We start from the raw sequence: 114,796 nt of genomic DNA on the forward strand, positions 1-114,796 counted from the left end.
CTCATGGGAGACCTGGCAGAAGACCCCTCGGTATTCCGTGGCCGGTTGAAGGTCAAGCTGGAACGTGACTGCGGTCCGGCTTTTATGGCTGCGATGCACGACCCGCTGACCGTTGAGGTCATGCTCAATGCAGACGGCAACCTGTGGCAGGAGCGCCTGGGCCGCGGCATGGTCCACATCGGCGAAATCAAGAGCATCCAGGCCCAGGCCATCCTGAAGTCGGTGGCCAGCTTCCACGGCCTTGTCGTCACGCGCGAATCGCCTCGGCTTGAATGCGAGTGGCCACTGGATCTGTCGCGCTTTGCTGGCCAGCTGCCGCCCGTGGTCAGGGAAGTGACCTTCGCCATCCGCAAGAAAGCCAGTGCCGTTTTCACGCTCGATCAATATGTCGAGCAAGACATCCTGACACCCGCGCATGCCGATGTGCTGCGTGAATCCGTTCGTGCGCACAAGAACATTTTGATCATCGGCGGCACGGGCAGCGGCAAGACCACACTGGTGAACGCACTCATCTTCGAGATGGTTGCCCAGAACGCCACCGAGCGTTTCGTGACCATCGAAGACACGGCCGAACTACAGTGCAGCGCGCCGAACAAAGTCCAGTACTACACCTCGGCGACGACGACCCTCACCGACTTGGTCAAGGGCACGCTGCGCATGCGTCCGGACCGAATTCTGGTGGGCGAAGTGCGCGATGGCGCCGCGCTCGACCTGCTGGATGTCTGGAACACCGGACACGAAGGCGGCGTCGCCACGCTGCATGCCAACAACGCGCGAGCCGGCCTGACCCGGCTGCGTTCCCTGATCACCCGCAACAAAGCGGCGCCGGCCGAGATCGAGCCGCTGATCAGCGAAGCAGTGCATGTGGTCGCTTACATCGCACGAACCCCCGACAAAGGCCGCCGCGTCCTTGAAATCCTTGCGATCGACGGCTACGCCAACGGTCAGTACCTCACCCGCAACCTGTAGAGACCTTTCCTCATGCCTTCCATGACTCCCCTGCCTTCGCCGTTCCTCAAATCTCCCCTCTCCCGCCCCGACCCGTTGAGCGGGACAAGCCGGCTTTCCACCATGGTGCTGTTCTTGGGCGCACTGGCGCTTCTGATGCTGCTGTCGACGCAAGCACATGCCGCTTCCGGGGCCGGCGGAGGTCTGCCTTATGAGGACTGGCTCACGCGCATACGGCAGTCGATCACCGGCCCGGTGGCCTTTGGCATCTCGGTCATTGCCATCGTGGCTGCTGGCGCGATGCTGATCTTTGGTGGCGACATGAACGGTTTCATGAAGACACTGGTTTTCATCGTTCTGGTGCTGGCCTTTGTCATCGCCGCGCAGAACACATTGAGCGCCATCACCGGTACTGGAGCGGTCATCGCTGGCTGCTTTGACGCCATGCCGACGATCCTCTCCAGCGTACGGGCCTGACCGTGGCACTGCGCACCTTGCCGATCCGGCGAGCAGGCAACCGGAGCAGCCTGTTCATGAGCGGCGATCGCGAACTCGTCATGCTCTCCGGCGTGATGGCGTTCGCGCTCATCTTCTCTGCCGCTGAACTGCGTGCGACGGTGGTCGGTGTGCTGCTGTGGTTCGCCGCCCTCTTCGTCTTTCGTTGGATGGCCAAGGTCGACCCACGCATGCGACAGGTCTATCTGCGCCATCGCCGCTACGCCGCCTATTACCCGCCGCGCGCCACGCCGTTCCGAGAGAACAGCAACGCGCAAGCCAAGCAGTACCGATGATCTACCTGCTGCCCGTCCTGATCGGCCTCGCCGGCATGTTGCTGCTGGCGATCCTGTTTGTCCGCATCCTGGACGTCAACAAAGCGCTCAGGCTGCAGCGCCACCGTGCCAAGGATGCCGGACTGGCTGACCTCCTGAACTATGCGGCCGTCGTCGACGACGGCGTGATTGTTGGCAAGAACGGATCGTTCATGGCCGCATGGAGCTATGCAGGCGACGACAACGCGTCAGCGACGGAAGAGCAACGCAACCTGGTTTCCCTACGGATCAACCAGGCTTTGGTTGGCCTGGGTAGCGGCTGGATGCTGCATGTGGACGCCGTTCGGCGTGCTGCACCCCGTTACTCGGAGCGTGGCAAGTCCCACTTTGGCGACCCGGTCACCGAAGCGATGGACGAGGAGCGCCGCCGCTTGTTCGAAGGTCTTGGCGCCATGTACGAAGGTCACTTTGTCCTGACCCTGACCTACTTCCCGCCGGTTCTGGCGCAGCGCAAATTCGTCGAACTGATGTTCCATGACGACACACCGGCTCAGAATCCGAAGGAGCTCACCCGTGGTCTGATTGAAGCTTTCAAGCGCGACGTCGCGGGCATCGAATCTCGCCTCTCATCCGCCGTAAAACTTCAGCGCCTGCGCGGCCACGCTTTGGTCGCCGAGGACGGACGCGAGACGACGCAGGACGATTTCCTGCGCTGGCTGCAGTTCTGCGTGACCGGACGCAACCACCCGGTCCAGTTGCCAGCCAATCCGATGTACATCGATGCGCTCATCGGCGGACAAGAGATGTGGACGGGCGTGGTGCCCAAGATCGGACGGCATTTTGTGCAGGTCGTCGCCATCGACGGCTTTGCAATGGATAGCCATCCCGGCATCCTGGCTGCACTGGCCGAGTTGCCAAGCGAGTACCGCTGGTCGACCCGCTTCATCTTCATGGATCTGCATGAGGCCGTGCAGCATCTCGAGAAATACCGCCGCCGCTGGAAGCAGAAGGTGCGCGGTTTCTTCGACCAGGTCTTCAACACGCACAGCACCTCGGTCGACCAAGACGCACTGTCGATGGTCCACGACGCCGAGGCTGCCATTGCCGAAGTCAACAGCGGCCAAGTTGCTCAGGGTTACTACACGAGTCTCGTGGTGCTGATGGACGAGGACCGCTCCGCGCTGGAGAAGTCGGCGTTGAAGGTGGAGAAAGCTATCAATGCCTTGGGCTTCACCGCCCGCATTGAGACGCTCAACACCGTGGACGCCTTCATGGGCAGTTTGCCGGGCCACGGCGTAGAGAACGTCCGGCGGCCACTGCTCAACACGTTGAACCTGGCCGACCTGCTGCCGACCAGCACCATCTGGGTGGGCGAGAACAAGGCGCCGTCGCCGATGTACCCGCCCGGCGCACCGCCCCTGTTGCACTGCGTGACGCATGGCGCGACACCGTTCCGTTTCAATCTGCATGTGCGAGATCTCGGCCACACCTTCATCTTCGGACCCACCGGGGCCGGCAAGTCGACCAAGCTGGGCTTGCTGGCCGCGCAACTGCGGCGCTATGCAGGCATGTCGATCTATGCCTTCGACAAAGGGCTGTCGATGTATCCGCTGGCAGCAGCCGTGCGCGCCAGCACAGCGGGCCGCAGCGGCTTGCATTTCAGCGTCGGCGCGGACGACAGCCGGCTGAACTTCGCGCCATTGCAATTCCTTGAGACCCGCGGCGATCGGGCTTGGGCGATGGACTGGATCGACACCATGCTGGCCCTGAACGGTCTGACCACCACGCCTGAGCAACGTACCGTCATTGGTCAGACGTTGCTGCAGATGTCAGAAGACAGAACCCACACGCTCTCAGGTTTCGTTGGGCTGATCCAGGACACGGCTATCCGCTCGGCCATGGAGACCTACACGGCCGACGGTGCGATGGGTCATTTGCTTGATGCAGAAGAAGACGGCCTCGCGTTCTCGGACTTCACGGTGTTCGAGATTGAGGACCTGATGAACCTTGGCGACAAGTACGCCCTGCCGGTGCTGCTGTACCTGTTCCGGCGCATCGAGAAGTCGCTCAAGGGTCAGCCCGCAGCCATCATCCTGGACGAGGCCTGGCTGATGCTGGGTCATCCGGTTTTCAGGGAAAAGATTCGCGAATGGCTCAAGGTGCTTCGCAAGGCCAATTGCATCGTCATCATGGCCACGCAAAGCCTGAGCGACGCTGCGAACTCTGGAATTCTGGATGTGATCGTCGAGTCGACAGCGACCAAGGTGTTCCTGCCCAACCCGTATGCGCGCGAAGAGATTGCCACCAAGCTGTACGCCGGCATGGGCCTCAATAAGCGCCAGATTGACATCCTGGCCGAGGCGGTGCCCAAGCGCCACTACTACTACACCTCCGAGAAGGGCCGGCGTCTGTACGACTTGGCTCTTGGACCCCTGGCGCTCGCTTTCATCGGCAGCACGGACAAGGATTCGATCGCCGCCATCAAGGCCCTAGAGATTAAGCATGGCCATGGCTGGATCGCCGAATGGCTGCGCGGCCGCGACCTGAAGCTCGACGACTACATGAACAACTATCTGGAAGCCGCGGCATGAGCCTCACCACGATTCTCAAGGGCGCCATACGCCGCAATCACACCGACTCATCTGATCCAGCGGATCCCTCCGGTCTCCTGGTCTCGAACACGCTGTCCGGTGCTGCGAGCAATCCTTATCTCAACGCTCGCCGGACATGGAACGCGCACACCGGCAGCGTTGTGTCCTCGCGCCAGATGTGGCAGATCGGCGGCCTCCTTTGCCTGCTCATCACGCTGGCGTCGGTGGGCGGCATGACCTACATCGGCGCGCAGTCCAAATTTGTGCCGTTCATGGTGCCGGTGGACAACTTGGCGCAAGCTGGCGCGCCTGTGATCCTAAATCCTGCGGCACCTACCGATGCCCGCGTCATCCACGCCACGGTGGCGAGCTTCATTGGCGACGCACGCATGGTGACGCCGGACATTGCACTGCAGCGCAAGGCGGTGTTCCGTCTGTATGCCCACATGGCGCCGAGCGATCCGTCGAACACCAAGATGACAGAGTGGCTCAACGGCTCGCCCGAAGCGAGTCCTTTCAAGCGCGCCGAGACCGAAAGCGTGAGCACTGAGGTGTTGTCGGTGATCGCCCAATCGCCCGACACCTGGCAAGTCGATTGGGCTGAGACGACGCGCGATCGCACTTCGGGCGGCGTAAAGCTGGGTCCGGTTCGCATGCGTGCGCTCGTGACGGTCTACGTCATGCCACCCAGTTCGCAAACCACCGAGGAACAGATCCGCGACAACCCGCTGCGCATTTTCGTGCGTGACTTCAACTGGTCCCGGCAGCTGTAAGGGAGCTCTATGAAACAACTTATTCCAAACCTCCTGTTCGCCCTGATGCCCGCCGCCGTCTTTGCTGCACCGGGCGATCTTCCGCCTCCGACGCCACCTGGGCGTTCGGTCGTAATTCCTGTACTCGCAAGCAACAACACGTCGGGTGCCGTGCTGACGGCCGTGCCGGGCGTCGCGTCGGTTCCGACCGCGATGCGCATCAACGTGGCAATGCCACCCAGTGAGGGCACTCCAAACGCCGGCGCTGGTAGCAGCCGCGCGCCCACATCGCGCAGCGATCTGCCGGCCGATCAATACTTCTCCAGCCCTAACCCGGTGCTGACCAAACGCGAGAAAGCCGCGTTGGCCATCGCCAAGCGCTGGCAGGACGGCGGGTCCACCGGCCTTATGCCCACGGCGGGCGGGGACGGCACGATCCGCTTTGCATTTGGCACCACGCAGCCGAGCATCGTGTGCGCGGTCCTGCAGGTCTGCGACGTCGAACTTCAGCCTGGCGAACAGGTCAATTCGATCAATCTGGGCGACTCGGCGCGCTGGCTGGTTGAGCCTGCATTGACGGGCAGCGGCGCGACCGAGGTGCAGCACCTGATCATCAAACCGCAGGATGTGGGACTGGAGACTTCCCTGGTTGTGACGACCAACCGTCGCACTTACCACTTTCTGCTGCGCTCGCACCGGACCCAGTTCATGCCGCGCGTGGCGTTCTCATACCCCGAGGACGCATCGGCCAAGTGGGAGGCGCTGCGCAGCCGCGAGGTCAAGGAGCGTAAGGAAGCCACAATTCCACAGACCGGGGAATACTTGGGTGACTTGAGCTTCGACTACACGGTGAGTGGCGAGACGCGCTGGAAGCCGGTGCGCGTCTACAACGACGGGCGCAAGACCATCATCCAGATGCCGGCGGCCATGGCTCAGACCGAAGCGCCGTCGCTTCTGGTGGTGCGCAAGGACGGCGGTGTGTTCACCGAGGAAGAGACAACGCTGGTGAATTACCGGGTCCAGGGCGATCGGTTTATCGTCGATGCGGTGTTCGACAAAGCAATCTTGATCGCAGGTGTGGGCTCGAGCCAGGATCGCATAACGATCCAGCGAGGCAAGTGACATGGGCAGGTATTTGCTCATCCCTCATATGTCCAAGGCTGCAGCCGCAGTTGTTTGCAGCATGGGGTTCGCACTGACAGGCTGCGTGACAGTGCCTGATGTAAAGCTTTACGGCAACCACGCTGCCGCTTCGGAAGCATTCGACCAGAAGGTCGCCGGTGATGCCATCAAACAACTGGTTGCGCTCTACCCGCCAGCCAGTACGCGGTTCAACTTGACGCAGCCAACCCTGGATGCTTTCGGCACTGCCTTAGTGGCGGGACTTCGGGAGAAAGGTTTTGCGTTGATGGAGGTCAGCGCAGGCAGCCTGATCAACACCGCAGCCAATTCGGCCGGTACGGACGGGCTGGAAATGCACTACCTGCTGGATCGGTCAGGCGCTGGCGATCTGTACCGACTGACCCTGGCAATCGGTAACCAGCGCTTGAGCCGCCCTTACCTGGTCCAGAACGGAACCCCCTACGCCGCCGGCGCCTGGGTTCGGAAAGAGTGACGTCGATGGCCCAAACCGACCCTATGTCGCCCGACACCTCACCCACTCGAATCAAGTCGTCATCAGGCGTGCGCCGCGTGAACAACGTGCCGCTGTTTCTCGTCATCGGCGCCATGGCGGTCTTTCTCATCGTCATGGTCATGGTGGCATCCGACCGCGCAGCAAAGCAACGCGAGACACCTGTGAAGGCCGCCGAAAAAGGTGGGGGTGATTCTTCCCGCTCAGCGCGCGACATCATTGGTGATCGCCGTGATGGTGTGGTCACCGCACGGCCGCCGGCGCCACTGTTGATACCGGAAGATTCGGTAGCTGGCGTTCCAACTTCGTCCTTGGGCTCCCTGCCCGCTCCCGCCGAAATGCCCCGGCCGCCTGAGCGCGACGAAGTCGCCGAGCGCATTGCCCAGGCCAAGCTTGCGCGCCTAGAAGAAGCCGTGCGGGCGCGAACGACAGTACAGGTCGAAGCGGCGCGCAGTGCCCCTTCGTCACAGGGTTCGTTCGCGTCGTTGCCAGCCCCAGCAACCCGCGGCGATGCGATGGCCCGGATGGCGGCGGCCCAGCAACAGGCCAGTGCGGCATTGGCGGGCGACCCCACTGCGGCATATCGCGCCCGCGTCGCGCAGCTGCAGGCGGCGGGTTTGGTGCCGTCTGACGGCAGTGGAGGCGCCAGCAGTAGCACGGCCTCTCCACTTCTCGCAGCGGCCGGGCGCCCGAACGACATGAGCCAGTTCAGCGGCTCGAGCGGCGATCGCTGGCGCTTAGAGACCGACGTCCAGGCGCCGCGCAGTTCCTACGAATTGCGCGCAGGATTCGTCATTCCAGCCACGTTGATCTCTGGCATCAACTCGGACCTGCCCGGGCAGATCGTGGCCCAGGTCTCCCAGGATGTGTATGACACAGCGAGTGGCAAATTCAAATTGGTGCCCCAGGGTTCGCGGCTCGTCGGTGCGTACTCGAGCAACGTGGCCTACGGGCAGTCGCGCGTGCTGGTCGCGTGGCAGCGGATTGTTTTTCCGGACGGCAAGGCCTTGGATCTCGGCTCCATGCCTGGCGGGGACGGGGCGGGATACGCAGGCTTCAACGATCAGGTGGACAACCACTACGCACGGGTCTTCGGCTCCGCGCTGCTGATGTCGGGTGTGGTCGCAGGCGCAACGTTCAGCCAAAGCCGTAATGCTGTGACCGGCACGTCGAGCGCGCCGACGGCAGGCAGTGCACTAAGCGAAGCGCTTGGACAGCAGCTTGGTCAGGCCACAGCCCAAATGATCTCGAAGAACCTGAATATCGCACCGACGCTTCAGATCCGCCCCGGCTTCCGGTTCAACGTGATTGTCGTCAAGGACCTCACCTTCCCCAAACCCTATGCGTCGTTCGACTATTAACCCGATGAGACCCATGATCTCATTTAAATCTCCCCCGTATCTGGTGTCCGTGCGGTCGATAGTGGCAGCAGCCATGCTGATCGGCACGACGGTGTCCAGCCACGCCGGCATTCCAACCATCGACGTTGCCAACATCGTCCAGACGACGACCACTGCGATGGAGAACGTCATGCAGACGTCCAAGCAGGTCGAGCAATACACCGCCCAGCTTCAGCAGTACCAGCTGCAGATGCAGCAGTACCAGAATATGGTGCAGAACACGGCCTCGCCGCCGCTCCAGATTTGGGATCAGGCGCAGTCAACGATGAATTCGCTTCGCAGCAGTATCGACACACTGAATTTCTACAAGCGCCAGCTCGGCAGCCTCGATGCTTACCTGGGCAAGTTCCAGGACATCAACTACTACAAGAACTCACCGTGCTTCAACGGCGGCGGCAACTGCAGCGACGTGGTCCGCCGGGCATTGCTCGCAAACCAGCAAACCTATCAGTCGGAGTCGCAAAAGAAGGCGAACGATGCGCTGTTCAGAGGGCTGGATAAGCAGCAGGACGCATTGCAAAGCGATGCCCGGACTTTGCAACAACTCCAAGTGGGTGCACGAGATGCCACGGGACAGATGCAGGCCTTGGGTTATGCCAACCAGCTGGCCAGCTCGCAGTCCAATCAATTGCTGCAGATTCGAGCGCTGTTGATCGCTCAGCAAAACGCGGCGGCTACGCGGGCTCAGGCTCTTGCCGACGCAGATGCTTTGCGTGCAGCAGGTAGCTCGCGAGCACGCAGCGGTACTTACAACGACAGCAAGATGAAAACTTGGTGACCTAAATGAATCGTCAGCACTCCTCACTCACCTTGGTTTTGGCAACCTTATTTGCAGCTGGTCTCGCCGGCTGTGGCAAATCAGATACACCTGTGGCGCCAACGACCTATTCCACGCCCGAAGTCAACGACACAAATTGCTCTGACGCCGCAATTCAAGCAATGCCGGTGACGGACGCTATCCGTCGCGAGTTCGGTTCTAAATGTGCCCGTCGCGGCTCTTACACCCCCAGCCCCACCAAGTCATGGTGACAAGAATGTCGAAACTCCGACAAACGGTTGTGCCGGTGCTGATGTTTGCAGTGCTTATCTCCGCCAGCGCTCATGCCGGCCTCGATAGCGCAGGTGTACTGGACAACGTAACCGCCAGATATCAGGCACAGGCAGTTAGTTGGAGCGGTGCAATTACAGCTGCAGCCACCCGCCTGTTTTGGTCTCTTGCCCTGACCAGTATGGTTTGGACTTTTGGGCTCATGGCGCTGCGCAAAGCGGACATCGGCGAGTTGTTTGCCGAGCTGCTGCGCTACGTAATCTTCACCGGATTCTTCTTTTTCTTGTTGAGCAACGCGCCAGCCATTGCGACATCGATCATGGGTTCACTCAAGCAACTCGCCGGCGATGCGGCGGGCGTGCCTGGACTATCGCCCTCCGGGATCGTGGACGTGGGATTCAAAGTTTTTTCCAGCGTGATCGACAACTCGTCACTTTGGGAACCTGTAGATACGGCCATCGGCGCAATCATCGCCATCCTCATTCTTGGAATGCTTGCATTGGTCGCCATCAACATGGTTGTTCTGCTCGTGTCCGGTTGGATCCTCGCGTATGCAGGCATTTTCTTTCTTGGCTTTGGTGGCGCTCGGTGGACCTCCGAGATTGCGATTAATTACTACAAGACAGTGCTCGGTATCGCCGCTTCTTTGATGGGGATGACACTTCTCGTCGGCATTGGTCAAGCGGTGCTGAATGAGTACTACCTGAAGATGGGGGACACGACACTTAAGGATCTTGCTGTCATCCTAGTGGTAGCCGGCATGCTTCTTTATCTCGTTAACAAGATTCCATCATTGATTGCCGGGATCATCACAGGGGCAAGCGTGGGCGGCGCGGCGGGCATGGGCGGCGCTGGAGCGGGCACACTCGTCGCCGCAGCCGCAATGGCTGGTGCAGCCGCAGCGGGCGCCGTTGCGGCAGTGGCATCAAGCGCCACAAGTGCCGCAGGCTGGGGATCGGCCGTCAACGCCGCGATACAGCAAGGTGGCGAAGGATCGGATAAGGACACAGGCGTTGCTGGAATGCCAAATATGTCAGGTTCTGGTGGCGGAGGTGGCGTAGCTGACAGTGCCAACGCCAGTCCAGGAACCACCACGCCGTTTGGCACTGCCATGGGCGACACGGGCAGCACCGGTGCCGCGTCCTTCACCACGCCTTCAAGCTTTGCAAGCGATGACATACCAACGAGTGCACAGACCACGCAAGGCAGCGGTAACTTTCACGGCGGGAGCGGCAACGCCAGCGCTAGGTCCAATGGCGCAATAACCGGTGGCGTTTTCGTACCCGCAGCAGAAAATCGCTCAACTGCGCCGAGTACGTCCGGCCGATCTGCACTAGGCGCTTTGGGTGCGGGCATTGCAGCTGTGGCCGCAGGCAAAGCAGGCAGCATGATGGACTCGGTCAGATACCAGGTCGCACAGACGGCCGGTGGAAAGGTCGCCGCAGAAATTCGCTCGCCGGGAAGCGCTGCGGCCGAACGCCGGAACAAGGCAGACATCCACAACTCCCAGACTGTCGCCGGCAAGGCCCAGGCAGCTCGCGCTTTCATGGCCACTGGTCTGGCCTCAAGTCCGATGCCGCCAGCATTCACAGGCGACAGCCTCTCCGCGTTCAACGATCCTGAAACAAGCATCGATGCGGACGCCGAGATCTCTGCTTTCGCCAACCGCACCTCCGCTTGAAAGAATCCGCTCGATGAAGCTCGTCGCCACCTTGACCCTTGGCGTGGCCCTGACCGCCGTAGCCGCGCCCAGTCAGGCCCAAGAATTCCTCACCGGCGACCACCGTCTCGCCTGCGAAGCCGTGCTCTGTTTGGCAACCGGTCAGCGTCCTAACGAATGCGCGCCCTCGCTGCAGCGGTACTTCAGCATCCGTTTTCGGAAGCCTGGCGATACGCTGCGCGAGCGCGTCAACTTTCTCAAACTGTGCCCGGCTTCGAACCAGTCGCCCCAGATGGCTTCGCTTGTATCAGCCATGGGCGCTGGCGCGGGAGCATGTGACGCGACCGCACTGAATGCGGCACTGCAGGGCTTGCAGAGCGCGAACGATGGATCTTCACGCATTGCCATCAGCAATGAATTGCCAGCCGCGTGCCGGAGTTACACGCAGAATGCGTACGTTGACCACGCCTCACTCGCCATACGCTACATCGGCATTCCTGATCGTGGAGGCTACTGGATCGAAGCGGCTCGATGGGAGCAGGCGCAGAGCCAGTGGCTCGCTCAGATCGCATCTGAGGACAAGGCTGCGAAAGACCAGGCGGCTGCAACCTTGGGATTGCAGTCTGTTCTCCCTTCTCAGTCTGGCTACTGAGCTTCGATGCCGCTCGATCTCCCTCCCCATCTGCACGAGCGTGTTGTGTGCTCGATCGTCGCTGCCGCCCGCTATGACGTGCCAGCCAACCTGATCTTGGCTGTCGCTGAACAAGAAGGCGGCAAGCCCGGCCAGTGGGTGCGCAACAGCAACGGCACGCACGACGTCGGTGCGATGCAGTTTAATACTGCCTACCTGGCCACCGACCTAGCACGCTTTGGCATCACACCAGCCGACGTAGCGGCACCAGGGTGCTACTCGTATGAGCTGGCGTCCTGGCGTCTTCGAAGCCACCTGCGCAACGATCGTGGCGACTTGTGGACACGGGCAGCAAACTACCACTCCCGCACGCCCACCCACAACGCGGTGTATAGATCGCAGCTGATGCGAAGGGCGGCGAGATGGGGAGCCTGGCTGAGCGCACGCTTTCCGACTTCTGATGCGACGTCGGCAGCGTTGTGAACTCGGGCGCTTCCACTGTTGGAAGCCGGCCGGGGTCACGCGTCGAACCCATGCCCCAAGACATCTCTCCAGGGACTTTTTTAACCACTGTCATCGCGCCGAGAGTCGTCGGCGCGACATCCAAGCCCATCGCAACATACATACGGTGACGGACTTAAACACGTCTCATGGAGAACCGCGTTTGGCACTGCCGAGCCTGGTGCTCACGGACGGAACACTTGAGGCGTTGAAGTACCTTGCATTGGTTTTGATGACGGTCGACCATGTCAACAAATACCTGTTCAACGGAACCCACCCAGCAGCTTTCGCCGCTGGTCGGTCGGCCCCACCTATTTTCGCGCTAGTGCTGGCGTACAACCTCGCTCGACCCTACGCTTTGGAAAGAGGCGTGTACAGACGCACCGCCAGCCGCCTTCTTGCCTTCGGACTGCTCGCGACACCCGCCTATATGGCGCTCGGCGGACTCGCTGCAGATGTATACCCACTCAACATCATGTTCACGTTGTTATTGGCAACAGTCGTGATCCAGCTTCTTGATGGCGGCAGTACGGTTGCTGCGGCCATGACCATTGGTGTTGGTGGTTGCCTAGTCGAGTTCGGGTTGCCGGCAGTCGGCTTGTGCATCGCTTTATGGTTTTACGTGCGAAGACCAACGTTGTGCCGGCTCGCGCTCGGAGTAATCTGCCTTGCCAGCCTACAGATCTTCAACGGGAATGCCTGGGCGTTAGCGGCATTCCCGTTGCTTTTTAGCATCCAGCGATGGACATTCGCGCTAAAGCGTTGCCGTTGGCTTTTTTACCTCTACTACCCTGCGCATCTGCTGGCGCTTTGGCTGATTCGCCTTCCGATGGCAAAGGCCGGATATCTGTTCTTTTAGAAGCAATCTTCGTTTATCTCGGATAGATGAAAACAGCAGATCGGCGCTCTGCGAGCGCTCTGAAGATCAGCACCTACCAAAGTGAGGACGCTCAAGATACCGAGCTAAAGTTCTGCTTCAGATCCATCAACGCCCTTCGACTGGCTCGCCCTGCGCCGAGGTCGCCTGCGGTATCCGCACTACCCCCCAAACCTGTCATTCCATCCTCTGCCGGCAAACGAGCCGATCTGTCAGAGCGGCGCCAGGAATCCCTGCACGGCCTTGACCGTCGTGTCGGTCGCCTCTTCCATCTGCCAGTGGCCCGACCCTGGAACGACCAGTTCGGTGACCTGCGTCGCGGCATTGCGCATCACCGCGGCCTCGTTGGCGCCAAACGACTCCTCGCCGCTGTGATCGCCAGCACCGGCATGGTCAGCCTTGTCTTGACCGACTTCACATTGTCTTTGGCGTCCTTTTGGATCGACAGGAACTGCGCGAACGCTGCCCTCATTGCACCCGACTGAGCGTAGAGCTTGGCGTAGTGGGCGCGAGTGCCTTCGTCAATCTTCGTTGGGTTGGCGGCGAATACGTTCCAGAAGCGGTCGAGGTAGATGCGATCGCGGCCCTTTACCAAGCGCAGCGCGTCCTTGCCGCCGAAACCGAAAGCCACAGCGGGGGCGTGCGCACGATCTGCTCCGAAGGCGGGACGCCAGGAACCGGCGCGTCCATCACGACCAACTTGGTGGTCTGGTCGGGATAACGCGCGGCGTATGCATAGGCCACCTATGGTGCCAATGTTGTGGCCCACGATGTCGGCCTTGTCGATGCCAATTTTTCGAGCACGGCACGGATGTCGGCGGCCTTGGGTCTTCTTGTCGTAGCCGCCTTCGGGCTTGGACGACAGGCCCATGCCGCGCAGGTCGGGGAACGACGAAACGGTGATCCTTAGCCAGCGCCTCAGCGAGCGGTGACCACATGTCGCCGGGCTACCTCCGCAGGTGGAGGTCGAGCGAGTTAAGCACGCCTTCGCGCCGCCCCCGCTGCCGCAAGGCCGATACGTCAGTTCGCATTAGCTCGCTGTGGTGGCAGCAGCCGTTTCAAGCAGCCCTGCATTCACGCATGAGCGGCACTCGAGACTGGTTGCGAGGCCCTCGGCTTTCGGTGCCGCCCCGATGGTTACCTCCATCGTGCCGGGCTCTCCGAACGCCTCGGCCGCTTCATCGATCCGGCCGAGAAAATGCCATGCCCCGTCGAGTGGCCGGCCGTCTTGCCGGTACAGAATCGACAGATCCGGACCGGGTGCCCAGCACACGATGTCGCCGATCTCATAGGCTCTGCTTTGTATTCCGCTGCTCGTTACACCAACCGGCAGCGCACCGAATTTCTCCCTGCCGAGAAAGTCGTACATCGTGATCGTCAAAGGCAGCATCGCGATGAATTCATCGGCGATCTGGGTGTCTGCAAGCGTGGCGGCGATTGATTTGCCGTTCGTCGTCAGAAGGATCTTCATTGGCGATCTCGCGTGGTGCTCAAGCACCCACGCGTCCGAGTTGCGTCTCACGCAGGCGCTTGATGTCGCGCGCAGGCGGGAATCCGAAGAAGCGGCTGTACTCGCGGTTGAATTGCGACTGGCTCTCGTAGCCCACGCGGTGACCGGCCGTTGCGGCATCGACGTGCTCGCTGATCATGATTCGACGCGACTCCTGCAACCGCAACTGCTTTTGAAACTGGAGCGGGCTCATCGCCGTGACCGCCTTGAAGTGCTGGTGCAGCGATGACACGCTCATGTGCACTTCGGCCGCGAGGTCGTCGACGCGCAGCGGACGGTGGCAGCGCAGCGTCAGCAAGCCGATGGCTTGCGCGATGCGTTGGCTGTGGCTGTCGACGAGGGCCATCTGGGCGAGGCGCCAGCCATCCGGCGACTTCAACAGGCGGTACAGGATCTCCCGCGCGATCAACGGCGCGAGTGCTGGAATGTCTTCCGGCGTGTCGAGCAGGCGCACCAGCCGCAGTACCGGATCGAGCAATCGGGCGGACAACTCGCCTGTGTAGATGGCGCGTTGCGACGCCCGCGAAGGAAGAGAGCCGCCGAGACTCATTTCGAGCGCGAGCGCCGAGATCTCGTTGACGTCGAAGCCCAGACGCAACCCCAGGTACGGTGCCTCGGACGATGCGTCGATCACCTGCCCCGACACCGGCAGGTTCTGCGCCGCCACTAGGTACTGGCTGCTGTCGTAGATGTAGACCTCCTGCGCGAGCAGCACGCGCTTGCTGCCCTGCGCCAGCACGCAGAACGCCGGCTCGCACATGCCGTGAACCGGGTGCTGCGATTGCGATGCGCGGGCCAGGATGAGACGCGGAATCGCCGTCTCGTGAGAGCCGTCGACGACCGTGGCGCGCTCGATCGCGGCGGCGAGTTCGGCGCGCATCAAGGTCGTCTGGAACTGGTCGACAGCTGGTTCGCTGCGCAGCGTCTTCAAGGTGGTGGATGTCGGCATGGAACGAAGCTTAGGCACCCGCTCGCCCGTTGTCTCGCATGGCAGGCCTTAACTGGACGATCGTGCAAAGATCGTCAACAATTCTGCAATCCCCGGGTAATGGAACTAGAAATGTAGTGAGTCTGTTTGACGATCCGTTGGATTCGGGACTGTCGTTCGTCCTGCCACAAACCGAAGCCGTGCAAGCGCAGTGGCAGCCGGCGTTGCAGGGCCACCGGATACTGTTGCCCGACGGCGAGATCTTCTACGGCGAACGATTCTTCGACCAAAAAACCAGCGACTGCTGCCTGGCGTATTTCCAGGAGAACAACGCCGTCGACTGGCAAAGTCCTCGATGGAAGGACTATTTGGCAGCTGGCTTGGACTCCATCGAGTTCCGCCACATCCGCTGGCAGCAGGACCACATTCGGCTCTACGGCCGGACGATCCCGCTTCCGCGGCTCACTGCCTTCTACGGTGACGACGGTCGCGATTACGAATACTCGGGCATCCGTTCGCGAGCTCACGCCTGGAACCTGGGCCTGCTACACCTCAAGGAGCGCATCGAAACGGCTTTCGGCGCACGGTTCAACAGCGTGCTGCTGAACTGGTACCGCGGCGGCGCCGACTCGATGAGCTGGCATTCGGATGACGAGCGCGAGCTTGGCCGCGATCCCTGCATCGCCTCGGTCACCTTCGGCGAAACGCGCGATTTCTTCCTTCGCCATAAACGCGACCGCGCGCTGAAGCTGGTGCTCCCGCTGAAACGCGGGAGCGTGCTGCTGATGTCCGGCGCGCTGCAACACCACTGGGAGCATTCCGTGCCCAAACGTCGCCGCTGCGACGGCTCGCGTTTCAATTTGACCTTTCGCTTCATCCACGATGCGCCCCCGTCTGTCACAGGCGCCTCAGAAGCAGTCCGCTCCGATGGTAATTAGCTCAGATTAGCAGAGCCCATGGTCGAATGGAATAGATTCCTCTCGGCCAAGGGCATTCGCTCGCTTCCAGGTACCCAATGACTGCTTCAGACTGAGAGCAGCCGATCAAATTTTCCGCACGACTGACTGCTTAGTGCGTCTTCATCTTCCCAGATGCCCGTGTCTTCACTTGCGCAGCGCGCGCCGTGAGGACCTTCCCGTGTGCGTCGATGAAGAACTGCACTCCATGCGGTTGCTGGTCGGCTGGAAACTGCTCACCAAACGCGTCCGCTTCGGCCGACGTCTCGAACAAGCGAATCGGCGCTCCGTCGTAGAACTTGCCGTCATTGAGCCACTGGCCCGACTCCAGCAGGTACTGCATGGAGCCCATGCCGTAGAACCTCGCCACACCCCAACACTTCGACATAGGAAGCCCCTTCACAACCATGTGTCCATGTTGCCACGGCAGCTTGCACATCTCTGAACCGGATGAAGTTACAGTCGGCGCCGGAAGGTTATCTCATTCAGAGGCTGTAGATAACGCGTTGGAGTTTCATGGCCACGACCATTACCAAGCTCGAAGGTGCTCAGCGCCAGATTGACACGTCCGTCGATCTCTGGATTGAAGGCCGCGATTCTCTTTCGGCTTTCGCGCGTGCATTCGGTAGCTTCAAGGTCTTGCTGAACCTGTACGCGCACAAAGAAACCGACGGCTTTGACAGGAAGCTCGATGAGACCATCGGCGCGATGGGGTGGAAATCGATGTCCAGCTACGCGAATTTCTTGAAGCATGCCGACAAGGATCCCGACGCGGACTTGATCGATTTTCGACCTAAGCTGCCAGTTCCGGTCATAGGGCTTGCCACCATTCTTTACAAACGTCTAAATGGCGATTTCTCGGCAAAGATGAGTGCCTTCGACTGCTGGATCGAGACTGCCTGCGCTGACGAACTTCAAATTTCAGAGATGGAGCACGACCCCAAATGCATCGAGACAAACAAGGGTGAGCGAGAGCGTCTTAAAAATGCGACCCCAGAAGAGTACCGTGTCGCCGCAAAAGAGTTATATGACTTCTTCTTGGAGAACCATGAACGGCTTAGTTCTGAGGCGGAGAAAGCAAGAGCCAGCGGAATGACATGGCAGCACTTCGTCGATCAGCAGCACGCCGCTCTCAAGGAGAGCAAAAAGTAAGTAACGGCAGAAGATCGTTGGACAATCAGCCCCTGTCGTCACGACGGTGTTGGGACGCAAGAGATGTTCGTAAGCTCACTGGCGTGCCTGAAGCCGTGGGCCTCGCTTCGACCTAAGAGGGCGCGTAGGGCCTCGCGGGGATCGTGGCAACCGCCAGGATGCCGATGACCACTGAGCCGCCGATGAGCCATTCCGACGAACTCGCGGTCCGCAGGCTGCGTCCCCACGGGGTTACGGGGTCGCAGGGGGAATGGAGGGGTCTTGCGGGCGTTGGGTCGCATGCTCATCGAGGGTCAGAAACTGGCAGACTGATCAGCAAGATAAATCTCGCCGCAAAATGCACGTGAAGCAGGATTTGGTGCGCCAGCCTGCTCAAGCGCCCACGTCGTGCAAGCTCAAGGTACTAGCATGGTCAAAAAAGCAAATGGTGGAAAGTACAAGCCAGGCTCCGTTGATGAAAACGGCTATGCCATTCCAAGATACATCGTTCATGGGGGGCCGGAAGTCGCCGAGGCTAAAGGGCTGGATGAAAATCAGTGCCAGTACATCACGGACCCAGTCAGGTCGGAGGTGCATCGTAAGAACCGCGACGCGATGTTCGCGCGGTGGGTCAAGGCTGGCGCCGAGCACGTTTACCCTGGCGACGACGAAGTATGAACTGCCTGCGTTGTCGCTTCATAGTTTTATTCTGCTTTCAACAGCCGCACAGCGTCCCAAAAAGGTCCCGGCAGGTTTGTAAGGCATCCTGCGCCCTCCCACGCTACTAAAGTTCCTCCGTGCCCCACTTCTCGATTGCTGCAAAAAAGCGTCGGGGTCCTTTCGCGCGACGTTCTCGCAAGGACAATCCGGGCTGGGCTCGTTTCTTGATGCCTGCGGCAGCTTTGATCGAGACGTCGAGCAGTTACTTCGAGAGGCTTGGTCGAGTTCCTCAATCCGCCAGATCATCGGCATGGCATTCTGTAAGGTTGCGATCGACCATGCGGTCAGTCAGCGGCTGCTGATCGGGTCCGGCCAGCACGGCACTGCGCTTGCTCTGAACCGCCTCCATTTCGAGACGACGATCTGGGCCGCATGGGTATGCTTTGGGGCAAAAGGGGACTGGCTTGAGGCCTTTGCCACGCCGGTTCCGCCGGGCAGCTTGAAAGAGGCGACGCTGGGTCCGCCCCTGCCCTCGATGCTTGATGCGATTGAACCTAGTGCATCGGACATCGCACACGAAGGCCGAAGGCTTAATGCCACCGTCAAAGCCATGCACTCGTTCATTCACGGCGGTGCACACCTGGGCGTGCACGCCCTCCGCGGTTACCCGAAGTCGAACTTGATCGACGTCCCCAAGAACCGAAACCTTTTGCTTGTGATGCTCAGCAACGTCATCGTCGCGACCGCTGCCGATGCAAGATTCAACGGCTTGGTTGGCCGCATCATACGTAAGCATGCGAACGTTATGCCGACAGCCAGGTCGTAGGCCCATGGAAGAAAAACCGCATCGCAAACTGCTCAACCGAGAGGAGCCAGCAGCACAAATCGCCCTGCATTTTGCGAAGCACGTTGCTGTGCTGCGCGACCTTGCGAACTACGGTTCAAATTTGATAATTCGGTCTTACGACTCGAGTGACAAGAAAATGGCCGACGCGGTTGTATGCCTCACGCAGCTGTCAGAGGTCGTGGCCATGTTGCATTCCGTTCAGGTCCAAATTTCCGTTGGCTGCGGTCACACTGCCCTGCTTCAGTCTCGAGCGGCGCTCGAGGCATCCTTCTACATTCCGACGTCAACACGGCTTTGGTCGTGATCGTCGGCTAGTGATCGCCGCAGCCGGGCGCTGCATCGCGGCGCCCGGTGTTTTATTAGGCTCCGCCTCTTACTGCAATCACAAGGAGTTCCGAGAATGATCGAACCACCACATCCCACTCACTCGGACGACATCGCTCTCATAGCCGCGAAGTCTTTGCTGTCTGCCATCCCCGTTGCGGGCAACATGCTGTCAGAGCTTGCGGGGCTGTATCTAAATCCGATGGAACAGCGAAAACAGCAATGGATGGAGCGTGTGACCGATGCTCTGAACACTATCGAAGAACGCTTCAATATGGCTCCTGGCGATCTTCAGTCGAACCCCGCATTCATCAGCCTGCTCTACCAAGCGACATCTACGGCGATAAAGAACCATCGACGCGAAAAGCTTGAAGCCCTTCAGCACGGAATCGTTTCCTGCCTCGACACTCTTGTCTTCCCCGAGGACACATCGCACCTTTTTCTTCGCTATGTCGATGAACTCACGGTGTCCCATCTGGCTCTTCTTTCGCAACTTCGTGCGCACGAGGACGAACTCCCTGACATCCGTTCGATCGAGCAACTCTATACGTCGATCGCCCCCAACATCGCCCATGCCATGGAGAAAGAGGCGTTCCGTCTCTTCATCTTTGATCTGGACAATCGCGCATTAATTGCACGCGGCGACCTGGACGACCTAGCAGATTTCGAATCGACGCAAAATTTTCTCGTTGCAGGGGAATCGAAAACCAGACCCTTGCGGCTAACCGAGATGGGGCGAACGTTCCTGCAGTTCATTGCCGATTCGCGGCCCCTCTAACCAGTCGCAAAAAAGCTCGCTTGAGCCCCGACAGGCTGTTGGCAACCTTGCACGGCCAATCCGTAGGCGGCCAGGAACGTCCGCTTATGGCCGGATCCGGAGGTCTATGGTGGGCGCGTCAGTGTCTGCAATCGCTGCGAAGCGGACACTCGAAGGCGGCTTTCAAATGTCTGCATTGGGCCCAAGATCGCAGCTCGGACAGTCAGTACGGTGCCTACCAAGCAGTACCTAATCAACGGAAGTCCCGACTGCCCACCTGCAGTCCGGCCAGCAATGCCGTGTGATCCTTCAGCTTCAAGGCGATCAGCGAGTTCACTCCCTTGTCCGACTGCCAGGTGCCCTGCACGGTCAGCAGCTTCGAACCCCGGAGCGCGGCCCGCTGCTCCTCTGCAATGCTGGGCCAGAAAATGACGTTTACCGTGCCCGTCTCGTCTTCGAGCGTGGCGAAGATGACGCCGCTGGCCGTGCTCGGCTGCTGTCGATGCGTGACGATTCCACTGGCACGGACCTGCTGTCCGTTCATTCCGCGGACCCGCAAGTCCTCGGCGGTCCGGATCTTGAACTTGTCGAGCTGGTGCCGGATGAGCGTTAGCGGATGCCGGCGCAGGCTGAGTCCCATGGCGGCATAGTCTTCCATCACTTCAGCGCCCTCCTCCTGCGCGTCGAATTCGATAGCTTCCTCTTCAGTGCGTGCCTCGCGCAGCAGCTTGGTAGGTCGGGTGTCGACGCCGATCGCCTCCCAGACCGCAGACGGGCGGTGACCGGCAAGCGTCAGCAACGCATCGGCACCTGACAAGCACTTCAGGTCGTGCGCATCGAGCTCGGCTCGCATCGCCAAGTCCTCGACCGTGGCAAATGGGAGGGTCCCCCGGGCCGCGACGATGCGTTGCGCGCTGGCCTGCCGCATGCCGCTGATGCGCGAGAAGCCCAGGCGTACTGCGCGAAGCCGATGTTCGAAGTCGGTGTCCCATCGGGCCGATGCTGCCCCTTGCACTTCTTCCTCCAGCGTTGAGTCCCAGTCGCTGACAGTCACATCCACCGGCCGTACGACCACACCATGTTCTTTGGCGTCGCGCACCAGTTGCGCCGGCGCGTAGAACCCCATCGGCTGGCTATTGAGCAATGCTGCAAGGAACGCGTCCGGATGGTGACGCTTGAGCCAGCAGCTCACGTAGACCAGCAGCGCGAAGCTCGCTGCATGGCTTTCCGGAAAGCCGTAGCTTCCGAACCCCTCGACCTGTTTGGCAATGCGATCCGCAAACTCCTGCGTGTAACCCTTGGCGAGCATGCGCTGGATGAGCCTGTGTTGATGAATCTGAAGCCCGCCGCGCTTGCGCCAGGCACCCATGGCCCGACGCCATCGATCGGCTTCTCCGGCCGTGAAGTCCGCCGCCAGCATGGCGATTTGCATGACCTGCTCCTGGAACAGTGGCACACCCAAGGTTCGCTCGGTCGCCGTCTTGATGTCCTCGCTTGGATAGTCGATCGCTTCTTCACCGGCGCGTCGGCGCAGGTACGGATGCACCATGCCGCCCTGGATCGGTCCAGGCCGCACGATCGCCACCTGGACCACCAGGTCGTAGAAGGTGGTTGGCTTGAGCCGCGGCAGCATCGTCATCTGCGCGCGACTCTCGATCTGGAACACGCCGACCGTGTCGGCCAGGCGAATCATGGCGTATGTGATTGGGCATTCAGACGGCACGTCCTGCATACGCATCGGCTTGTTCAACTTCTCGCCCACCAGGTCCAACGCCCGGTGGATCGCCGTGAGCATGCCCAGCGCGAGGATGTCGACTTTGATCAGTCCCAACGCGTCGAGATCGTCCTTGTCCCACTGGACGACAGTGCGGTTCTCCATCGACGCGTTCTCCACTGGCACCAGGCGGATGAGCTTGTCGCGGGAGATGACGAAGCCGCCGGTGTGCTGGCTCAGATGGCGAGGGAAGCCTTTGACGGCACCGGCCAGCTCGAGCCAGAGTCGTACACGCTTGCCTTGCGGGTCAAGACCGCATTCCTGCAGGCAGGCGTCACTGATCCACTGCTCCGGCGTCCCGTACGCTGTCTTGGCCAACTGCTCGACCTTCTCGATTGGGAAGCCCAGTGCCTTGCCCACGTCCCGCAATGCCGACTTCGTGCGGTAGAAGGTCACGACCCCGGTGAGGGCCGCCCGGTCGCGACCGTACTTACGGTAGATGTACTGCATAACCTCTTCGCGCCGCTGGTGCTCAAAGTCGATATCGATGTCGGGGGGTTCGCGCCGCTCGACACTGATGAAGCGCTCGAACAGCACGGACATGCGAGCCGGATCGACCTCAGTGATGCCGAGACAATAGCAAACAGCCGAATTGGCAGCAGATCCGCGGCCTTGGCACAAGATGCCCTGGTCGCGTGCCCAATGGACGATGTCGGCCACTGTGAGGAAGTACGGCTCGTAGCTGAGCGTCGCGATGATCTTGAGTTCGTGCTCAATCTGCACAGCCACGGTCGAGGGCAACCCAGCAGGAAAACGGGTCGCTGCCCCGGCGAAAGTCAACGCACGAAGGTGGGACGTCGGAGTCTGCCCGGCAGGTACGATCTCCTCGGGGTATTCATAGCGCAGCTCCTCTAATGAGAAAGTGCACATGCGCGCGACCTCGACCGTCTCATGCATCCAGGCCGCAGGAAACTGCTCCGCCAGGACGGCGCGGCCCTGAAGATACTGCTGGGCGTTCGGTTGGAGTGAGAAGCCGCATTGGGCGACCTCCTTGCCCAAGCGAACTGCCGTGAGCACATCTTAAACGCGCTTTCTTCCGCGCGTATGCATCAGCGGACTGGCACTGGCGACGATGCGCAGCCCTGATCGCTCAACCGCTTGTTCAGCGACATGACACTCCAGTTCGTCCATCACACCAAGCGTTCGCGGCCGGATGATCCAGGCGCGTTCGGGAAAACAGGTGCGAAGCCACCTGGCTTGGCCGAAGAGATGCTCGACACCGACCTCTGGCTCGGGCAGCAGCAACGCGAGGCAACCCGGCAGGCCTGCCAAGTGCGGTGCCTTCGACGTCTTACCCTCCAAGTCTGCAACCAGTGCCTGGTAGGCGCCCTTCTCAGCCCGCCGACGTGCCAGCGTGATCAGTTCGGACAGGTTGCCATAGCCGCGGCGGTCCTGAGCCAGCAGCACCAGCCGGATGAAAGGCGTACCTGCGGCGGTTGCAAACAGGATCTCACTCCCAACGATGAAGTGCAGGCCGCATTCACGTGCATGGACGTGGGCACGGACAACCCCAGACAGCGTGCATTCGTCGGTCAGCGCCAGCGCCGTATAGAGCTTCGCTGCTGCGCGCTCGACAAGCTCTTCAGGTTGGGACGCGCCAACCAGGAACGTGAAGTTGGAACGGCAGTAAAGCTCAGCGTAGGAGGGTGGGTCTGAAGCGATACTGTTCATTCATACAGTATTCTTCGGATGTCTATCTTGGCGCAAGAGGCTTTACGTCTCATTGCGCCGCTGTGGTCGACAAAATTGTTAGACGACCGCAAAGCTCAGTTAAACAACTGTTTTCTTAAAAAATCGGTTGAACGCTAGCTAGAAACATCAGTACGTGACGAAATTCACTTAGATTGCGACTGTCGGAAAAGATCCAAATCAAGTTCGTTTGGGACTTTCCACGATTCGCCGTATAAGCCTGATGCGTATTCGTCTAGAACAAGTTGATTTACAAGTGGCGACATCCAGTCGCGGTTATCCAAGCGTCGGCGTATGGCAGGCGTACCTATGCGTTTCGATACCTTGACGATCCATTTCTCACGTTCGATCTCGCTCAATACTGAAAATTCAATGTTGAGTTGTTTGAATCGTGCAGCGATCCACTTCTTCAAAATGTCTTCACGTTCGGCTACAGGTGTTTTCGGCTTAACGAATTTACTTTCTGATTTTTCATCGGGAGTAAGCAGCGTTACCTGATCGGGATAGCGGTTATTCAGCACAGCCTTTAAGTAGGCAAGCTTGCTTACAATCCTTTGAGCGGCTGGGTTTGTGACGTGTGCCTGCATCGCTGTCAAGCATTCGCTGACTTTAAACTCGCCGTACTTATCAACGAGAGCGTCGTAATCCGACTCACGAATGCCGTGTTTGGCCGCACAGATCACCGATGCTACGTCTACTGGTTCAACCGACTTCAGAGTGTTTTTTTCCTTGCGTTTCACAGTAAATTGCACAGAGCTCACCACGTTTCCCAGACGGTGCTCGATCAGATCGACGTTGAGTTCGGTGACCGCGTTTATGTCCTCGATAGCAGGCATGATCAATTCATGTTTCACTTTGCGCCACTCGCGCGGCTTAGCGCCTCCGCCCTCCCTCAGGACCTGCATCCAAAATTCTGGCGGTTTCCGGCTGGTAAGACCGGTGGGACTGCCTTTAAAACGAGCACAGATCTCATAAAGAGCAACTGAGGTATAGGTACGCAGTAGAGCAATTGAATTTAACTCGATTTGTGCGTAGATATCTGGGGTGAGCAGTTGCTCGCGGATCGATGGAGGAAATACCCATTTCACCCATGCTTCTCCGTATTGCATCCAGCCACGAGATTCAGCGAGAAGAGTAAAAGTTCGAGCCTCGTCGCTAATTTCGGCACCTCGACCTCCTCCACGATTGCCTCGCCGACTTTTCATGATTTCAGAAGTCCGACCGGTCGTTTCTTGCAAATCGGAACTGGGCACCGGCACCTCCAGTTGCTGTCCGGGGATGAGAGAAACCTCTTCCGCTGATGCCAGCGGACGCCAGACCACTGCTGTCTGCACCATTTGCTCGATGTAACGTTGGAGTCGTTCCGAGGCCTTTGTCGACGAGCCATAACCTTTAAGAATCGCACTCACAGGCGATGAGTACCAGCCGTCCTTGTCTGGAACCGTGCGCTGCGAAATAAACAGCATGACGTTGTAGGCTTTGCGCCCGGTCACGGTGAGTGCTTGATTTAACGGTTCGATCGCAAGTGCATGTACTGACTTCGTCAGAGTTCTGGCTGGCGCAGCAGTGTTTGGGTCGTTCGGAATAAGTGAGTCTTGGCGGGCCGTTCGCATTCAAGCAGTGTACGTCCAAGCATCGCTGGACACGCAAGAAACTTGCACTGGTTTCGTAGCAGCTGGACTTTGACGCACGATTTTCAACAAAAGGTTTGTAAAGCCACACTTGCCGGACACCTGGAACCATCGATGCCTTGACCTGTTTGTGGATAACTTAGGCCACAAGTCGCGGACATGGCCACACTTTGCGGACATTTCAACCAGAGTTCCCGGACGAAGAAACCACATTTGCAGGACGTGAAAGCCACACTTCACGGACGGAAAGCACGCTAAGTCTTTATCAGCATGAAGGAATCTCGTCCCTAAAATCAAGAAGTCTTGAAGACTATTTAAATGATCTCGCCGTGTTTCACTTTTTGGTAGAGGTAGACGTGCGGTGTCCGGCAAGTGTGGCTTCAACCGACATTCGGCTGCGACTTGTATGTTTTCCAAAGAAAGTAAAATAAAACGTACAATCGATCAGAACTACTCGCGAGGACTCATTGCCAAACATTCTTGTTGAAGGACGCGAACGCGTCGGCATGGAAGACATTGGTGCGCAAGCTGAGCGCGCAAGCAAGATACTTGAGCGCGTAAGAAAGGTAATGCTTGCGCCGAACGTTTGTAAGGAATCCCCAAAATTCAGTCCTGCGCAACTCGGGACGTTGGTCAATTTGGATACCCGCCAAGTTGACTATCGAGTGAAGAAAGAAAGTAAAGGACTACCGGCTGGCGCACTTAATTCTTCAGGAACTCGACGTGAATTCACCCTTGCTGACGTGCGCCTATGGTGTCGCGAGCTGCGTGCGGAACGCATGAGACCCGTCAACGCCGAAGCGATAGCGATTGCTGTCGCTAACTTCAAGGGGGGCGTTGCAAAAACAACGACTGCAATGACGCTCGCACAGGGTTTAAGCATACGAGGGCATAGAGTGCTTGTTATCGACTGCGATCCTCAAGGTAGTTTGACTACACTGTTTGGAATTTTGCCCGACGCAGAAGTTGACGCTGATGACACCATCCTTCCACTTTGCACAGGGGATGAAACGTCAGTGGAATATGCAATACGCGAGACGTATTGGGACGGAATTGACTTGATCCCAGCTACGTCTGCCTTATTCAGTGCTGAGTTCACCCTCCCGTCTAGGCAAAAAGACGCTGCGGCCCAGGGGCAGCAGTTTCAATTCTGGAACGTCCTTCATTACGGACTTGAAAACGTCCGGCAGAATTACGACGTCATTATTATTGATACGCCCCCTTCCCTCTCCTACGTAACGATCAATGCGCTGATGGCTGCGGATGGAATTATTACTCCTCTTCCGCCAAATGCCCTTGATTTTGCGTCAAGCGTTCAATTTTGGAATCTGTTCCATGAGGTTGCTGGGAGCCTAGGCAAGCATGGGAAACCAAAGCTGTATGAGTTTGTCGACGTCCTTCTCTCTAAAGTGGATTCGAGCGACGTTGCTACGAACGTCGTTAGGGAATGGATTGGTGCTGCTTACGGGTCGAAGGTGCTACCAATAGAAATCCCAAAGACTTCGACTGCAGCAACTGCGAGTGCGGAATTCGGTTCAATTTACGATCTCAAGCCTGGATCGGTAAGCTCACGAACGATTAAGCGCGCTGTTGATGCCTATGAACAGTTTGTAGAGACAGTTGAAGGACAAATTGTCAGTGCTTGGATACGCCAAGCAGCTGAAAGCGAGATTGCTTTATGAACAGGCTTACGAAACGTGGCAGTGGTATCGATTTTGGCGTTTTAGATGACATTAACGCGTCCACGCCCTCCCCTCTTCCTCAGCGCCCACGCAGTGGTGTGGGCGCTATCAGCGCTTCGTTGACCATGGGGCGAGGGATTCAGGAAGAGAACGACAAGCTGAAAACACGTCTCGCCGAGTTTGAAGGCCGCGCTTTTGTTGAAAAACTCGATCCAAAATCGGTGCGGCCCAGCGTTTGGGCCAACCGTCATGAAGATTCATTTAGTTCGGCTGAGTTTCTTGCTTTAAAGGAGGAAATTGCGAACGCGGGCGGTAACACTCAACCGATCAAAGTTAGACCGCTTAAAGTTGATTCAGACCACCGGTTTGAAATTGTGTATGGGCATCGCCGACATCGAGCCTGCAGCGAGCTAAATCTTCCTGTTGTGGCAGTAGTTGAAGAGCTAAGCGATCAGCAACTGTTTCTTGACATGGAGAGAGAAAATAGGGAGAGGCAAGACTTGTCCCCCTGGGAGCAAGGCGTTCACTATCGGCGTGCTTTGGACTCCGGTTTGTTCCCATCTGCTCGGCAACTTGCAATTCAGACAGGCGCATCTGTTGGACTAGTTTCCGGCGCTCTTGCCCTTGCCGATCTACCTGCTGAGGTGGTAGCGGCCTTTGGCAGTCCTCTGGCATTGCAATATCGCTTTGCTTCTTTGCTCAGCCAAGCACTTGCTCAAGATCGCAGTGGGTTAGTGTCACGTGCAAAAAAAGTTACTGCATCTGGAGGTGTGTTCACGCCAAAACATGTTCTTCATGAACTATTGAAGCTTGATGTCCAAGCCGGCGACACCACGAAACTTCGTTCGCCCGATGGTAAGTTGATAGGTTCGTTTAACAAGGACGCTAAGGGAGCTTTGACTATAAAACTCAAATCTGGTGTGGTATCTGCCGATGCAGAAGCCCGTTTAGTCGAGTTCCTTAACCTACTGTTCAAAAAATAATTACCACGACCGGGCGTCTCGCTCTTAGTGGATGTCGTCTGTGTTCAACCGTTGAACACCACATAGCGACAAGTGTTGCCATGGCGTTCTTTGAAGTGAGCGAAGAAAAGACACTGTTCAACGGTTGAACACCAAGACGATCGCTTACTCATACCAAAAGATGCGAAAACGTCTGCATCCGAAGCATTCCTGTTACAAATCTTCGTCGTCATTTTGACGAATGGTCACACCGAGGTTTGGTCCGTACGGCTATGACAACGTTGAACCGCACTTTGTACGGTGTTCAACCGTTGAACATAGGAGCGGTTGGACCAGTTAGAAACGGCGGCTTCGTACAGGGCTTTTTGTGTGTGGAGTTTTAAGGGGTCAGAAGGCCTGAAGTCCCTTTCTTGTAGTCCCTCTTTGCAATTGCCAGCATGCTGGTGAGTTTATGAAGTGAGCGTGTTGCCGGGGCGGCATGTTCAAAGTGCGTGTGTACAGGCACTCCGAAGCCTTGCTGTCATGGAAAAATCGTTAATGAAGCATCTGACACGCCGGTAACTGGAAAAAATATAGCGAATTGATCGCCAGAGAATGGCCTCTAGATTTTGGCGCCACGCGCTTTCCAAGTCTTAATCTTCTTAGTCAACTCTCAGGAGTGATAACGCTATGCCGGAACGAGGGTAAGCGAATCTTCAACTTCTGACGCGAAGTTGAATCCCCCGCGGCAAAGCCTGTACAGGATGCCTCCAACCCTGCATCTAGTGTTCAACCGTTGAACATAGAAATAATGAGAGCACAACGACACAACCGAAAATGGCATGTCTTGTCTCGTCCAGAGTTAAGAGAATGCCTTCTTCAGCTCATCAACTCGCCGCCGCATCGGTGCCCGCCCGTAGATCGCCGTCGTCGTCTGGATGCTCGCATGCCCCATCTGCGCCTGAATGACGTCCAAAGGCACCTCCCGGGCAATCGCCCGCGTGCCGAAGGTGTGGCGCAACCAGTGCGTGGTGGCCCCCGCCAGCTTCGCGCGCTCGTGCATCGGCAGCTCGGAAGCCGCCACCGCCTTGCGAATCCATCCCCGCACATGCTCGTACAACGCCTGGTAGCCCAGCGGCGACATCGTGTCGAGCGTGCTGGCCAGGAGTGGGGCCTCGGGCGGCGCATCCTGAATGTTGCCCAGGTCGCGGTGGCGCAGATAGGCCTGCAGGGCGTCCAGTGCCTGGCCCGGTACGGCCGCAATGCGGTTCCTCGCGCCCTTGCCGTGCACCTGGATCACCCAACCCTCGGGTTCCAAACGCAGGTCCTTGAGCGTTGCGCCCAGGAGTTCTGCTGAGCGCAGACCGACCGACTCGACGAACCGCAGAATGAACCGGATGCGGGTGCTGGAGGCGCTCACGGGTTGCGCAGCCACGAACCGCAGGACCTCGGCCATGGCGGCTTCGGACAGGGCCTTGGAGTCGAGCATCTTCAGGTCGCGGTCATCGCCGGTCTTCTTGTTGACCAGCTGCCAGGGGTTCGACGGCAGGTACTGGGCGGCCTGCAACCAGGTGCACAGGGCGTTAACGATCACGAGGGCCTGGCGGTGGCTCGCATGCGAGAGCGGGCCTCTGAAGGGCGCCCAGCCCGGCTGGCCGGGGCGGGCCCGCTCCCGCGAGATCCAGCGGGCAGGCAGGTGCTGCAGGAAGGCCATGTAGGCGGTGCAGTCACCGACATCCATCTGGATCAGGCTGCGCTGGCGCTCGTGCTGCAGCCACAGCAGGAGCCGTGTGGCTTCGCGCTGGTAGGCCTTGGCGGTGGCGGTGGAGCCGGCCCGCGCCGCAATCCAGGCCTGGACGGCGTCGGCATCACTGTCGACATCGAGCAAACGCACGCGGTCGCCGGGGGAGGGGAGGGCGGTGGCCGGGAGGGCAGACTGATCCGGGAGGATCGGAATCAACGCTGCATCGACTGGGGGAGAGGCCGATGCAGGGGAAGAGCGGGTGGAAAGCGTGAAGACTGGTCGCAGGACCCGGGGTGCGGCCGGCAGCAGGGTGGCCAGGTGCTGGGCGATCCGCCGGGCCTTGGCTTCGCCCACGGCCGGCAGGGTCCGGTACCAGCGCCCGCCAATGGCGATCCGGGCGTTGAGTTCGCCCAGCGAAATGATGCCGGCCGCCGTGAGCTTGTCCGCCGTGCGGTCGTCGAACCAGCCCATGACCAGATCGCTGTCTTGCGGCTGCTCGGCGGCGACCGATTCCAGGCGGCGCAGCAAGGCGAGCTGGCGTTCGCGCAGGCGCTGGCTGCGCGCGGCCTTGCGGTCGGCCGGAAAGCTCTCCTGGTAGATCTCCCGCACGTCGGCCTCGGAGAAGCCGTCGAAGCGCCCGTCCGCAAACGCATCCAGGGTCGGGCGCTCAACACCAGAGGTCTTGATCGACAGACCCACGAGCCGCCAGGGCTCGCCGCGCCGGCGGGCGACCGCGCGCACGGCGTCCACGGTCTGCTGGTGGGCAGTGCGGGCCTCGTTGCCATGCTCGGTGCCGAGGTAGCGTGCGGCGCAAGCAGTGAGGTCCAGGCCTTCGGCGACCGCCCGCAGGTGGGCGAAGTGGTGCCGGCCAAGGCGCCGGACGAAGCGCTGGACGAAGCGTTTCTCCTCTGGAGAGGGCGCTAGAGGGGAGGGGGACGACGGCAAGGGGTGCTTTGGACGCTTGGATTTGGACCTGAGATTATCGATCTAATCTTAGGGCACGAGGTGCCGTCGCGAATGTGGATTGCACTATGCTTGACAAAAAAACTGCAACCCTCCAGCTGATCTAAGACGTCAGCTTTTACGGGCGCCCTCGCGCGTTCGATCAGTCCTCAAAGATGTCTGCCCTGTAAAAAGGGCAGCAGATTTTCAGGAAGTCAGATTTACTGTTACTGGTGCAGCATCTGTCTGATCTTGGCTATTAACGCACCGACATCAAAAGGTTTGGTAATAACCTCCATGCCCCGCTCCATATGGCCATCACCGACAGCAGCGTTCTGCGCGTAGCCAGTGATAAAAAGCACTTTTAAACCCGGCTTGCTGTGCCGTGCGGCATCTGCGACTTGCCGGCCGTTCAGCCCGCCAGGCAATCCGACATCCGTGATCAGGCAGTCGACGTGTTCGGCTTTCTCCAGAATGCGAAGTCCCGATGGCCCATCTTCAGCCGTTGCCACGCTGTAGCCTGCCTCAATCAGCATCTCGGACACCACGATGCGAAGAGTCTCTTCGTCCTCGATGAGGACGATCGATTCGCCCTCGCCACCCCCTACAAAAGCAGATTGGTCTCGTGCCAATTCCGCATCAGGTTCGCCTTGATGGCGTGGCAAGTAAAGGCACATGGTGGTGCCCTTGTTCAATTCGGAATAAACCCTCACTTGCCCGCCTGACTGCCGAACAAAACCGTACACCATGGATAGACCTAGAGCAGTTCCCTGACCCAATGGCTTGGTCGTGAAGAACGGGTCGAAGATCCGTTGCGCTACGTCATGAGACATGCCACATCCGGTATCTGTCACGCTGACAGAAACGTATTGGCCTGGTGGCAGTTCACGTTCTGCTGCAAGTCGGCTGTCAAACCATTCGTTTGCCGTCTGGATCGTCAGGCGTCCGCCCGCTGGCAGCATGGCGTCACGAGAATTGATGCAAAGGTTAAGCACCGAGTTTTCAAGTTGTGATGCATCGACTTTGATGGTCCACAGGCCGCCGGAGCCAATGACTTCGACCTCGACGTTGGGGCCTACTGACCGTTGAATCAAGTCTTCCAGTCCGCTCAACAGCTGGTTGACATCGGTAGGCTTCGAATCCAACGTCTGTCGACGAGCGAAAGCAAGCAGGCGCTGAGTGAGCGCAGAGGCACGTTTGATCGAATCCTGCGCCATGCCGATGTAGCGCTCGATGCCCTCGAATTTTCCGAGTTTTAGTCGAGCTTGAAGCACCTGCAAAGCAGCGCTCATGCCGCCCAGGAGATTGTTGAAGTCGTGCGCAATCCCCCCTGTCAACTGGCCGATCGACTCCATCTTTTGCGCTTGTCGTAAGACCTCTTGCGTCTGAAGGAGCTCGGCCTGCATGCGCACCCGTTCCGAGATGTCCTTGGCATGATGAAACGCTCCGGTAACACTTCCATCCGCCGCCCTAAGCGGACCGTAGGCAAGTTCCCAATGCGGAACCGTCAGATCTGGATCGCCGACCTCGGCCGTGACCGTGAACATCTCGCCAGCCAACGCCCGGTCGATGAAACCACGGATCATCGACGCCTGCTCCGGTAGCAACAGGTCTGGGAACACCTCGCCCATCTGGACGCGATGACCGTAGGTTCTGAAGAAGTCATCGCTGTGCGCCCGATTGAAGGCAATCTGCCGGTACTCGGTATCAAAGGCGCAGATCGGCGCTGTGTCGGACTCAACAATGTTCTCGTAGCGGCGCAGCGCCTCATCGCGAATCGTCTCCTGCGTGACGTCGCGCGCGACACAGATGAGCCGTTCGCCCTCGCTCACCGCCGTCCAGGAGAAGGTCCGGTAGCGCCCATCTTGGCCGCGAAAGCGGTTCACAAAAGTAGAAAGCATGACCTCGCCATCTGCCACGTCGACGACCTTCTGCTGGGTCCGGCTGACGTCATCGGGATGCTCCATCCACGAAGAGGTTCGACCTATCAATTCATCAAGTCTCCAGCCCAGGATCTCAGTCCACACCGGACTTGCTGAGATCCACCGGCCGTCCAAGTCACAGACAACGAAGGGATCACGCGACAACCGCCAAAGCTGGTCGCGTTCAGCCGCGATGGCGGCGAGCGCAGCGGCATTGCGCTCGGCTTCGTCGGTGAGCCTCTGATTGGCGCAGTTGACGGCTTCAGCCCGGTCGAAGATGCCCGCGTGCTCCGGCCGCAAATCAACGCCACCGCTGGTTTTCACCGTCTGCCGCAATATTTCTAAAGCGGTCACGTCGATCGGGTGCTGGAGAATGAATTCCACTTCACCGGCATCGTCGAGAACGGGTGTATGCGTGATGCTCCAGTAGCGCTTCTCGAATCTGCCAGCTTGATCGCCAGCCATAGGGACGTCGAATCGCAGCAAGGCCATCGTGTCCGGCTTGCGGGTCCGCTTCACCAGCTCGAACGAGTCGATCGCCTGCTTCAGCGTCTCCTCGTCGGTAGGGAACGCGTCCCAGGCCCAGCGGCCGACGATGTCGGAGAGCTCACGGCCGACCGAAACAAGATAGGCGGCGTTCGCTGCCGCGATGTTCAGATCGCGATCGAGAACGAGGTAGGGATTTGGCGACGCATCAAAGAAACGCGCTAGGTTAGAGATGGATGAGGACACGAAGCGCTTTTACTTGTCTTACCGAATTTGCAGGCTCGCACCCTTGCACATACTGGCGTTCCGGCCAGCGCAATGTTCTGCACTCGACGGACCACGCCCAACAGCGTTACAGATTGCTTTAGTCGATGCGACTTCCTCACATTCAGAAGCACAAGAAAATGCGGACTTCATGACGCGTCTGAAGTCTTGGTTGCGCTGACCAGCGTCTGCACTCGCTGCCCAAATGCCGAAAGCTCAAAAGGCTTGGTCAGCACCTGCATGCCAAGCGGAAGATGGCCATGGCTCAGCGCAGCGTTCTCGGCGTAGCCGGTTACGAACAGAACCTGAAGTTCCTGGATCAGCAGCCGGGCTGCGTCCGCAACTTGCCTCCCGTTCATGCCGCCTGGAAGGCCAACGTCGGTGACCAGAAGCTTTACAAAGCGATTTGCCTGCAGGATCTGGATCGCAGCGGGACCGTCTTCGGCTTCAAGCACCCGATATCCCAGCTCGCTCAAGACTTCTGCCATCAGTGTGCGCACAGAGGCCTCGTCATCGACCACCAAAACGGTTTCTCCAGCATGCTTGATGGCCGGCAGCTGCGCTTGATCGGCGTTGTTCTCGGCCGCATCGACTTCGCCGTGGTGACGGGGCAGGTACATGCAGACGTTGGTTCCCGAGCCTTCCTCCGAGTAGATCCGCGCGTGGCCGCCTGACTGGCGCGTGAACCCGTAGACCATCGACAAGCCCAGGCCGGTGCCCACGCCGATCGGCTTTGTCGTAAAAAACGGATCGAAGGCCCGCGCGATCACGTCGGCTGGCATACCGGTTCCGTTGTCGCTCACGCACACCGACACGTACTGGCCGGGGAGAAGCTGTAGTGCGCCGGCCGTGTGCTCGTCCAGCGATCGGTTCGCCGTCTCCACCACCAGGCGTCCACCGTCGGGCATGGCATCGCGCGCGTTGATGCACAGGTTCAGCACGGCATTTTCCAGCTGGCTCGGATCTACGCTCACCGGCCAGATATCAATGCCGGTCACGGCTTCCAGGGAGATTTCGGGACCAATGGTGCGTCGAATGAGTACTTCAAAGTCGCCGATCAGCCGGTTCACACTGATGACCTTCGGCTCGAGCGTCTGCTGGCGCGAAAAGGCAAGCAGCCGGTGCGTCAGTGCCGCGGCGCGCTTCGTCGCCGTCTGCCCGATGTCGACATAGCGGTCGATCGTGGCGTCGCCCTGTGTTTTGCGCTTGAGCAATTCGAGACTGCCGGAGATGGCGCCGAGCAGGTTGTTGAAGTCGTGCGCCAGACCCCCTGTCAATTGGCCCACCGCTTCCATCTTCTGCGACTGGCGCAGCGTGGCCTCGGTCTTCATCAGTTCGGCCGTGCGTTCCTGAACCTGGCGTTCCAGCGAAGCGGCCAGATCGCGCAGGTCCTGTTCCGCGCGGCGGCGCTCGACCGCCTGCCGGGTGCGGTGGGCCACTTCCCGGACCAGATCCAGTTCTTCCGTCGTCCAGGGCCGTGCCGTGGCGTGATTCAGGTAGAGCAGCGCAACGAAATCGCCGTCTTCGCTGACCGGCATGTTGATCGCCGACTGCGCGTTGATGGCGATCAACGCGTCGGCGTAATCGCAGGTGCGGGGGTCGAGACGCGCGTCGGCGAAGACGACCGTTTCGCCACGCTTGAGGTTGTCGATGTAACTGCCGTGCTCCCGGAACTTCAGCGTCCCCGCGAGCGTCCTGATGCCGGGCGCGTTCCAGTCGCGCTCGATCGTGATGGTCTCCGCTCTCTTGTCAATGGTTCCATAGCCTGCGCGGCTCACATCGAGGACGCGGCCCAGAGCCTCCATCGCGCGATAGGCGATCTCGTTCGGGTCTTCATGGACACCGTACACCTCCCGATCGAGCGTTTGCAGAAGTTCAGCGCGACGTCGACCCATGATCTCTTGCGTGACGTCCTGAGAGACGCCTGCCAACTGCAGCGGCTGCCCTTCCGCAGAGCGTTCGAGTCGCGCCTGGATGCGAACCCAGGCGAGCTGTCCGTCAGGCCGCACGATCCGATACTCGATGCGGTAGTCATCGCCAGTCTCGATTGTCTGCGCCACCGCCTCACGCATTCGCTGCCGGTCGTCGGGATGTACAGCTTCAAGCAGTTCTTGATAGCTGAAGGGCACATGAGCGCTTCGACCGAAGTTCAGTTTGCAATGCTGAGAGGCGTAAAGCTCCTGCGTAGACAAGTCGAGGTGCCAGATGCCCAGGTCTGCCGCAGCGGTTGCTGCGAGCAGGCGCGCTTCCCCCATCTCGACAGCACGCACACGGTCGGCCAGCTCCGCAATCAGCGCCGCGTTTGCAATTTCAAGTCCGGTCATGCGTTCGCGTTCGAGCGTGACGTCGACCTGGCTGGCGAAAAAGTAGGCGGGCTCGCCATCCGCGCCATTCACAGGCCCGAGCAGCAGGCGGTTCCAGAACGGTTCGCCGTTCTTCCGGTAGTTGCGCAGATCGACTTGTACAGACCTTTTCTCGCGGACAGCTTCGCGAATCAGACGCAAGGCTTCTGGGTCGGTGTCAGGTCCCTGGAGAAACCGGCAGTTGCGCCCCAGGATCTCGGCCCGCTCGTACCCCGAGAGCCGGCAGAACGAGTCGTTGACGAAGACGATCGGGTTGTCGGGCTGGCGCGGATCGGTGATAACCATCGGCATCCGCGTGGCCCGCACCGCGGCGACGAACGGATCTCTGCCGTCGTCCAGTCCAGTGATTCGGGGGTCGTCCGTCGCCTCTGTGTGGTGTGAAAACACGTCAATTGCTCTTTCGATGGCCATTTTTGGCGCACGAAGAATAACGCGATGTTTTGCTATCAGAGGCAGGACATCAAGACTGAACCTGCAACGCCACCCGACATGTTCAAAAAAAACTTCCAGCACCTTGCTCATTGTTGCGATGCAGGCTGGGCAGGTTCTGTGTGACAACCATCGAAGGCGAGATCTTGACCAGCTCGGCTGAGCACAACGAGCTCGTCAGTCACCGCTCGTGCGACTATCTGATGCCAGCATTTCCAAGCCTTGGGGGAATCACTCCTTCAAAAGGAAAGCCGGCTTGGCCGAGCATGCTGACTCGATCCTGTGCTCGCACTGTGCCGTTGAGCTGCAAATGCAATTGGCAGCGGCCTACCAAACGGAGCAGAGAGTGGAGCACTTCGACTGGCGCGAACGTGTTCAACGAACGTCCTGAGATTGGCAACGGCCGAATGTTGGTGCCCACTCGGTCAGTATTTAGCTTTTGCCTTGACGAACTGTCAGAAGTTCAGCACTGAGGAGTCGCCGTCCTTGACAGGCAACCCTGACTTAGTCTCGTGGTTAGCACCCTGAGATTTTGTGAGAAATCTTAGGGCATTGAGCTTCGCAACGTCGTTGTTTAAAGCTCAACTACATGTCCTGGGCTGCCATGCGCTGAATGGACGATCTGAAACTCACGCCTGTCGGCGTCCCGCCCAACCAACTTCAGGGCCGACTCAGCTTGATAGGATCAGTTCGTCTTCCAACCCCACTTGGAGAATATGGCTGCGCCGGCGGGTGACTGCAAAAACTCCACAAACTTTTGAGCTTGAGGCTTTTCCTTGCCGCGCGTGGTGATGGCAATCCCGCTGTCTCGGTAGATGGCGTAGTCAGGGGAAATTTCGACCACGTCGGCAAGCTCTGGACTTGCTACCTGCCAGATGTTCCAAATCAGCCAGACGTCGATCGATTTGTTGGCCACCCAAGCAGCCTTGGCTTCCGCACTGTTGCGTGCGTAGGTGGCGATGTTGGCTCGAAGCGCCTTTACAGTTCGGATGTTCCCTTTTCGTCCTGCTGCGTCTTCCCAGACACCGTTCTGGCCAGCGCCGTTGACGACCAAGACCGATGTTCCAGGCCGCAACAGATCTTCGAAGGAGCGAATTCGACGCGGATTGCCAGGGCGCACCAGCATGGCCAGGGGACGAAGGTACAGCGGCGTGACCTTCTGATGCGACAGCTGCGGCTCTAGAGCGGTAACGAAATCGGTCATCATTGTTTCCGAACCGCTAAAGACCAGATCGGCGTCCACCTTGGCTTGCGGCAGCCACTGGGGCGTCGGACCTGCGACAACCTCGATTTTGGTCCCGCTCACCCGTTCGAAGGCAGTGGCAGCTTCCCTCATCGCAGGCGCCGGTCCACCAGGACCATAGACGTGCAACGTCTGGGCTGAGACGCTGCCGCCAGCCAACAGGGTAACCGCGCCGACCGTCAGGAGGCGGGCCAGGTAGGTTCGAAGTGAGATGGATTTCATGAAGTTTTTGCGGTGAAGGAGTTAAGACGGTGATCGGCGGCGCCATCGGCGCGACGACGTTGCACGAAGTGTCTCCACATCAACACTCGGGAAGCGCGATCTATTCCCTCATCCTGAAAAATCAGCAACTCGACTGAAGTTCAAGCGTTTGCCAAAAAAACGGAATATTTCCCGGCCCTGCCGTGTTTACTCCACTGCAAGTCCTTTAACACTTCATTCGAGGTCCCATGATCCACAAACTGACCCTGTCTCTCTTGGCCGCGACGGCCGTTCTGACCACCGGTTGCGTCAGCACCATGTTTTCGAGTCCCGCGAGGACAGCCGATGGCGCACTCGTGGGTGCAAACGGCATGACGCTGTACACCTTCGACAAAGACGCTGCGGGAAATGGCAAGAGCACGTGCAATGGTCCTTGCGCGCAGAACTGGCCGCCGCTGCCAGCTGCCATGGGTGCGAGCACCCAAGGCGACTGGTCAGTGATCACTCGCGACGACGGTGCCAAACAATGGGCATACAAGGGCAAGCCAGTGTATTTCTGGGCCAAGGACCAGAAGCCAGGTGATCGCACCGGTGATGGCTTCGGCGGTGGCGTCTGGCACGTCGCCAAGCCGTAACGCCTGACCCTGTTGCTGCACCATGGGCATCGAGCAGACGCTGGCCCATATTCCATCGCTGCGGCGGTACGCCAGGCTGTTGACGGGTGACGCGTCACGGGCCGACGATCTGGTGCAGGACACGTTGGAGCGCGCCTGCGTCAAGTGGGCGCTCTGGCAGCCGGGATCGACATTGCGCGCCTGGCTGTTCACCCTCATGCACAACATCTACCTCAACCACCGACGTGACTGGCGTCACGACGACGGGCATGCGTCGCTGGATGAGGTGGCCGAGACATCGCATGAGCCAACCCCGCAGGTCGGTGACCAGATCGACATGCTTCAAACGCTCGGACGCATGTCACCGGCTTTGCGGGAGGTGCTGCTACTTGTGACGGTGGAGGAGTACACCTACGCTGAAGCAGCCAACATCCTGGACATTCCAGTGGGCACCGTGATGTCCCGCTTGCATCGCGCAAGAGAGCAGCTGAGGACCCTGGTTTCTCAAGACGCAGCTCCGGCGGCGACCTACTTGCATCTGGTGAAGCGATGACCGACTCAACCAAAGATGTCGACGAGTCCGAGCTGCACGCTCTGGTCGACGGCCAACTTGAGCCGTCACGCATTCCTGCCGTCCTGGATTGGTTGCGAAACCACCCTGAAGACGCCCAGCGTGTCGCACATTGGCAGGCGCAAAGGCTTCAGCTGAGGCAAATGTACCGGTCCATGGATGTCGGTGAGACCCCGCTCGCATTGACGCAAACCGTCGTGCGTGCACCGCGCCGAATCGCCGGCCGGCAGGTCGCTGCAGCGGCTGTGCTGCTGGGCGTTGGCTTGTTGGGAGGCTGGGCTGGAGGACGTTGGAGCGCCGGTTCAGACAGGCCATCCACGGCGCAGATGACCAATGCCGAACCTGGTTTCGCACGTGACGCGATGATCGCTCACGCGGTGTACACCCCGGAGGTGCGACATCCGGTGGAAGTCACGGCCGCGGACGAGGCGCATCTGGTGCAGTGGCTCACGCGCCGTCTGGGCTCGCCGCTGAAAGCACCCACCCTGGGGACGATGGGTTATCGCCTGCTGGGAGGGCGCTTGCTGCCCGGGCTGGACAGTCCACGTGCGCAGTTCATGTATGAGGATGCGGGCGGGCGCCGGGTCACGCTCTATGTGACCGTCTTTGACGATGCTCATGTCCCGAGCGAGACGGCATTCCGATCGGTGCACGAAGGCAAGGTCGAGTCGTTCTACTGGATCGAGGGTCGACTGGGGTACGCTCTGAGCGGTGAGTTCTCTGGCCAGAGTGCCATCGCGCTGGCCACCGAGGTCTATCGTCAGCTGTCGAAATAAGCGCACCAGTCGACCTTGCGCTGGCCGCAACATGAACGCGCTGGCAGAACATTGAGCGGCAACTTACCATGCGCACGCTTTTTTCCGAAGCGAGACCGTGCAGGCACTGTGATTGGATCCAGCGCAGCCGGCCACGCAATCGCCAATCGCCAATCGCTCGCACGGCTGCCAGATTAGCGGGCGCCCAGTACTTTTCCGTTGACCGTGCGTCCGTACATCGAATCGTCGGAGTCGTGGTATTTCTTTCGAGTCGCTTCCACCGAGCCGGTATAGCGTGGATCCTGAGGCCGCTCGTGACTGTTCATGTACATCGCCACGTCCCATGCCTCCTGATCACTCAGGGAGCCGCCTTTGCCCAGTGGCATGTTGGCTTGGATGAACCCAGAGGCGTTGCCAAGCTGGTGCATGCCCGCACCCCAATTGAATGAGTCAGGACCCCACAAGGGCGGGAACACCTGGTGGTCGCCGCTGCGCTGTCCCAGGCCATCCGCGCCGTGACACAGCGCGCAGTTCTGCTCATAAACAGCTGCGCCGCGAACAAAGTCGGGTGGCAGTGCAGGCTTCTTCAGCTTGGGATAACCACTGCCCGGAACTGGCGTGCCCACCGGTGCGCCCTTGGCCAACCAGAACGCATAGGTTTGAAGGGCCGTCATGATGTCGTCGTCCTGCGGTGGCGCCTTGCCATTCATGCTGTACTCAAAGCATCCCTGGATGCGTGCTGCCAACGTGTCAACTTGACCGGTCTTGCTGCGGAAAGCAGGATAGTGAATGAACGATGCCCACAACGGTGCCGAGTACGGTTTGCGGCCTGCATCCAGGTGACAGCTTGCACAGTTCAAGCTGTTGCCCACATATTTGGCAGCGTACTGCCCGGTGTTGTTGAAGACCTGCTCGCCCAGCCGGATGATCTTTCCATACTCACCCTCAGGCATCGCTGACTCGGGAGGCGGTGTGAAAATGCCTGCCGTCATTGAAGCCGCAGCCTTGGTTTCAGCAACACCTGCAAGTGCAACTGCACCCCCACCCGCAGTCGCACCCGCGGATGCTGCGTTTGACGTTTTGGACGCTTGCGTCTGTGTAGCAACAGCGGCTGGCACAGTCGTCTTGCTATCGCCTGCAACGCTTTGTGGTCCCGACTTGAGTGAGCGCTCGAAAGCGAAGTTGCCGCCAATTGCAATCGCAAAAGCCAAGGTTGTCATGACGCCCACAAAGAGCGTCAATCCAGAGATTGGCAGCTTCCAGCTCTTCTTCGAAGTGTCCATCACAGCCTCATTTTCTGACGGTTGCATCTGGCACTACCGACTTTGTCGGCAGTTCGGCAGGTGCCGGGGTAGCACTGGCAAGCGTCGAGTAATACTGGGCGACCGCCGTGACGTCTGTTTCTGAGAGCTTCGACGCAATCGCGGGCATGAGTGCCAGCGGTCCCGGCGGCCTGACGTTGGTTTTCCAGGCTTTCAGTTGCTCGCGAATGTAGTTTTCAGAAAGCCCAGTGAGTGGCGGAAACTGACCACCGACGCCGCCGCCATCCACGCCATGGCATTGCGCGCATGCGGGCAGCTGTTCCGCCCATCGGCCTCGGCTTGCCAACCAGCCACCCAAGTCCTCGGGTTTGAGCGATTGGCTCGTCACCTTCACCGCCATGGGCGACGGCATCTGGCTGTAGTAGCTCGCGACGGCAACGCGCTCTTCCGGTGAGAGCTTTGAAGCGAACTGCTGCATGATGGCGTTTTTGCGGTTTCCCGCAGCGAAGGCATCCAGCTGGGCCTGCAAGTAGGCGCGTCCTGTCCCGGCCAATCTGGGGAAATCGGCATTTCCTTCTCCCTTGGCGCCATGACAGCTGACGCATGCTGCGGCACCTTGAGGTGTTCCGCCTGCGGCAATTTTTTCGCCGATTGCGACCAAGTCGGTTTGTGCCGATGCGCACGTCGCCACCATGCTCGCGCACATCGCTGTGGTGATCGCGCAAGCGCGCCATGAACCTTTCGAGGCCCTGTTGCTATGCCCTGACATACGTCCATCCTTCTGTCTGAAGCAGTCCAAGCGCAAGCGCTGCCGCCTGCGGTAGCACGTTCATTCCAAGGGATAGTTCGCGCGAAAGGTTGCGCAAGGTACTGGGACAAACCCACGTCACTTTGTCCGTATCAACATTGGGCTGGTCCAAAGCTGCAGCAACGGCCTCTGCATTCAACACGATCCTGACCTCTGCCATGGGTTCGTCGCGAAGAATGTTCACTGCGTTCTTGCGAGCTCGCTGCAGGGAACCAGCCGTAGGTGCGTGCAGCAGAATGCGTATCCGGAGCGGGTCTGTCGTTGTCATTGTGGCTCCCACCATCATGGTTTGAAAATCCGCCGACTGCGCGATAACGATCAGGTCAACTGACGCAATGCATCTTTGAATGCCGACTGCAGCATTTCCTCGACGCTCGGGTGGTAGTAGGGCATTGCCAGCAGATCATCGACCGTGTCGCCTCGTTGGACGGCCCATGCGAGGTGATGGGCAAGATGCTCGCCTTGAACAGCGATGAGGCCAGCGCCCAGAATCTTGTGCGTTGCCTTCTCGACATACACCCGCACCAGGCTCGTTTCAGCATGAAGGATCTTTGATCTGCCATTGGCCGATCCTTCAGCTTCTCCGATGACGACCTCAGCCCTGTCGATCTTGGCGAAGGGCCTCCCCACCAAGGCGATGTCCGGATTGCTGAAAACGATCGAGATCGGTGTCCGACGTGGCTGCACTGGCTTCGCGTTCCTGTCGATCGCAGCCAATGCGCTGCGTGCGGCGTTGACGCCTTCGTCTGCCGCTTCATGCATCAACGGCCGGTCGGGATTCACGTCACCGGCGAAAAAGACAGCGCCCGAGCCGGCGGCACGGAGGGTCTGCAAATCCAAGGCAGGTCGTCCGTGGTCATCCAGTTCGACACCCGCTCGAGCAAGATCGAGCTCCTTGACGTTGGGCTGTCGACCCAGCGCCGCCAGCACCCTGTCCACGGTGTTCATGCGGCCATCGCTTTCCATCCGCACGTTGTTCCCGCCGCTGTCGATGTGCGCGTCGACGGGTTGGCCGAGCCACAGCGTCAGCTCTGGACTGAAAATCTCCAGGGCACGCTTCAGGATCGCTGGGTCGGCGATGCCGGCCAAGGTGGTTTGGAGGTCGCCTCCGATGACACGCACCCCCAGTCGAGACAGGGCCAATCCCATCTCCAACCCGATCGCGCCCATGCCGATGATGCCGATGCTTTGTGGCAAGGCATCCAGTTCGAAGAGGGTGTCAGTGGTCAGCAAACGATCCTCCAGGTGTTCGAGCGCTTTGGAGACTACTGGGTGCGATCCGGTGGCGATCACGAACGCCCGGGCGCGCACGCGAACGCCGTCGACTTGAAGCGTTTCGGGGTCCAGGAACTTCGCCTCGCCCATGATCAACCGATCGCCTGCGGCCTTGACGGTGCGCTCGGCCGCACCTCGCGCGAGCTTGTCTCTCGTACTGCGTGCCTGGTGCCACAGGTGCTGCGCCAGGTCGGCTTGAGACAACGCATGGTCCGTGTCCAGCCGATGCACGGTGGCCCATTGCTCGCCGGCGTGCAACGCTGCTTTGGAGGGCATGCAGCCCACCCTGGCGCAAGTGGTTCCAAGGGGACCCCGATCGATCAGCAGGACCTCGGCGCCCAGGGCATTGATTTCATGGAAGGCAGACAGGCCGGCTGTGCCAGCACCAATAACGGCGATGTCTGCAACGCGCTCTTTGTTCATGTAATTCTCCGGTTCTTGTGAGGCGATCAAAGCGGCCCAAAGATCGCAGGGAGTGCGTTATCAGGTGCACCTGTGCGGGTTTGCAGCATCCCCTTGGCATCACGCCAGATCAACGCTGGGGTTGCTTGCAGTCGCAGCGATGTCATCAGGCTCGCATTGCTTTCCAGCTTGGCGCTGATGGCTGCTGGAATGGTGGCCAGCGGCTTCAGGCCCTCGTTGCTCAGTGGCTTGGGTCGCCCGGACGCCAGGGTCTTTGCAGTGGAGGCCACATTGGCGCGTTCATGCGCGTCCAAGGCCGCTGCAGGATTCTTGTCGGCAAGCAGGGCGGCCGCTTTGCCTGCGCTGGTGGGAGTGAGAATGCCCACCATGATGTGTCGCAGCTGCACCTTGCCGCTGTCCACCCACGGCCGTGCATCGGACCAGAGCTTGTTGCAGTAAGGGCAATTCGGATCGGTCAGTACGTAGACGATCTTGGGTGCCTTGTCCGAGCCGTCTGCGATCCATGTGCTGCGCTCGACCTGTGACCAGGTCGCATCGGTCATGGGCCCGGCGACAGCGTGCTCAAGCGACGCGTGATTCACGTCCTGTCCCTTCGCATCCAGCATCGTGCCTGCGATGACATGCTGGTTATCAGGGGTCGCATACAGGGCCATGGGCGTCTGGCCCATGTACGCCGCCCAAGCCGGGAGTCCGCCCGCTGCAGGAAAAGTGCCCACGATCGTAACCCCCTTGCTCTCAAGCGCGCGCAGCGTTTCTGGCTTCGGTTGCGCCCAAGGCGTGGTTTGGAACACGAGCATGCACGCCATGGCGATCCACGATCGTTTGTGCTTCGTGGCAAACGCTGAAGTTCGGTGGACAAAGGGGTTCATGGGGCCTTGGTGGGAGTGCTGTTGGAAAGTGGTGAAACCTGAATGCCGCGCAGGCGTTCGGTCAACGTTGCGAGAGACAGTTCGCCCACGCGCGAGTCGACCAGCGTGCCGTTGGCATCGAAGAACAACGTGGTGGGCAACGCGCGCTGGCTGAACTTGCCCGAGGCCTCGCCCTTGGCGTCGAGCAGGACGTTCACAAGCGCCAGCTTCTCGGCGTTCAAATACGATTCGACCTTGGCCGCCGTCTCGCCCTGATTCAGGAAGACAAAATGAACCTCCGGATGTTCGACTTGGGCCGCGGCGAGCACGGGCATTTCCCGCCGGCATGGCGGGCACCACGTCGCCCACAGATTGACCACCGTCGGCTTGCCCGCAAACTGCTGCAACGACACCTGCCGGCCATCCAACGCTGCCAGGTTGATGGCAGGAAGAGGCGTATTTGCTGGTGCCAGCGAGAAAAGGATCAGGCTGCCCACCACCCACACCAGCGTGGCGCCTGCGAGAGCACTCCACAGCGAGCGCCGCACAGGGCGCACGCGCAGTCCCATCCACAAGGCATAGAGCCAGGCAGCAAGCAAGCCTGGCAACGGACGCCAACCGCCGTCACGGATGTCAAAAATGCGCCATGGGCTGGATCGATAGGCTTCGAAAAACAGCACAACGAAGGCCAGTCGCGCGACGACGACGGCAACGAGCAGCGTGCGAAACAGCTGCGGATCGACATCGACCTGTGCACTGCCACCCCATCGACGACCCACGAAGTACGCCGCTGCCACAGCGGCGATCACAACCACCAGGGCCCAAGGAAACGTCAAGGGACCGATTTGCAGGGCGCCGTTCATGAGAGGTCCTTGGGTACGGGTTGGCGCTTGAGCAGATCGTTCGAATCGAATTCTCCGACCAGGCGTGCATCGCGCCGCTCTTGCCCTCGTGCGTCAAACAGCATGACCGTCGGCGGACCGAGGACTTGGTGCGCACGCATCCATGCCAACTGCTCGGCGGTGCTGGACGTGACATCGGCCCTGAGCAACACCGCGCCGTCGAGCGCACGCTGGACCACTGGGTCGCCAAAAACCTGGGTCTCAATGCTCTTGCAGGAAATGCACCAGTCGGCATAGAAGTCCAGCAGCACCGGCTTGCCGGCTGCCCGCGCGGCGTCGAGCTTGGCATCGAGCACTTGGACGCTGTCGATGCGCTCGAAGCGAGCGGAGGCCACAGGCACTTGCGCTGTCTGATCCACATTCCGCCGCGTTGCAAGGAAGGAAAGCGGCCTGAGAGGATCTGCCGCGCCAGCAGCAGCACCCAGCCACATGGCCGCACCCCAAAGTCCCATCAGCACGGCCGCTGCCGGCGCCATGATCCGGCGCGACTCGCTGCGGCAACCCAACTGAAGGACCGCCACGGACAACGCCACGAGGAGCGCTCCCCACAGGGCCAGCGCAACCGAGGGTGCGACCACGCGCTCAACCATCCAGATCGCCGTGGCCAGCAGGAGAAAACCAAAAGCGCCCTTGACGCGTTCCATCCACGCGCCCGGCCGCGGCATATAGCTGGACCCGACCGTGGCAATGACGACCAACGGCACCCCCATGCCCAGTCCCAACGACAACAACAGAACACCGCCGTGCAGGGCGTTGCCACTTTGCGCGATGTAGAGCAGGGTTCCCGCCAGCGGTGCGGTCATGCACGGCCCGACCAACAAAGCCGAGAGAAAGCCCATGGCTGCTGCGCCAACAAGCGTGCCGCCTTTTTGCTGGCGACTGGCATCATCCAGACCGTTTCTCAAACCTCGCGGGAGCTGCAAGGTAAAAAAGCCGAACATGCTTGCAGCAAGGACCACAAACACGGCGCCTATCCCATAGAGGGTCCACGGGTTCTGCAGCCAGCCTTGCAGGTTGGCGCCTGCCATCGCGGCTCCCACGCCCAAGCCTGCATAGGTTGCCGCCATGGGCAGGACGAAGGCCAGCGACAGGGCCAAGGCGCGGCGTGGCCGTGCTCGATCGCCCACCACGATGCTTGAGAGGATCGGAATCATCGGCAGCACGCACGGTGTGAACGACAGTGCAAGGCCCAAGGCGAAGAAAAGTGGAACGGCCCACAGCAGCGACAGGCGCTGCAGCAGTAACTGAATGTCGCCATCACTGCCGCCCTGCGCGAGCGCCCATGCGCCTGACGTGGAGGCATCCCGTGGCAGCGCCAGTGCTGGTGCCAACGACGTTTCGCTCACAGCACTGAGCATCACCTCCCTGGTTTGCGGCGGATAGCACAGGCCCGCCTCGGCGCACCCCTGCCAGGAGACTGCCAGCGACGTCGCACGTCCGGCTTGTACCTTGACGGCAACGCGATCGTGATAAACCTCCATGGCACCAAAATTCGGGTCTTCCTTCTGCTCGCCGGCGGGTCGTTCAACCTTGATGGCCGTGCCCGGAGGCTTCGCTGTCACTTCCAACCGGTCGCGGTAGAGGTAGTAGCCAGGCGCTATCGTCCACACAAGGTCGATCGAGCCGTCTTGTTGCAGGGTCGATGGATGCTTCAGGACAAATGCTTGTTCGGGCGCGAGGAAGGTGGCCTCCGTGTGACCGGCGCCGGGCACCCAGGCCAGGGCGAGGACGAAAACCATCGCGAAAAGGCGCTGCATGCAAGAGCGAACGGGCGAGAGGGTCATAACGCTGTCTTTGTTATGGAACTGGGATTGCATCTTGGCCAATCACGATTAAGGCAGCGTTATGGGCGCCAGAACGGATGTGGGACAGTCAGGACCGAGCTCAACCATCGAATGTGGACAGGCACCGACGAACATGCATGTGCTGCTGGTCGAAGACGACGAACTGATTGCCACGGGCGTCGTGGCAGGCCTGAGACTGCACGGTCTGACCGTTCACCACGTCGCGACGGCCGCCGCTGCGCAGGCCGCCCACGACAGTGCCGCCTTCGATGTCTGCATCCTGGACCTGGGATTGCCCGATGAGGACGGCATGGCGCTGCTTCGCCGTTGGCGCACGCGTGGTCAACACCTGCCGGTCCTGGTCCTGACGGCCCGCGACGCCGTGGAGCATCGCGTGGCAGGGCTGCAGTCCGGCGCTGACGATTACGTCCTCAAGCCCTTCGACCTTGACGAGTTGGTCGCTCGGCTCCACGCGCTGCTGCGCCGGGCGTCCGGGCGCAGCTCTGACCGCATCGAACATGGCCCGCTGACCTTTGAGGTGGCCACAGGAGAGGTGCAACTCCATGGCAGCCCGGTCGAGCTCTCGCGCCGCGAACTGGCGCTGCTGCGCACGCTGCTGCAGCACCCCAAGCAACTGCTCAGCGCCGAGCACTTGCGCGACAGCCTGTACGGCTTCGAACAGGACGTGGAAAGCAACGCGGTCAATGTTCACATCCACCACTTGCGGCGCAAACTGGGCATCGGCATCGTGGAGACGGTCCGCGGCCAAGGCTACCGTCTTGGGAATCTGGCGCCATGAGGACGCCAATCGGTGCGGCGGTCAGCTTGCGCTTGCGCTTGCTCGGCATCATTGGTGCCTCGCTGCTTGGCGTGTGGAGCTTGGTGGCGGTATGGATGCTGATCGACGTGCGCAAGGAAGTGCGCGGTGCGTTGGACGACCGGTTGGCGGCCTCCGCACGCATGGTGGCAGGGCTGATTTCGCAGCTCCCGCCACCAGCACTTGCCAACCCGTCTGATCAGCGCATCGACGCGGCGCTGGATGTGATTGCACGCGATGGCTTGGCCTGCGAAGTGAGCCTGATGCGTGGCGAGGTGACTGCCATGCAACTGGCTCGCACCTCTGGCAGTCCTGGGATGGTGGCTGCGCCGGCCGGTTACGGAAACCATACCTTCGGCGGCCGGCAGTGGCGCACCTTCGTGCTGGAGAGCGGCAACCTGCGCATCGCCACCGCAGACCGCCTTGACGTGCGAGATGGCTTGCTGCGCGACATCGCGCTGACCGCGGGCATCCCGTTTTTGCTGGCACTTGCCGCCAGCTTGTTGCTACTGTGGTTCGGCATCGGTCGCGGACTTCAGCCACTCGAACAGTTGCGCGCTGCGCTCGCACGACGACGGCCCGAAGACGCTCATGCACTGCCGGAAATGACCACCCCGCCCGAGTTGCGCCCGCTGGTCGAAGCCTTGCAGCACCTGCTCGCACGCACGCATGCGGCCATCGAGCGCGAGCGTCGATTCACCGATGATGCGGCGCACGAACTGCGCTCGCCGCTGACCGGTATCAAGACCCACCTGCAAGTGTTGCGCCTGGCGTTGGGACGGCCTGAGCATGCGGCCACGGCAGCGCAATCCCTGGTCGACGCCGAACGGGGCGTCCAGGCCTTGCAGGCCACCTTGGAACAGCTGCTGACGCTGGCACGGCTGGACGGCCCGGCCGCCAGTGGCTGTACAGAACCTGCCGATGCGCAAGCCACGGCCCACCAAGCCATCCTCGAGGCGGGGGGGAGCGACGCGGTGCAGTTCGATGCGTCCGATGCCACCGTGGCCGTCGCCGTACCGGCACCGTTGCTGCGCGCTGCGCTGCGCAACCTGCTGGACAACGCGTTGCGCCACGGCGCCAGCACGCACCCGGTGCGACTCACCCTCGATCGATCGGCCACGGGCTGGGTCTGTTTTCAGGTCCAAGATCGAGGCCGTGGCATGAGCGAAGCGGAATGCGCACAGGCGGTGCAACGCTTCTGGCGTCACAGTCCTGGCACCACCGGCAGCGGCCTCGGCCTGCCGATCGTCATGGCCATCGCGCAGCGCTACGGCGGCTCGTTGACCCTCCACCCGGCGCCTGAGCAAGGTTTGGTGGTCGCGCTCACCTTGCCCGTGTGCACCTGACGGTCTGCACCGAACGCGCCGATTCACTTGGAAACACAGTCACACCATGTCTCACACCCCGAATCAATCTTCACCATCCTCCACGGTGGCCGACAACTGGAATCAGCGCTTCAGCCGCGAGGAGTTCGTCTTTGGCGAGCAGCCCAATGCCTGGTTGCGCGCGCAGGCGCACCACTGGCGTCCGGGTCACCGCGTGCTGTGCGTGGCCGACGGCGAAGGTCGCAACAGCGTCTGGCTGGCGCAGCAGGGCTTGCGCGTCGATGCCTTTGACATCTCCAGGGTCGGTGTGGCCAAGGCGCAGCGCCTGGCCGAGCGCTGCGGCATGCAGGTTGACTATCAGGTGGCGGACTGCGATGCGGTGGCTTGGCCACAGAGCGTCTATGACGGCGTGGCCGCCATCTTCGTCCAGTTTGCAGATCCAGCCATGCGCGCACGCCTGTTTGATCGGATGATCGCGTGCCTCGCGCCCGGTGGGGTGCTGGTCCTTCAGGGCTACACGCCGCAGCAGCTCGTCTACGGCACGGGCGGCCCATCGCTGGTCGAGAACCTCTACACCGAAGCCATGCTGCGCCAAGCATTCGGTGCGATGGAGCTGGCTGCACTCTCCGACTACGAGGCCGAGTTGGACGAAGGCCTTGGACACCGTGGTCGCTCAGCGTTGATTGGCCTGGTCGCACGCAAGCGCTGAGTTTCACATGGCCATCCAGGACGCACCCACAGGGCAGGGCAAAAGGTTTTATGTCGCCGTATTGGTTGCCGCTCAGTTTGGGCTGCTGACCTTGCTGATTGTGGCCACGGCCTCACGTGGCGCCAGGGCACGGCACCGTTCCTGGCATGGGCGCTCTGGGCGGTTGCTGTGCTGCTGGGCGTCTGGTCGCTGTGGGCCAATCGGCCCGGCAACTTCAACATCAGGCCGATGCCCCGCACAGATGGCTACTTGGTCCAGCATGGACCGTATCGCTGGATCCGCCACCCCATGTACACCGGCGTGACCAGCTTGGCCGCCGGCTGCGCCCTGGCGGTCGGATCGGCGTGGGCTTGGGCATTGATGGTGTTGCTGGCAGTGGTGCTGGTTTTCAAATCCATCGTTGAAGAACGTTGGATGAGTGATGTTCATCCCGCATACCGTGACTACCGACGCCGAACTTGGCGTTTCATCCCTTGGGTCGTTTGAGCCGCAATCGAGCACCGCGCATCATTTAACATCCTTACATGATATGTTCATATATAATATGATAATATTGAATGATGGTGTTGGCTCAAGTGTCTGTCTTGTTCAAACCTGAATTTTTGACCAGAGCTGCTGGTTCAGCTGCCGAAGCATTGCCGGTGCTGACGCTTCATGCGCTGCGGGTCACCATGTGCCCAAGCAAGTTGCCTGGACCTGAGAGCAGCGCAAACTGGTACTGCCAGATTTCTCCGAATGAACTCTGAGTCCAAGCTTTCAAGCCGCGCGTGATGGACCCTTTGCTCAGCGGCGAACTTCTTCTTTTCCCTGGAAACACCTTATGGAAATTGATCCGCTTTGCCCTGTGCTGTCGGTCTCACCGCAGCTTTCCACCGCCGACCTCCAGGCCGTGCGGGACGCTGGATTTAAATCCGTCATCTGCATTCGGCCTGACAACGAAGACGCTGATCAGCCGAACTTCGTTGACATCGAGCGCGCGGCTTTGGCCCTTGGCTTGCAGGCAAAGCATTTGCCGGCAGAGTCGGGCAAGGTCAGTGACGATCAGGGAGCTGCCTTTGGCAAGCTCATGACTGCCCTGCCGAAGCCAGTCCTGGCGTTTTGTCGCACGGGCATGCGTTCGACCACGATGTGGGCGCTTTCAGAGTCCAAGCAGACACCTTTGCCGACGCTCATCGAGCGCGCATCCAAAGCTGGTTTTGATCTCAAGCCGCTGGTGCGACGTATCGCCAATGGCGGCAAGACGCCCGTCGAGGTGGTTGAGGAATCGCACGACGTCGTCATCGTCGGTGGCGGCGCAGGGGGGATCGCCGTGGCGGCCAGTCTGCTGGCGCGCAGTCCGGGCCTGGACATCGCCATCATCGACCCGGCCAACGTTCATTACTACCAGCCCGGCTGGACCATGGTCGGCGCTGGCGTGTTCGAAGCAGCCTCCACCGCTCGCAAGCTGGCCAGCGTGCTGCCGCATGGTGTGCATTGGCTTCAGTCGGCGGTTGCAGCGTTCGAACCCGAGCGCAACGCGGTCGTGCTGGACGGCAGCCGTGTCGTCAAATACGAACAACTCGTCGTCTGTCCGGGTTTGAAACTGGACTGGGATGGCGTGGAGGGTCTGGTGGATACGCTCGGTCGCAACGGCGTGACCAGCAACTACCGCTTCGACCTGGCGCCCTACACGTGGGAACTGGTGCAGCAACTCAAGCAAGGCCGCGCGATCTTCAGCCAGCCACCCATGCCCATCAAGTGCGCGGGTGCGCCGCAGAAGGCGATGTACCTGTCGGCCGACCACTGGCGCAGGAAGGGCGCGCTGTCGTCCATCGACATCCAGTTCTGCAACTCCGGCGCGGTCCTTTTTGGGGTTGCCGACTACGTGCCGGCGTTGATGGAGTACATCGAAGCTTACGGGATCCACCTGAACTTCGGCGAAACACTGGTTGCCGTCGACGGGCCGGCACGCCAGGCGGTCTTCAGCCGGGCCAAGCCCGATGGCGGCAAGGAGCGGATCACGCGGGAATTCGACATGCTGCATGCCGTGCCACCGCAAAAATCGCCGGATTTCGTGCGCGTGAGTCCCCTGGCCGATGCCGCCGGATGGGTGGATGTGGATCCGGGGACGCTGCGGCACAAGCAGTTTGCCAACGTGTTCGCGTTGGGCGACGTGGCCAACACCACGAATGCCAAAACGATGGCCGCGGCACGCAAGCAAGCGCCCGTGGTGGCACACAACCTGCTCGCCCTGCGTGGCACGACTAAAGGGGACGCGATCTACAACGGCTATGGCTCGTGCCCCCTGACGGTGGAGCGCGGCAAGATCGTGCTGGCTGAGTTCACCTATGGTGGCAAGCTCGCACCAAGTTTCCCCAAGTGGCTGATCGACGGCACACGTCCATCGGCGCTGGCATGGCACCTCAAAGAACGCATCTTGCCGCCGCTCTACTGGGACTGCATGCTCAAGGGCCGTGAATGGATGGCTCGGCCTGAAATGGTGGGTTGATGCATGACCCTATGGCACCACCGCCAAGGGCGTGCCCGCAACATCGGTCGCCAGCGCTGGCGTTCGTGGACTGAGGTCGACGCAACGACCGCGCCGATTTCACCGGCACGGCTGCGACGGCGCTGACCAAGACCAGCATTCAGATCCCGGAAAGACTTGGCTTACACGATGTTGGCTCGGCTTCCGATCGTTGCGACTGCAAGGAACATCACGAGCAAGACAAGGGCATGACCATCGGCCCTATCTGAACTCTACTTGGCATCCAACTGCTTGCGTCTCGGCAATGCGTTTAAAGGAATGCGCAGGTAGGCGACCCCATTCTCGTCTGCGGGCGGCAACTGCCCAGCGCGAACATTCACCTGGATCGAGGGCAGGATGAGCGTGGGCACTTCCAGCGTCGCATCTCTCGCCTTGCGCATGGCGACGAACTCCGCTTCGCCAATGTCATCGCGCACGTGGATGTTGCTCGCCCTTTGCTCTGCAACCGTTGTTTCCCACTTGGCCTCCCGACCCTTGGGCGGGTAGTCGTGGCACACAAAGACTCGCGTCTTGGGTGGCAGGGCCAGGAGCCGATGGATCGAGCGGTACAGCACGTGGGCATCGCCGCCTGGAAAGTCGGCGCGGGCGGTCCCGACATCAGGCATGAACAGGGTGTCGCCCACGAAAACGGCGCCATCAATCAAGTAAGCCATGTCCGCTGGCGTGTGGCCAGGCACCAGCAGTGCAGTCGCCTCGACATTGCCGATCTTGAACACCTCGCCATCCTTGAACAGATGGTCGAACTGGCTGCCATCGGGCAGGAATGTCCGTTCAAGGTTGTAGATTTTTTTGAATGTCGCCTGCACGTCGCGGATGTGCTCGCCGATGGCGATTTGCCCACCCACCTGCTCCTGCAGGTAGCGCGCGCCCGACAAATGGTCTGCGTGAGCATGCGTTTCGAGAATCCACTGCACCGTGAGTCCTTCGGCCTTCACGTACGAGAGCACGGCGTCGGCGGCGTTCGTGTCCGTGTGCCCGGACTTGAAGTCGTAATCCAGGACCGGGTCGATGATCGCCGCTTGCAGGGTCCCAAGGTCGGTGACGACGTACGAGACGGTCCACGTCTTGGCGTCAAAAAACGATTGAATGTGGGTTCGGGCAGACATGCAGTACCTCATTGTTCAGTTTATTGACATTGATTATATGTTTGGGTATATTAATGTCAATCCTTTTAGAACTCATGAACGTCAAACCCACCGCCATCACTCCCGAGCTGCTGCGAAACGCAGCCACTGAAGCCGTGGCCGCACTGAAGGTGCTTGCCAACACGGACCGGCTGTTGCTGCTGTGCCAGCTTTCCCAGGGAGAGATGTGTGTCAGTGATCTGGAAGCAACGCTGGAGATCCGTCAGCCTACGCTGTCTCAACAACTCTCCGTGCTGCGCAATGAGGCTGTCGTGAGCACGCGTCGGGAGGGGAAGAACATCTTCTACAGCGTGGCCGATGAACGTCTGCTCGAAATGTTGTCGGTTCTGTATCGCCTGTACTGTCCCAAGGAGTAACCCATGTCCATTGATTGGAACGTCTTCACACCCTGGTCTTCCCTGGCCGGTGGCGTGCTCATCGGCATCGCCACGGCGATGTTCATTCTGTTGAATGGCCGCATCGCCGGCATCAGCGGCGTACTCGGCGGGCTCTTGAAGCCGGTCAAGGGTAATGTCGCCTGGCGGCTCGCCTTTGTGCTCGGCTTGGTGGGCGCACCCTCGGCTTATTTGCTTTTCAACAACGTGCCCAGCCTCCAGATCGACGCCGGCTACGCGGCCCTGATTGCGGCCGGACTTCTTGTGGGGGTGGGGACGCGGTATGGGTCGGGCTGCACCAGCGGCCATGGGGTGAGCGGCCTGTCGCGCCTGTCGCCGCGATCGCTCGCTGCCACGGCATCGTTTATGGGCGCCGGGTTCCTGACCGTGTACGTCGCTCGCCACCTGTTCGGACTTTGAGGAGATCGTCATGTACGTTTTTACATCCTTGCTCGCCGGCCTTGTGTTTGGCCTGGGACTCATCGTCTCGGGCATGGCCAATCCGGCCAAGGTGCTCGGCTTCCTGGACCTCGCCGGTCGTTGGGACCCGTCGCTGGCCTTCGTGATGGCTGGTGCCATTGCCGTCGGGCTGATCGCCTTCGCAGTTGCTCGCGGGAGAACGGTGTCCTTCCTGGGTGCCGACATGAAGCTGCCCAAGGCCAACAAGATCGACCGGCGTCTGGTCGGAGGCGGTCTTTTGTTCGGCATCGGGTGGGGGATTTCCGGCTTCTGCCCTGGACCTGCACTCGTTGCGCTGGGCATGGGGGAGAAAAAAGCAGTGGTGTTCGTCGCCGCCATGCTGATCGGCATGGGCGTGTTCGAACTGCTCGAGCGCCGCCAGCGTGCTGCCCAACCGAGCCACGCGTGAAGAAATGGACTTCGCTCTGAGTTGGCTCGCCGCATTCCTGACTCTGGCGGTGTTGCTCTCGTACGAGACATCGCTGGCGATGGCGCAGCGTCGGCGCCCGGAACGCATGGCCCGGACGGCGCACGCGAATTTGCGCCAGGATTGGTTTGAAGCCGTGTCGACGCAAAAAGGTTCGGAGATCTTGGCGGTTCAGACGCTGCGAAACGCGCTCATGTCGGCCTCGATGACCGCATCGACAGCCGCGCTCGGATTGATGGGAACCGTGACGCTTGCCGTGCCTTCCCTGCATGCGGAGTTCGGGGATGCGGCATCGCCGATTCCGAATTTCACACCGCGCCTGGCAATGGAGCTGGTTCTCCTAGCGCTGCTGTTCGCGTCACTGGTTTCGTCCGTGATGGCTGTGCGCTATTACAACCACGCCGGCTTTGTCGGTGGCATGCCGGTTGAGTCAGAGGCCCGCAAGCATTGGACCCGCGCAGGCACGGCCTACGTGCGCAAAGCCGGCTTGCTCTACAGCTGGGCCCTGCGTCAGCTGGTCGTGCTGGCGCCTGTCGTGGCGTTCATTCTTCATCCCGTAGCCGGCCCGATCGCTGCACTGGTTGTCTGCGCCATCCTGTTCAACTTCGACAGGGTCCACCCCCTGTCTTCCAAGGCCGGCTGAAGCTGGCACCTGAATCCTCACCTCCATCCCTCCGCAAAGGACTGTGACATGGCACTCGTTTTTGAACAGATACTGACCCGGGAGCTGGGCGACGCCAGCTACCTCATCGGCGACGATTCGGCGCGCGTTGCCGCGGTGGTCGATCCCCAGGTCGATGTCGAGCAGTATCTGGAGCTCGCGCGCAAGCGCGGCCTGACCATCAAATACGTGGTGCAAACGCACATACATGAAGACTTCGCGAGCGGTGCCTACGCGCTGGCTGCGGCCACTGGTAGCGCTCAGGTATGCGTCAGCGGTCATGATGCGCCTGAGTATGGATTTCCCCATCGGGCTGTGCATGACGGCGATGTCCTGGAGCTGGGTGCTGTCCGGTTGACGGTCAAGCACACGCCCGGGCACACGCCCGAACACATTTCGCTGCTGGTCGCAAAAACCGCAACGAAGGATGCGCCGTTCGCAGTGCTCTCCGGTGGCTCCTTGCTAGTGGAAACCGCTGGCCGCACCGACCTGCTCGGACCGGAGCGTGTCGAGGAACTGACGACGGCTCAGTTTCACACGTTGTACGATTTCTTCCGCGGCCTCGATGAGGGAGTGCTGTTGTATCCGACCCATGTGCATGGTTCACCATGTGGTGCGGCCATCGGGGACAAGCTGTGCTCCACCATCGGGTACGAGTTCGGGCATAACGCTCTTCTTCGACAGCCCACGGAAGCGAAGTTTCGCGAACTGGCACTCCACAATCTGCCACCTAAACCGCGCTACTACCCTCGCCTCAAGGACTTGAACACAAGCAATCCTGCTGCAGCGGCCGATAAAACCGTTGCACCGGCCTTGTCTCCGGCAGAGTTCAAAAAGGCAGTAGCGGACACTGCGAATGTCTTGATAGATACGCGCCATTTACTCGCGTTCGGAGGAGGACACATCCCGGGAGCAATCAACATTGGCGCAGGAGGGCCGCTTTCCATCCAGGCAGGATGGATGCTCGAGCCGGACAGGCCGCTCCTGATCGTGATCGAAAGTGATGTGCAACTGACGAGCGTTTTGCATCATTTCGCGCGCACTGGCTTCAATAGATTTGCGGGCTACTTGGCGGGTGGAATGTCGGCGTGGGAGAACGCCGGGTATGAGCTTGAGTCGCTTTCTCAGCTTCATGTCAAAGAGCTGGCCAGACAGCAAGCGCAAATAGCCGAGTTTTCAGTTCTCGATGTTCGCTCGCCGCAGGAATGGGCCAAGGGCCACGTTCCCGGTGCTCGGCACATCTTCCTCCCAGACCTGCCAGATCAGCTCAAAACATTGGACAAGACCAAGCCAATGGCTGTCTACTGCGACAGCGGTTATCGTGCTTCGATAGGGGCAAGCTTGCTGCGATCGCATGGATTGGAAGTGTTGAACGTGCCCGGCAGCTGGCAAGCATGGAAATCAAGCGGACTTCCCGTCGAGGTGCCCGACGTTGAGGGAACGGGCAGCTAACCCGCCCCGAGGCAGGTGGCAGTGTGGAATTCAGCCGGGGTGGTGGCTCAGCGTATGAGTTGGCGAAAATTGTTTCACTCTTTTGAAAGTTTCACTATGAAGATAAGTCCGAAAATCCTTGGTCTCTCTGGCGTCCTGCTTCTAGCTGGGCTGATTGGTGGATGCGCGTCAGGTGCGTCAAATACTGGCTCCATGGGAGGCATGGGAGGCATGGGAGGCATGGGAGGAATGAGCGGGGGACAGATGGACATGCAGGAGATGTGCGCGAAGCACAAAAGCATGATGGCCGGCAAGTCCAAAGTCGAGCAGCAGGCGATGATGAATGAGCACATGAAATCTATGTCGCCAGAAATGCGGACGCGTATGCAGGCAATGCAGGCGAGATGCAACGCTTCTTGAGGCAAGTAAGGCAGGCTGGTGGCGTCTGATGTCGTTGCATGCTGCATCGGCGACCTATGTGCCGATATGGGCGTGTATCTGTATCCCGACGGAGACCGGACAGAGGCATGATCGCCCACACGCGTCGTTTACCGCCTCTCGTCGAAATCACTTAGGCCGGCTCGGATGGTCATCGTCGATGACGAAGGGAGGCAAATGCCGTACGTTGCGTTCGTCGCCGATCGGCTCCCTGCAAGATGAGGATCATCTCCCGGCAATCCGCTGTGGTGATGCACCGATTCCGCTCCGCAGTCGCGCCGCTTCGACGACGGATATGCCAGCCAGCAGGCCAAGCGCCGAAACTTACAGTCAGTCCTGCCTTGGCTACCAGCCATGCCGCGAGTGGATAAGTGATCAGCCACCAGGTATGTGACAGCGCAACTGGGCGGCAAACAGCGCGGGTCGATCTTCTTCGCTCGCTGATCGGCGCAGCAGCCGACTGAAGGCGGCTGCGCGAGGGAATATCCGAGGCCCAGTACGAACCACAGGGCAACAGCTGCTCTCACCCATGATCGCAGCGTTAGCAATGAGCCTGAGTTCGTCTGCCGTCATCGCCAATGCTTTGCGCCTGAGGTCCAGCCAAATCATAGAAACCGCACCGACGACGTAATAAGACAGGTCGACATTGGCCCCTGCGATTAATACTCAATCTATGCCCTAGGATTCTGAGACTAATCTTAGGGCATACCGTTTGGTCAAAACTCAGTTGATGCTGTGATTTATCGACATAGTGAGAGTGCAACATTGCCCAGCGAATTGATCCTGGGATCTCGATGTCAGCAGTTGCTTGAAGGTCAACCACGACGCATCGGCCGAACATAAAGCATCAGCCGCCATACCACCTGCCGCCATTTCAACGACCAGCGGGACCTGCTTGGGGCGACTGGCATACGCGTTTGCGAACTCGCCAGTGTCAACGTGACGTCGTCTGGACAGCGAAAGGGACCAGCTCGACACCCACGCCATGTGCGCCTGCCTCGATCGCATCGCACCAATCGCCACCCTGTGCGCTCGACGCCACGAAGCCGCGCAGTGCGCTTGGTGCAGAGAGGAGCACCAGCGCATCTCTTTAAAGCCGTGTCGCAGAGAACATCGACCGCCAGGACGTTGCCGATGAATGACTTCGGAGGATCTCAAGACGGCCTATTTAATGTTAGTAAGCTAATAATATTGGGGAAAGTACCAAGGTTCTGGTGTTGTGGATGGGCATCGAACGGCCTAGCATAGTTAGCAAGCTAACTAAAATTCACATGGATTTCAGCACCAACCCAATAACACCTCGGTCGCTTGTTTGGTCCGACGCGATGTCGCTCGGTCATCCGCTCATCGACGACGAGCACCAGCATCTCGTAGCACTCATTGCCCGTCTGCAGGAAGCTTCCAACGAGGACCTGGCTGCCGCGCTGGAAGCGGTGCTAGATGCCTCCGAAACGCATTTTTCGGCCGAGAACAACATGATGACCACCACAGGCTTTCCGCCTCGGGACTGCCACATCAAAGAACACGAAGCGGTACTCGGTTCGTTGCGCGGTGTCTCCGGGCGCTTGGCGCGTGGCGAATGCGAGGTTGTGCGGCGCCTGGCTGCTGAACTGGCGATGTGGTTACCAGCGCATGTTCAGCATCTGGACTCCGCGCTAACCCACTGGTTGTGCAAGTTGCAGCACGGTGGCAAACCGGTCGTTTTGCACATCGGCGGAAGCACGCAGCACAAGACCCGTAGCCAAGGCGACAGCGCGCTCGCCACCGCCTGATTCCCATTCGATCCACCACGAAAGAACGCCATGATGACCCCTGAAGAGAACGACCTGCTGTGCCGCGTTGAGGGCACAGCTCCAATGGGACAGCTGATGCGATCCCACTGGACGCCCGTGTGTCTGGTGGAAGAAGTGAGTGAGCCCGACGGCGCGCCCGTTAAGGCGCGCGTCTTCGGCGAGGACTTGGTGGTGTTCCGAGATACCGACGGCCGAGTCGGCGTGATGGACGAGTACTGCCCGCATCGCCGCGCCTCGCTGGTCTACGGGCGCAACGAGGAAGGCGGCCTACGCTGTCTTTATCACGGCTGGAAGATGGACGTCGAGGGCAACGTGCTTGAGATGGCTTCAGAGCCGGCCGCAAGCGGCATGGCCGAGAAGGTCAAGCACACTGCCTACCCGACGAGCGAGTGGGGCGGCTTGGTCTGGGCCTATATGGGTTCGAAGGACGACGTGCCGGCGTTCAGGCCGCCGGCCTGGGCGCCGACGGCCGAGACGCGCGTGAGCATCGCCAAGGTGCTACTGCCGTGCAACTGGGCGCAGATCCTGGAAGGGGCCATCGATTCGGCGCACAGCTCCAGCCTGCATTCGTCGGACATGGTGCCGGCTCGCGTGGACGGCGCCAAAGCGACCGCCAACACCTGGCTGCGGCCCTCCACCGACAAGGCGCCGCGCATGCAGGTGCAGCGCACCGGCTACGGCTTCCGCTATGCCGCGCTGCGCCGGCCGCTGACCAACGCCGCCGTGAACGACTACGTGCGCTCGACCGTCTTCGTGGCGCCGGCCACCGCACTGATCCCACCCAACAACCTCTACAACGTGGCCAACATCAACGTGCCGATGGACGACACGAACACCGCGTTCTATTTCATCGCCTGGGGCCATCCCGCGCAGACGCCGGAGACCGAGACCTGGCGGCGCTTCCTCCGGCAGACCGTGGGCGTCGATCTGGACGCCCGCTACCGCCCATTGCGCACGATGGAGAACATGTTCTGGCAGGACCGCAATGCCATGAAGGCCGGCAACTTCACCGGCATCACCGGCTTTCCGAATCAGGACGTGGCGATGTGGCTGACCATGGGTCCTATCGCCGACCGTTCGCACGACCGGCTAGGCGCCAGCGACTTGGCGATCGTGGAGTTCCGCAAGCAGATGCTGGACGCCGTGCGCGCCTTCTCGCAAGGGTCGCCGGCCATCGGCACCGGCGCCGAGGCGGCCACGCCGGCGGTCTGCGCGTTCCAGGCGATCGTGCCAAAGACCACGGACTGGCGGACCCACGACACCCGCTACATCTGGCAGGAGGGCGTGGATCACCCCGAATTCGAAGACTCCTATTCCGTGAAGGTCTGATCCCATGAGCAAGCTTCAGCTCTCTATCGCCATGGGCGACTACGACCGCACGCGGGCATTGTTCGACGGCCAAGTGCAGATCGACGGCGTCGATCCGGTCTACATGCTGCTAAACCCGGAAGAGATGTTCTTCCGCGCCATGCGCAGCGTCGACTTCGACGTCACCGAACTCTCGTTCTCCAGCTACCTGGTCAGGCATTCGCGCGGCGAGTGCCCCTATATCGCGCTGCCGGTGTTCCTGTCGCGGGCCTTCCGCCACACGTCGATCTACGTGCGCAAGGACCGCATCGGCCAGCCGGCCGACCTGAAGGGCAAGCGCATCGGCCTGCCCGAATACCAGCTCACCGCCAACGTCTGGGCGCGCGCGATCCTGGAGGACGACTTCGGCGTGCGTCCCTCGGACGTGACCTGGGTGCGCGGCGGCATCGAGACGCCCGGCCGGCCCGAGAAGGTCAAGCTGCAGCTGCCGAGCGACATCCGCATCGAACAGGCGCCGGCGGACACCACGATCTCGGAGCTGCTCGACCGGGGCGACATCGACGGCTTCATGGCCCCCCGGCCCCCCAGCCGGGCCGCGCTGGCCAACCCGAACATCGGCTGGCTGTTCGACGATCCGACGGCCGTCGCCAAGGACTACTTCCGCCGTACGGGCGTATTTCCGATCATGCATGTCGCCGCCATCCGCAAGGAGCTGGCCGAACGGCATCGGTGGCTGCCGGGTGCCCTCGTTAAGGCCTTCACGCAGTCGAAGGCGGCGGCGCTGCAACTGCTGTCGGACACCTCAGCGACCAAGGTGACGCTGCCCTTCGTCGAAGAGCAGCTGCAGGCCGCGCGCGAGACCATGGGCGACGATTTCTGGTCCTACGGCGTCGCTCCAGCACGCAAGACGCTCGAAGCCTTCGTGCGCACGCACCACGCCCAGGGCCTGTCGTCGCGCGAGGTTCCGGTCGAGGAACTGTTTCATCCGGCGACCTACGAGAGCTACAGCATCTGACGGCCCGCCCCATTCCAAAAAAGAGACATATCCCATGAAACGCAGAACCCTGGGCTGGCTTGCGGCCTCGACCGCCATCGCCTGCCTGACCCTCGCATCGTCGGCGCAGGCCGATGCCTTTCCCTCGCGCCCGATCAAGCTGGTAGTGCCGTATTCGCCGGGTGGGCTGCCCGACACCGTGGCGCGGATCCTCTCGCGGCCGCTCGGCGAAGCGCTCGGCCAGTCGGTGTTCGTTGAGAACAAGCCGGGAGCCGGCGGTGCCGGCGCCGCTTCCACGCTGACCCAGTCGCCGGCCGACGGCTACACGTTACTGGTCACCGACGGTCCGATGCTGTCGATCACGCCGCTGCTGATCAAAAAGATGAGCTATGACGCAATGACCGATTTCGTGCCGGTCTCGCTGGTCGGCAAGGCCCCGCTATTCCTGGCCGTCAATTCCAGCGTCAAGGCCGAAACGCTCGACGAGCTCATTGCGCTCGCGAAGGCCAAACCCGGTGCACTCAACTACGGGTCCTCGGGCACCGGCAGCATTCACCACCTGACGACCGAGGCCATGAGTTCGAAGCTGGGCATTGTCATGACGCACGTGCCGTTCCGCGGTAGCGCCAACTCGGTGCCGGCCATGATCGGCGGGCAGGTCGACATAGTGTTCGCTTCGCCGCCCTCGCTCATGGGCTTCGTCAAGGCCGGCCAGGCCAAGCTGCTGGCCACCAACGGGGCGTCTCGCTCGCCGCTTGCGCCGCAGATGCCGGCGCTAGCCGAGAAGATTCCGGGGTTCGATTTCGCCTTTAACGTCGCGGTACTCGCGAAGACGGGCACGCCGGGGGTCGTCATCTCGCGCGTGAGCAGCGAGATCTCCCGGATCGTGAAACGCCCCGACGTGATCGAGCAGCTGCGTCTGGCGGGTGTCGACCCGGTCGGCGGCTCGCCCGAGCAACTCGCGCAGGCGTTGAAGAGCGAGACCGCGCGCGTTACCGATGCCGCCGGTCGCGCCAATCTGAAGGCTGAGTGAGAGCGTGGCTATGACCGACATCCAGACCCACGCCGATACCCAGATGCCGCTGCGCGTCGCCCGCGCCTACGACGTCGCCGAAGGCATCCGTAGCTTCGAGCTGGTGCAGCCCGACGGCAGCGAGCTGCCGCCGTTCACGCCCGGCTCGCACGTGAAGGTGCATACGCCCAACGGCGCGATGCGCAAGTATTCGCTGTCCAACGATCCCGCCGAGCGCGAACGCTACGTCATCACCGTCAAGCGCGACGACGCCGGACAGGGCGGCTCGGTCAGCATGCACGACGACGTGAAGCAGGGCGACACCCTGCCGACCTCCGTGCCCGACAACGCCTTCCCCCTGGTCGACAAGGCGAAGGGCTACCTGTTCATCGCCGGCGGCATTGGCATCACGCCGATCCTGTCAATGATCCGCTCGTTCGGGGAACTGCCGCCGGCGCCTTGGAAGCTGTTCTACCTGACACGGTCGCCGGCCAGTACCGCATTCCTGGACGATCTGAGCCAGCCGGAATTGAAAAAACAGGTGCGCATCCATCACAACGAAGGCGACCCGGCGCGCACCTTCGATCTGTGGCCGGCGCTCGAGAAGCCGAACACGGCGCATGTCTACTGCTGCGGCCCGCGACCGCTGATGGAGGCCGTGCGCGACATGACCGGCCACTGGTCGCCGGCCAACGTGCATTTCGAGAGCTTCAACGAAGGCGGCGGCGTGCGTCCGGACGACCTGCCGTTCAAGGTGAAGCTGGCGCGCAGCGGCGGCGAATACGAGGTGCCGGTGGGCCAGTCGATCCTCTCCGTGCTGCGCGAGCACGGATGCGACACGGCGTCGTCGTGCGAGAGCGGCACCTGCGGCACGTGCCGCACAGGATTGATTGGCGGCGAGGCCGATCACCGCGACATGGTGCTGATGCCCGAGGAGATGGAGCGCCAGATCATGATCTGCGTCTCGCGCGCCAGATCGCCCGAACTGGTGCTCGATCTGTGATTACGCCCGCGCCCGCGACCCGACCGATCCGCCTGGGCGTCGCGGGCCTGGGTCGCGCGTTTACGCTGATGCTGCCGACGTTGCTGAAGGACAGCCGGGTGCAATTGGTGGCGGCCTGCGATCCGCGCGAAGAGGCGCGCGCCCGGTTCGCGCGCGATTTCGACGCGCCGGTTCACGCCGACATCGAAGACCTCGCCAGCGATCCGGAGGTTGAGGCCATCTACATCGCCAGTCCGCACCAGTTCCATGCGGCGCAGACTCGGATCGCCGCGCGTCACGGCAAGCACGTCTTAGTCGAGAAGCCGATGGCGCTGTCGCTCGCCGAATGCGATGCCATGATCGAAGACTGCCGCGCGGCCGACGTGCGACTGATCGTCGGCCATTGCCATAGCTTCGATTCTCCCTACCTGCAGGCACGCCGGATCATCGTCAGCGGTGAACTCGGGCGGGTGCGCATGATTCAGGCTTTGAACTACACCGACTTCCTATATCGGCCGCGACGGCCCGAAGAACTGAGCACGCAAGAGGGTGGTGGCGTGGTATTCAGCCAGGCGGCGCATCAGGTCGACGTGGTGCGTCTGCTCGCCGGATCGGCGGTCACGCGGGTGCGCGCCGTCATGGGCGACTGGGACCCAAAGCGCCCGACGCAAGGCGCCTATTCGGCCTTGATGTGGTTCGACGACGGCGCCTTCGCAAGCCTGAGCTACAGCGGCTACGGGCATTTCGACTCCGATGAATGGTGCGGATGGATCGGCGAGATGGGGGCGGCCAAGTCGCCCGACGCCCATGGCGCGGCACGGCGGCGGCTAGAGGCTGTGAAATCCGCGCAGGACGAAGCGCGCCTCAAGGCGGCCGGTACCTACGGCGGTGCGGACTACGTGTTGCAACCCGATGCCGTCCAGCCCTGGCATCAGCACTTCGGGCCCATCGTGGTGTCATGCGAGCGGGGCGACGTGCGGCCGATGCCCGACGGCACCTGGGTCTATGGCGATCGCGAGAAGACCCAGCGGCCACTGGCCGCGCCTCCCATTCCGCGCTTCGAGGTGATCGACGAATTGTTCGAAGCCATTGTGTTCGGCCAGGCGCCGTTGCACGACGGCGCATGGGCCCGCTCGACGCTCAACGTCTGCCTTGCCCTGCTGGCATCGGCGGACTCGAACCAAGACGTGGAACTTTCAGCACGATGCAACTGACACAATGGTCAGCGTCGCCAACTCTTATTTAGCGCCCTTGTCCAAGTCATCCGAGAAACACGAAGCCGAAGTCGCTGCCCGCGTTCTCCGTCGCTGGCACGACGCCGTCCCCGACGATCGGATGGCGCATTTGATTAAGGACGCCACACGGGGGTTCATGCGGTCGCTCCAGTCGCGCTTGGCCGAGCATCAGGTGCTGCCGGGTCACTGGACATTTCTGCGCATCTTGTGGGAACGAGACGGCATCACCAAGCGCGAGCTGAGCGTCGAGGCCGGTGTAATGGAACCCACCACCGTCATCGCTTTGCGAGCCATGGAATCGCTGGGGTATGTCAGCTTGGAACAGCGACCTGATAATCGCAAAAATATTTATGTTCAGCTGACGCCTTATGGTCGAGAGCTGCAGACCAAGCTGGTGCCGTTGGCGCAAGAAGTTAATGCATTGGCGCTTGAAAGCATCAGCGATCGCGAGATCGCTACAGTGCGCCGCGCACTCCTTAGGATGATCGATAACCTCGCGCGCGACCAGATAAGTTCGGACGTTAAGTGACCCTGAACATAGGGCGATGATCAAAATCGAATCAAGTGGGATTCTTTTGCAACACGCGGCGATTGGTTAAAAGATTGATGTGGCTTCTGCAGCTGTCTGGCAGCAAGCAACTACTTTATCCATATCATAGGATTTGTCGAACGTTGCGTCCGCTCCAAAACTTTCACAACGCTTGCGCATTTCCTTGTTGAGAAGGTTGCTCAAAACAACCATTTTTTCTGGTTTTGCGAACGCTGTGAACTCGCTTTAGAGCCCTGCCGATCGGACATGCAAGTTCAGGCCCACGCTGGCGGTTTCCGTCGATGCAGATAGTTGCGTCCCGTTATGTAGAGCAAGGATTTAGCCGGGTGCGTTTGGACGCGATGCTGAAGAAGCAGACGAGGGCAACGGCCCCATCTTCGAACGGACGCTTAGATCTTTCATTGAGATTAGTGGGAGTAATCTTAGGGCAGTACGTCGGATTATTCCCAACCAGTGGGACAACACGTTTCTAGCCTCCATCGATTTCTGACGCATGTGTACCTGTCACCACCGGCTATTTCCAAGCCAGGGAAGACGTTGGAAAACTGATGCGGCAGATGGGATTACGCGATTCGCGAATCGAGTCAATTGTCTGAGTCGGGCTAGCACTTGGTACGGGCCGCGTTGCTTTGGGTGATTGCGACTGCGGTCCGGATGCAGGCATGCGCCCAAGGCCAACGACGCCTATTTGTAAATGGCGCTTTCAGGCGACGTTCTTTTCTTGCGTTGGGACATCGCGCTGCACGACCTGAATGCCAGCAGCAGGCGCGGCGAGAGCGGCTGCGAAACGTCAAGCTTCTTTCGGGAACGCATCCATTACATCGTAATCGGCTAGCACCACGTGCTGTTCCTCATCGCCCTGACGCCGCCCGTCATGTTGGGACGTACCGGCCGTACATAGGTCCTCGTGAGCAGGTTCCGAAAAGCGGCCTGGCCAATCTTCGGGATGATGAGGATTTTCACTTTCGTGCACTTCATTACCCTCGTTATCTCGTGCAGGTGGTCCAGCCCGAGATTCTCAGTCCCAAAAGCTGATCGAGATTTCGACAGCGCCGAAATGCAAGGCAGTTGTTGACAGCCCATCTAGCGACAGCTACATTTTACCTACCTAATGTTAGGTAGTTGATCAGGTTTGGTCGACTCAATCTTCCTGAAAGCATTCCATGGTCGCAGCACAGCTCAACCTTTTTACCTCGCCCTCAGCCTTCCCTAATCCGCAGCGACTGCGCCTGTTCATGCATGAAAAAGGCATTGCAGACTACTTTGCCGAAACGGTCTATGACATGAGTCCCGGGGGCGAGCAGCGAGGCTGGCGGCACCTGAATATGAATCCGTGGGGTGAGACGCCGACGCTTGAGTTGACCGATGGAAGTTTCATTTCTGAAACACCCGCTATTGCCAGATATCTCGATCAAACGTACCCGGGCCGCAGGGTCATGGGAGAGACGGCTCTGGAGCAGGGACTCGACAGCATGTGGGACAACCGCATCTGGGTGCACATCCTCTACCGCATCGTCACGGCCTTCCACGTACTTCATACTGGACTTGGCTTCAAGCTCGAACTCACCAGGAACGACGCTTGGGGCGAACACTGTCGCAAAGAAGCCCTGACCCATGCTGCGCTCGTTAACCGTCATCTGTCGGATGGCCGTCAATGGCTGCTGGGCGGTGATGCGCCTACATTTGCGGATATGACTTTGGCGACAGCGATCGCGTTTTCCAAATTTCCGGTGAACAACACACCGCTCGACGAGCGCTTCGAGTTCCTGGATAGCTACTGGCAGCGGTGGCAGCAGCGCCCAAGTTTCCAAGCGGCTTATGCCGATGGCAACAGCGGAGTTCCTGAGCTGGATCTATTGAACAAACGGCTCTCTGGCGCTTAAAGCGTCAGAGAACGAAGTTCAGACATTCGAAAAGGTTTGAAAGCTGCTTACCTTGACTGAGGACGTTACTCGACGCCCAAAAAATGGAAGGAGAAGTAGAGACGTGAACATAAACGCTCGAGAAGCCATCTTGACTGCGGCAAGAAACATCATTCAATTGCGCGGTTTCAGCGGGCTAAACTTTCGCGACCTTGCGTCCGATGTGGGGATCAAGGCCGCGAGCATTTATTACCACTTTCCCAGCAAAGCCGACCTTGGAGCGGCAGTTGCCAAGCGGTACTGGGAAGATGGTGAGCTTGCCCTGAGCTCGATAGAGGCTCAGTACCCGACTCCGGTGGAATGCTTGCGTGAATTCCCGAACATTTTCCGGCGTTCGTTGGAGAGGGAAAACCGTCTCTGCCTCGGGAGTTTCATGGGCGCGGAGGCAAACGATCTTCCTGACTCGGTGAGCCGGGAAGTTCAAGCGTTTTCCCATGTCAACGTGGCGTGGCTAAGCAAGATGCTGGTGGCCTGCGGTGACACGCAAGAGGAGGGCAGCGGTCCACGGGCACATGCCATCTTTGCAGCTATCGCTGGCGCTCAACTAATCGCCAGAACCCATTCGAACATCGAACTTTTCGACGCACTAATCTCAACTTATCGTAAGACTGGACTCTTACCAGATTGAACACATATTTGATGCAATTAAACCACCCCGTTTTTTACTGACACGCTTGAATACTTGGTATTTTGCTGGCGCTCATGTCTGCCCTAGCGATTGCAATTACCTTATTGTCCTATCTGACCCGACATGGCTATCGCAGATGTGAATCCATGCAAGCAATTTCGCAACGGTCGACACAAACATCCTTTACAAATTTTTCAAGGATTTGAAAGCCTCGTTGTTTGCGACGGTCGGTTCAATATTTCCCGGACAGCAGCGACCCGAATCCTGGCGAGGCCGTCTTGAGGCCGAGCTTCTTGAGCATCATGTAGGTTGTCGATACCGAAGACGACACCACGGGCAGTCCGGTGCGATCCTCGATGGGTTGCACCGACGGAAGCGACGGCATCTGCACACACGCCGAGGCGACGATTGCATCCACACCCCTGATGTTCAAACGCTTGGTGATCTCGATCGGCGCGCGTGGATCCTGACGGCCGACGTCGAGGTTGTCGGGAATCTCCAGTGAGATGCTGTCGACGACCTCAATGCCCTCGTTCTCGATGTAGTCGATCACGAGCTGGGTCAGCGGTTTCATGTAAGGCGCGAGGATCGAGACGCGCTTGGCGCCAATCGCCTTGATGCCGTCGACCAGCGCGCCGGCGCTGGTGACCACCGGCGCCGGGCCGCCGGCTTCCACGGTTCGTCCATGCAGACGCTGCTCAGCCACGCGGTGGTAGCCATGCCCCATGCTCATGATCGCGACCAGACAGGCATAGCCAAGCACGTCGACATGCGCGTCGGCCAGTTCGAGCGCGCATCGGTCGGAATCACGGTCCATCTTCTCCAACTCCTCCTTCGTGACCTTCTGCATGCGCATGCGGCTCGAATGGAAGGTGAATCGTTCTGCTTCAACCGTCTCTCGAACGCGCAGCATGGCGGGAATCTCGGTCTCCATCGTGGTGTTGGAGCTCGGCACGATCTGGCCGATACGAAAGAGCTTCGATTGATTGTTCATGTCGGTTCCTTGTATTGCATTGCTTTGCACGCGCTGGCATCGGTCAGCGTGGCGAGGCGGTTAGAAAAGAATGTGGGTCGGCAGATTCGCTCTGCGGCAGGAGGTTGAACGCAATTCGGACGCGGCCTCCCGACGCTGGGGGACGTGCTCAGTCCGCCTTGATATTGCGAGCCTTGATGATCCTGCCCCAGTACTCCGTGTCCTTGCGCACGAGCGCGGCTAGCGCTTCCGGACCCATGTAGCGCGGCTCAATACCGAGCGTGTCTGCGCGCTTCTTGGTCTCCGGCTGAGCCAGAACCTGCTTGACACTTTCGGAAAGTTTCGCGATCACATCCGCGGGCGTGCCTGCAGGAGCGAACAGGCCGACCCACGCCTCGAGCTCGAAGCCGGGCAGTCCGGCTTCTGCCGTGGTCGGCACGTCGGGCAGCATCGGATGACGCGTCTTGCTGGTGACGGCCAGCGCTCTCAGCTTGCCGGTTTGCACATGGCCTATGACCGACGGCGGCGTGGTGATGAAAACCTCCACCTGGCCTCCCAGCACGTCCTGGATGGCCTGGCCGGATCCCTTGTAGGGAACGTGCGTCATCTCAGTCTGGGTGATCTGATCGAAAAGCTCGGTTCCCACATGCGAGAGCGATCCGTTGCCTTGCGATGCGTAGTTCACCTTGCCCGGGTTTTGCTTTAGGTAGGCAATGAATGACTTGAGGTCTTTGACGGGCAATGCTGGATTGACGGTGATCACGTTGGTCGCTGCTGCGATCAGCGCAACCGGCACCAGGTCCTTCTGCTCCCACGGCAACTTGGCGAACATGGCAGGGTTACCGACGTGGTAGGCCGAATATGAAGCCAGCAGCGTGTAACCGTCCTTGGGCGCTCGGGCCACCATCTGGTAAGCGATGTTGCCGCTCGCGCCACCGCGGTTGTCAACCAGCACCGGCTGGCCGAGCAGGCGTGCGAGCGGGTCCGATGCGAGGCGCGCCGACGAATCGACCACGCCGCCGGGCGGGTTGGGCACGACGACGGTGATCGGCTTGCTCGGGAAGGATGCTGCAGTCTGTGCCCATACGGCCGTGGCGGCGAAAGAGGCAAGCAGGGCGGCGCAGATTCGGCGACGTATGAAGGTCATCGGGGATGTCTCCTGATTTGATGTTGTGGGCGAATTCTTGTTCAAGGCATACCGGCCCACCAGACGCATTCGGTTGACAGATCCTTCGACGCTCGTTGAGGATGCGCACCCATGATCAGTCTCGGCCGTTTCGACCTCGTAAGCCTGCGCCTGTATGTCGCGGTGGTCGATGCCGGCAGCCTCACGGCGGGTGCCGAGCGTTTTGGTATCTCGCTGGCGGCGGCCAGCAAGCGCATGGCGGAGCTAGAACACCATTGCGGCATGCCTCTGCTGCTGCGCAGCAAGCGAGGCGTGCAGCCGACACTGAGCGGACAGGCGCTGCATGCGCATGCCATCGATGTTGTCGCCCGGGTAGAGCAGTTGGCACTGGCAATGGACGATCTCAAGCGAGGCGCAACCGGGCACCTGCGCCTGTGGGCCAATACGTCGGCCTTTGCGGGTTTCCTGCCGCGTCTGCTCGCCGCTTTTGCGGCTGCGCATCCAGGCGTGGCGATCGATCTGGAAGACGCGCAGTCCGAAGAAGCCGCGCGCGCCGTGGCGACCGGCGTGGCGGAACTGGCTGTGGTTGGCGAGAACACGCCGCTCGACGGCCTACAGACACTCGTCTGCGACACGGATGAACTGGCACTGCTGGTGCCGCGCGACCATCCGCTCGCCGGCGCTACGTCAGTGACGCTGACGCAAGCGCTGGCGCTCGACTTCGTCACTCTCAAACGCTCCACGTCGCTGGTGCGGCAGATCACGGCGGCGGCCGAAGCTGCCCAACAACCCCTTCGCATCCGGATTCAGGTCCGCAGCTTCGATGCCATGTGCCACATGGTTGCAGCCGGGCTGGGAGTCGCGATTTTGCCGCGTACCGGCGCTGCGCCTCACGTCAGGTCGATGAAGCTCAAGTTGGTCACGCTGCAAGGCATTTCTACACGGCGACGTCTGCTGATGGTCATGCGCGATCGAGGTGCTTTGTCCGCTGCAGCGCTTGCACTGATCAAGATGGTAGAGCAACAGAACTGAACCGCCCCGGTCTTTCTAAACAGTCTTGAGCCCTTGGGGATGTCGCTGTGCCGCTCATGTCTGGCCTAACAATTTGAGAATAATCTTAGGTTGATGCACCGGGCAAGACCGTGAAATAACGGCTGTACTTCAGGCCGTTGTTCTTGTGAAAGCGTAGATCAGCGGTGCCTTATGCTCGTAGAAAACGACTCAGTACTACAGATTCAAGGTCAACTACTAACCAGCCGATAACATGAAGGTCGACAAGCCCAGACGCTGGCTGAGCGACCTGAAGAATGTGCCGTTCATCATGCCGTCGCCGCTCGACGGAACGGCCACCTGCATGTCGATAATGCATGCATGCATGCATGACTGCTCGCACGCCGGCTTCGTCTCGAACATCGTGCAGGAGGCGTCGCACGCGATGATGATCGTCGCGCTGGTCGAAAGCGGACTGGGCGTCGCGCTGGCGCCGGACGTGTGGCAGCACCTGTCGCCGCGCAACGTCGAATTCCGGCGCTTGTGGGGTTTGCCGAAGAACGAGATCGGACTGGCTTTCACGTGACGGAAGTCCGAGGAGGATGCGGTGCTGTTGCGGGCGTTTAGGCGGTCCGTGAAGCCGTCGTCGAGCGCTAGCTGCGCGATCGGCGAGTGTCCGGCACATCCAGCGATTCGCGGATGAACTGCATGGCCGCCCCCGCCTGCGGAAGATCGACGGGGAAGACGACGAAGTCGTGCATTTGGCCACTGAACTCCCTCAGTTCGACGTCGACACCGGCGGCCCTCAGCGCAGCGGCATAGGCTGCACCTTCGTCCTTGAGCACGTCGTGCTCCGCGGTAAGCAGCACCGTGCGGGGCAGGCCCTCCGGCGATGCGGTCCGCAGCGGCGAGAGCCCGGCATCGGCCCGGGCGTCTTGATCGGGTGCGTAGCGGTCCCAAAACCATCGCATCGCCTTCGTCGAGAGAAAGTTTTGGTTCGCCTTTTCGAGGTAAGACGCGCGACCCAGGTCGGCGTCGAGTACGGGGCATATGAGGACTTGCCCGGCGATGGCGTGATGACGATGCCGCCGCTGGACGACTGCAGCCGCGATATTGCCGCCCGCGCTGTCGCCCACGACGACCACCGGTGCACCGGCTGCGCGAGCGGCGACCCATGCCAGTGCCGTGTCGGCGTCTTCCGATGCGGCGGGGTAGGGGTGTTCGGGTGCGAGCCGGTAACCGACCGACACCAGGTTCGCGTCCAGCGCTGCCGCGAGTCGCCGGGCCCACCAGTCGCTTTCCTCGATCGAACCCATCGTCCATCCGCCGCCGTGAAAGTAGACGACCCAGCGGGTGCTCCGCGCCGTGGCCGTATAGATGCGCAGCGGCAGGAAGCGGCCGGCCAGCGGAATGTGCGTCTCCCATGTCTCGTGCATGGCAGCGGCGGCGCGCACCGGGAATCCGGGCAGCGTCAGCTTCCAACTGCTCCGCACTTCCGCGACAGTTGACTTTTGGACGGGCTTCATGCCGGTGGCGGCGAGTGCCTCCAGCATGGCCCGGCTTACCGGATCCAGTGCCATGGGATGGATCTACACGGTGCGCCAGGTCACCACGGCATCGAGCGCTTCGATGGTGGAACCGGTGATCCGCAACGGATTGATCTCCAGCGACTCCAGTGGGTCGCCGAGCGCCGAAGCCAGGTCGCCGAAGCGCGTGATCGTGTGCGCCACCTGGGCCAGATCGACCGGCGGCGCACCGCGCGCGCCCTTGAACAAGGCCGCGCCTCGCAGGCTGGACAGCGCGCGCCCGACGCGTTGCGGCGTGAACGGCAAGGGCACGATCACGGAGTCGTCGAGGATTTCAACCAGCGTGCCGCCGAGTGCGATGACCAGCACGAGGCCCCATTGCGCGTCGCGCACCGCACCGACCAGCAGCTCGATGCCGGGCGGTCGCATCGGGCTCAGGAGCACACCCTCGATGCGAGCCGATGCTTGCGCGTGACCAGCGGCCAGCACCCGTTCGAATGCTGCGCGCACGGCCTCGTCGCCGTCAACGCCCAACGCCACGCCGCCGATGTCGGTCTTGTGCAGGATGTCCGGTGAGACGATTTTGACCGCAACGGCTTGCCCATAGGCCCGCGCTGTAGCGACAGCTTCGTCGGGCGTATGAACCAGCGTTGCCGCGACCACCGGTATGTCGGCCGATTCCAGCATGCAGCGCGTGCAGTGCTCCGACCAGTTGCCCTGCCGCGCGTCGACGGACGGGACGGCGACCGGTGCCGCGCGCCACGGGAGGTCGGCTGCGAGCCGGTCCTTGTGTGCCTGCCAACGGCCGATCGCGCCCAGGCCGCGCATCGTGGGTTCGAGCCCGCTGGTGCTGACCAGATTCAGGCCGAGCCGTTGTGCCGTGCGTTGTGATTCGACCGGCATGTCCTCGGCCAAAAAAGATGCGCAGATGTAGGGTTTGCCGCAGGAGCGCAGGGCCGTCGCGATGATCTGGTTCATCGATTCCGCGCCACGCAGGTCGAGCCCGACCACGAGCACGTCGATCGCCGGGTCCTTGGCGAGCAAGGTGATCGCAGTGTCCCAGATCTGCGGGTCGCGCACCGATGCACCGGTCATGTCGAACGGATTCTGGGCCGTCACGAACTCGTCGGGAATAGCCTCGTCGATGGCGGCGACGGTTTCGGCCGCCAGCTCAACCAGCGTCACGTCCGAGCGGTCCGCGAGGTCGGCGATGACGCCGTTGATGCCGCCGGAGTTGGTCACCACGCCCACGCCCTTGGTGCTGAAGCGACCAAGTCCTGTCGCCAGCTTGCCGGTTGAGATCAGGTCTTCCAGGCTGTGCACCCGTATCACGTCCAGGTCCTTCAGCACGGCATTGACGGTCTTGTCGTCGCCGACGAAGGCGCCGGTGTGCGCGACTGCAGCGCGTGCGCTGATCGCGCTGGCGCCGGACTTGTACACGATGACCGGTTTGCCGAGCTCGGCCGCGCGGCGTGCGACGGCGGCGAAGCGGTCGGGCTTCGCGATGCTTTCCAGATAGAGCGCGACGGCGTTGACGCGCTCGTCCTCTATGGCGTAACCGATGACGTCGGCCGCGGTCAGCATCGCTTCGTTGCCTACCGTGACCTGGTGCGACAGGCCGACGCCCTGGGCCGCGGCATAGGCGCTTAGTCCGAGCGCCACTGATCCGCTCTGCGCGATCAGGGCTAGTGCGCCGACGGAGGCGGTCGGCAGCGGCACCATCGCAGAAGCCGAGACGTTATCGACCAGGTTGATGAAGCCCAGGTGATTGGGGCCGAGAACCAGCATCCCCAGCTCATCGGCGCGTGCTGTCAGGCGCAACTGCGCCTGGCGCCCGGCTTCGTTGTTCTCGGCGAAACCGGACGAGAGCAGCACCACGTTGCGGATGCCCGCCGCATATGCATCTTCGATTGCATCCATCGCCGCCGACGCAGGCACCTGGACGAAAGCGGTATCCACCTGCTCGCCGAGGGCGACACAGCTCGTGGCTGCGTTGCGGCCGAGCACGGGCGTGCCCCGGCGATTGACCAGCAGCAGGCGCGCGGAAGAAAAGCGCTCGGCCGATGCGATCGACAGCTGGGTGTAGAGCGTGCGTTCGGTTGCGCCGACGATCGCGATCGACCGAGGTGCGAAGAACCGCGTCAGCCGGTCGAGCGAATAAGGTGTGGATCGCACGATCACATTGCCTCCTCGATCGGCTGGTCGGGGATCGAATTCGTCAGACTCTTAGCGCCTGGCGGAAGATGTTCATAGCCCGGAAAGCCGGCATCGTGTTCACCGACGCAACGGTCGTGATAACGCTTGAAGCCACCGCAGTAGACGAGAAACACCCGCGGCTTGCCGGGAATGTTGGCGCCGTTGTACCAGCTGTTGGTCGTCATCGCGCCGGGGCGTCGCTCGGCCATTCGCAGAGTCTCGTCGCGCCAGGACTCCTGCGACGCCGGCGTGGGATGCAGGCCTTGGTCGCCGCGCGCATGCAGCCAGGCAATGGTGTCGAAGATGAAATCACCCTGCTGCTCGGCGAGCGTGGCCATGTTGGACAGCACCGATGGCGTCATTGCGCTCGACGCCAGGAACATGTTGGGGAAGCCGTGGACCATCGTGCCCAGGTAATTCCTCGGGCCGTCGGCCCACTCGTCGCGCATCGTCGCGCCGTCGATGCCGCGGATGTCAATGGCCATCACCGGTCCGGTGATGGCGTCGAAGCCTGTTGCGCAGACCAGGACGTCGAGCTCGATTGTTCCCTCTGTGGTGACGACGCCCGCGGGGTCAATGCGCGTGATCGGCGTGTCCTTCAGTGAGACCAGGTGCACGTGCGGCTCATTGAAAGTCGGCAGGTAGACGCTGCTTACGCAAGGGCGCTTGCCGCCGAACGGATGGTCGCGCGGGGTGAGCCTCTCGGCGGTCACTGGGTCGTCAACCTGCGCGAACATCTTGCGCTGGATGAACTCTGAGAGAACGCGGTTGGCATCGCCCAGGTGGTAGTCGGGGAACGCAAAGTTGATGTAGTTGCCAGCCCAGGCGGCTTCCATCGCCGCCTCTCGCTCTTCGTCGTTCAGGTCTGCGAACTTGCGCTCACCCACTTCGAGAACGTGGTGGCCAGCGTAGGTCTTGCGCAACGCCGTGCGGAAGCTCGCGGGGTCTTCGCGCAGCTTGGAGATCACCGAGGCGTCGATGCTACCTTCCCTGTTCGGAAGGACGTAGTTCGCGGTGCGCTGGAACACGTACACCTCGCCTGCGATAGCGGCAATTTCCGGCACGGCCTGGACGCCCGACGAGCCGGTGCCGATGATGCCAACCCGCTTGCCCGCCAGTTCAACCAAACGATCCTTCGGCCAGGCTGAGGTGTAGTAAATCTCGCCAGCGAAGGTCTCGATGCCGGAGATGTCTACCGCCTTGGGTTCGGACAGCGACCCAATGCTCAGCACGAGATACCGGCATACGACTTTGTCTCCGCGGTTGGTTGTGACGGTCCACGTACCGCTGGGTTCGTCGTAGTGAGCGGACTCGATCCGGGTGTCGAAACGGATGTCCTTGATCACGTCGCAGCGCTCGGCGACGTGGCGCAGATAGCGCTGGATCTCGGGCTGCGATGCACACACCTCGGTCCAGTTCCAGGATCTGACTAGGTCGTCGTCGAAGAAGTATGAGTAGGCATAGCTCTCGAGGTCGCAGCGGGCCCCGGGATAGCTGTTCCAGAACCAAGTTCCGCCGACATCAGAGCCGCTTTCGAAGCCGTGAACGGTCAGGCCGCGCTTGTGTGCCTGGTGCAGGGCGTAAATGCCGGCAAATCCAGCTCCGACGACTATGACGTCGCATTGGGCAACATCCACCCCTTTTCTCACAGTTACTGTCATCAAGTACTCCGTCAAAAATTCAGTGTGCATCACGCCCTGTAGCCAGCATGACAGGGTATTTACTTAAAAAATGAATATTGAATCAAAAAGCTGAAAGTGCTCTAATTTTGTTTTCGATAGAACAAAAAAGCGAGACAAAGATGGACCAGTTAAGCACCGGAGCGGTGGGTGTTGGCCTGCCTGAAGCTGACGCCCAAGCACTGCAAGCGCGATTTGAGAAGGCCCGCGGTTACTGGGACGCTGCAAGCGCGGCGTTACTAGCGCTTGACCTAGATTTCTTTGAAGTGGCCGTTCGCTTCAGCGAAGCGTCTACCGCGCAGCAGGTGCTCTCGCCAAAGCTGTGTGCGCTGCTACGGCTCGCGTTCAATGTGTCGATCACCCATCACGACGCTGCGGCCGTCGCGCAGGACGTGAACAATGCTTTGCAGCAGGGCGCGAGCCAGGAAGAGATCCTCGAGGTCAGCCATCTGAGCTCGGTACTCGGCATCCACAGCTGCAACGTCGGCTTTCCGATCCTTGTCGAAGAACTGGAATCGCTCGGCCGCGAATCGGAGCTGGCTGCAAAGCCCGGGTCAGATGCACGCGAGGCGGCTTTGAAGGAGGCTTTCGTCGCAGCACGCGGTTACTGGAGTCCGAGCTGGGACCAGCCGTTGCGCAGCGTGCCCGATTTCTTCGAGGCCTACACGGCGTACTCCTCGCATTCTTGGAAACACGGAGTGCTGGAGCCCAAGCACAAGGAATTCGTCTACATCGCGATCGACGTGGCGACGCATCACCTCTACGAGATGGGTACGCGCATCCACATTCGCAACGCGCTGGGCTACGGCGCAACGGCAGCGGAAATCATCGCAGTGTTCCAGCTTATGAGCGTCGAAGGACTGCGCAGCAGCACGCTCGCCGCCGGTGCGCTGAAGGCGCGGCTTGCCGACGCTGCTGCATCGTGATGCCGTCCTGCATCTGATCCGTCTTCCATCACCGCTCCGATTCCCCGTTCCTACTCTAAAGGCTGCACCAATGAAACCGATCCTCCATTCGCTCGTTGTGACGACTTTGTACATCGCCGCACTGGGCTCGCCTGCCGCATTCGGCCAGACGTCGCCGGCCGCTCCAATCAAGCTAGGTATGTCGGCGGCGCTTACCGGGCCGTTTAATGAATTCGGTGAAGGACTGCGCCGCGGCGCCGTGATCGCTGTCGAGGAATGGAATAAGAAGGGCGGCGTCAATGGCCGCAAGATCGAACTGGCAGATGTTCTTGACGACCAGCTCATGCCCGATCGCGCCGTACAGAACATGCGTCGTATCCTGGACAACAAGGACATCGTTGGCGTCATCGCGCCGGCTGGGAGCGGACCGGCGCTGGCGACGGTTGACATGGTCGAGGCTGACGGCCGGCCGATGTGCAACCCGATGGCGCAGTCGCCGGCGATCACCTATCCGAAGGGAACCTCGCAGCCGCCGCGAAAGAACGTGTTCTCGACGGCCGTGACCAATGCCGCCGAGTCGCGCCGTCTCGCGGAAGTGCTAGCCAAGAGCTACAAAAACGTTGGTGTGCTGAACGAAAGCACGGCTTATGGCACGACCGGCGCCGAACTCGTGAAAAAGTCGCTGGGCGAGATCAACCCTGCGGTCAAGGTCAACGTCGAGGCTTACAACCAGCGTAGCCAAGACGTGACTGCGCAAATTGTGCGGCTGCAGCGTGCTGGTGCCGATGTGGTACTGGTCATCGGCCTGGGTTCCGACTTCGCGATGATCCGTAAAAACCTCAGTCGGCTGAATGTCGACGTGCCGCTGTTTGGATCGAATGGCGCGACGACTGTGCCGTATATCGAGGGTGCGGGCGATCTCGCGCTAGGCACGCGCTCACTCAGCGTGCCTGCCTTCGCGCAGCGTCCAATGACTGAGACCGCTCAGCGCTTCCTCGATGCCTACCGCGCCGCGCATGGCACCGACCGCTGGTACGGCCCTGACGCGGCCAATCCGCTGATCTCGATGGCGGCGATCGTGGGCAGCGGCTACGACTGCGTGAACCTGCTGGTCGACGGCATCCGTCGCGCCAACAGCACCGAGCCTGCCGCCGTGGTGCGCGCAATCGAACAAACCAAAGATCTGCCCGGCGTCGCGATTTCGGCCATCAGTCTGTCGCCGACTCAGCACGATGCGTTCAAGCCCGAAAACTTGGCTGAATTTGTGATGGTCAAGCGTGACGGCAAGGTGATGTTGAACCTGGACACCAAGTAAACCGACCCAGTCCATGGACTTCTTCCTGTCTCTGGTCATCGCCGGCGCCAGCGTCGGAGCGGTGTATGCGCTGATTGCGGTCGGCCTGAACTTCACCTTCTGGACCACCCGGACGCTGAACTTCGGCCAGGCCGCGATGATGATGATCTGTGCCATGTTCACCGCCGTGCTTTCTGCGCGCGGGTGGGCTTCATGGGCTGCGTCGATGGTCGCGGTGGTGATCGTCGCAGCCATCGGTATCCTGGTCGAGCGGCTCGCCGTACGTCCGGCGCTCAAGACCGCAGGAAGCCTCGGCTGGGTCATCTCGACGCTCGGCTTCGGCATCCTGCTGCAGGGCATCATGGCCATGGTGTACGGGTCGCAGCCGCTGCCTTTTCCGGAGTTGCTCTTCAAGACCGGCGACATTGCCAGCATCGGCGGCCATCCGGTATCGATGCAATACGCTGCGATCTTCGTGGTGTCCGTGGCGACGATCGTTCTGCTCGAAGCGCTGATGCGTCACACGGTGCTGGGGACCGCGGTGCGCGCGATTGCCCAAGATCCCGAATTGGGCGCGGTGCAAGGCCTACCGGTGCACTGGATCGTGTCGGGCTCTTTCGTCGCATCGAGCGTGATGGCCGGTGTGGCCGGCCTGCTGGTGTCGCAGATCGGCGGGACTATCGAGCCGGCCTTCGGCTTCGAGCTGGTGCTAATGGGTTTCGTCGCCGCGGTCATCGGCGGCATGGGGCATTCGATGGGCGCGCTGATCGGCGGCATCGGCATCGGCATCTTGGGCAAGCTGGTCGGCGGCTACGTCTCGTCCGCAGCCGAACACGGCATCGCGTTCGCCGTGCTGGTCCTGATGCTCGCATTACGTCCGCAAGGCATCTTCGGCACGACAGAGGTGAGCAAGGCATGAACGATACGACCATCGCGCGTCCCGCGACGCCTCCGCGCCAGTCCGGTCGGGCGATGCTCACGCGGACGATCGCGCATCCGGCGGTGCAGGCGATGCTGCTCGTCGCGCTGCTGCTCGCGCCGCTGCAACTGAGCGGCGCGACGGTCCAGATCCTGGCGTTCGCGCTGGTGTCAGTCGTCTTCGCGCAAAGCCTCGCAGTGCTGACCGGGCTCGCTGGCCAGATATCGCTCGGTCAGGCTGCCTTCTTCGGTATCGGCGCCTACGGTTCGGCGCTACTCGCCAAGGCGGCCGGCCTGAGCCTGCTGCTGTCGATTCCGCTTGCGGCGACCTGCGGGGCGCTGGTCGCGTATCTGCTGTCGTTTCCGGCCGCGCGAGTGCGTGAGGTCTACCTGGCGATGATGACGCTCGGCTTCGGGCAGATCTTCTTCGAAGTGGCGCGCGAGTGGAACAGTGTGACGGGCGGCATCATGGGCTTCAGTGGCATCCCGTCGGCGGGACTGCGCACACTCACCGTGTTTGGCGTAAGGCTCGACGGCAGCGACTTTTTCCGCATCCTGGTGATCGTGACCGCGCTGGTCCTGATGGGCGTGCGGAACCTGTCGCAGAGCCGGATCGGCCGTGCGCTGTGCGCCTTGCACCACAGCGAATACGCAGCCGGCAGCGTCGGCATCGCACTAGGGCCGATGCGCCAATTCGCCTATGCAGCGAGCGGTGCGCTGGCCGGACTGGCCGGTGCTTTCTACGCCCATCTGGTCGGCTACATCGGACCCGATGGCTTCGGCATCTCGCGTTCGATCGAAGTGCTGGTCGTCACCATCGTGGGCGGGATCGCATCGAGCGCGGGGCAGGTAATCAGCGCCGTGTTCTTCGCCTTCCTGCCGGAGCGGCTGCAAGTTTTCGCCGATTATCAGTACATCATCTACGGACTGATCCTGGCGTTCTCGCTCATCGTGCTTCCCAAGGGGCTTGGCGGCCTGCTGTTCCTGCCTTCGCGCTTCATCCGCGCAATGCCGGTGCTGCGCCGCGCCGATGTCGATGCAGCCGCGCGTGAGGTGCTCGCGCCGCGTCCGGTGGGCGGGGCGCTTTCGGCGCAAGGCGTCACGATGCGCTTCGGCGGCCTCACTGCGCTCGACAACGTATCGCTCGATGTCGAGCACGGTCAGATTTTGGCGCTCGTCGGCCCCAACGGCTCGGGCAAGAGCACGCTGGTGAACGTGATTAGCGGCATCTACAAGCCAAACGAAGGCCGTGTGATGCTCGGTACGCGCGACGTGACTTCGCTACCGGCACACAGGATGGCGGGAACCGGCGTCGTCCGAACGTTTCAGGATCCGCGCCTGATTCCTCACTTCTCCGTGCGCGAGAACCTCCTGCTGGGCGCGCATGCCACGCTGCGCTACACCTGGCTCGAGGCGCTGCTGTCGCTGCCGAAGGCGCGCAGCGAGGAAGCGCAGGCGCTAGCACGTTGCGACGCCGTGCTGGCGCTGCTGGAGATGACGGACATGGCCGACGACATCGTCGAAAGCATGCCTTACGGACACCGGCGGATGGCTGAACTCGGTCGCATGCTGCTCATGCAGCCGCATCTCATGATGCTCGACGAACCGGCCGCCGGACTCACCGATACGGAGATGTCGCGCCTCGCCGCCGTGTTGACCAAGCTCAGGGACCTGGGCATTTCCATTCTCCTGATCGAGCATCACATGGACTTCTTGGCGCAGGTCGTGGATTCGGTTGTGGTGCTCGATAGCGGCAGGATCATCTACCGGGGCGGCATGGAAGGGATGCGAAGCGATCCGTACGTCATCGCCGCTTACCTTGGCGAGGAAGACGTTCATGCTTGAGGTCAAGAACCTGACCGTCGCCTTTGGGGCGATCACCGCGCTCGAAGATGTCTCGCTTCAGGTTGATGCGGGAAAGACCGCGGCGATCCTCGGCGCCAACGGCGCTGGCAAGTCGTCACTGCTGCGCGCGATATCGGGTATCGCACCCGTCTCAAATGGGCGCATCAGGCTCGACGGGAAAGACCTGCACGGGCTCGGCGCGACCGAACGTGCGCGGCTCGGTATCGCGCAGGCGATGGAAGGGCGGCGCCTTTTCCGCCAGCTCAGCGTCGCGGAAAACTTGAATTTGGCTTGGCACTTCGGGCGCCGTGCCCAACCGTTCAAAAAGGCGGAGGAGCAGGTCTATGGGCGGTTCCCGATCCTAGGCGAGCGCCAGCGCGTGGCGTCGGGGCTTCTCAGCGGCGGGCAGCAGCAGATGTTGATCCTCTCCTGCGCGACGATCCGCGCACCACGACTGCTTTTGCTTGACGAACCGTCGCTTGGACTCGCACCGATTATCGTGTCGCAGGTCTACGACTTCATCCGGGAGTTTGTACGCGAATCGGGCGTCACTGTGGTGCTGACGGAGCAGATGGCCTCGCTTGCGCTCAAGTCTTCGGACCACGCCATCGCGCTACGACGCGGCAGGGTGGTGATGCGCGCGGCCAGCCGCGACTTCATCGATCGCGGCGTTGCCGAAGGCCTATCATCGGTTTACCTATGAGTCGAAAGAAAGCAGCAGCACCGGCCGAAGACGTTCCTCCTGCTGAAAGCGCCCCGCGACGCAGCAAATCAGACCTGACGCGCGAGCGATTGCTTAAGGCTGCTGCCAAGGTAGTGGCCCGCCACGGCTACACCGGGGCATCGTCGGCGCGCATCGGCGAGGAGGCAGGCGTCGCGGCGGGTGTTCTCTATTACCACTTCCAAAATCGCAGCGGTCTTCTGGACGAGATCCTGCCGACGATGGGTTTGGAGATGGTGGAATTCGTCGCGCAGCAGGTCAAGGGAATGCCCTGGGGCGTTGAGCGCGAGGTTCAGGGGTTCCTGGCCTATCTCCGGTATCTGCAGGACAACCCAGAATTCCACCGAGTCTTCCGCGAAGCCAACACCTTCGCCCCGAAGGCCTACGAGCGGCATTTCTCGGCGACGCTGGACAATTTCGAGCTGATGCTGCAGGTCCAGCGGCGCAAGGGGCACCTGCGGATCGAGGAAGCTGATATCCGCTATGTTGCCTACCTGCTGATCGGCATGCGCGACCATGTCTCGCAGCTTTACATGAAGCCCGAGCTGGCAAATCCGATCTCCATCGAGCATGCGGCCCACTTGTACCGGCAGCTGCTCTCGGAAGGATTTTTCCGGATCGGGGACGTTGCGGAACTCGCGCGAGAGGCATTGCCTAGACGGATCGAGGAAGATCAAATTGAGCGCCGCTGAAACTTTCACCGACCGCGACGCCGTCGCACCGCTGCGTGACTTCGTCGTTGCGATGACAGAACTGGTTGATCGCGAGAAAGACGAGGCGCCGCTGCTCGTACACGCGCGGCTGCTGCTGTCCGTACTACTGCGTAACGACGGCTGGCTGCCGGAAGCGTTCACAGTGCCGCACCCCGGGCACTATCAGCAGTACCTGCTGCACGCCGATCCTGCGGAGCGGTTCTCGGTCGTGAGCTTCGTCTGGGGTCCGGGCCAGCGCACACCAGTGCACGACCACACGGTGTGGGGTCTTGTCGGCATGCTGCGCGGAGCGGAGACATGCGTGGACTGGGGCATGGTCGATGGACGTTTCGGCACGACTGGCGAGCCACATACGCTGCGCATGGGTGATATCGATGCCGTGTCGCCGGCAATTGGCGATATCCATCAGGTGGCCAACGCCTTTGCGGACCAATGCTCGATCAGCATCCATGTGTACGGCGCCAACATCGGCTCGATCGCGCGCCATGTGTTCGATCCGGTCACGGGCGAGTGCAAGCATTTCGTGTCTGGGTATTCGTCAGCGTTTACGCCGAACCTCTGGGATCGATCGACCGAAATTCGCCGTCAGCTGTCCGGTGTAGGATAAAAAACGAACCTGCAGGAAACCGCAGGAAGTCGCAAAAACTTGTTAACCCTTGGTACAAGGATCTTTGCCTGTGGGAGCAGCGCATAGATCATGTCCACCGAGTCCTCGCGGAAGGGTTGAAGCAGCGGCATCAACGATCTGCCTCATGGCGCTGACGAGCGCGTTGATGTGGATTTGCGCGTCGCCGCTGTAGCGGAAGTGCTGGAAGTTGCACTTCTAGCTGGTCAGTTCCGGCGCTTCGGCGCTGACGTTGATGCTGACCGTCTCCTTGCCGAGATTGCGCAGGTTGTACTTGTGTATGTTCTCGATAATCTGGTTGCCGATGGCCGACAAGGCATCCTGTACGACCATGGGCACGCCGTCCGCGACGGCCGCACACAGCTTGTCGGGCTGCGCCGGTGGGACCATCCTAGTTGTCGTATTTCGGATACGAATGGCATGCTTGGCCGACGCTGGCGGCTGTCTTAGCCGCATGACCCCGCGACGAAATTATTGCGCAGCACACCCAGTCCCGACACCTCGACCTCCACTACGTCGCCGGCCTTTAGGTGCGGCGACTGTCCATCGGTGCCCATCCAGATCACGTCTCCGGGGTGGAGCGTGAGGTATCGGCTCATGCGGCTGATAAAGGTGGGGATGTCGAACAGCATTTCGGCCGTCTGGAAATGGGTGCGCGTCTCGCCGTTGAGGCGCACGGTCGTTTCGGCCTTAGTGATGTCGAATTCCGTCTGGATCCACGGCCCCATCGGCTTGAAGGTGTCTGCGTTCTTGGCGCGCCAGAAGGTGCGGTCGGACTTCTGCCATAGCCGTTCGCTCACGTCGTTTCCGATGGTGTAGCCGAACACACAATCCAACGCCTGCTCGGGGCTCAGGTCACGGCCGCGGCGGCCAATGACCACGACCACCTCACCCTCGTACTCGACCTGCTTAGCATCGGCGGGGATAACGACGTTCTCCTCGTGCGCCACCAGCGCATTCACGGCGCGGTAACCAATGTCGGCCTGCTGCGGCACTTGGACCGTCGTGCCGCTCTGGGCCGCGTACTCGTGAATGTGCTTCACGTAATTGAGGCCAGCAGCGTAGAAAGTACGTGGGACGAGCGGTACTACGATCTTCACGTCGACCAGCCGCAGGATCTGGCCACTGTCTTCGTGCGCACCCCAGGGCGTGCCGCGTACGGCGTGCACGCGGTCATCGTCGGGGAGCCGACCGTAGGTTTGCTGCGCCGCACCGGGTAGTGAGAAATTGATCCAGCGCATTACTCGGCCTTGATGTTGGCGCTTTTAATCAGCTGCGCCCAGCGTGTGCGGTCCTGGCCAAGCCACGTGCGGTAGTCAGCCGGGCCGCGGTACTTGATCTCAGCGCCCAGGGATTTCAGACGCGCCTCGGTTGCTGGCTTGGCGAGCGCGGCAGCGATGGCCTTGTCCAGCTTCTCCACGATAGGTGCGGGCAGGCCTGCCGGGCCAATGAAGCCAATCGGCTGCGCGTAGTCCTCGAAGCCGGCGTAGCCCAGCTCGGCTGTGGTCGGCACGCCCGGGTAGTCGGGATGACGTGTGCCAGCGGCCACGGCCAGCACGCGGATCTTGCCGGCATTGACGAACTCGGCCGCGCCGATCATCGGAAAGAACATGAAGTCGACACGGCCCGACATTACCTCGGTCAGTGCCGGAGCATTGCCCTTGAAGGGGATGTGATTCATGCGAATTTTGCTGCGCTGCTCCAGCAGCACCGCAGCCAAGTGCGCCGAGCCGCCGACGCCAGCCGTGCCGTAGCTGACGCCCTCGGGCTTGGCCTGAGCCTGTTTTACCAAGTCACCCAAAGTCTTGTAAGGCGAGTCCGCCGCCACCACGATGATCTGCGGCAGCACGGCGACCTGCGCGATCGGGGTGAAGTCTTTGACTGGCTCGTACTTCACGCGGTCCGGCTGCAGCAGCGGATTCACGTTGTGCGAGATGGTGTTCATGATCAGTGTGTAACCGTCGGGTGCGGCGTGCTGCACGAACTCGGTAGCGATATTGCCGTTGGCGCCAGGCTTGTTGTCCACCACCACCGACTGGCCGAGGGCGCCGGCCATGTCCTGGCCGAGCACGCGTGCCAGCACGTCGGTCGGTCCGCCTGCGCTGTAGCCCACGACCAAACGGATCGGTCGGTTGGGGTACTCCGACTGGGCGAACGCCATCGGACCCAAGACGCTCAGCAGGGCGGCCAGTGCGGTCACGCGCAGGGCGCAGCGGCGGGAAAGGCTGTATGCAGTGTTTCTGGTCATGGATTTGTCTCCTTTGTTGATGTAATCAGGACGCTACGAACAGGCCCGTGCGCCGCGCGACGTCGGCTGCCCGCGCCGGATGCCGCTGCGTGCCAGCGTCACCGGGGTCGGCCACCGTCGTGGCAGGAAGGACAGACAGCGCTGGCCAAGGCCGTAGTAGTTCCGGCCCCAAGTCGTTCACGCTTGGCGCGCCGCACAGGCGCTGGGTGCGCAGAAGTTCGTCATGCAGGATGTAGAGCGCCCGCTGCGCGCCAGCGTCGCCATCGGCCACTGCACCGTAGAGCGTTGCGCGGCCCAGCAACACGCCTTGGGCGCCTAGAGCAAGGGCCTTGGCGATGTCGCTGCCGCGCCGCACGCCGCCATCCACCAGCACCGGTAGCCGGCCGGCCACCGATTCCAGCACCTGCGGCAGTGCCTGCAAGGTCGGCATGGCGCCGTCGAGCTGGCGGCCTCCGTGATTGGAGACCACGATGGCGTCGACGCCCAGGGCGAGCAGCCGCTGCGCGTCGTCGCCCCGGCTCACGCCCTTGACGATCAGCTTGCGCGGCCAGCGCTCGCGCACCTCGGCCAGGCGGGCCCAGTCGAACGACGGGTCGTAGCTGCGGCCGACCGACGACGCGATGGCCGTTGCGCTGGTGGCCGCGGCCTCCAGTCCGCGCAGATTCTCCATCACGGGCATGCCGTGGCGCAGCATGTCCACCGCCCAGCGCGGACGGGAGGCGAAGTCCATCACGTTGCGCCCCGAGAAGCGGAACGGGATGGAGAAGTGGTTGTGGAAGTCGCGCTCTCGCTTGCCGCCCACCGGCAGGTCGACCGTAATGACCAGCGCCTCGTAGTCGGCGACGCGAGCCCGCTCGATGAGCTGCCAGAAGAACTCGCGGTTGCGCAGCACATAGGCCTGGAACCACAGCCGCCCTGGCGCTTTGTCGGCGATGGTTTCGATGGCGGTTGTGGCGCTGCTCGACAGGGTGTAGGGGATGCCCATCTTCGCGGCCGCGCGCGCCAGCGCCAGGTCGGCGCCTCGATATCCAAAGCCGGCCGCACCAGTGGGCGCGACGACCGCCGGCAGGCCGGCCTCGGCGCCCACCAACTCGCAGCGGGTGTGGGCCTCGGCGACGTCGACCAGCACGCGCGGCGACAGGCGCCAGCCGTTGTAGGCGGCGCGGTTCTCGGCCAGCGTGACCTCGTCCTCGGCGCCGCCATCATAGAAGTCAAACACCGCGCGCGGCAGCCGGCGGCGCGCCAGCGCGCGCAGGTCGTCAATGCTGTAGCAGCCGGCCGCGTCGCGCGGCGTCGGTCTGGCCCGGGCGTTCACGCGGGCTGCGCCTCGCATTGCGTCACCTCAGCGGCGCGCGGGGTGCCGTCGTCGTGGAAGAAGCGGGTGGCCATGACCTGGCAGCGCTTGATCAGCCGCGGCTCGTCGGGGCGGTAGTCGGGGATCGCGTTGTGGATGGTGCCCATGTTGTCCCACATCAGCAGGTCGCCGACCTGCCAGCGATGGGCGTAGCGATAATCGGGGCGGGTCTGGTGCTCGAACAGAAAATCCAGCGTGCGTTGGCTCTCGGCCTCGTCCAACTCGTTGATGCGCACGGCGTAGCCGGGGTTGCAATAGAGCACTTTGCGCCCAGTGATCGGGTGCGTGAGGAACAATGGGTGCGACACCGGCGGCTTGGCCGCACGCTGCGCCGCCGTGAGCGGCGGCCGTGCGCTGCCACGTTCGCGTCGCATCATTTCCCAGAACTTGTCGAAGTCGTGCAGCACGGTCATACCGTCGAGCCGCTGCCTAAGTTCCTCCGGCAGGCCGTCGCAAGCGGCATGCATGTTGCAGAACTCGGTATTGCCCAGCGGCTGCCCGTCGCGGTGCGGGATCTTTATGCCATAGAGCACGTTGGTGAAGGCGATCATGCGGCTGTACGACATGTCGGTGTGCCAATCCTGCCCCGCGTCGGACAGGCCGATCGGCTTGCCGTTCTCGACAATGTTCGACAGCACCATGACCTCGGGCAGGCCGGCTTCCTGGTAGAGGCCGGAGACGTTGACCTCCAGCTGGCCGAAGCGCCGCGAGAAATCGCGCAGCTGTTCCGCCGTCAGGTCCTGCTTCGGATAGCTCAGAACGCCGTGGCGGCCAAGCGCCTGCAGCAGGACCTGGAAGTCCGCTTCGGACAGCGGGCGGGACAGGTCGAGGTTTTCGACGCGAGCGCCGAGCGTGGCGTTTGAGGGGACGATACGGAAGGTCATGCAGGGGCCTCTTGAGGGTGGTGGTCGGTTGGGAATTAGAAGGCCGCGTCTAGCAGGGCGCGCACCTCGTGTGCGCCGCTCACCGAAAGCGGGTTGTAGTGGAGGCCACGCTCGCGCATCGTCTTGGCGGCGATGCGCTCCAGCGCGGCGGCCGGCACGCCGATGTCGCGCAGACGGGTAGGCACGCCGGCGGCGGACTGTAGGGCGCGCAGGGCCGGCACCAGGGCGCCGGTCTGGGCGTGCGTGCCCAGAGCGGCGGCGGCGCGGGCCAGCACCGTGGCGGCAGCCTCGGCATTGAAGGCGACGGCGTATGGCAGCATCACCGCGTTGGCGTCGCCATGGCCAACGCCGGTAACGGCGCCGATGGCGTGGCAGATCGCGTGGTGCAGGCAGGTGCGCGCATTGAGCAACACCTGCCCCGAGAGGTGCGCCGCGTAGAGCAGCCGGCCCCGTGCTGCGGCATCGCCGGGCCGCAGGTGCACGGCGGGCAGCGCCTCGGCAAAGCGGGCTATCGCGTCAAGCGCGATGGTTTCCGCCAGCGGCGAGCGTTCGCGCGAGTACAGCCCCTCAATGCAATGGGCCAAGCCGTTCATGCCAGTGGCGCACATAAGCGCGGCTGGCACGTCGAGGTTGGCCACCGGATCGATCAGCACGAGACGCGCGGCCAGGCGGACGTCGGAGAACAGCAGCTTGGCGCCGTCGTCGTCGCGCACGCCCAGGCTGCCGGTAACCTCGGCGCCCGAGGCGGTGCCAGGTACGGCCACGATGGGCAGCTTGTCGGCGCGCAGCGGCGGTACCACTAGCGTCGTGGGCGGCGTGAAGCGCACCGCGTGATCGGCCAGCCGGCCGCCTTCGGCCAGTAGCAGTGCCACGGCCTTGGCCGTGTCCGATGCGCTGCCGCCGCCCACGGCGATGAAACAGTCCACCCCGGCATCTCGGGCCTGCGCCGCCAGGCGTTCGACCAGCCCGACGCTAGAGTGAGCCGGCACCGCATCCGCCAGTTCGTGGAGCTGGCCGTCTAGCGCCTCCAGCACACGGGCGAACAAGACCGACTCCCGGGTGCGGGCGCCGGCCAGCAGCATTGGCCGGCGGATGCGCAGCAGCGGCAGTTCCGTGCGCAGGGCGTTGACAGCGCCGTCGCCGAAGATCAGGCGAGTGGCGGGACTCTGGTGTACGAAGGACGCGGGGAGGTCGGTCATGGGGCGTAGGTGCCGAGTTGGTCAGACCACAGAGTTGGTCAGAGCGACGGCCGGCACGAGTCGCTGCTCGGCAATGCGCCAGTCCCCGCTCGCGTCGCGACAGAACACAGTAGTCGTCAGATTCAGGCGCAGCGGACCGGCGCAGCTCGGCAGCACGCCGTCCGCGGCGACGGCATATCGGTAGGCAGTCATGTAGGCCTCAAGCACCGCATGGTCGCCATCTAGAGCGGCGATATGGGCATTGCTCATGACGTGACGCGTGTCCTGATCGGCGGGCCGGGCCCGCAGCGCCGCTTCAATGGCTGCCTTGCCCAGGAGCCACTGGCCCTGGCGCAGCCAGCGGGCGTCATCGGTGAAGAGCGCCAGCATGGCGTCGTAGCGGCGCTCGTCCATCTGGTGGAAAAAGTAGTGCAGCTGCTGGGTCAGTTCAGGCAGCTCGGCCGCCGCGGCGGCTGCGCTCGAGGGCGGACGATAGGTCATTCTTTTGTGTCTCCAGAACCTAAGTTTAGGAACACGCTTGGTGCGCGGAGCACCCGATACGAGAATCCGAGGTTTCCAATTTCGAAACTGAGAGCGCCGCTATGGACCGTCTCCGCAGCCTTCAGATCTTTACCGAAGTTGCCCGCTGCGGCAGCTTCTCCCGGGCGGCGATGCAGCTCTCGCTGTCGAAGGCGACGATCACCAAGCAGATCGCCTCACTGGAGTCCAACATGGGCGCGCAGTTGCTCAAACGCAGTTCCAGGCAGGTCTCGCTGACCGAGGCCGGCGCACGAGTGCTGGCCTCGGCGCGCGAGCTGTTGGAGCGCTACGAGGTCATGGAAGGCGAGGTGCGCGACGCCGTGAACCTGCCGCGCGGCGCGATCCGGGTCGGCACGCCGCCTTCCTTCGGCACGCACCACCTGATGCGCGTGGTGGCGGAGTTCACGACCCGTTACCCGGACATCGAGGTAACCGTGGTGCACGACGACGGCCGTTCTGACCTGGTGGCGGAGGCGCTGGACTTGTCGATCCGCATCGCTGCATCGCTGCAGGACGCGAGTTACGTGGCGCAACTGCTAATGCGCTCTCCCCAGGTGGTCGTGGCGGCCCCGGCTTACCTGCGTCTCTACGGCCGGCCGGCGACCATCGAGGACTTAGCGCGACACAACTGCCTAGTGCACACCGTCAAGTCCGAATCCGGTTTATGGCGGTTTCAAGGCGAGCCATCGCGCGAGATCCGGGTGCGCGGCACGGTGCGTTCCAACCTGGGCGACGCGCTGAAGCAGGCGGCGCTGCTGGGCACCGGCATCTCGGTGCATCCGCATTACATGGTTTCTGAGGAACTACGGGCTGGCAGCCTCGAAAGGCTCCTACCCGACGACCAACCTGAAGCTATGGACATCCAAGTGGTGTTTTCGACCCGCCGCAATATGCCTACGCGTGTGCGGCATCTGCTCGAATTCCTCAAGGAGTGGGCACGCCATCCGCCGGCCTGGGCGAAATAAGCCAGCACTGGCGTTCTCGCCAGCCTGTTGGTATATACCTTCAGTCCGAAGACCGACCACCCCGTAGCGGGGACCGGAGAAGATCCGGGAGCGCGCAGGAGGCGCTCGTGGTCGCGGCTCCACGCCTTTTCGATCTGATCGTCTCGGACATCGCCATGCCCGCATGGACGGCTACACGATGCTGAAGCAGCTACGCGAGAGTGGACTGCGAAGTGTGCCTGCCATCGCACTGCCGGCCTTCGCGCGGCCGGACGATCGTCCTCGTGCATTGGCGGCCGGCTTCGATGAGCACCTTGGCAAGCCGTTTCAGCCTGCTTTCACCAGCGCTGTAGAGAGGATTGGGACGGGTCGATCTAAAGAAACGTGAGGCACTGACTAGGAAAAGCGTGGCAGGCTGAGAACGGTTGAGATGCTTCCAAAATGACATGCCTTAGATCTTGTGAGTAATCTTAGGGTTGGATGATAGTAGCGGTGCGCGTCATCGACATGTTTGTGGTGGGAAGTTGCGAAAGCGAGCATTGAGACGCGACACAAGGACCAAGCAATGAACCCCAATCTAACCAAGGTAAGCCAGAGTCAGTTCTCGTAAGCTTCAAGCATGGGCAAATACGATCCTCTTTTCCGGTACCTTGAGACCAAGACTGAAACGGAGTGTTGACGCCGACCGGAAACTGAGCCACTTTTAGAGGTAGTGCCGAAGTAAAAGTGAGCCAGGTGTTCAATCTACCCTGCTGTTTATTTAAGCAGCGGGGTTCGAGGAGTGATCACCAAGGACATGATTGGCAGGATCCGGCGGCTGCACCAGCGCGACAACCTTTCCGAGCGCGAGATCGCGCGGATGACGGGGCTGTCGCGAAACACAGTATCGAAGTGGCTGCGAGCGCCGGGAACAGAACTTCCCAAGTACAGGCGAGACCCGCGGCCCAACAAACTCAGCTCATTCGAGGCGGTGCTCCAGCTGTCGCTGACTGCCGACGCCAGGCGGCCCAAGCAGGAGAGGCGGACCGCCCGAGCACTGCTTGTCGAGCTCAAAGCTGCCGGCTACACCGGTGGGTATTCTGCGGTCACAGACTTTGTCCGGGCCTGGCGCCAAGGCGTTGGCCAAGCCGCGAACGTCAAGGCGTATGTACCGCTGAGCTTCGAGTTAGGCGAGGCCTTCCAGTTCGACTGGAGCGAAGAAGGCTTGGTCGTCGGCGGCATTTATTACCGCGCCCAGGTGTCGCACATGAAGCTGTGCGCAAGCCGGGCCTTCTGGCTGGTGGCCTACCCCAGCCAGGGCCACGAGATGCTGTTCGATGCACACACGCGGTCGTTTGCCGCCCTCGGCGGCGTGGCGCTCCGCGGCATCTACGACAACATGCGCACTGCGGTCGACAAGGTTCACAAAGGCAAGGGCCGCACGGTCAACGCGCGCTTCGCGGTGATGTGCGCACATTACCTGTACGACCCCGACTTCTGCAACGTGGCCTCCGGCTGGGAGAAGGGCCGTGTGGAGAAGAATGTCCAGGACAGCCGGCGACGCATCTGGATTGACGCGGCCAAGCACCGCTTCGGCTCCTTCGTCGAGCTCAACGCCTGGCTCAGCGAGCGCTGTCGTGCCCTGTGGAACGAGGTCCGCCACCCTGAGCACAGCCAATTCAGCGTGGCCGAGATGCTTGAGCACGAGCGGCCCCCCCTGATGCCGATGCCCGAGGCCTTCGACGGTTATGTGGAGAAGCCCGCTCGGGTGTCGAGCACCTGCATGGTGTCGGTGGCCCGCAACCGGTACTCAGTGCCGTGTGAGCTGGCAGGGCAAATGGTCAGTACCCGCCTGTATCCGGGCAGCGTGGTCGTTGTTGCCGATGACGTGGTGGTCGCCCGCCACGAGCGACTGAGCGACGCCGGCGGAACACGCTATGACTGGCAGCACTACATCCCACTGGTTCAGCGTAAGCCTGGTGCCCTGAGGAACGGCGCGCCCTTCGCAGACATGCCGCCCGCGCTGCAGCAGCTAAGGCGAGCATTGCTGCGGCAGGATGGTGGGGACCGGGTCAAGGCCCAGGTGTTGTCCATCGTGCCGCGGGCAGGGCTGGATGCTGTCGTGGTCGCCGCGGAACTGGTGATGGAGAGCCGGCTGCCTTCAGGGCGCGTCAGCGTCGAGCATGTGGTCAATGTGATCGGTCGGCTCAACGCACCGGCAACGCCTGTCTCCGCAGAAACAGGGCTGCAGATCTCGACACCGCCACTGGCCAACACGGCCCGCTACGACAGCTTGCGCGGACAGGAGGTCGGCCATGCGTGATGTGACTGTAGAGCTCAAAGCATTGCACCTGCATGGTATGGCGGGCGCCTGGTGCGACTTGGAAGAACAGGGCGCCAGCTCCGGCCTGGACGCCTCACGTTGGCTGGTCGAACACCTCCTGCAGGCCGAAACCACTGACCGGGCCATGCGCTCGACCCAGTACCAGATGACCTCGGCCCGCTTCCCCGTTGACCGGGACCTGGCTGGCTTCGACTTCTCGGCGTCGGTGGTGGACCAAAGACTCATTAACCAAACTCGCGACGTTGGAGTTCACCGAGGCCGCGCACAACGCTGTGCTGGTCGGCGGGCCCGGCACCGGCATGACCCACCTGGCCACCGCGCTGGGCGTTAGCGGACTTACCCGCCACGCAAAGCGTGTGCGGTTTTATTCCACGGTCGACCTGGTCAATGCACTTGAGCAAGAGAAGGCGCAAGGTAAGGCTGGCCGGATCGCCAGCGGGCTGCTGCGAATGGACCTGGTGATCCTCGACGAACTCGGCTACCTGCCCTTCAGTCAGGCAGGCGGGGCCTTGCTGTTCCACCTACTGTCGAAACTCTACGAACACACCAGCGTGGTGATCACAACCAATCTGGACTTCGCTGAGTGGTCGACGGTCTTCGGCGACGCCAAGATGACCACGGCTTTGCTCGACCGGCTCACCCACCACTGCCACATCGTCGAGACGGGCAACGAGAGCCACCGCTTCCTGCACAGCAGTGCCACGGCGAAGAAACACATCAGGGCCCGGGAGCATGCCCGACAGACCGGCAACGGCTCAGGCCCTGCTACCCCAGCAGAGTGAACGCGCTTCGCGTGGCAAGCCGTTCCGGGCTTCGCCCTCCACGGCTTGCCACGCGAACCTCAACCCACAGCAAGGAGAAAAACAGGGCAAGCCATACACTTATCAACAGCCGACCATCAAAACGTCGGCTCCCACCCCTGGCTCATTATTCAATCGGCACGGTGGCTCAGTTCTACTTCGGCGCGGACAACGTGACCCCGTCCAGTCCTCAGCGCCAAACCTTGGTAACCAAAAACATCAGGATCAAGGCCAATGCGAATCCTGTGGTGTACAGAAAATTTCGCCGCCATCCTTCTGCTCTTTGCTGCTTTTCTTCTAACCGGCTGAAATGAGTGAGCCGTTCAAGTTGTGACGGGGCACTGTCCCAAAATTCAGGCTGGCGAAAAGTCGATTTGTTCTGCATTTCAAGCGCTCCAGACTGTTGCTACTTTGATACAAAAGACGACAATTGGCACGAACAGTGTGATGAGGACAGTTGCCGCCCAAACTCGTCGGCCAGCAGGCACAGTTCGCGTGTTGTAGCCTGCAACAGAGCGTGAAAAAGCAACTGATTTTTGCGGCCTTTCAGTCCACCAGACATCATGTTGGTTATGTGTGTTCATGTAACAAGTATATGCATTTTGTAATGCTTTTGCGTTACATGCATTACCAAATTAGCACTACATGTGACTTAGCACACGTCGAGAAGGGTAGAAGGCCGTCCGCGCCGAAGTAGAACTGAGCCACCGGCTCAACATGGGCTGAACGCCCCCCATCCTTCTCAACTTGAAAACTGATCCTTGAGCGGCATCACGATCTATCACAACCCCAACTGCGGCACCTCGCGCAACGTGCTCGCGCTGATCCGCAACACGGGTGAGGAACCTACCGTCGTCGAATACCTGAAAACCCCGCCTGATCGCGCAACGCTGGAGCGACTGATCGCCGCCATGGGGGTACCGGTGCGCGACGTGCTGCGGCAAAAGGGCTCGCCCTACGACGAGCTCGGCCTGGATGACCGGAAGTGGACCAACGACCAGCTGATCGACTTCATGCTGCAGCACCCGATCCTGATGAACAGGCCGATCGTTGTCACGCCGCTGGTGACCCGCCTTTGCCGGCCGTCAGAAGCCGTGCTTGAGATCCTGGCGGCGCTGCAGCAAGGCGCGTTCTCAAAGGAAGACGGCGAAGTTGTGATCAACGAAAAAGGCCAGCGTGTTGCCAAGCTCTGACCTGCCGAACCTTGATGCAAACCAGCTTCACCAGCCCGACACCCAATGCCTGTATCCCACGACACGGGCGATGCATGCGCCACGCATCCTCCTCTACGGTTCGTTGCGCGAGCGCAGCTACAGCCGGCTCCTGACTGAATCGCCCCGGCTGTACTAGACACCTTCGAGCCTCAAACCTGAGGCGCCAATAGGAGGCGCGGACCGTCATGGCGACGCCTCTTCGACCCTAACGAAGTACTCCTTGGCGGCGGACCTTAAGCCCTGAGCTACGCCTGTCTTTCCACCCGACTAATCCCGTGCGAATGCTGGCCCGCTATCGGGTTACCCTCTCGCGCGCAGCGCAGCGGGTTGAGTCCAACCGGTAAGCGCAACTCGATCCCCAAATAGTGATAAATCCGGCAAGCAGGCTAGATTCCCACACCGAAAGAAAACATGTCGCCATCCCGGCAAAACCTGGGCGTTCTGACCTTGAGCGCCCTCGGTGTCGTCTATGGCGATATCGGCACCAGCCCGCTTTACACGATGAAGGAGGTGTTCAACCCGGCACACTCGCTGACGATGGACGCAGCCAACATTGTCGGTGTCGTCTCGACCATCTTGTGGGCGCTGATGGTCGTCGTTACCTTGAAATACGTGGTGCTGATCCTGCGCGCGAACAACCGCGGCGAGGGCGGCATCATGGCCCTGACGGCACTGGCAGCCAAGGCTGCCGGAGGTACGCCGCGGCGGCACACGGTATTGCTTCTGGTTGGGGTACTGGGCGCATCGATGTTCTACGGAGACGCGGTCATCACGCCTGCCATCTCAGTCCTCAGCGCAATGGAAGGACTGGAGACCATCACGCCGGCACTCACGCCGTATGTGATGCCTCTGTCCATGGCCGTCATCGTGGGCCTTTTCCTGGGGCAGCGTTTCGGTACCGCTGTGGTGGGCAAACTCTTCGGACCGATCGTGATCGTCTGGTTCACGGTTCTTGCGTTGACTGGAGTCGTTCAGATCGTGGCGCAGCCGGCCATCCTTACCGCACTGAACCCGCTTCGCGCTGTCGAGTTTCTCCAAGCGCGGGGATGGCATCTGTTCCTGGTCATGGGCTCCATCGTGCTTGCGCTCACGGGAGCTGAGGCCCTCTATGCCGACATGGGCCATTTCGGGAAGAAGCCGATACGACTGGCTTGGAGCTCATTCGTGCTTCCCGCCTTGGCGCTGAACTACATGGGCCAAGGCGCACTGCTCATGACCGACCCAGGCGCACTGGCGAACCCGTTCTTCTGGCTCTTTCCGACGGCATGGTTGATTCCGGCGGTGGTGCTGGCAACCTTGGCATCTGTCATTGCCTCGCAGGCCACCATCTCGGGAGCCTACTCGCTCACCAAACAAGCCATCCAGCTGGGCCTCCTGCCAAGGATGCGGATTCTGCAAACCTCGGAGGAGGAGGTCGGGCAAATCTACGTGCCGCTTGTCAACTGGTTGATCATGATCGCAGTGCTGCTTGCCATGGTGGGATTCGGTACTTCGTCGGCCTTGGCCTCTGCCTACGGCATCGCCGTGACGCTCACCATGCTAATCACGACCCTGCTGACATTCTTCGTCGTTCGACACGCCTGGGGTTATCCGTTGTCGCTGGCCTGGGCAGCTACGGGCGCTTTCCTGGTCGTCGATCTTGTGCTGGTTATCGCGTGCTCGCTGAAATTCTGGCAGGGCGGCTGGTTCCCTATCGTGATGGGTAGCGTGATCTTTGCCGTCATGGCGACATGGCGGCGCGGACGCGAGCTTCTGATCCAACACATCCAACGAGATGACCCAGATCTCCTCCCATTCATCGAAGCGCTGGCGAATGATCCCGAGGTCCGCCGGGTGTCAAGGACCGCCGTCTATGCGGTGGCCAACGCCGGAACGGTTCCGCAGGCCTTGCTTCACAACCTCAAGCACTACCAGGTGCTCCACGACAAGAACATCATCCTGACTGTCCGGTTCGAAGATGTCCCGTGGGTACCGGACAGAGCACGACTGACTGTCGAGCCTCTGGTGAACGGATTTTGGCGAGTTGTGGTGAGCTATGGATTCAAGGATGTACCGGATGTGCCCAATGCGCTGCGACTTTGCCTCGACAAGGGTTTAACGATCGACTTGGAAATGGTGTCGTACTTTCTTTCTCGTGAAATTGTCATTCCCACACGCGGTTCCGGGATGACGCATTGGCGTGAAGCGCTATTTGCCATGATGTCGCGCAACGCGGGAAATGTTGGAGAGTTTCTGCAGTTGCCTCACAATCGTGTAGTCGAGTTGGGAACACGTGTTCAAATTTGACTTGATTACGCATGTTGAAGTAATCTGGTCACAAAATCTCTGATTGGTTAAATCCTGCATCGCAACCTTTGAGCTCGTGGAGAAACATCAACTCAAACTGTCTCGAAACTGCATTGGCTTCCTACCCTACGCCTTGACGAATGCGATCGTCGACCGATATTTTTTCCAGTCATCGATATGCTGGAAGGCAAACTTAAGCAGATTGCAATAGATTGCCTAGGACCATGCGCTGCGAGCAACATCCAGAGCCATTGCAAGCCCAAACAAGAGAGCATGACTCTATAAAATGTATTCGCACTTTAGTCGGAAGGTTCGAACAAGCTCCACAGCGGTCGTGTGGCGAAGATCTGCATGGGTTTGCAAGAGCTTTAGTGCCATTAGCGACAATTTATTGCAAATCAATGCCTCCATCGATGCCTTGCGCGAAATGACCGGCATAGCCATCCAAGTGAATCTATTAATGGTCACGATCAATGCAGGCGAAATGACCAATCGACTGGCAGCTTAGGCAGTCATTTTGGCATTTATGCGGCGCTCGCCGAAAGTTGGGAGATGAACTTAAAACGCATTCTGTAGCTGAAGTGGCACTTTAGGTAAGCGCTAGTAATTGCAATCCTTGCGACCGATAGCAGTTCCACTTTCTATAAGTTCCGAAGCGCCAGCTGGATTTGGATTATGTTTTTCCTTCACGGTCAGCTATGGCGGTCATAGCGCCGTCAGGGTAGTTGGGTAGGTTGCACAGCCCGCATGTTCCCTATGATGCGGCCGGCCAACTGGCGCAGCTCATTCAGATTCCTCAACATTAAGAAAGCACTCCGATGTATCCCCTCGACTCTTCACGCCGTTCCTTCTTCCGCCTGGGCTACGGCGCCCTGGGCCTGGCTGCCAGCGCGGGCGTCCTCTCGTCCCATGCCGCCGATGGTCCCAAGACCACCATGACCCCGGCACAGGCGCTCGCCAAGCTCAAGCAGGGTCACGACGACTTCCTGAACGACAAGCCGTCGCTCAAGACCATGCGCGACAAGGACCGCCGGCTGGCCATCGCGCGTGCGCAGGTGCCTTTCGCGGTGCTGGTGGGCTGCTCCGACAGCCGCGTGCCGCCGGAACTGCTGTTCGATACCGGCCTGGGCGAGCTTTTCATCGTGCGCAATGCCGGCAACACCATCGATACGGTCGCCATGGGCAGCATCCAGTACGCGGTGCAGGTGCTCAACGTGCCGCTGATCCTGGTGCTGGGCCACGAGCGCTGCGGCGCGGTGGACGCCGCGGTGTCTGTGGTGGAGAAGAACACGGTCTTCCCGGGCAGCATCGGGCAGATGGTCGAGCCGATCATTCCGGCCGTGCTCAAGGCCAAGGCGATGGGCCCGAAATCCAGCGAGGAGCTCCTCGACGGCGCGGTGCGGGAGAACGTGCGCCGCACGGTGGAACGGCTGCGCACGGCGGAACCGTCGATGATCGACCCGATCAAGGCCGGCAAGCTGATGGTCGTGGGCGCCCGCTACGACCTGGACGACGGCAAGGTGGACTTCTTCATTGAGTCCTGATTTTAGGTCGACACGCCAAACCAATTAATGAGTTAACGAATGTTTAGCTCTGAAAGACAATAAGCTCAACCGAGGCTTGTTGTCTTGCCATTCCATCTCAAGCCATGAAAATATTTAGACTTCTCCAGCGCGCCAAGTGGGCCGAAAAAGTTTCATATACCGAAAGAGCGTATTATTGCATTTTATAAAATTGCTGCAGAGTATTTACGTTGCTGTTGAAACTTACATTCCTGAAAACTGCACCACGTTTAATCATCAAAACTCTCAAGATGTTTTGGCTCTTTGAAATGAGTTTATCTATGTAGCTACTTTATTGCGGCCAGATTCTTTAGCGCGGTACAAGGCTTCATCTGCATTTTGCAACAACTCTTCGGCATTCAAAAAACGCGAATTAGCTGTTCGAACAGCAACTCCTGCGCAAATCGTCACAAACCCTGACGAACTGGCGGAATGTATAATTTTAAGACTTTCGACTGCTGCTCGAGCTGCTTCAGCTACCACATGGACTCCCTCGGTATCGGTGGCAGGGAGAACCATAACTATTTCTTCACCGCCGTAACGTGCCACAAAGTCCATCGGCCGACGAGCAGTTGACTGTACTGCCAGTGCGACTTGCTGCAAGCATCGATCACCCTGAGGGTGTCCATAAAGATCGTTGTATTTTTTGAAGTGATCAACATCAATCATAATCAATCCCAACGCGTTTCCAGATCTTAGCGACTCAGAAAAATCACGATCTAATATTTCATCGAAACTCCGTCTATTAGCTAGTCCAGTAAGACCGTCATGACTTGCGAGTTGCGATAATCGGGCATTAGATTTTGTTAGCTCGTCTCGTGTTTCCCCAAGAGAGAGTTCGACTTTCGCGCGTTGTCTCACAGAGCGTACGATATAGCCACCAGCAACTGCTGTGATAATGCAGAGCAATAATATCCAGACCGTTTGCAAAGCGGTTGTTTTTCTCCAATCTTCTAGCATCTCCTCTTTCGACACTGCTACTGTTACAAGTAGCGGATGATTGGGCGTGTGTCGGAAACTGCCAAGACGTTCAATTCCATCGATCAGTGATACAAGTTCGTAGTTCCCACTTGAGCTAGAAATGAATTCTGACTGTAAGCGCCCGCCGACTAAGGCCTTACCCATATTCTCTTCAGCGAATGGTCTTCTTACGAGAATCGTTCCGTCTTGCAACGCAAAGGTGAGTGAACCTTGTCGACCAATATTGAAGCCCTCTAACAAACTCCTGATGTGCGCCACTTCAATCGTGGCGAGAACAACTCCAGCGAACATACCCTTTTTATCATTTAAACGCTGTGAGACAGGAATAATCCATTTACCTGTCGAGCGACTGACAATCGGCTTGCCAATTCTGATCGCGAGTGACGGGTGACCTAGGTGATAGATGAAGTAATCACGATCCGCATTATTAGCTTTTAGCGGATACACGCCTTGTGAGTTAATAAGCCAATTACCTTGCGTGTCATATACAAATATTCCATGGACATGCTTATTTTTTTCAGCATGATGCTTTAAGATCGGCTGTAAATGATCAATAGTTTGAGGATCAGCACTGCCTAAATCCAACTCAAAGGCAATGCTCTCTAACAAATTTCCAACCTCCGAAACTATTCCATCCAGTTCCTGAGCAACCGCAGCAGTTAAATTGGTGTTACTGATGATGGTTTGGTTGAGCTCGTGCTGGCGCGCCTTTAACGCCAACCACACGTCGACGATCAATAAAGATAAGCAGACAAATACCACGAAAACCGTAGCGGCATGTATGGCGCGACGCTGTATTGATCTTGAGTTATTAAAAATTTGCTGCATAAAAATGACTCAGCAATTTAAATCCAGTTAAATTTAACCGCGTCGGCATTTTAATTTGCGTTTACATGAAAGATGCTAAGTTGCGCGACCTTTGCGCTTGTATCTCAGCTCAGGATATCACCTTATTTGTGCTCCTTAAGCTTCGAATAACACCGTGAAGAGCATACAGTTCTCGAGTTATCTAGATATAGCCTGTTTTTAAATTGCAACGCTTATTAAAGTGCATGTTTGCCGCTCTATGTATGCAACGATGATAAATAGACGTGTTGGGGATGAATTGCCCGGCTTTTCGAGACACTTTCGAGCTGTTGCAATGGCTCTGCACTACGCGTTCCAACCCTAGCAGGTCCGCGTAATCTTATGGCGGTATGTCAGACCAATCTAGTACCTTCGGCGGGCATTTCACTTGTCTATCACCGAATCAGAGCACGCCTTGCTAGTACTACGCATGTGCAATCGGACCACTTGGTGGACCGTTACAGCGAGCGGAGAGAAAGCGTGGAAGCTTTGTCCAAAGCGGCTCGTCCTACGCAGCATCTGACCGCTTCTAGATTGATGTGATCAGCCCGCAGACGATCCCGATTTTTGGTCAAAAACGTCCTCAGCAATCACCGTCACATCACTTAATCAATCACCAACTACGCATCCAAGCTTCTAGAAACTGAAGTTCTTCACTCTTTGAACGTATCCCCCGGGGTAGGATACGACGTGCACGAACATCGCCATCTGACCCATCCAGATCTGATCAAACGCCTCAAGCGTGCGGATGGTCACCTCCAAAACGTCATCGAAATGATGGTGGCGGGGCGTGAGTGCGCCGACATCGCTCAACAATTGCACGCGGTCGAAAAAGCCGTCATGGCGGCCAAGAAGCTGTTGATCCAAGAGCATCTCGATCACTGCTTCACTGATGTCGGCGTCGGTCCGAGGACGTCTGCCGATGCGGTTGCCGAACTCAAGAAGCTGGCGAAGTACCTGTGAACTTCAGGCCCATACGACCTTTTGCAGCGGCTGCACCGCTCGACTGGAAAGCGCTCGTCCAGTGGCTTTTCGTCGTGCTGGTCGTGTTCGATCTGGTCAGCTCGCCTTTTCACCAGCATCACCATGACGGAGGGGTCGACAGTTACTCCACCCACGCCGATCAGCATGATCAAAACCGCATGGCGGTTAGTGACGTTGATGAAGATGATCACGACTCGAACGCTGAAGCGGGCGCAGAACTCAAGGCACATGGTGGCCACTCGCTCTCTGCGATTCGCGGTATTTCCGCCGAGGTGGGTCCGTCTACGTCGTCGATGGAACCTCAATTTTTGGGTCCACTTTTCGTTTTTGTCAGTCTCCTGACGCTGCCGGTTGCGCAGGCGCTCGTTCCTTGGCGGCTGGACCGAAGTCGACCACCCATTCCACTGTTTCGCACCGTTCCGCCAGACGGGCGAGCGCCTCCCGTCTTCTCCACTTAAGCCGCCTCAGCTCGTCCCTCGAGCTGCATCGAACTTGTCGTTCCGGGAACGGCAATACCGCTTGTTCGTGGAGTTTTCATGTCCTATCTTCTTGCCAGGCGCGCGCTGCTCGGCTGCCTCCAGACTTTCTTTCTGATTGCCGGCGTCAATGCGGCGACACCCGTTTCCGCCGAATTTTCAGTCTCGGCGACGCAGATGCAGGCGTTGGGCGTCACCCTGATACCCCTCGAGAAGCAGGCGCCGATCGCCGGCATGGCCTACCCGGCCAAGGTCGTGGTGCCTCCCAGCGGTAACCAGATCGTGAGTGCACCGTTCGGCGGTCGCATCGAAGAGCTGCTGGTCGACGAGCAGCAGACCGTCAAGGCAGGACAGCCGCTCTTGCGCCTGAGCAGTCCGGAGTTCGGGGATCTGCAGCTCAAGCTTCTGGAAGCGTCCAGCAAAGCGCGGCTGACCGGGCAGACGGTCGCGCGAGAGCGTCAGCTTTTTGCCGAAGGCATCATCCCCGAGCGCAGGGTCCAGGAAGCGACTGCCAGCAATCAGGAGGCAGTCGCACGTCTGCGGTTTGCCGAGGCATCGTTGCGACTGGCAGGTGTCGATCCGGTCGCGATCCGCAAGATGGGTGACAGCGGCAGTCTCCAGGATGGACTGGTCGTGCGCGCCAGGAGCGCAGGCACGGTGGTCGAGCTGGAAGTGAAAACAGGTCAGCGCGTCCAGGGCTCCGACGCGCTGCTGCGCCTGGTCAACACGCAGCAACTTTGGCTGGACGTGCAGGTGCCGGCCGATCGGCAGCACGCACTTTCTTCCGCCAATAACGGCGCCCTTGCTGTCGTCGGGCGCGACGTGAAGGCCACGCCGATGTCTGTCGGCGCCGTCGTGAGCGACAACCAGAGCGTGACGCTGCGGGCTCGGGTGGTGAGCGGCGCGAACCTGCTTCGCCCCGGCGAGATGGTCCAGGTGCGGGTGCCGTTCACACCGAACGCCGCGGGCTGGGCGCTCCCGTTGCCCGCGATCGCTCGCCAGGACGACAAGGCCTACGTGTTCGTTCGCTCGGAGAAAGGGTTCGTGGCGAAGCCCGTGACCATCATCTCCAGCGCCGGCCAGTCGGTCCAGGTGACCGGCGACCTGCGTGCCGGTGAGCAGGTGGCCACGGGATCGGTGATTGCGTTGAAGGCTGCCTGGCTGGGCAAGAGCGGAAGCAACTGACATGCTGAGCCGTCTGGTCCAATTTGCGCTGACACAGCGCCTGTTCATGCTGCTCGCGACCGCGCTGCTGGCCGGCTTCGGCTGGTACGCGTTTCGCGAACTGCCCATCGACGCCTTCCCTGACGTGTCCAGCACACAGGTGAAGGTCATCATGAAAGCACCCGGCATGACGCCGGAGGAGATCGAAAGCCGGATCGCCGGGCCGATCGAGGTCGAGATGCTCGGCATTCCCCAGCAGCGGATGCTCCGCTCGGTATCCAAGTACGGATTGGTCGACGTGACGGTCGACTTCCAGGACGGCACCGACATCTACTGGGCACGGCAGCAGGTGGCCGAACGACTCGCCAACATCACGGGTGACCTCCCGTCCGGCATCAGCGGAGGCATGGCGCCCGTGACCACGCCGCTCGGCGAGATGTTCATGTTCACCGTGGACGCGGAGAAGATGTCGCTCGAAGACCGGCGCGCCTTGCTCGACTGGGTCATCCGGCCGGCGCTTCGCTCGGTGCCCGGCGTTGCCGACGTCAACGCACTCGGCGGCAAGGTTCGCAGCTTCGAGGTGGTGCCTGATCCGGTCAAGCTCGCGGCGCTCGGGGTATCGACCGGTCAGCTCAAGAGCGCGATCGAGGCCAACAACCGCAACGACGGCGCAGGCCGTCTTGGCGAGGGCGGTGAAGTACTGCTGGTCCGCAGCGAAGGCAACATCAAGACTGCAGACGACTTGCGCGCCATCGTCGTGAGCAACAAGGGAACGAGCCCGGCGCGGCTCGGTGATGTCGCAACGGTGCGCGACGGCAGCGTCACGCGATACGGCGTCGTCACCAAGGACGGCAATGCTGAAGCCGTCGAGGGTCTGGTGCTCGGCCTGGCCGGCGCCAATGCGCAAAAAGTCGTCGAAGGCGTGACCCGGAAGCTCGAGGAACTAAAACCTGCGTTGCCAGCGGGCGTGACGATCAACGTGTTCTACAACCGTGCCGAGCTCGTCAAGAAAGCGGTGGGCACCGTGTCTACGGCCCTCATCGAAGCCACGCTGATCGTGCTGGTGCTGCTGGGTGTCTTTCTTGGCAACCTGCGCGCCGCCGTCGCCGTCGCAGTGATCCTTCCGCTGTCGGCGCTGGGCACCTTCATCATGATGCGCGCGGCCGGAATGTCGGCCAACCTCATGAGCCTGGGCGGTCTTGCGATCGCCTTGGGCATGCTGGTCGACGCGGCCGTGGTGGTGGTCGAGAACATCGTCCAGCACCTCGGCAAGGAAACGGCCGGTCGACAACCGCCGCGCCTGCACATCGTCCTGCGCGCGGTGCGCGAGGTCTCGGTGCCGGTTTCGGCCGGCATCCTGATCATCATCACGGTGTTTCTGCCGCTCTTGACCCTGCAGGGCCTCGAAGGCAAATACTTCGTCCCCGTGGCCCTGACGATCGTCTTCGCGCTGGTCAGCTCGCTGCTGCTGTCGCTGACCATCATCCCCGTCCTGTCCTCATTCCTACTGAAGAAGGTCTCGCACGAGGAGCCTTGGCTGCCGCGCAAGCTGCTGAAACTCTACGAGCCGGTCCTAACGTCGGCGATGGGCCATCAGCGCGTGGTGTACGTCGTGGCCGGCCTCATGCTCGCCGTTGCCGCGGGTGTGTACACCCAGGTCGGCAAGACCTTCCTGCCGCCGATGGACGAGGGAGACATCATCGTCGGCATCGAGAAGCTGCCTTCGGTGAGTCTCGAAGAGACGGCCGCGCTGGACCTGAAGATCCACCAGGCGCTCATGAGCCAGATTCCGGAGATCACCGGGGTCGTGGCACGTGCAGGGTCCGACGAGATCGGTCTCGATCCGATGGGACTCAACCAGACCGACACCTTCCTCGTGCTCAAGCCGAGAGAAGAGTGGAAGCTGGCGAGCAAGGACGCGCTGATCGCCCGCATCCGCGAAGTGCTCGACCAGATGCCCGGCATCAGCTACAGCTTCACCCAGCCGATCGACATGCGGGTCTCCGAGATGATCATTGGCGTTCGCGGCGATCTGGCCATCAAGATCTTCGGGCCCGACCTGGACAAGCTCAACGAGCTCGCGGCCCAGGTGGAGAGCCTGATGAAGACCGTCCCGGGCAACCAGGATGTCTACACAGTGGAGAACGACGGTGTCCAGTACCTCCGGGTGGTCGTCGATCGACTCAACGCGGGCCGCTACGGCCTTTCCATCGAAGACGTGCAGGACGCCCTGCGCTCGCAGATCGAAGGGCAGCGCGCGGGCACCGTGATCGATGGCAACCGTCGCATCCCGATCGTGATCCGCGGTCCCGACAGCGTGAAGATCTCGCCTGCCGAGTTCGCCGCGCTCCGCATCACCACCTCCGACGGACAGACGATTCCCCTGGAGTCGCTGGCGACGCTGACGCGCGAGACCGGCCCGGTGAAGATCGATCGGGAGATGGGAAGCCGCTACGGCGTCGTAATCGCCAACGTCACCGGTCGCGATTTGGTGAGTTTTGTCGAAGAAGCCAAGGCCAAGGTGGCCGCCGAGGTGAAGCTTCCGAGCGGCTACCGCATCAGCTGGGGTGGACAGTTCGAGAACCAGCAGCGGGCAGCCGCCCGGCTCACGCTGGTGGTTCCGCTGGCGATCGGATTCATCTTCCTGATCCTGTTCACGACCTTCGGCTCGGTGCGTCAGGCGCTCCTGGTGCTGAGCAACATCCCGTTCGCGCTGGTGGGCGGCATCGTCGCGCTGTGGGTCACCGGCGAATACCTGTCGGTTCCCGCATCGGTCGGCTTCATCGCGTTGCTCGGCATCGCGGTGCTGAACGGCGTGGTGCTGGTCAGCTACTTCAACCAGCTGCATGCCGAAGGCAACGACCTCATGACGTGCGTCGTCCAGGGCGCACGCCGAAGGCTGCGACCTGTCTTGATGACGGCAGCGATCACGGCCTTCAGCCTGGTGCCGTTGCTCTTCACCAGTGGACCGGGTTCGGAGATCCAGCGCCCGCTGGCGATCGTGGTGATCGGTGGACTGATCACGGCAACAGCCTTGACGTTGATTCTGTTGCCGGTCCTGTACTTGCGTTTCGCGCACCCGAAGGGACAGCCAATGCTGGAGGCCAGCCATGTTTAAGGTTCATCTTCACTTGATCTGTCCGAGCAGGGCCGAAGAGAAGCTGCTGGACGTGCTGCTGATCAGCGCCGGCGACCAGGTCTTCACCAGCGTCCAGGTGTTCGAGCACGGAGTTGCATCGGGAAGCCTAAACGCCGAAGAACAGGTCATGGGACGCCGCCGTGCAGTGCACCTGCAGCTGTGCCTCGACGAGGACGTCGCAAAGTCACTCCTTGAATCCATTCAAAGCGAACTCAGGGGCAGCGGCCTTCGCTACTGGGCTACGCCCGTGGCATTCGAGGGAGAAATCAAATGAAGTTGTTAGCCCTAATGATCTTTGCAGGGTGTGTGTTGCCAGCAGGTGCCATGACCGTCGTCGCACCGCCCGACCTGCCCGCTAGCGTGCCAGCCCGCGCGTGGATAGAGCAGGACCCTTCGGTGCGAGGCGCACGAAGCGCTCTGATCGCTGCGGGTCATACCGCCACGATGCTGGCGGCGTCGCCCAATGAGTGGTCCACGCGGATCGGTGCGCAGCGACGCAATTACGGCATGGGCGGCGGCGACTCGAAGGAGTGGAGCGTGCAGCTGGAACGTCCCATCCGGATCAACGGCAAGGCCGAGCTCGACCGGCAGCTCGGAGAGGTGGAAATCCAGATCGCCGAGTCTCGCGTCGGCGAAGCCATCCACGAAAGCGCACTCGTGCTTCTGGACCTGTGGCTCGACGGCCTTGCCGCCGTGCAGAATGAAAAGCTGTTCAACGAGCAGCGGTCTTTCTCGCAGGCGAACCTGCGGGCCGTGGACAGCCGCAAGCGGGCGGGCGACGCGTCGTCGCTCGATGTGAGCGTGGCCTCGGCTGACCATGCCGAGGTCGAACGACTGGCCAGCGCAGCAACGTCCAACGTGGCGAAAGCGAGAGCGAAACTGCGCGTGCGATTTCCCGGTGCCCAACTCGCTCTCGAGGCGGCGACCCTCATGCCCGACCCTGTACCGGTGCCTGAGACGGAGTCGGCCTGGGTGCAGCGGGTGCTCGAAGCGGCCGATCCCCTTCGGATTGCCGAAGCCCAGTTGCGAAAGGCCGAACTTGCCGCCTCGCGCGCCTCGGCCGATCGCATTCCCAATCCGACGGTCGGTGTCTACGCAGCGTCGGAGGCCTTTCGCAACGAGCGCATCGTCGGGGTGAGTGTGAGCATTCCGCTGGGAGGCACTTACCGGAACGCGCGTGCGCTCGAGACCCTTCAGGAAGTCGAGATTGCTCGCGAAGCGGTCGACCAACGGCGTCGCGATCTGGAGTCAGGGGTAGCCGAAACCTACGCCGATGCGACAGGGAGTTTCGCGCGCTGGAAGCTTGCCGAGCAGGGTTCCAGGGCGGCGGCGGAAAGTGCGCGGCTGACGCAGCGGGCGTACTCGCTCGGCGAATCAGATTTGCAGGGATTGCTGCTGGCCCGGCGGCAATACCTGGAGGTCGCGCGAGCGGCTCAAGAGGCACGCGCGGCGGCGCTCAAAGCCAACTACCGCTTATTGGTCGATGCCCACCTGATCTGGGATCTGGCGCTCGATTGATGCCTGCCGGATCGACTCCTTGTCCTCACCGCCATTTCCTCATGACATTGAAGTTATCGAAGGTCGATTGATGCTTTCATCCAACCCCAAATTCATTGCGACTGCACTGATCGCGTTGGCGCTGCTGATCGGATTGCCGTCGGAGGTGCTTGCGCATGGCATATCCGAGGCCGACCGCCTGCGGATGCTCAACGGTGGCTATCTTCAGTACGTCGGGCTCGGAGCGACGCACATGCTCACCGGTTATGACCACCTGCTGTTTCTGTTCGGCGTGGTGTTCTTCCTGAACAACTTCAGGGATGTGGCCAAGTTCGTCACCATCTTCACAGTGGGCCACTGCATCACGCTGGTATTCGCGACCTACTTCAAGATCACCTGGAACTACTACCTGATCGACGCCATCATCGCGATCAGCGTCATCTACAAGGGCTTCGACAACAACGGCGGTTTCCAGAAGTATTTCCAGATGAAGTCTCCGAACCTGCTGGCCGCAGTGTTCGGGTTCGGCCTTCTCCACGGATTCGGTCTTTCCACCCGGCTGCAACAACTGCCGCTGGGCGACGACAACACCTCGATGCTTCTCCGCATCCTGAGCTTCAACCTGGGCGTGGAGCTGGGTCAGGTTGCCGCACTTGCGGCCATGGTCGGCTTGCTAGCTCTCTGGCGCCATCGCCCCTCGTTCAAGCGCTTCAGCGTCGCCGCCAACCTGGCGCTCGTTTTTGCAGGCTCGCTCTTGCTGCTCATGCAACTGCATGGCTACCAGCACGACGCCGATCCCGACGGTTTCCGCTTTCCTGACCAGGAGCATCGTCATGCACACGAGGACATGGAAATTGAAAAGACTGCCGATCCAGGCAGAGAGTCGCTCGACTGATCACCACCCCAACCAAGGACCCATCATGCAAAAACGCTCATCTCTCTTCATGGCACTCGCCCTGATCGCGCCAGCCGCCGGACCAGCTCTGGCTGCAGAAGGTGGAAGTTGCCACTTCCACGGCAACGCACCCGCTGCCGAAAAAGTCGTCGTCGACTGTGCTGCGCAACGCAAGGCGTCTCTGGTCAGCGGCGGAAAGATCGACAAGAGCTGGGAGGCTGTGAAAGTCGATAAGGCCGAGCAGGTCGATGGCAAGAAGGGGAAGGAATGGAAAGTGTCCTTCACGAACACCGCCGCAACCGACCCAGCGAAGGGCACGCTTTACGTGTTCATGAGTCCTGCAGGCAACTACATCGCGTCCAACTTCACCGGTCGGTAGGTCTGGTGCGACGCACAGGCGGAATGCCGCCAGTGCGTCGAAGCTGCAGACGATTCAAACACAAGAAATTTGCTGTGCCGGGTCCGCTGTCGAAGCGGGTAAACGGTGCGGCGGAGTAAAACAACATGCTGAACGTACTTCGAAACCGAACCTATCGGCACCTGTTCCTCGCGCAAGTGATTGCGCTGCTCGGAACGGGCATGGCCACGGTGGCGCTCGGGCTGCTCGCCTTCGATTTGGCCGGTGCCAACGCAGGCGCCGTGCTCGGGACGGCACTGGCGATCAAGATGGTGGCATACATCTGTGTCGCACCTGTCGCGTCCGCATTTGCCCAGCGGCTTCCTCGCCGAACCCTGCTCGTCGGACTGGACATCGTCCGCGCACTGGTTGCGCTGTCGCTGCCCTTCGTAAACCAGATCTGGCAGATCTTCGTGCTGATCTTCATCCTGCAATCGGCGTCTGCCGCATTCACGCCGATGTTTCAGGCGACCATTCCGGATGTTCTGCCCGACGAGGACGAATACACGCGTGCGCTGTCGTTGTCGCGACTTGCGTACGACATGGAAAGCCTGGTGAGTCCGGCGCTTGCCGCGCTGCTGCTGACCGTGGTGAGCTATCACACGCTGTTTGCAGGAACGGTCGTGGGCTTCCTGGTTTCGGCGGCGCTCGTCGTCTCGGTGGTGCTGCCGATCGCCAAGCTTCCGCCTGCCAGGGGAATCTATGACCGAACCACACGGGGTATGCGGATCTATTTGGCGACACCTCGCCTGCAGGGATTGCTCGCTCTCAATCTGGCCATCGCTGCGGGCAGTGCCATGGTGATTGTCAACACCGTGGTCCTGGTGCAGTCGAGCTTCGGCTTGACGCAAACGGCCACTGCCACCGCACTTGCGCTGTTCGGCGCCGGCTCCATGATCGTCGCGCTTCTTCTGCCGAAGCTGCTCGAACGGCTTCCCGAGCGGCAGGTCATGCTCAGCGGTGCAGCGGTCATCGCGATAGGGCTGCTGTTAGGTTTCGTAGCCGCAAGACGGTACGAATGGCTTCTACCGTTGTGGTTCTTGTTGGGCCTTGGATACTCCTTGGCCCAGACACCCTCCGGTCGGCTGCTTCGCCGCTCATCTACCGACGAGGACCGACCCGCGCTGTTTGCAGCTCAGTTCGCGTTATCGCATGCCTGCTGGTTGATCACCTACCCACTCGCAGGATGGTTGGGTGCCACGGCCGGGCTAACAACCAGCTTCTTTGCGCTCGGCTTGTTGGCTTGTATTTCTGTTGCGGTGGCTGCACGCCTGTGGAACGGCAAGGACACAACCGAGCTGACGCATGATCACCGCGGCATGCAAGCGGACCATCCCCATTTTTTTGGAGAAGGCGTTGCGACGAACGAAGGACATATCCGTCACACGCACGCCTTCGTTATTGACGACGAACATCCTAAGTGGCCGAAGTAAATCGCTGCAATCACAAACAATGTTTGGCTGACAAGCGAACAATTCAGACTAAGCACGCTTTTCGCATAGTTCGAAGACTAATTTTCGAGGCGCTACCATTGACCGAATCTGGCTGATCGTTAGTCATGCAGTGTTTAGCCTTGCAAAGCACCCGAGATTCAAGACGTTGATGTACAGCGTGTCACATGATGCGTCCGGCTCGGCCAGAATTGCATAGGCTGAGGACCTAGTTGAAAAATCGAATGGTTCTGAACTTGATCCACTGCTGCGGCCAGTTCATTTTGAAAATGACAAAACGGTAATCGGGCAGTAGGGAAACTGATGGATTGGTTTTATTAAAGTTGTTCTACGCCACCGAAAGACGGCGCTCAGTTCCCAATTAACAACCTTGAAAGACCTCCATGCAAGCTCTCAACATCCGCCTTTGCCTCATCTCCCTTGCACTGTCAGCCGCTGCCGTTCCGGCGCTGGCGAGCAATCACCCCCAAGCTGATTCGCGTCCTATCGCAAGCGTGTCCGAACGGTCGCGCAGTGCGGTCGACGCGGAAGCGCGCGCATGGACTCGTTCGGTCTCGCCCAACGGCTATGTCGGTAGCAGCCGCCAGGCTGCCGTCCAAGTCACTGCGAACTCGCGTACTGCTATCGATGCGGAGGCACACGCAGCGACCCGCTCGGTGTCCCCAAACGGCTACGTAGGGAGCAGCCGCCAAGCCGCTGCCCAGGTCAATGCGAACTCGCGCACTCGGGTCGCAGCTGATGCGTCGAACTGGATGCGTTCGGGTCTTGCGACCATTGAGTATGGTCAAGTCGGTGCCGATCTTGCCAATCCCGCGTACAAGCAAGCGGCCTAAGCTTATGCGGCACGACGTGACGTCAGCGATCATTCGGCCGCAGTGCAGGCATTTGGTGCAAACGGAACCGTCGCTCAGTAAGGCAAAGAAGCAAGAATTTTGAGCGATCTACTTTTGATGCGCGAATTCTTGTCATCAACCGTGAGTTCAAAGCGGGCACCTACTTCCAGCAACGCCTCTTCAAAAGCGGCTAGTGATCGATGTCGACCACTGGGCCATCAACAAGGGGGTTATAGCGCCGAAGAGCAGCTACGACATGCTGGTCTCGACGCAATGCGTCGGCATCATTAGCTTCGCAACGAGGATGACCAATGTACGTCCAGAGTTCTTCAAAAAAAAGCTCGTCAAAAATCCGTCATTTAAAAGCATCATTCACCGCACTATTACCTTGAAGGAAGACACCATGAAACACAATATGATCGCCACCGTTTTCGTTGCCGGCCTCCTTGCAGCAGGCGCTGCCTCCGCCCAGACCACGCCAGGCACCAGGGACATCAACGCACAAACGGGTGTGTCGGATCGCGCACAGACGCAGCGTCCCAGCGGTACCAACCCGGAGTCACGTGCCGAAGTAAAGTCGGAAGCCAAGGCCAACGCCAACAATCTGGCCAACACCGACATTCCGAAGGGCCAGGCATCCACCCGCACGAACGGTCAGATCAACGCCGCGCCCAAGATGAACAGCGGCACGACCCGCGCCGAAGTCCGCAATGAAGCCAAGATGGCCAAGCCGAAGGATGGCCAGGTCTTCGTGCCAGCCAAGTAAATCGACATTCAGCCGCAAACTGGCCTGAACCCCAAAACCCGCGACGCTTACGTGTTGCGGGTTTTTTCACTTGTGTGCGAAAGGTGCACGGATTTAATCGTCTATCTGCGCCTGCGTGAGCGGCAAATGGACTGCGCCGCCAAACACATCTAGCACATGCAAAAGGCGCTAACAGAACTTCGCTGGTGCACGCATGCATTTTAAAATCATCAACAGCAGCCTGCTAATTTTTCCAGACAGCATCAATAAATAACTAACCAAATGTTAATGTGAAGGTGGTTCTTTCGTTATTTGAGCTCACCTCAATTGTTCCGTTATGCGCCGCCATGATTGCTTTGGTGATGGAAAGGCCCAATCCAACACCGTCGGAATCCGGCCTGGTTCGGGACTTGTCAGCTCTAAAAAATCTGTCGAATATAAATGCAGCCTGATCTACAGGAATGGTGTTGCCTGTGTTGGTGATATTGACAATTGACCGCAAATTATTATTGATGATTTCAACGTCAATGCTCGTGTGCGGAAAGGCATGGCGCAATGCATTCGAGAGTACATTGCTGATCGCTCGGCGAATCATGAGTTTGTCGCCGCAGATGGAACTGCCCCCCTTTGTTGTCAATGTGACAGTTTTGTCTTCCGCAAGAGCCTCATAGAATTCAAAAAGTGCTTCAATTTCTTTGGCTAAGTCGACATCTTCGGAGCTAGGGAGGTTTAATCCGTTCTCAGTTTTGGCCAAATACAACATGTCCGCTATCATCCGGGCTAACCGCTGCATTTCCTCAGCATTCGAAGCCATGATGTCCCGATACTTTTCATTGGTCCTGGCTTGGTTCAACGTCACATGCGTTTGAGTCATCATGTTGGTAATCGGCGTGCGCAATTCATGCGCAATATCAGATGAAAAATCAGACAGCCTTTTAAAATCGCTCTGCAATCGTTCCAGCATGGCATTGAGAGTGTTTGCCAAGTCTGCAATTTCGACGGGAACCGAATCAACTGGCATGCGTTCGTGCAGCTGACTTCCGGTAACCGTGCGCGCGCGACCAGACATTGTTCGCAATGGTTCCAGACCTCTTCTTGCAGCCCACCATCCCAGCAAACCACATAAAACGGTTGCGCCCAGGACAAACGCAATTAACGTGTGCGTAAAGCTTTCCATGAAATGCTCGTGGATTGATGTACTCAACCCCACCAAGATTGAAAGCTCTCCAGCAACATTGGCGTCTGTCTGAGTGCGATGCACTACACCCCGGTATTTCTGGCCTCCCTCAGTCCATGCAAATCTTTGATTTTCTTTGGCAATCTCAAGCGGCATTGCGAAATCGAAATTCTCAGTAGAATAGACAATGCCATTTTCGCGTGATGTGACTTGAGCAATGAAGCCTGGATAATTTTTGAGCGCAGTGTCCAACTTTATCGGCAAAGCTTCGGGTGTCGACTCATTACTGGTTTTTTGGATGAGTTCAATACGTTCTTCCAGCGCCGAATAATCTTCGCTTGCGAAATGCGCATCAAGTGACTTTGAAATCAAGATGCCAAGTCCAAGCAGCACGGTCGCCGATGTCCCGGCAAAGAGAAGCGTCAGCCGGGTTGTGATCGACACTTTTCTCATGCGGGCATATCGAGCTCTGGCTCGTCGATGAGGTAGCCCATGCCGCGCACCGTCTGGATGAGCTTGGTCTCGAACGGGTCGTCGATCTTCGCCCGCAACCGGCGAACGGCAACATCGATGACATTCGTATCACTGTCAAAATTCATGTCCCACACTTGAGATGCGATCAGCGAACGCGGCAGTACTTCACCACGCCTGCGGACCAGCAGTTCAAGCAACGCGAACTCCTTGCTGGTCAGCGTGATCCGTTTGCCCGCCCGCGAAGCACGTCGGCGGGAGAGATCCAAAATCAGATCTCCCACCTGGACCCGGTCCGGTGTGACGGCCTGGCTACCTCGACGCAGCAAGGTACGAACCCTTGCCAGCAGTTCCACGAAGGCGAACGGTTTGACCAGGTAATCGTCGGCGCCCAGCTCCAGTCCTTTGACCCGGTCGGCAACGCTGTCTCGCGCTGTCAAAAAAAGGACCGGTACGGATCGGTCTGTCTTGCGGATCGTCTCCAGTATTCGCCATCCGTCCACGTCGGGAAGCATTACGTCCAGAACGATGAGATCGTAGGCCTCGCTCATGGCCAAGTGATGGCCATCCAAACCGTTGGTTGCCAGGTCCACGACGAAACCTGCTTCAGCCAGGCCTTGGCGTAAATACTCGCCTGTCTTGACCTCATCCTCGACAACCAGCAGCTTCATCGCATCCCCTTGAGTGCCCAGCTCATGGGCGATGGGGTCACTGTAGGCGTGCCGACTGAACGCCAACATGACGGGTTCATTACACGAATGTAATGAACCCGTCAGACGCCTGTTCGCGCAGCATTTCTATGCTTCACCGATTCTTCCACCGGTGCCGCACCGGCCAGCCGAACATTCACTTGAGAGCCCTATGAATCGTTACCCTGTCGCGTCTGCGCTCCCTCCACTGCCTCGTCGTCGGTTCGTGCAAGGTCTGGTGGCGGGCGGTGTGATTTCCGCGCTGCCCGCAGGGGCGTGGAGCGCTACGAACGCAGGCGCAGTCACGCGATCGCCACCCGTGCTGTCAGGCACTGAATTCGATCTTGTCATCGACGAGTCGCCAGTGAATTTCACGGGGAAGGCGACAACTGCGACCACCATCAACGGCAGCCTGCCTGGGCCGACGCTGCGTTGGCGAGAAGGCGACACGGTCACGATCCGCGTGACCAACCGACTGCAGGAACACACATCCATTCACTGGCACGGAATCATCCTGCCGTTTCAGATGGACGGTGTCCCGGGCATCAGTTTCGACGGCATCCCACCGGGAACAACTTTCACCTATCGGTTCCAGGTCAAGCAGCACGGCAGCTACTGGTACCACTCGCATTCCGGCTTCCAGGAGATGACCGGGGTGTATGGCAGTCTCATCATCGATCCTGCGGATGCAGGCAAAGACATTCGTACTGATCGCGACTACACGATGCTTCTGTCGGATTGGACCGATGAAGATCCGATGCGCGTCTTGAAGAAGTTGAAGGTCCAGGGCGACTACTACAACTACAACCAGCCCACCTTGCCGGACTTCATCCGGGATGTCTCCAAAGACGGCTTTCGTTCAGCGCTCGACAAAAGGAAGATGTGGAACGAGATGCGCATGAGTCCAACCGACTTGGCAGATCTTTCTTCGGCGACCTTGACCTACCTGGCCAATGGCACGACGCCGGCCGGCAACTGGACAGGCATCTTCTC

The 114,796-nt window shown here is 60.5% G+C and carries 103 protein-coding genes and 3 pseudogenes (1 of these 106 cut by a window edge); 72 read left to right on the top strand and 34 right to left on the bottom strand.

What is annotated here, in order from left to right; translation table 11 throughout:
* Window positions 1-3 precede the first annotated feature (3 nt).
* The 14 genes from trbB to ACSFA3_RS21150 all read left to right on the top strand — a co-directional run bounded on the left by trbB (window position 4) and on the right by ACSFA3_RS21150 (window position 12,793).
* Entirely contained in the window at window positions 4-969 is a 966-nt protein-coding gene (gene trbB / locus ACSFA3_RS21085; RefSeq protein WP_435507458.1) for a P-type conjugative transfer ATPase TrbB, read from the top strand.
* A gap of 21 nt (window positions 970-990) precedes the next feature.
* Window positions 991-1,425, top strand: a complete 435-nt coding sequence (locus ACSFA3_RS21090; protein ID WP_435507459.1) for a TrbC/VirB2 family protein — start codon at window positions 991-993, stop codon at window positions 1,423-1,425.
* Between the two features lie 2 nt (window positions 1,426-1,427).
* Entirely contained in the window at window positions 1,428-1,739 is a 312-nt protein-coding gene (locus tag ACSFA3_RS21095; RefSeq protein WP_435507460.1) for a conjugal transfer protein TrbD, read from the top strand.
* Complete coding sequence (locus ACSFA3_RS21100) at window positions 1,736-4,309, top strand: VirB4 family type IV secretion/conjugal transfer ATPase (protein WP_435507461.1); 2,574 nt, start codon at window positions 1,736-1,738, stop codon at window positions 4,307-4,309. Before ACSFA3_RS21095 ends, ACSFA3_RS21100 begins: the two co-directional genes overlap by 4 nt.
* Window positions 4,306-5,082, top strand: coding sequence for a VirB8/TrbF family protein (locus tag ACSFA3_RS21105; RefSeq protein WP_435507462.1), 777 nt, complete (start codon window positions 4,306-4,308; stop codon window positions 5,080-5,082). Before ACSFA3_RS21100 ends, ACSFA3_RS21105 begins: the two co-directional genes overlap by 4 nt.
* A gap of 9 nt (window positions 5,083-5,091) precedes the next feature.
* Window positions 5,092-6,183 carry a P-type conjugative transfer protein TrbG gene (trbG, locus tag ACSFA3_RS21110; protein WP_435507463.1) on the top strand — a complete coding sequence of 364 codons (1,092 nt, stop codon included), beginning with the start codon at window positions 5,092-5,094 and terminating at the stop codon, window positions 6,181-6,183.
* Window positions 6,184-6,211: 28 nt separating this feature from the next.
* On the top strand, window positions 6,212-6,676 hold the full coding sequence (locus ACSFA3_RS21115) for a conjugal transfer protein TrbH (protein ID WP_435507464.1): 465 nt from the start codon (window positions 6,212-6,214) through the stop codon (window positions 6,674-6,676).
* A gap of 5 nt (window positions 6,677-6,681) precedes the next feature.
* Window positions 6,682-8,055, top strand: coding sequence for a TrbI/VirB10 family protein (locus ACSFA3_RS21120; protein WP_435507465.1), 1,374 nt, complete (start codon window positions 6,682-6,684; stop codon window positions 8,053-8,055).
* Between the two features lie 13 nt (window positions 8,056-8,068).
* Window positions 8,069-8,872, top strand: a complete 804-nt coding sequence (gene trbJ / locus ACSFA3_RS21125) for a P-type conjugative transfer protein TrbJ (protein ID WP_435507466.1) — start codon at window positions 8,069-8,071, stop codon at window positions 8,870-8,872.
* 5 nt (window positions 8,873-8,877) lie between these two features.
* Window positions 8,878-9,123 (top strand): entry exclusion lipoprotein TrbK, encoded by a 246-nt coding sequence (trbK, locus tag ACSFA3_RS21130; protein ID WP_435507467.1) that lies wholly within the window; start codon window positions 8,878-8,880, stop codon window positions 9,121-9,123.
* A 5-nt stretch (window positions 9,124-9,128) separates the two neighbouring features.
* On the top strand, window positions 9,129-10,823 hold the full coding sequence (gene trbL, locus ACSFA3_RS21135; protein ID WP_435507468.1) for a P-type conjugative transfer protein TrbL: 1,695 nt from the start codon (window positions 9,129-9,131) through the stop codon (window positions 10,821-10,823).
* A 13-nt stretch (window positions 10,824-10,836) separates the two neighbouring features.
* On the top strand, window positions 10,837-11,454 hold the full coding sequence (locus tag ACSFA3_RS21140) for a TrbM/KikA/MpfK family conjugal transfer protein (RefSeq protein WP_435507469.1): 618 nt from the start codon (window positions 10,837-10,839) through the stop codon (window positions 11,452-11,454).
* Between the two features lie 6 nt (window positions 11,455-11,460).
* The gene (locus ACSFA3_RS21145; protein WP_435507470.1) at window positions 11,461-11,916 is read left to right on the top strand and encodes a transglycosylase SLT domain-containing protein; all 456 of its coding nucleotides are present in this window, start codon (window positions 11,461-11,463) and stop codon (window positions 11,914-11,916) included.
* A gap of 181 nt (window positions 11,917-12,097) precedes the next feature.
* Window positions 12,098-12,793: a TraX family protein gene (locus ACSFA3_RS21150; protein WP_435507471.1), complete on the top strand. Its 696-nt coding sequence runs from the start codon at window positions 12,098-12,100 to the stop codon at window positions 12,791-12,793.
* Between the two features lie 349 nt (window positions 12,794-13,142).
* On the opposite strand, the gene ACSFA3_RS21155 is transcribed toward ACSFA3_RS21150, so the two are convergent.
* The 3 genes from ACSFA3_RS21155 to ACSFA3_RS21165 all read right to left on the bottom strand — a co-directional run bounded on the left by ACSFA3_RS21155 (window position 13,143) and on the right by ACSFA3_RS21165 (window position 15,270).
* On the bottom strand, window positions 13,143-13,682 hold the full coding sequence (locus ACSFA3_RS21155) for a hypothetical protein (protein ID WP_435507472.1): 540 nt from the start codon (window positions 13,680-13,682) through the stop codon (window positions 13,143-13,145).
* Between the two features lie 159 nt (window positions 13,683-13,841).
* A complete protein-coding gene (locus ACSFA3_RS21160) occupies window positions 13,842-14,282 on the bottom strand; it encodes a cyclophilin-like fold protein (RefSeq protein ID WP_435507473.1) in 441 nt (146 codons plus the stop codon).
* Between the two features lie 19 nt (window positions 14,283-14,301).
* The gene (locus ACSFA3_RS21165) at window positions 14,302-15,270 is read right to left on the bottom strand and encodes an AraC family transcriptional regulator (RefSeq protein WP_435507474.1); all 969 of its coding nucleotides are present in this window, start codon (window positions 15,268-15,270) and stop codon (window positions 14,302-14,304) included.
* 116 nt (window positions 15,271-15,386) lie between these two features.
* Here ACSFA3_RS21165 and ACSFA3_RS21170 point away from each other — a divergent pair, with 116 nt between their 5' ends.
* Window positions 15,387-16,187: an alpha-ketoglutarate-dependent dioxygenase AlkB family protein gene (locus ACSFA3_RS21170; RefSeq protein WP_435507475.1), complete on the top strand. Its 801-nt coding sequence runs from the start codon at window positions 15,387-15,389 to the stop codon at window positions 16,185-16,187.
* 130 nt (window positions 16,188-16,317) lie between these two features.
* Here the strand turns inward: ACSFA3_RS21170 and ACSFA3_RS21175 are convergent, their stop codons facing one another.
* The gene (locus tag ACSFA3_RS21175) at window positions 16,318-16,548 is read right to left on the bottom strand and encodes a hypothetical protein (RefSeq protein ID WP_435507476.1); all 231 of its coding nucleotides are present in this window, start codon (window positions 16,546-16,548) and stop codon (window positions 16,318-16,320) included.
* A gap of 173 nt (window positions 16,549-16,721) precedes the next feature.
* Between ACSFA3_RS21175 and ACSFA3_RS21180 the strand changes: the two genes are divergently transcribed.
* From ACSFA3_RS21180 to ACSFA3_RS21200, 5 genes are all read left to right on the top strand, one after another.
* A complete protein-coding gene (locus ACSFA3_RS21180) occupies window positions 16,722-17,357 on the top strand; it encodes a hypothetical protein (protein WP_435507477.1) in 636 nt (211 codons plus the stop codon).
* Window positions 17,358-17,765: 408 nt separating this feature from the next.
* Window positions 17,766-18,014: a hypothetical protein gene (locus ACSFA3_RS21185; protein ID WP_435507478.1), complete on the top strand. Its 249-nt coding sequence runs from the start codon at window positions 17,766-17,768 to the stop codon at window positions 18,012-18,014.
* Window positions 18,015-18,306: 292 nt separating this feature from the next.
* On the top strand, window positions 18,307-18,822 hold the full coding sequence (locus ACSFA3_RS21190) for a DUF6988 family protein (RefSeq protein ID WP_435507479.1): 516 nt from the start codon (window positions 18,307-18,309) through the stop codon (window positions 18,820-18,822).
* Window positions 18,823-18,826: 4 nt separating this feature from the next.
* Window positions 18,827-19,147, top strand: coding sequence for a hypothetical protein (locus ACSFA3_RS21195; protein WP_435507480.1), 321 nt, complete (start codon window positions 18,827-18,829; stop codon window positions 19,145-19,147).
* A gap of 96 nt (window positions 19,148-19,243) precedes the next feature.
* Complete coding sequence (locus ACSFA3_RS21200) at window positions 19,244-19,945, top strand: hypothetical protein (RefSeq protein ID WP_435507481.1); 702 nt, start codon at window positions 19,244-19,246, stop codon at window positions 19,943-19,945.
* Between the two features lie 232 nt (window positions 19,946-20,177).
* Here the strand turns inward: ACSFA3_RS21200 and ACSFA3_RS21205 are convergent.
* Together ACSFA3_RS21205 and ACSFA3_RS21210 are read right to left on the bottom strand one after the other, a co-directional pair.
* A pseudogene (locus tag ACSFA3_RS21205) lies at window positions 20,178-23,369 on the bottom strand (error-prone DNA polymerase).
* A gap of 164 nt (window positions 23,370-23,533) precedes the next feature.
* Window positions 23,534-24,880, bottom strand: a complete 1,347-nt coding sequence (locus ACSFA3_RS21210) for a hypothetical protein (protein WP_435507482.1) — start codon at window positions 24,878-24,880, stop codon at window positions 23,534-23,536.
* Window positions 24,881-25,485: 605 nt separating this feature from the next.
* Between ACSFA3_RS21210 and ACSFA3_RS21215 the strand changes: the two genes are divergently transcribed.
* Both ACSFA3_RS21215 and ACSFA3_RS21220 read left to right on the top strand, forming a co-directional pair.
* Window positions 25,486-26,700 carry a ParA family protein gene (locus ACSFA3_RS21215; RefSeq protein ID WP_435507483.1) on the top strand — a complete coding sequence of 405 codons (1,215 nt, stop codon included), beginning with the start codon at window positions 25,486-25,488 and terminating at the stop codon, window positions 26,698-26,700.
* Window positions 26,697-27,683 carry a ParB/RepB/Spo0J family partition protein gene (locus tag ACSFA3_RS21220; protein ID WP_435507484.1) on the top strand — a complete coding sequence of 329 codons (987 nt, stop codon included), beginning with the start codon at window positions 26,697-26,699 and terminating at the stop codon, window positions 27,681-27,683. Before ACSFA3_RS21215 ends, ACSFA3_RS21220 begins: the two co-directional genes overlap by 4 nt.
* An 820-nt stretch (window positions 27,684-28,503) precedes the next feature.
* Here ACSFA3_RS21220 and ACSFA3_RS21225 read toward each other — a convergent pair.
* The 4 genes from ACSFA3_RS21225 to ACSFA3_RS21240 all read right to left on the bottom strand — a co-directional run bounded on the left by ACSFA3_RS21225 (window position 28,504) and on the right by ACSFA3_RS21240 (window position 37,256).
* A complete protein-coding gene (locus ACSFA3_RS21225; protein ID WP_435507485.1) occupies window positions 28,504-30,330 on the bottom strand; it encodes a tyrosine-type recombinase/integrase in 1,827 nt (608 codons plus the stop codon).
* A 224-nt stretch (window positions 30,331-30,554) separates the two neighbouring features.
* Entirely contained in the window at window positions 30,555-32,981 is a 2,427-nt protein-coding gene (locus tag ACSFA3_RS21230) for a hybrid sensor histidine kinase/response regulator (RefSeq protein ID WP_435507486.1), read from the bottom strand.
* A gap of 167 nt (window positions 32,982-33,148) precedes the next feature.
* Entirely contained in the window at window positions 33,149-35,884 is a 2,736-nt protein-coding gene (locus ACSFA3_RS21235) for a PAS domain-containing protein (protein ID WP_435507487.1), read from the bottom strand.
* A gap of 592 nt (window positions 35,885-36,476) precedes the next feature.
* On the bottom strand, window positions 36,477-37,256 hold the full coding sequence (locus tag ACSFA3_RS21240; RefSeq protein WP_435507488.1) for an extracellular solute-binding protein: 780 nt from the start codon (window positions 37,254-37,256) through the stop codon (window positions 36,477-36,479).
* A gap of 227 nt (window positions 37,257-37,483) precedes the next feature.
* Between ACSFA3_RS21240 and ACSFA3_RS21245 the strand changes: the two genes are divergently transcribed.
* From ACSFA3_RS21245 to ACSFA3_RS21255, 3 genes are read left to right on the top strand one after another with little or no spacing between them, the layout of a single operon-like run.
* Window positions 37,484-37,870, top strand: a complete 387-nt coding sequence (locus ACSFA3_RS21245) for a COG4315 family predicted lipoprotein (protein WP_435507489.1) — start codon at window positions 37,484-37,486, stop codon at window positions 37,868-37,870.
* A gap of 22 nt (window positions 37,871-37,892) precedes the next feature.
* The gene (locus ACSFA3_RS21250; RefSeq protein ID WP_435507490.1) at window positions 37,893-38,402 is read left to right on the top strand and encodes an RNA polymerase sigma factor; all 510 of its coding nucleotides are present in this window, start codon (window positions 37,893-37,895) and stop codon (window positions 38,400-38,402) included.
* Window positions 38,399-39,196, top strand: coding sequence for an anti-sigma factor family protein (locus tag ACSFA3_RS21255; RefSeq protein ID WP_435507491.1), 798 nt, complete (start codon window positions 38,399-38,401; stop codon window positions 39,194-39,196). Before ACSFA3_RS21250 ends, ACSFA3_RS21255 begins: the two co-directional genes overlap by 4 nt.
* 173 nt (window positions 39,197-39,369) lie before the next feature.
* Here the strand turns inward: ACSFA3_RS21255 and ACSFA3_RS21260 are convergent, their stop codons facing one another.
* The 6 genes from ACSFA3_RS21260 to dsbD all read right to left on the bottom strand — a co-directional run bounded on the left by ACSFA3_RS21260 (window position 39,370) and on the right by dsbD (window position 46,477).
* Window positions 39,370-40,458 carry a c-type cytochrome gene (locus tag ACSFA3_RS21260; RefSeq protein WP_435507492.1) on the bottom strand — a complete coding sequence of 363 codons (1,089 nt, stop codon included), beginning with the start codon at window positions 40,456-40,458 and terminating at the stop codon, window positions 39,370-39,372.
* Between the two features lie 7 nt (window positions 40,459-40,465).
* Window positions 40,466-41,098: a c-type cytochrome gene (locus tag ACSFA3_RS21265; RefSeq protein WP_435507493.1), complete on the bottom strand. Its 633-nt coding sequence runs from the start codon at window positions 41,096-41,098 to the stop codon at window positions 40,466-40,468.
* A gap of 465 nt (window positions 41,099-41,563) precedes the next feature.
* Window positions 41,564-42,943, bottom strand: a complete 1,380-nt coding sequence (locus ACSFA3_RS21270; protein WP_435507494.1) for a dihydrolipoyl dehydrogenase — start codon at window positions 42,941-42,943, stop codon at window positions 41,564-41,566.
* Between the two features lie 26 nt (window positions 42,944-42,969).
* Window positions 42,970-43,812, bottom strand: a complete 843-nt coding sequence (dsbG, locus tag ACSFA3_RS21275; RefSeq protein WP_435507495.1) for a thiol:disulfide interchange protein DsbG — start codon at window positions 43,810-43,812, stop codon at window positions 42,970-42,972.
* Window positions 43,809-44,654, bottom strand: a complete 846-nt coding sequence (locus ACSFA3_RS21280) for a prolipoprotein diacylglyceryl transferase family protein (RefSeq protein WP_435507496.1) — start codon at window positions 44,652-44,654, stop codon at window positions 43,809-43,811. The genes dsbG and ACSFA3_RS21280 overlap by 4 nt, the downstream gene beginning before the upstream one ends.
* Entirely contained in the window at window positions 44,651-46,477 is a 1,827-nt protein-coding gene (dsbD, locus tag ACSFA3_RS21285) for a protein-disulfide reductase DsbD (RefSeq protein ID WP_435507497.1), read from the bottom strand. Before dsbD ends, ACSFA3_RS21280 begins: the two co-directional genes overlap by 4 nt.
* A gap of 133 nt (window positions 46,478-46,610) precedes the next feature.
* Between dsbD and ACSFA3_RS21290 the strand changes: the two genes are divergently transcribed.
* The 5 genes from ACSFA3_RS21290 (at window position 46,611) to ACSFA3_RS21310 (ending at window position 51,816) form a co-directional block, all read left to right on the top strand.
* Entirely contained in the window at window positions 46,611-47,276 is a 666-nt protein-coding gene (locus tag ACSFA3_RS21290; protein WP_435507498.1) for a response regulator, read from the top strand.
* Window positions 47,273-48,640 carry an ATP-binding protein gene (locus ACSFA3_RS21295; RefSeq protein WP_435507499.1) on the top strand — a complete coding sequence of 456 codons (1,368 nt, stop codon included), beginning with the start codon at window positions 47,273-47,275 and terminating at the stop codon, window positions 48,638-48,640. Before ACSFA3_RS21290 ends, ACSFA3_RS21295 begins: the two co-directional genes overlap by 4 nt.
* An 85-nt stretch (window positions 48,641-48,725) precedes the next feature.
* Entirely contained in the window at window positions 48,726-49,328 is a 603-nt protein-coding gene (locus tag ACSFA3_RS21300) for an SAM-dependent methyltransferase (RefSeq protein WP_435507500.1), read from the top strand.
* A 168-nt stretch (window positions 49,329-49,496) separates the two neighbouring features.
* Window positions 49,497-49,814, top strand: a complete 318-nt coding sequence (locus ACSFA3_RS21305) for a methyltransferase family protein (RefSeq protein ID WP_435507501.1) — start codon at window positions 49,497-49,499, stop codon at window positions 49,812-49,814.
* A 334-nt stretch (window positions 49,815-50,148) separates the two neighbouring features.
* Complete coding sequence (locus ACSFA3_RS21310) at window positions 50,149-51,816, top strand: bifunctional protein tyrosine phosphatase family protein/NAD(P)/FAD-dependent oxidoreductase (protein WP_435507502.1); 1,668 nt, start codon at window positions 50,149-50,151, stop codon at window positions 51,814-51,816.
* Between the two features lie 251 nt (window positions 51,817-52,067).
* Here the strand turns inward: ACSFA3_RS21310 and ACSFA3_RS21315 are convergent, their stop codons facing one another.
* A complete protein-coding gene (locus ACSFA3_RS21315; protein WP_435507503.1) occupies window positions 52,068-52,961 on the bottom strand; it encodes an MBL fold metallo-hydrolase in 894 nt (297 codons plus the stop codon).
* Window positions 52,962-53,035: 74 nt separating this feature from the next.
* On the opposite strand from ACSFA3_RS21315, the gene ACSFA3_RS21320 reads away from it, so the two are divergent.
* The 6 genes from ACSFA3_RS21320 (at window position 53,036) to ACSFA3_RS21345 (ending at window position 56,772) form a co-directional block, all read left to right on the top strand.
* On the top strand, window positions 53,036-53,356 hold the full coding sequence (locus ACSFA3_RS21320) for an ArsR/SmtB family transcription factor (protein ID WP_435507504.1): 321 nt from the start codon (window positions 53,036-53,038) through the stop codon (window positions 53,354-53,356).
* Between the two features lie 3 nt (window positions 53,357-53,359).
* On the top strand, window positions 53,360-53,794 hold the full coding sequence (locus tag ACSFA3_RS21325; RefSeq protein ID WP_435507505.1) for a YeeE/YedE family protein: 435 nt from the start codon (window positions 53,360-53,362) through the stop codon (window positions 53,792-53,794).
* Between the two features lie 10 nt (window positions 53,795-53,804).
* Window positions 53,805-54,242, top strand: coding sequence for a DUF6691 family protein (locus ACSFA3_RS21330; RefSeq protein WP_435507506.1), 438 nt, complete (start codon window positions 53,805-53,807; stop codon window positions 54,240-54,242).
* A gap of 4 nt (window positions 54,243-54,246) precedes the next feature.
* A complete protein-coding gene (locus tag ACSFA3_RS21335) occupies window positions 54,247-54,903 on the top strand; it encodes a DUF599 domain-containing protein (RefSeq protein WP_435507507.1) in 657 nt (218 codons plus the stop codon).
* Window positions 54,904-54,951: 48 nt separating this feature from the next.
* Window positions 54,952-56,373, top strand: coding sequence for an MBL fold metallo-hydrolase (locus tag ACSFA3_RS21340; RefSeq protein WP_435507508.1), 1,422 nt, complete (start codon window positions 54,952-54,954; stop codon window positions 56,371-56,373).
* Between the two features lie 96 nt (window positions 56,374-56,469).
* A complete protein-coding gene (locus ACSFA3_RS21345) occupies window positions 56,470-56,772 on the top strand; it encodes a hypothetical protein (RefSeq protein ID WP_435507509.1) in 303 nt (100 codons plus the stop codon).
* Window positions 56,773-57,724: 952 nt separating this feature from the next.
* Here ACSFA3_RS21345 and ACSFA3_RS21350 read toward each other — a convergent pair.
* Complete coding sequence (locus tag ACSFA3_RS21350; RefSeq protein ID WP_435507510.1) at window positions 57,725-57,868, bottom strand: hypothetical protein; 144 nt, start codon at window positions 57,866-57,868, stop codon at window positions 57,725-57,727.
* Window positions 57,869-58,061: 193 nt separating this feature from the next.
* Here ACSFA3_RS21350 and ACSFA3_RS21355 point away from each other — a divergent pair, with 193 nt between their 5' ends.
* The 9 genes from ACSFA3_RS21355 (at window position 58,062) to ACSFA3_RS21395 (ending at window position 67,214) form a co-directional block, all read left to right on the top strand.
* Window positions 58,062-58,562, top strand: a complete 501-nt coding sequence (locus ACSFA3_RS21355) for a bacteriohemerythrin (RefSeq protein ID WP_435507511.1) — start codon at window positions 58,062-58,064, stop codon at window positions 58,560-58,562.
* 30 nt (window positions 58,563-58,592) lie between these two features.
* Window positions 58,593-59,912 (top strand): Rieske 2Fe-2S domain-containing protein, encoded by a 1,320-nt coding sequence (locus tag ACSFA3_RS21360; RefSeq protein WP_435507512.1) that lies wholly within the window; start codon window positions 58,593-58,595, stop codon window positions 59,910-59,912.
* A 4-nt stretch (window positions 59,913-59,916) separates the two neighbouring features.
* Window positions 59,917-60,906, top strand: coding sequence for a substrate-binding domain-containing protein (locus ACSFA3_RS21365; protein ID WP_435507513.1), 990 nt, complete (start codon window positions 59,917-59,919; stop codon window positions 60,904-60,906).
* Between the two features lie 34 nt (window positions 60,907-60,940).
* Window positions 60,941-61,918 (top strand): Bug family tripartite tricarboxylate transporter substrate binding protein, encoded by a 978-nt coding sequence (locus tag ACSFA3_RS21370; RefSeq protein WP_435507514.1) that lies wholly within the window; start codon window positions 60,941-60,943, stop codon window positions 61,916-61,918.
* Between the two features lie 10 nt (window positions 61,919-61,928).
* On the top strand, window positions 61,929-62,900 hold the full coding sequence (locus ACSFA3_RS21375; protein WP_435507515.1) for a PDR/VanB family oxidoreductase: 972 nt from the start codon (window positions 61,929-61,931) through the stop codon (window positions 62,898-62,900).
* A complete protein-coding gene (locus ACSFA3_RS21380) occupies window positions 62,900-64,093 on the top strand; it encodes a Gfo/Idh/MocA family protein (protein ID WP_435507613.1) in 1,194 nt (397 codons plus the stop codon). The genes ACSFA3_RS21375 and ACSFA3_RS21380 overlap by 1 nt, the downstream gene beginning before the upstream one ends.
* Before the next feature lie 4 nt (window positions 64,094-64,097).
* Window positions 64,098-64,643: a MarR family winged helix-turn-helix transcriptional regulator gene (locus ACSFA3_RS21385; protein WP_435507516.1), complete on the top strand. Its 546-nt coding sequence runs from the start codon at window positions 64,098-64,100 to the stop codon at window positions 64,641-64,643.
* Between the two features lie 1,184 nt (window positions 64,644-65,827).
* Window positions 65,828-66,547 (top strand): glutathione S-transferase family protein, encoded by a 720-nt coding sequence (locus ACSFA3_RS21390; protein ID WP_435507517.1) that lies wholly within the window; start codon window positions 65,828-65,830, stop codon window positions 66,545-66,547.
* A 103-nt stretch (window positions 66,548-66,650) separates the two neighbouring features.
* Complete coding sequence (locus ACSFA3_RS21395) at window positions 66,651-67,214, top strand: TetR/AcrR family transcriptional regulator (RefSeq protein WP_435507518.1); 564 nt, start codon at window positions 66,651-66,653, stop codon at window positions 67,212-67,214.
* 232 nt (window positions 67,215-67,446) lie between these two features.
* Here ACSFA3_RS21395 and ACSFA3_RS21400 read toward each other — a convergent pair whose 3' ends face one another.
* Together ACSFA3_RS21400 and ACSFA3_RS21405 are read right to left on the bottom strand one after the other, a co-directional pair.
* Window positions 67,447-68,208, bottom strand: coding sequence for a maleate cis-trans isomerase family protein (locus ACSFA3_RS21400; RefSeq protein ID WP_435507519.1), 762 nt, complete (start codon window positions 68,206-68,208; stop codon window positions 67,447-67,449).
* Between the two features lie 148 nt (window positions 68,209-68,356).
* Window positions 68,357-69,325 carry a Bug family tripartite tricarboxylate transporter substrate binding protein gene (locus ACSFA3_RS21405; RefSeq protein WP_435507614.1) on the bottom strand — a complete coding sequence of 323 codons (969 nt, stop codon included), beginning with the start codon at window positions 69,323-69,325 and terminating at the stop codon, window positions 68,357-68,359.
* Between the two features lie 120 nt (window positions 69,326-69,445).
* Here ACSFA3_RS21405 and ACSFA3_RS21410 point away from each other — a divergent pair, with 120 nt between their 5' ends.
* Together ACSFA3_RS21410 and ACSFA3_RS21415 are read left to right on the top strand one after the other, a co-directional pair.
* Window positions 69,446-70,345, top strand: a complete 900-nt coding sequence (locus ACSFA3_RS21410) for a LysR family transcriptional regulator (RefSeq protein ID WP_435507520.1) — start codon at window positions 69,446-69,448, stop codon at window positions 70,343-70,345.
* Window positions 70,346-70,577: 232 nt separating this feature from the next.
* Window positions 70,578-70,889: a LysR substrate-binding domain-containing protein gene (locus tag ACSFA3_RS21415; RefSeq protein WP_435507521.1), complete on the top strand. Its 312-nt coding sequence runs from the start codon at window positions 70,578-70,580 to the stop codon at window positions 70,887-70,889.
* Window positions 70,890-70,956: 67 nt separating this feature from the next.
* On the opposite strand, the gene ACSFA3_RS21420 is transcribed toward ACSFA3_RS21415, so the two are convergent.
* The 3 genes from ACSFA3_RS21420 to ACSFA3_RS21430 are packed head-to-tail and all read right to left on the bottom strand — an operon-like array spanning window position 70,957 to window position 75,686.
* Window positions 70,957-71,883, bottom strand: a complete 927-nt coding sequence (locus ACSFA3_RS21420) for an alpha/beta hydrolase (protein WP_435507522.1) — start codon at window positions 71,881-71,883, stop codon at window positions 70,957-70,959.
* Window positions 71,884-71,892: 9 nt separating this feature from the next.
* The gene (locus tag ACSFA3_RS21425; protein ID WP_435507523.1) at window positions 71,893-74,004 is read right to left on the bottom strand and encodes an acetate--CoA ligase family protein; all 2,112 of its coding nucleotides are present in this window, start codon (window positions 74,002-74,004) and stop codon (window positions 71,893-71,895) included.
* A 2-nt stretch (window positions 74,005-74,006) separates the two neighbouring features.
* On the bottom strand, window positions 74,007-75,686 hold the full coding sequence (locus tag ACSFA3_RS21430) for a flavin-containing monooxygenase (protein ID WP_435507524.1): 1,680 nt from the start codon (window positions 75,684-75,686) through the stop codon (window positions 74,007-74,009).
* A gap of 77 nt (window positions 75,687-75,763) precedes the next feature.
* On the opposite strand from ACSFA3_RS21430, the gene ACSFA3_RS21435 reads away from it, so the two are divergent.
* The 7 genes from ACSFA3_RS21435 to ACSFA3_RS21465 all read left to right on the top strand — a co-directional run bounded on the left by ACSFA3_RS21435 (window position 75,764) and on the right by ACSFA3_RS21465 (window position 82,707).
* Window positions 75,764-76,630: a carboxymuconolactone decarboxylase family protein gene (locus tag ACSFA3_RS21435; RefSeq protein WP_435507525.1), complete on the top strand. Its 867-nt coding sequence runs from the start codon at window positions 75,764-75,766 to the stop codon at window positions 76,628-76,630.
* 70 nt (window positions 76,631-76,700) lie between these two features.
* Complete coding sequence (locus ACSFA3_RS21440; protein ID WP_435507526.1) at window positions 76,701-77,924, top strand: ABC transporter substrate-binding protein; 1,224 nt, start codon at window positions 76,701-76,703, stop codon at window positions 77,922-77,924.
* A 13-nt stretch (window positions 77,925-77,937) separates the two neighbouring features.
* Window positions 77,938-78,822 carry a branched-chain amino acid ABC transporter permease gene (locus tag ACSFA3_RS21445; RefSeq protein ID WP_435507527.1) on the top strand — a complete coding sequence of 295 codons (885 nt, stop codon included), beginning with the start codon at window positions 77,938-77,940 and terminating at the stop codon, window positions 78,820-78,822.
* Entirely contained in the window at window positions 78,819-80,666 is a 1,848-nt protein-coding gene (locus ACSFA3_RS21450) for a branched-chain amino acid ABC transporter ATP-binding protein/permease (RefSeq protein WP_435507528.1), read from the top strand. The genes ACSFA3_RS21445 and ACSFA3_RS21450 overlap by 4 nt, the downstream gene beginning before the upstream one ends.
* Window positions 80,659-81,369, top strand: coding sequence for an ABC transporter ATP-binding protein (locus ACSFA3_RS21455; RefSeq protein WP_435507529.1), 711 nt, complete (start codon window positions 80,659-80,661; stop codon window positions 81,367-81,369). Before ACSFA3_RS21450 ends, ACSFA3_RS21455 begins: the two co-directional genes overlap by 8 nt.
* Entirely contained in the window at window positions 81,366-82,079 is a 714-nt protein-coding gene (locus ACSFA3_RS21460) for a TetR/AcrR family transcriptional regulator (protein WP_435507530.1), read from the top strand. The genes ACSFA3_RS21455 and ACSFA3_RS21460 overlap by 4 nt, the downstream gene beginning before the upstream one ends.
* Before the next feature lie 52 nt (window positions 82,080-82,131).
* Entirely contained in the window at window positions 82,132-82,707 is a 576-nt protein-coding gene (locus ACSFA3_RS21465; RefSeq protein ID WP_435507615.1) for a cysteine dioxygenase family protein, read from the top strand.
* 216 nt (window positions 82,708-82,923) lie between these two features.
* Here the strand turns inward: ACSFA3_RS21465 and ACSFA3_RS21470 are convergent, their stop codons facing one another.
* From ACSFA3_RS21470 to ACSFA3_RS21500, 7 genes are read right to left on the bottom strand one after another with little or no spacing between them, the layout of a single operon-like run.
* On the bottom strand, window positions 82,924-83,115 hold the full coding sequence (locus ACSFA3_RS21470; RefSeq protein WP_435507531.1) for a hypothetical protein: 192 nt from the start codon (window positions 83,113-83,115) through the stop codon (window positions 82,924-82,926).
* A 56-nt stretch (window positions 83,116-83,171) separates the two neighbouring features.
* A complete protein-coding gene (locus ACSFA3_RS21475) occupies window positions 83,172-83,966 on the bottom strand; it encodes a fumarylacetoacetate hydrolase family protein (RefSeq protein WP_435507532.1) in 795 nt (264 codons plus the stop codon).
* Entirely contained in the window at window positions 83,966-84,973 is a 1,008-nt protein-coding gene (locus ACSFA3_RS21480) for a Bug family tripartite tricarboxylate transporter substrate binding protein (protein WP_435507533.1), read from the bottom strand. Before ACSFA3_RS21480 ends, ACSFA3_RS21475 begins: the two co-directional genes overlap by 1 nt.
* Window positions 84,974-84,998: 25 nt before the next feature.
* Window positions 84,999-86,306, bottom strand: coding sequence for an alpha-hydroxy acid oxidase (locus ACSFA3_RS21485; protein ID WP_435507534.1), 1,308 nt, complete (start codon window positions 86,304-86,306; stop codon window positions 84,999-85,001).
* Window positions 86,285-87,211 (bottom strand): TauD/TfdA dioxygenase family protein, encoded by a 927-nt coding sequence (locus ACSFA3_RS21490; RefSeq protein WP_435507535.1) that lies wholly within the window; start codon window positions 87,209-87,211, stop codon window positions 86,285-86,287. Before ACSFA3_RS21490 ends, ACSFA3_RS21485 begins: the two co-directional genes overlap by 22 nt.
* Before the next feature lie 35 nt (window positions 87,212-87,246).
* Entirely contained in the window at window positions 87,247-88,410 is a 1,164-nt protein-coding gene (locus ACSFA3_RS21495) for an iron-containing alcohol dehydrogenase family protein (RefSeq protein ID WP_435507536.1), read from the bottom strand.
* Window positions 88,411-88,431: 21 nt separating this feature from the next.
* Entirely contained in the window at window positions 88,432-88,890 is a 459-nt protein-coding gene (locus ACSFA3_RS21500) for a nuclear transport factor 2 family protein (RefSeq protein ID WP_435507537.1), read from the bottom strand.
* 101 nt (window positions 88,891-88,991) lie between these two features.
* Between ACSFA3_RS21500 and ACSFA3_RS21505 the strand changes: the two genes are divergently transcribed.
* The 3 genes and pseudogenes from ACSFA3_RS21505 (at window position 88,992) to istB (ending at window position 92,978) form a co-directional block, all read left to right on the top strand.
* A complete protein-coding gene (locus ACSFA3_RS21505) occupies window positions 88,992-89,894 on the top strand; it encodes a LysR family transcriptional regulator (protein WP_435507538.1) in 903 nt (300 codons plus the stop codon).
* 775 nt (window positions 89,895-90,669) lie between these two features.
* Window positions 90,670-92,175 carry an IS21 family transposase gene (gene istA, locus ACSFA3_RS21510; RefSeq protein WP_435507616.1) on the top strand — a complete coding sequence of 502 codons (1,506 nt, stop codon included), beginning with the start codon at window positions 90,670-90,672 and terminating at the stop codon, window positions 92,173-92,175.
* A pseudogene (gene istB, locus ACSFA3_RS21515) lies at window positions 92,168-92,978 on the top strand (IS21-like element helper ATPase IstB). The gene istA and the pseudogene istB overlap by 8 nt, the downstream one beginning before the upstream one ends.
* Window positions 92,979-93,186: 208 nt before the next feature.
* Here the strand turns inward: istB and ACSFA3_RS21520 are convergent.
* The gene (locus ACSFA3_RS21520; protein WP_435507539.1) at window positions 93,187-93,381 is read right to left on the bottom strand and encodes a hypothetical protein; all 195 of its coding nucleotides are present in this window, start codon (window positions 93,379-93,381) and stop codon (window positions 93,187-93,189) included.
* A gap of 376 nt (window positions 93,382-93,757) precedes the next feature.
* Between ACSFA3_RS21520 and arsC the strand changes: the two genes are divergently transcribed.
* From arsC to ACSFA3_RS21540, 4 genes and pseudogenes are all read left to right on the top strand, one after another.
* Window positions 93,758-94,189 carry an arsenate reductase (glutaredoxin) gene (arsC, locus tag ACSFA3_RS21525; protein WP_435507540.1) on the top strand — a complete coding sequence of 144 codons (432 nt, stop codon included), beginning with the start codon at window positions 93,758-93,760 and terminating at the stop codon, window positions 94,187-94,189.
* Window positions 94,176-94,328 (top strand): annotated as a pseudogene (locus ACSFA3_RS21530) (arsenical resistance protein ArsH); the annotation flags it as partial. The gene arsC and the pseudogene ACSFA3_RS21530, both read left to right, overlap by 14 nt.
* Window positions 94,329-94,621: 293 nt before the next feature.
* A complete protein-coding gene (locus ACSFA3_RS21535) occupies window positions 94,622-96,496 on the top strand; it encodes a potassium transporter Kup (RefSeq protein ID WP_435507541.1) in 1,875 nt (624 codons plus the stop codon).
* An 818-nt stretch (window positions 96,497-97,314) separates the two neighbouring features.
* Complete coding sequence (locus tag ACSFA3_RS21540) at window positions 97,315-98,040, top strand: carbonic anhydrase (RefSeq protein WP_435507542.1); 726 nt, start codon at window positions 97,315-97,317, stop codon at window positions 98,038-98,040.
* A 297-nt stretch (window positions 98,041-98,337) separates the two neighbouring features.
* On the opposite strand, the gene ACSFA3_RS21545 is transcribed toward ACSFA3_RS21540, so the two are convergent.
* Window positions 98,338-99,867: a sensor domain-containing diguanylate cyclase gene (locus ACSFA3_RS21545; RefSeq protein ID WP_435507543.1), complete on the bottom strand. Its 1,530-nt coding sequence runs from the start codon at window positions 99,865-99,867 to the stop codon at window positions 98,338-98,340.
* A gap of 708 nt (window positions 99,868-100,575) precedes the next feature.
* On the opposite strand from ACSFA3_RS21545, the gene ACSFA3_RS21550 reads away from it, so the two are divergent.
* From ACSFA3_RS21550 to ACSFA3_RS21595, 10 genes are all read left to right on the top strand, one after another.
* Window positions 100,576-100,848: a metal-sensing transcriptional repressor gene (locus tag ACSFA3_RS21550; protein ID WP_435507544.1), complete on the top strand. Its 273-nt coding sequence runs from the start codon at window positions 100,576-100,578 to the stop codon at window positions 100,846-100,848.
* Complete coding sequence (locus tag ACSFA3_RS21555) at window positions 100,845-101,327, top strand: hypothetical protein (RefSeq protein WP_435507545.1); 483 nt, start codon at window positions 100,845-100,847, stop codon at window positions 101,325-101,327. Before ACSFA3_RS21550 ends, ACSFA3_RS21555 begins: the two co-directional genes overlap by 4 nt.
* Window positions 101,328-101,405: 78 nt before the next feature.
* Window positions 101,406-102,530 carry an efflux RND transporter periplasmic adaptor subunit gene (locus ACSFA3_RS21560; protein WP_435507546.1) on the top strand — a complete coding sequence of 375 codons (1,125 nt, stop codon included), beginning with the start codon at window positions 101,406-101,408 and terminating at the stop codon, window positions 102,528-102,530.
* A 1-nt stretch (window position 102,531) separates the two neighbouring features.
* A complete protein-coding gene (locus ACSFA3_RS21565) occupies window positions 102,532-105,627 on the top strand; it encodes an efflux RND transporter permease subunit (protein WP_435507547.1) in 3,096 nt (1,031 codons plus the stop codon).
* Entirely contained in the window at window positions 105,620-105,922 is a 303-nt protein-coding gene (locus tag ACSFA3_RS21570; protein ID WP_435507548.1) for a DUF3240 family protein, read from the top strand. The genes ACSFA3_RS21565 and ACSFA3_RS21570 overlap by 8 nt, the downstream gene beginning before the upstream one ends.
* Before the next feature lie 50 nt (window positions 105,923-105,972).
* Complete coding sequence (locus tag ACSFA3_RS21575) at window positions 105,973-107,166, top strand: TolC family protein (protein ID WP_435507549.1); 1,194 nt, start codon at window positions 105,973-105,975, stop codon at window positions 107,164-107,166.
* A gap of 70 nt (window positions 107,167-107,236) precedes the next feature.
* Complete coding sequence (locus ACSFA3_RS21580; protein ID WP_435507550.1) at window positions 107,237-108,040, top strand: HupE/UreJ family protein; 804 nt, start codon at window positions 107,237-107,239, stop codon at window positions 108,038-108,040.
* 25 nt (window positions 108,041-108,065) lie between these two features.
* Window positions 108,066-108,419, top strand: a complete 354-nt coding sequence (locus tag ACSFA3_RS21585) for a DUF6488 family protein (RefSeq protein WP_435507551.1) — start codon at window positions 108,066-108,068, stop codon at window positions 108,417-108,419.
* A 125-nt stretch (window positions 108,420-108,544) separates the two neighbouring features.
* Complete coding sequence (locus tag ACSFA3_RS21590; RefSeq protein ID WP_435507552.1) at window positions 108,545-109,870, top strand: MFS transporter; 1,326 nt, start codon at window positions 108,545-108,547, stop codon at window positions 109,868-109,870.
* Between the two features lie 1,044 nt (window positions 109,871-110,914).
* Entirely contained in the window at window positions 110,915-111,487 is a 573-nt protein-coding gene (locus ACSFA3_RS21595) for a hypothetical protein (RefSeq protein ID WP_435507553.1), read from the top strand.
* A gap of 253 nt (window positions 111,488-111,740) precedes the next feature.
* On the opposite strand, the gene ACSFA3_RS21600 is transcribed toward ACSFA3_RS21595, so the two are convergent.
* Both ACSFA3_RS21600 and ACSFA3_RS21605 read right to left on the bottom strand, forming a co-directional pair.
* On the bottom strand, window positions 111,741-113,096 hold the full coding sequence (locus ACSFA3_RS21600; RefSeq protein WP_435507554.1) for a heavy metal sensor histidine kinase: 1,356 nt from the start codon (window positions 113,094-113,096) through the stop codon (window positions 111,741-111,743).
* The gene (locus ACSFA3_RS21605; RefSeq protein WP_435507617.1) at window positions 113,093-113,785 is read right to left on the bottom strand and encodes a heavy metal response regulator transcription factor; all 693 of its coding nucleotides are present in this window, start codon (window positions 113,783-113,785) and stop codon (window positions 113,093-113,095) included. The genes ACSFA3_RS21600 and ACSFA3_RS21605 overlap by 4 nt, the downstream gene beginning before the upstream one ends.
* 190 nt (window positions 113,786-113,975) lie before the next feature.
* Here ACSFA3_RS21605 and ACSFA3_RS21610 point away from each other — a divergent pair, with 190 nt between their 5' ends.
* Window positions 113,976-114,796: the 5' end (the start) of a copper resistance system multicopper oxidase gene (locus tag ACSFA3_RS21610; protein WP_435507555.1), read on the top strand. It continues 967 nt past the right edge of the window; only the first 821 of its 1,788 coding nucleotides appear in the window; the start codon lies at window positions 113,976-113,978; its stop codon lies off the right edge, out of view.

It is taken from the genome of Variovorax glucosi (assembly GCF_051216695.1).
Classification (GTDB): domain Bacteria; phylum Pseudomonadota; class Gammaproteobacteria; order Burkholderiales; family Burkholderiaceae_C; genus Variovorax.

What these genes read in the sequence shown, in the direction of transcription:
- ACSFA3_RS21560 (WP_435507546.1), top strand. Translation starts at nt 101,406, where the DNA reads ATGTCCTATCTTCTTGCCAGGCGCGCGCTGCTCGGCTGCCTCCAGACT.
- ACSFA3_RS21505 (WP_435507538.1), top strand. Translation starts at nt 88,992, where the DNA reads ATGGACCGTCTCCGCAGCCTTCAGATCTTTACCGAAGTTGCCCGCTGC.
- istA (WP_435507616.1), top strand. Translation starts at nt 90,670, where the DNA reads ATGATTGGCAGGATCCGGCGGCTGCACCAGCGCGACAACCTTTCCGAG.
- ACSFA3_RS21585 (WP_435507551.1), top strand. Translation starts at nt 108,066, where the DNA reads ATGCAAAAACGCTCATCTCTCTTCATGGCACTCGCCCTGATCGCGCCA.
- ACSFA3_RS21580 (WP_435507550.1), top strand. Translation starts at nt 107,237, where the DNA reads ATGCTTTCATCCAACCCCAAATTCATTGCGACTGCACTGATCGCGTTG.
- trbL (WP_435507468.1), top strand. Translation starts at nt 9,129, where the DNA reads ATGTCGAAACTCCGACAAACGGTTGTGCCGGTGCTGATGTTTGCAGTG.
- ACSFA3_RS21270 (WP_435507494.1), bottom strand. Translation starts at nt 42,943, where the DNA reads ATGAACAAAGAGCGCGTTGCAGACATCGCCGTTATTGGTGCTGGCACA.
- ACSFA3_RS21455 (WP_435507529.1), top strand. Translation starts at nt 80,659, where the DNA reads ATGCTTGAGGTCAAGAACCTGACCGTCGCCTTTGGGGCGATCACCGCG.
- ACSFA3_RS21400 (WP_435507519.1), bottom strand. Translation starts at nt 68,208, where the DNA reads ATGAACAATCAATCGAAGCTCTTTCGTATCGGCCAGATCGTGCCGAGC.
- ACSFA3_RS21485 (WP_435507534.1), bottom strand. Translation starts at nt 86,306, where the DNA reads ATGCGAGGCGCAGCCCGCGTGAACGCCCGGGCCAGACCGACGCCGCGC.
- ACSFA3_RS21565 (WP_435507547.1), top strand. Translation starts at nt 102,532, where the DNA reads ATGCTGAGCCGTCTGGTCCAATTTGCGCTGACACAGCGCCTGTTCATG.
- trbG (WP_435507463.1), top strand. Translation starts at nt 5,092, where the DNA reads ATGAAACAACTTATTCCAAACCTCCTGTTCGCCCTGATGCCCGCCGCC.
- ACSFA3_RS21520 (WP_435507539.1), bottom strand. Translation starts at nt 93,381, where the DNA reads ATGCAGAACAAATCGACTTTTCGCCAGCCTGAATTTTGGGACAGTGCC.
- dsbD (WP_435507497.1), bottom strand. Translation starts at nt 46,477, where the DNA reads ATGACCCTCTCGCCCGTTCGCTCTTGCATGCAGCGCCTTTTCGCGATG.
- ACSFA3_RS21195 (WP_435507480.1), top strand. Translation starts at nt 18,827, where the DNA reads ATGGAAGAAAAACCGCATCGCAAACTGCTCAACCGAGAGGAGCCAGCA.
- ACSFA3_RS21465 (WP_435507615.1), top strand. Translation starts at nt 82,132, where the DNA reads ATGACAGAACTGGTTGATCGCGAGAAAGACGAGGCGCCGCTGCTCGTA.
- ACSFA3_RS21115 (WP_435507464.1), top strand. Translation starts at nt 6,212, where the DNA reads ATGTCCAAGGCTGCAGCCGCAGTTGTTTGCAGCATGGGGTTCGCACTG.
- ACSFA3_RS21600 (WP_435507554.1), bottom strand. Translation starts at nt 113,096, where the DNA reads ATGAGAAAAGTGTCGATCACAACCCGGCTGACGCTTCTCTTTGCCGGG.
- ACSFA3_RS21590 (WP_435507552.1), top strand. Translation starts at nt 108,545, where the DNA reads ATGCTGAACGTACTTCGAAACCGAACCTATCGGCACCTGTTCCTCGCG.
- ACSFA3_RS21535 (WP_435507541.1), top strand. Translation starts at nt 94,622, where the DNA reads ATGTCGCCATCCCGGCAAAACCTGGGCGTTCTGACCTTGAGCGCCCTC.
- ACSFA3_RS21390 (WP_435507517.1), top strand. Translation starts at nt 65,828, where the DNA reads ATGGTCGCAGCACAGCTCAACCTTTTTACCTCGCCCTCAGCCTTCCCT.
- ACSFA3_RS21385 (WP_435507516.1), top strand. Translation starts at nt 64,098, where the DNA reads ATGGTCAGCGTCGCCAACTCTTATTTAGCGCCCTTGTCCAAGTCATCC.
- ACSFA3_RS21105 (WP_435507462.1), top strand. Translation starts at nt 4,306, where the DNA reads ATGAGCCTCACCACGATTCTCAAGGGCGCCATACGCCGCAATCACACC.
- ACSFA3_RS21320 (WP_435507504.1), top strand. Translation starts at nt 53,036, where the DNA reads ATGAACGTCAAACCCACCGCCATCACTCCCGAGCTGCTGCGAAACGCA.
- ACSFA3_RS21365 (WP_435507513.1), top strand. Translation starts at nt 59,917, where the DNA reads ATGAGCAAGCTTCAGCTCTCTATCGCCATGGGCGACTACGACCGCACG.
- ACSFA3_RS21430 (WP_435507524.1), bottom strand. Translation starts at nt 75,686, where the DNA reads ATGACAGTAACTGTGAGAAAAGGGGTGGATGTTGCCCAATGCGACGTC.
- ACSFA3_RS21360 (WP_435507512.1), top strand. Translation starts at nt 58,593, where the DNA reads ATGATGACCCCTGAAGAGAACGACCTGCTGTGCCGCGTTGAGGGCACA.
- ACSFA3_RS21140 (WP_435507469.1), top strand. Translation starts at nt 10,837, where the DNA reads ATGAAGCTCGTCGCCACCTTGACCCTTGGCGTGGCCCTGACCGCCGTA.
- ACSFA3_RS21420 (WP_435507522.1), bottom strand. Translation starts at nt 71,883, where the DNA reads ATGGCACTGGATCCGGTAAGCCGGGCCATGCTGGAGGCACTCGCCGCC.
- ACSFA3_RS21245 (WP_435507489.1), top strand. Translation starts at nt 37,484, where the DNA reads ATGATCCACAAACTGACCCTGTCTCTCTTGGCCGCGACGGCCGTTCTG.
- ACSFA3_RS21090 (WP_435507459.1), top strand. Translation starts at nt 991, where the DNA reads ATGACTCCCCTGCCTTCGCCGTTCCTCAAATCTCCCCTCTCCCGCCCC.
- trbJ (WP_435507466.1), top strand. Translation starts at nt 8,069, where the DNA reads ATGATCTCATTTAAATCTCCCCCGTATCTGGTGTCCGTGCGGTCGATA.
- ACSFA3_RS21325 (WP_435507505.1), top strand. Translation starts at nt 53,360, where the DNA reads ATGTCCATTGATTGGAACGTCTTCACACCCTGGTCTTCCCTGGCCGGT.
- ACSFA3_RS21460 (WP_435507530.1), top strand. Translation starts at nt 81,366, where the DNA reads ATGAGTCGAAAGAAAGCAGCAGCACCGGCCGAAGACGTTCCTCCTGCT.
- ACSFA3_RS21410 (WP_435507520.1), top strand. Translation starts at nt 69,446, where the DNA reads ATGATCAGTCTCGGCCGTTTCGACCTCGTAAGCCTGCGCCTGTATGTC.
- ACSFA3_RS21480 (WP_435507533.1), bottom strand. Translation starts at nt 84,973, where the DNA reads ATGACCAGAAACACTGCATACAGCCTTTCCCGCCGCTGCGCCCTGCGC.
- ACSFA3_RS21260 (WP_435507492.1), bottom strand. Translation starts at nt 40,458, where the DNA reads ATGGACACTTCGAAGAAGAGCTGGAAGCTGCCAATCTCTGGATTGACG.
- ACSFA3_RS21145 (WP_435507470.1), top strand. Translation starts at nt 11,461, where the DNA reads ATGCCGCTCGATCTCCCTCCCCATCTGCACGAGCGTGTTGTGTGCTCG.
- ACSFA3_RS21155 (WP_435507472.1), bottom strand. Translation starts at nt 13,682, where the DNA reads ATGGGCCTGTCGTCCAAGCCCGAAGGCGGCTACGACAAGAAGACCCAA.
- ACSFA3_RS21545 (WP_435507543.1), bottom strand. Translation starts at nt 99,867, where the DNA reads ATGCAGCAAATTTTTAATAACTCAAGATCAATACAGCGTCGCGCCATA.
- ACSFA3_RS21490 (WP_435507535.1), bottom strand. Translation starts at nt 87,211, where the DNA reads ATGACCTTCCGTATCGTCCCCTCAAACGCCACGCTCGGCGCTCGCGTC.
- ACSFA3_RS21310 (WP_435507502.1), top strand. Translation starts at nt 50,149, where the DNA reads ATGGAAATTGATCCGCTTTGCCCTGTGCTGTCGGTCTCACCGCAGCTT.
- ACSFA3_RS21570 (WP_435507548.1), top strand. Translation starts at nt 105,620, where the DNA reads ATGTTTAAGGTTCATCTTCACTTGATCTGTCCGAGCAGGGCCGAAGAG.
- ACSFA3_RS21200 (WP_435507481.1), top strand. Translation starts at nt 19,244, where the DNA reads ATGATCGAACCACCACATCCCACTCACTCGGACGACATCGCTCTCATA.
- ACSFA3_RS21250 (WP_435507490.1), top strand. Translation starts at nt 37,893, where the DNA reads ATGGGCATCGAGCAGACGCTGGCCCATATTCCATCGCTGCGGCGGTAC.
- ACSFA3_RS21295 (WP_435507499.1), top strand. Translation starts at nt 47,273, where the DNA reads ATGAGGACGCCAATCGGTGCGGCGGTCAGCTTGCGCTTGCGCTTGCTC.
- ACSFA3_RS21500 (WP_435507537.1), bottom strand. Translation starts at nt 88,890, where the DNA reads ATGACCTATCGTCCGCCCTCGAGCGCAGCCGCCGCGGCGGCCGAGCTG.
- ACSFA3_RS21540 (WP_435507542.1), top strand. Translation starts at nt 97,315, where the DNA reads ATGTATCCCCTCGACTCTTCACGCCGTTCCTTCTTCCGCCTGGGCTAC.
- ACSFA3_RS21240 (WP_435507488.1), bottom strand. Translation starts at nt 37,256, where the DNA reads ATGAAATCCATCTCACTTCGAACCTACCTGGCCCGCCTCCTGACGGTC.
- ACSFA3_RS21495 (WP_435507536.1), bottom strand. Translation starts at nt 88,410, where the DNA reads ATGACCGACCTCCCCGCGTCCTTCGTACACCAGAGTCCCGCCACTCGC.
- ACSFA3_RS21415 (WP_435507521.1), top strand. Translation starts at nt 70,578, where the DNA reads ATGAAGGTCGACAAGCCCAGACGCTGGCTGAGCGACCTGAAGAATGTG.
- ACSFA3_RS21280 (WP_435507496.1), bottom strand. Translation starts at nt 44,654, where the DNA reads ATGAACGGCGCCCTGCAAATCGGTCCCTTGACGTTTCCTTGGGCCCTG.
- ACSFA3_RS21605 (WP_435507617.1), bottom strand. Translation starts at nt 113,785, where the DNA reads ATGAAGCTGCTGGTTGTCGAGGATGAGGTCAAGACAGGCGAGTATTTA.
- ACSFA3_RS21375 (WP_435507515.1), top strand. Translation starts at nt 61,929, where the DNA reads ATGACCGACATCCAGACCCACGCCGATACCCAGATGCCGCTGCGCGTC.
- ACSFA3_RS21470 (WP_435507531.1), bottom strand. Translation starts at nt 83,115, where the DNA reads ATGGTCCCACCGGCGCAGCCCGACAAGCTGTGTGCGGCCGTCGCGGAC.
- ACSFA3_RS21575 (WP_435507549.1), top strand. Translation starts at nt 105,973, where the DNA reads ATGACCGTCGTCGCACCGCCCGACCTGCCCGCTAGCGTGCCAGCCCGC.
- ACSFA3_RS21120 (WP_435507465.1), top strand. Translation starts at nt 6,682, where the DNA reads ATGGCCCAAACCGACCCTATGTCGCCCGACACCTCACCCACTCGAATC.
- ACSFA3_RS21190 (WP_435507479.1), top strand. Translation starts at nt 18,307, where the DNA reads ATGGCATTCTGTAAGGTTGCGATCGACCATGCGGTCAGTCAGCGGCTG.
- ACSFA3_RS21175 (WP_435507476.1), bottom strand. Translation starts at nt 16,548, where the DNA reads ATGCAGTACCTGCTGGAGTCGGGCCAGTGGCTCAATGACGGCAAGTTC.
- ACSFA3_RS21440 (WP_435507526.1), top strand. Translation starts at nt 76,701, where the DNA reads ATGAAACCGATCCTCCATTCGCTCGTTGTGACGACTTTGTACATCGCC.
- ACSFA3_RS21370 (WP_435507514.1), top strand. Translation starts at nt 60,941, where the DNA reads ATGAAACGCAGAACCCTGGGCTGGCTTGCGGCCTCGACCGCCATCGCC.
- dsbG (WP_435507495.1), bottom strand. Translation starts at nt 43,812, where the DNA reads ATGAACCCCTTTGTCCACCGAACTTCAGCGTTTGCCACGAAGCACAAA.
- ACSFA3_RS21345 (WP_435507509.1), top strand. Translation starts at nt 56,470, where the DNA reads ATGAAGATAAGTCCGAAAATCCTTGGTCTCTCTGGCGTCCTGCTTCTA.
- ACSFA3_RS21290 (WP_435507498.1), top strand. Translation starts at nt 46,611, where the DNA reads ATGCATGTGCTGCTGGTCGAAGACGACGAACTGATTGCCACGGGCGTC.
- trbB (WP_435507458.1), top strand. Translation starts at nt 4, where the DNA reads ATGGGAGACCTGGCAGAAGACCCCTCGGTATTCCGTGGCCGGTTGAAG.
- ACSFA3_RS21160 (WP_435507473.1), bottom strand. Translation starts at nt 14,282, where the DNA reads ATGAAGATCCTTCTGACGACGAACGGCAAATCAATCGCCGCCACGCTT.
- ACSFA3_RS21180 (WP_435507477.1), top strand. Translation starts at nt 16,722, where the DNA reads ATGGCCACGACCATTACCAAGCTCGAAGGTGCTCAGCGCCAGATTGAC.
- ACSFA3_RS21475 (WP_435507532.1), bottom strand. Translation starts at nt 83,966, where the DNA reads ATGCGCTGGATCAATTTCTCACTACCCGGTGCGGCGCAGCAAACCTAC.
- ACSFA3_RS21335 (WP_435507507.1), top strand. Translation starts at nt 54,247, where the DNA reads ATGGACTTCGCTCTGAGTTGGCTCGCCGCATTCCTGACTCTGGCGGTG.
- ACSFA3_RS21185 (WP_435507478.1), top strand. Translation starts at nt 17,766, where the DNA reads ATGGTCAAAAAAGCAAATGGTGGAAAGTACAAGCCAGGCTCCGTTGAT.
- ACSFA3_RS21355 (WP_435507511.1), top strand. Translation starts at nt 58,062, where the DNA reads ATGGATTTCAGCACCAACCCAATAACACCTCGGTCGCTTGTTTGGTCC.
- ACSFA3_RS21340 (WP_435507508.1), top strand. Translation starts at nt 54,952, where the DNA reads ATGGCACTCGTTTTTGAACAGATACTGACCCGGGAGCTGGGCGACGCC.
- ACSFA3_RS21235 (WP_435507487.1), bottom strand. Translation starts at nt 35,884, where the DNA reads ATGAGCAAGGTGCTGGAAGTTTTTTTTGAACATGTCGGGTGGCGTTGC.
- ACSFA3_RS21445 (WP_435507527.1), top strand. Translation starts at nt 77,938, where the DNA reads ATGGACTTCTTCCTGTCTCTGGTCATCGCCGGCGCCAGCGTCGGAGCG.
- ACSFA3_RS21315 (WP_435507503.1), bottom strand. Translation starts at nt 52,961, where the DNA reads ATGTCTGCCCGAACCCACATTCAATCGTTTTTTGACGCCAAGACGTGG.
- ACSFA3_RS21255 (WP_435507491.1), top strand. Translation starts at nt 38,399, where the DNA reads ATGACCGACTCAACCAAAGATGTCGACGAGTCCGAGCTGCACGCTCTG.
- ACSFA3_RS21330 (WP_435507506.1), top strand. Translation starts at nt 53,805, where the DNA reads ATGTACGTTTTTACATCCTTGCTCGCCGGCCTTGTGTTTGGCCTGGGA.
- ACSFA3_RS21220 (WP_435507484.1), top strand. Translation starts at nt 26,697, where the DNA reads ATGAACAGGCTTACGAAACGTGGCAGTGGTATCGATTTTGGCGTTTTA.
- trbK (WP_435507467.1), top strand. Translation starts at nt 8,878, where the DNA reads ATGAATCGTCAGCACTCCTCACTCACCTTGGTTTTGGCAACCTTATTT.
- ACSFA3_RS21165 (WP_435507474.1), bottom strand. Translation starts at nt 15,270, where the DNA reads ATGCCGACATCCACCACCTTGAAGACGCTGCGCAGCGAACCAGCTGTC.
- ACSFA3_RS21450 (WP_435507528.1), top strand. Translation starts at nt 78,819, where the DNA reads ATGAACGATACGACCATCGCGCGTCCCGCGACGCCTCCGCGCCAGTCC.
- ACSFA3_RS21100 (WP_435507461.1), top strand. Translation starts at nt 1,736, where the DNA reads ATGATCTACCTGCTGCCCGTCCTGATCGGCCTCGCCGGCATGTTGCTG.